The following is a 114,548-nucleotide window of genomic DNA, read 5'->3' as shown; positions in this document are numbered from 1 at the left end:
TGGGCACAAGGTTCTGATGGTTGGCGACGGCCTCAACGATACGCCGGCGCTGAGCGCAGCGCATGTCTCGATCGCACCGGCCACCGCCGCCGATGTTGGCCGCAACGCCGCGGATTTCGTCTTCCTGCGCGAAAGCCTCCTGGCGGTGCCGCTCGCGCTGGACATCTCGCACAAGGCAGGAAATCTGATCCGGCAGAACATCGCAGTCGCAATCGTCTACAATGCGGTGGCAGTACCGATCGCCATACTTGGGCACGTCACGCCCTTGATAGCGGCAATTGCCATGTCCGCTTCATCACTGCTTGTCATCGGAAATGCGTTGAGACTGCGAACCGCCGAGCCCATTTCACGGGCCAAAAATGTTCGACGTGACAGGCTGTCCGACTTCAACGAACTGGCCCGGTCGTCATGACCACCCTCACCTATCTCATACCCGTCGCTCTCTCTCTTGGCGCGCTTGGCTTGGGCGGCTTCCTGTGGGCGTTGAAAAGTGGCCAGTATGAAGATCTCGACGGTGCAGCCGAGCGAATTCTCATCGATCCAGAAGAGAAAAAGCGTCCACTGATCTAAAGATAATCGTTGGCGACAGCTCTCCTTTGGAAGAAGACCGAGACACCAACCTCTTCACCTCAATCGTGGCGCGCGAGATCGTTGTATTCCAGGCTGTTATTTCTCCGACTAACGCCCATCAATTTGCGCCAGCGCAAAGAAACCCTGCGTCAGGTCCTGTAGCTTTCTTCTCATCCGCAACGGTCGAGACACAGGAGATTGACATGATCACGCGACGCGAAGCCCTCTTCGGAGCAGCGCTCGGCGCTGCCGCCGTTGCGGCACTGCCCGCATTGTCGGCAACGGTCACAAAGGCGGAGATCCGCGGGCTGCCCCGTGAAAAGATTACGCTCGTGGCACCGCCTTTTGTGCATCCGCATGACCAGATCGCCAAGAGCGGGCCGAAGATCGTCGAGTTCACCATGACGATCGAGGAAAAACCTGTCGTCATCGATGCCGACGGCGCAAAGCTCAACGCGATGACCTACAACGGCTCGATCCCAGGCCCGCTGATGGTCGTGCACCAGGACGACTACCTCGAGCTGACGCTCATCAATCCCGACACCAACTCGCTCGCCCACAACATCGACTTCCACGCCGCGACCGGCGGCCTGGGTGGCGGCGGCCTGACCTTGATCAATCCGGGCGAACAGGTGACCCTGCGCTTCAAGGCGACGCGGACGGGAACGTTTGTCTATCACTGCGCCCCTGGCGGCGCGATGATCCCCTGGCACGTCGTGTCCGGCATGAACGGTGCCGTCATGGTGCTGCCGCGCGACGGGCTGAGGAACGAAAAGGGCGAACCGGTCAAGTACGACAAGATCTTCTACATCGGCGAGAGTGACTTCTACATTCCGCGCGACGAGAAGGGCAATTTCAAGAGCTACGAATCCGCCGGCGACGGCTACGATGACACCGTCAAGGTGATGCGTGGGCTTATTCCGACCCATGTGGTGTTCAACGGCAAGGTCGGATCCCTGACCGGCGACAACGCCATGAAGTCCAAGGTCGGCGAAACGGTGCTCATCGTCCATTCTCAGGCCAATCGCGATACGCGGCCCCATTTGATCGGCGGCCACGGCGATTATGTCTGGGAGCTGGGCAAATTCGCAAACCCGCCGGCCAAGGATCTGGAGACTTGGTTCATCCGCGGCGGTTCTGCGGGGGCGGCGCTCTATACATTCCTGCAGCCGGGCGTCTACGCCTACGTCAATCACAATCTGATCGAGGCCGTGGAACTCGGAGCAACCGCTCACTTCAAGGTCGAGGGCGATTGGAATGACGACCTGATGACGCAGGTCGAAGCGCCCAAACCCATCGCCATCAACTGAACGGCACTTTCAATTTGCCCGGACAGCAATGCTGTCCGGGCATGGACAAAAGACATGTCGGCTTTCATCTTGAAACTCATGCCGATCGCCATGATGGCCGCAGCCGTGCCGGTTGGGCTATCGATACAGGCAGCCAGTGGCCATAGACAGTCCCATGTCGCTGCCATGACGGTCAGCCTGCGTCCAGGTTCGATCATCTATCCGATGCCGGGCGAGTACCTTAGGGGCGGACGCCCGCAAGCAAATCCCAAAGTCGAGCGGCAACTCAACGGTCCGCTCGAGATCATGACCTCTCAGGTCAGCGCTGCCGACTACGCGGATTGTGTGTCGGCTGGCGTCTGTCGGCCGGCGGAGGAGACCCGCTCAATCCCGCGCGATGCACCTGCAACAGGAGTGAGCTACCTCGACGCCGTTGCCTACGCCCGGTGGTATTCTGACGTGACCGGCAGCCTGTGGCGGCTGCCATCCGACGAAGAGTGGGCCTTTGCCGCGGCGGAGCGGTTCGCTGGGGAATTCGAGGGTGTCGAAAACGATGCCAACAACCCGGCCAGACGTTGGCTCACCAGCTACCAGGCAGAACTTGACCTCAATCGCAAACCGGACCCGTTGCCAAGGAGCCGAGGCTCCTTTGGTGTGAATTCGCGCGGCCTGGCCGACTTCTCCGGCAACGTCTGGGAGTGGACTTCGACTTGTTATGTCCGCACGACGCTGGCCGAAGACGGAAGCGGTGTTGCGAGTTCGGTCGACAATTGCGGCGTCCACGTCCTCGAAGGCCTTCACAGAGCCTATATGTCGAACTTCGTCAGCGACGGAAAAAGCGGAGGCTGCGCTGTTGGCCTGCCCCCCGACAATCTGGGGTTCAGGCTGGTTCGGGATCGCCCTGGCTGGGCGAGCGATCTGCTCTCCCATTTGGGCATGATCTGACGGCAGGCGCCGTCTGAGTATGCCAACAGGCACGGCTTTGACGTGGGCGACAAATTTCCAGACCCGTCCTACCGGCCGGGCGACAGCATCCGCTTCAGCGTGCCGTCGCGAAGTCAGTATTGGTGCAACAGTGCCGCCAAGGCATGAAGCGAGGAGCCCAACAATCGGCGTTGCGAGCAAGACAAGATAGAAAAGGCCGTGCGATCCACGCGCGGCGATCTGCATCCAGACGGGCCCGCGGTCCGCCGGGCGAGGAGCACCGGGCGCGAATCCTCCTGGAATTGTGGCCGGAAGCTTACGCATTTGTAAGCTGACGGGCATGCGTGTCATGAAAGCGCAGCCGCCGCCCTGCCGCCTTGACTGTGGCGGCAGGGGCTGGCGTCACAGTCTCTTCCGTCGCATCGCTACCTGGCCTTCTGCGTCGTCAAGGCCATGCCGTAAGTCAGGAGGAAGCCGGCATACGCCAGAATCCATGCAGCGCCCGCGGCATGAACGATCCCCTCATAGGGTATAAAAACAGCAAGTATGCGCAACAGGGCTGCGATGAGGATCGCGGCGAAGACAACAATCGCTTGCGGTCCGGCCCGTAGTTGCCGACCGGTATGGCCAAGCGTGGCGCGGGCCATCACCGCGATCGTCATCGAGCCGACGGCGCCGGCGCCCAAAGCATGGAGTCCTGCAGCAACCGGCACGATCGCAGGCAAGAAAATCGACGCCGAAATCAGCCAAAGTCCAACCGGCACGAAGGCGTATGCGAGGTGAAGAATGAGAACAAGCGGATCCCGCAAGGTGCGATCGCCAGCCCACCGCGCCAACCGCCATGCCTGGCTGGTGGCGGCGGCCGCCAGGAGCAGCCCGGAGATATCGTTGTCGGGGGCGAACGTCCAGCCGCCCAGAGCGATGGCTGAAATGGTCAGAGATGCAATGTCGAAACGGTCGAATGGCGTCGGCAGCCTGCCAGGATTTTCGCGCACGAGCCAATTGCGCGTGAAGCTTGGAATGATGCGCCCGCCGATCAGCGAAATGAGCAGGATCGCCGCGGACATTCCGAGCCTGCGGCTGATGTCCGACGTTCCCTGGACATGGGCCTCGATGTGGAACGCACCGTTGGCGCAGGCCATCACGACAAGCGGCAGCAGCACCTTGAGGTTGCGCCAGTTGCGCCCGGCGATGATTTCGCGGGCGGCGGCGGCAGCCACCGCAAACAGAAATGAGCCGTCGATCACCGCGGCTGCTTGCCAGCCGATGTCAGCCGAGAAGAAGACAGCGGCGCGCCCGGCAAGCCACAGGACAACCAGCGCCAGCAGCGGCAAGCCTTGTACGGGCAGCCGACCAGTCCAATTGGGGATGGCGGTCAGCAGGAACCCGGTAACGATCGCCGGCAGATAGCCGAACAGCATCTCGTGGATATGCCAATCGATCGGAACAAATACACTGTGGGCCTCGATCTCGCCCGCATAGATCGGCAGCCAGAGCAGAATCGAGAGCGCGGCATACAATGACCCAAGGAAGAAGAAGGGCCTGAACCCGTAGGAAAGAAAGGCGGGGCCGGAATAGCGCCGCAGACGTGCAATTGCCATGACTTGTGTCCCCAAATGACTTGTATCCTCAAATGATAAGGGCCGGATGAACCGCCGCCCTCGGTCCGTCCGGCCCTTGCCCACTCCGACTTGCGGCGAGCAGGCTGTCTGATTGCGGCTAGTTGGCCGCAACCTGGGTGAACAGGTCGGCGAACACCGTCTTTGCCTTGCCTACGTGCTTGACCGCTTTCGCCGCATCCAGGTTTACCGGCTTGCCGACAACGATCAGAGCGACCATCCCCATGCCATAGTGGGGCGCGCATTTGACGCCGTAGACGCCTTCCTTGGTCAGCGTAACGGTGATCTCCTCACTCGGCTTGCCCTTGAACGGCTCGGCGCCATCCGGAATCATGCCCTTGATCGACTCGGCGTCATGGGTCTTGTCGGTCGGCACGAACTTTACGGTATCGCCGGGTGCGGCCTTGACGAAGGCCGGCTGGAAAACCATGGCGCCTTTTTCGCCCTTGTTGAGCATCTGCACGACATGCTCTTCCGCGCTTGCGCCGCCGGCGAGCGCGAGGAGGGAGATTGCAGCAGCGAGGAAGAATTTCATCGATTTATCCTTTGTCTCATGTTCGCGGCATTGCGCCGTTCCACGTCATTTAGCCCGATGCGGCTGCGAACAATTTGCGCTGGCGCAAACTCGCGCTAAGAAAGGTTTGCCGCGCGATTGGCGCAGCGTCTCGGGTCGTGAGGAAATTCGTTTTGGCTGCGCTGGACCGATCGCTGATATCGCAGCTGCCGCTCTTCCAGGGGATGGCTCCCGAAGAGCAAAACGAAATCCTCAGAAGCGCTCGATCGTCACGCTATGCCAAGGAGTCCGCGATCTTCGAACAGGAACGCGAGGCTCATTCGTTTTTCGTGCTGATTTCGGGCCACATACGGGTCGTCCGCACCACGCCGGATGGACAGCAAGTCATCGCCAGATACATCAGCGAAGGCGAGATCTTTGGCGTCGCCGCCGCGCTGGGACGGACAACCTATCCCGCCAGCGCCGTCGCTGCGGTCGACTGCGTGGTGCTGGCCTGGCCCAACGCACTCTGGCCGGAGCTGGTGCGACGATTTCCGGCGTTTGGAGCAACCACCTACAAGACCGTCGGTACCAGGCTGCAGGAGACCCAGACGCGGGTGGTCGAGATGTCGACGGAGCAGGTCGAGCAGCGGGTCGCGCATGCGTTGCTGCGTTTGGCAAACCAGACCGGCCGAAAGACCGACAGCGGCATCGAAATCGACTTCCCCATTTCCAGGCAGGATATTGCCGAGATGACAGGCACGACGCTGCACACGGTAAGCCGTCTGCTAAGCAAATGGGAAGACATCGGAATAATCGTCAGCGGACGCCAGAAAGTCACGGTCAAGGATGCGCATCGCCTCGTGGTTCTCGCCGAGAGCCGGACCAAGGGGTGATCCTCACCGTTCTCCTCGAACGACCGATTCCAGGTCCGAAATGAATCGGGTTTCGTCGACCTGATGCTCGCGGCATGCTTCGGCCACGGTATGGAAAGCGCCGATCGGACAGCCAACGCAAAGCATTCTGTAGCTCAGCACCACCGGCACCGTTGCCGGCCATTTTCTCATGATCTCGTCCACGACCATGTCGGGTCTGATAGAACCGGACTTCTTCACGGTCGCCTCCGCAGTTGAGAGTGTCATCATACATCCCGGCAACCCTGCGGTCGTTGCGCTTTCGCAACCTGCCGCCGACGTTGCCGATTCCTGAAAATGATTCAGATCAAGGACGCCGCGAGCGAGACTTCGATATGCGTGGGGAAATATCCGAGGAGGCAGCCATGCAAGCCGAAGCGATAATGACCACGCCGGTGATCGCGGTTGACCCGTCTGCGTCAGTCGCCGATGCGGCAGCACTGATGCTCGCCAACAAGATCAGCGGTCAGCGCGATCAGACCGGCCGAGTGCCTGGAGCCGCTGGCGGTGATCGCTCGCGGCTTTCGCCATCCGCATTCATTTCATTTTGCTGTCCAGATGAGCTGAAAGGCTATCGGTCGCCAGACACGTGTTGCAACCGAGCGATCAGGTCGCTGTTGCGGCAATAGGCCGGTGGCTCGTCAGCTTGGTGGTGATCGTCGAGCCAGGTCGAGCATTCGTCTTGATGGCCGCAGGCACGGCAGCGGTTTGCCGCCCGGTCGGTGACAGCCGCGTGATCCGGCACGACCTTCAATTGCCTGTCGACGCCCAGTGTCCGCATCATGCGGCCCATCAACGCCGTCCTGGCGTCAACCGAAATCAGATAGTCGAGAAAGGTCATGTGGTTTGCTCCTGCACACGCCAATCATTGCCTGCAGGCTGCGCCATGACATTGATCTCGGTCAACAAACTGCTTCGTCGGCGTCCAGTCCCCCGCTTCTGATTTCCGAGCCAGCAATTGTGATCACGGTCAAAGGCTCTCTTGAAGGATCGGTTCGATCCGGACTGTGACTTCGTGCCCTATAATTGTAAGCAGCCAGGTCATGGCCTCAGTACGACATGAGCCGATTGATGCTGCTCTCCCGAAGCAGTGTGCGGGTGATGCCGCCGAACGCCCATTCCTGCAATCGGCTGTGACCATAGGTGCCAGAGACGATCAGATCAGCGCGGATCGAGCGCGCGAACGCCACGAGCCGTTCTGCTTTGGCCTCGCCCGTGAGTATTTCCGTCCTCGCCATGATGCCGTGGTGCTCGAGATAGACCGCCACGTCCGCCAGGCTGTTGCGGACACTGTCATCGGCATCGTCGTCTATCGTGGCGACGACCACCTCATTGGCCTTCGACAGAAAGGGCAAGGCATCAGCGATCGACCGGCGCGCCTCCCTGGCATCCCTCCAAGCGACAAGGACGGTCTTTGCCAAGACATGCTCGACATTGTCGGCTGCGACAAAGACGGGTCGACCGCTGCCAAGCGCCAGACTACCGACATCGACGGCGCGGAAGACATTACCGCCTTCACCACCGCCGGTCACGATCAGGTCAACCGCTCGGGCGGCAATGCTAAGCAGGCGGGTCGGACTGCAGACCTGCTGCATCCATTCGCTGCTGACGGCGGACGGAACCAGCCGCTCGAATTCGCCGCGCAGTTCGGCGAGGCGTTTTTCGATTTCCGTCCGCTGGATCTGCATGACCTCACCTTCGTAGACCAACCCCTCGCCGGTTCGGACCAGTGGCGGGACATCCGCAGCCGCCAGGCCAATCAGATGAGCGTCAAAGCGCTCGGCAAGGCCCGCAGCGAGCTTCACGATGGGTGCCGGATCCGCGTCTACTGCGAGATTGACGATTATCGACCTGTAGGACATGAAAACTCCTCGCGCTGAAGACGGTGGAATGCCTTGCCAATTGCATGCTTCGGCCTCCGACACCTTGATGCGGGTCAAAGGACTGCGTCTTGATTGTCGCGGCGGTGGGGCGATTCTACTCGTTCCAGAGCGGTATGCCTGCGAAGGGATGAGTGCTACGTCAGCCAGCGTTGCCGGTTCTCAAATCCAAGGGCTGCATGTGAGCAAGAAGGCGCCAGTCCCATCTGGCCGCGAAACCGCGGCGGCAGTGCTTTCCGATGGTAAGCGCGAGGAACAGCGCGGCGCCGCGGGAACATGAGCTTCTTGCCCTGATGTTTGAGCAAGCTCCCGGGTTCATGACCTTGCTGAGCGAGCCCGGCCATGTTTTCCAATTGACCAACGCCGCCTATCAACGCTTGATCGGTCAGCGGCAGGTCATCGGAAAACCGGTGCGGGAGGCCTTGCCTGAGCTTGAGGGTCAGCGCTTTTTTCATCGCGCGAATGTCATGAGCAAGATGGGCGCGGGCAGCCTGTCGCACCTCGTGCGCATGGCGATGATCGCCGACTCCACGCATTAAGCAGGAAGTGAATTTGTCTGCTTGTGTTCTGGCTTCCAGTGCCGCCAGTGGGTCGGCCGAATGCCAACGCGAGCACCGGTGGCGGCGTCCTTCCAGCCTTCCTTACCTTTTTCACAGGGGAATACGAGCGTGTGCAAGCCATCATCATCGATGACGGCCAGTTCGAGGCTACGGCCATATGGCGCGCTTGCGATCGGATTCCACATCGCGCCACTGTGAAAGAAGGACTCCTGCAGCGCTTTGATTTGAATCATTTTCGCGGCGGCCAAATGCTATTTGTAATGGTGGGTTGGGCCCGGCCAACGTGGCAGTGCTCAGACATGCTTTTGCGCTTGGGAGTCCGTTCTTCGAACTGGAGGAAGGAAGTCATTTCGCCGAACCGTCGAGCGCGCTAGCAAAAATTGACCTGGCTCAATGCGAGCCTGTCTTGCCGCTGCAAAGGTGACGCCAAGAGCTTCCATGCTCTCACGGCCACTCGGCTTTTTTCATTCAGGAAGGTTTGACATGAACTACCAGCGGTTCTTCGAAGAAGCGATCGACCAGCTCCATGCCGAGCGGCGTTATCGCATCTTCGCCGACCTCGAGCGCATCGCGGGCAAGTTTCCGCGCGCCATATGGCGGTCCAACGGCCGCGCCGAGGAAATCACCGTCTGGTGCTCCAACGATTATCTCGGCATGGGCCAGCATCCCGACGTCATCGCCGCTTTCCAGGACGCGGCCGGCAAGATGGGCTCGGGCGCCGGCGGCACCCGCAACATTTCCGGCACCTCGAACCCGCTGGTCGAGCTCGAGCACGAGCTTGCCGACCTGCACGGCAAGGAGGCAGGCCTGGTCTTCACCTCCGGCTTCGTCTCCAACGAAGCCTCGATCTCGACCATCGCCCGGCTTTTGCCCAACTGCCTGATCATCTCGGACGAGCTGAACCACGCCTCGATGATCGAGGGCGTGCGGCGTTCGGGCGCCGAAAAGAAGATCTTCCGCCACAATGACGTCGCGCATCTGGAAAGCCTGCTGCAGGCGGCCGGCCGCGAACGCGCCAAGCTGATCGTCTTCGAAAGCGTCTATTCGATGGATGGCGACATCGCGCCGATCAAAGAGATCGTCGAACTGGCCGAGCGCCACAACGCCATGACCTATATCGACGAGGTCCATGCGGTCGGCATGTACGGGCCGCGCGGCGGCGGCATCACCGAGCGCGAGGGCCTGGCCGACCGCATCGACATCATCGAAGGGACGCTGGCCAAGGCGTTCGGCACGCTGGGAGGCTATATCACCGGCACCAGTGCGGTGATCGACGCGGTGCGCTCCTATGCACCGGGCTTCATCTTCACCACGGCGCTGCCGCCGGCGATCGCCGCCGCGGCCACCACTTCGATCCGCCATCTCAAGCGCTCGCAGGCCGAGCGCGACGCCCAGCAGCAGCAGGCGAGCCGGACCAAGCAGATCCTGGCGGCCGCCGGCCTGCCGGTGATGGAATCGCCGACCCATATCGTGCCGCTGCTGGTCGGTGACCCCGAACTGTGCAAGATGGCGAGCGACCGCCTGCTTGGCGTGCACGGCATCTACATCCAGCCGATCAACTACCCGACCGTGCCGCGCGGCACGGAACGGCTGCGCATCACGCCGACGCCTTTCCATTCCGATGAACTGATCGCGGGACTGCAGGATGCGCTGGTCGAGACCTGGGATGCGCTGGGCATTCCCTATGGTTCCGCCGGCCGGCCTTCTGTCGCCAGGAGCGACCGGATCGTGCCGCTGCTGGTACCCAAGTCAGGCGGCTGAAAGCCGCAATTGAAAAACTCTCCAAGAGAAAACATTGATCAGGCGCAAGGCGCCGATCTCGGCGTAGCTCCAGGATGACGACAAACCTCCAAGGAGCAGACCATGAGCCACATGTCCCAGACGTCTTTTGGCGATTTGAACCACGCCGCCCAGCAGGCTCAACAGTGGGTAAAGGAGCTTGCCAGGGATCTCCGCTGGAGCGAACCAAGTGCTTGCCGACTGTTGCGATGCGTTCTGCACACGCTGCGGGACTGGCTGTCCGAAACGGAAATGGCTGATCTTTCAGCACAGTTGCCTGTCTTGGTTCGCGGCATGTACTTCGAAGGCTGGAAGCCATCGGCCGCAGCCCATGGTCGTAAGAAGCGCGACTTTGTTCTCAGTGTCCGCAACAGCTTCGGATATGATGAAGATGTGGATTTCGATGTAGCGGTCAACGCCGTTTTCATGCTGCTCGATCGACATATATCGCACGGCGAGATCGTGCAGGTAAGGGCGTCCATGAAGAAGTCGCTTCGTCAGCTGTGGCCAGCGGACTGACCAGTTCCTGGACCGCCGGGCGGTTAGAGACCGGCCGGCATATCGCTGGCTCTGATGCAAGATCAGGCAAGAACAGGAGATCGCATCGATGCTGATCCGCACACTTTCCGTCCTGGAATGTACCAGATTGTTGGGCGCCAACCGCGTGGCCCGTCTTGCATGCGCGAAGGACGGTCAGCCCTATGTCGTTCCCCTCCATTACGCTTATTCGGATGCTCATCTTTACGCGTTCTCCATGCCGGGCAAGAAAATCGAATGGATGCGAGCCAATCCGCTGGTGTCTGTTCAGATTGACGAACACGGCGAAGGACGAGGCTGGAGGAGCGTTGTCGCCGATGGCCGTTACGAGGAACTGCCCGACCGGATTGGGCACAAGGTGCAGCGCGATCATGCCTGGGCGCTGCTGAGCAAGCACGCCGATTGGTGGGAGCCTGGCGCTCTCAAACCTGAGAAATCAGAGGTTGCGACCGATCTTCCACACGTCTTCTTCCGTATTTTGGTCGCCACGGTTTCGGGGCGGGAAGCAGTGGACAGCTAGCGTGCTCGGGGCGGCGTCCATCGGGCGCAACGGCACACTATCAGGTCGCACGCAACCAACGGCCCAGACATCCCGGCGAACACCTAAGTAGTTTTCCTTAGGGATATAACCGAATTTCGGCGGGCCCGGAATCGCGCGATTGCTGTCTTCGCGGAACAACCGGGAACACAGCCATGTACGCTCAACAAATCGCCAAGATTGAATTGCCATCGCAGCCGAGCCCGTTCGTGCTTCTCGATGGGGCCATGGCACAGCCGGTCAGCTTCTTCCCCGCCGGCACAGAGATCTACGCCCAAGGCGAAAAGGCCGGGCCTCTTTACCAGATCGAATTCGGCGCCGTTCGTGTATACCGGCTGCTGGCTGACGGCCGCCGGCAGATCAGCGCCTTTCATTTGGCCGGAGAAACCTTCGGCTTCGAGGCCGATGCCACACACCATTTCTTCGCCGAGGCAATCGGTGCGACCGGCATTCGCGTTTTCCGGATCGCCTCAACAGCAGATATGTCCAGTCAGTTGCTGCCGCTTGCACTCAAGGGTTTGATCAGGGCCCAGGAGCATCTGCTGGTCCTCGGCCGCCAGAATGCCATCGAACGCGTCGCAGCATTCCTGGTCGACATGGCGGAACGTCAGGGTGGCCTGCGTCAAATCGAGTTGCCGATGTCGCGACTGGATATCGGCGACTATCTCGGCCTCACCATCGAGACGGTGTCGCGGGTCTTCACCCGCCTGAAGGACAAAAGCGCCATTCGCCTGCTCGGCTTGCGGAGCATCGAAATACTGAAGCAGAACATGCTGCTGGAAATGGGTGGATGACGCGCGAAAACTGCTGGGCAGAACGCCAGAACCATCGTGCCACCTCGACTTCGATGGCGAGACCGTCAGCAGCAAACTCACCGGGACCGTTCAGCTATCGAGCGGCAAGTTCGCCGTGCTCGAGCAGGCGCACGAGTTCACCCTTGTGCCGTGGCGGCCGGTCACCGACTGCCAGATCGGACGCGAAGCCAACGGCATCGTGCGGGGCGGATCGATGTCCTGGCGGTTGGGACGGCAGCGAGGACTCGGCATTTAGCCCATGGTGGCGGTTATTCCGGCAGTCCGGCAGCGACCATCAGGCGCAACGTGCTTTGTGATGCGACTGGTTGCGGTAAAGAGTCGACATAGTTGGTGTATCTTGCAGGAAAGCATGTGCGGGGGGTGCAGTCGGCGTGCTCCGCGTCCGTCCAAGAAAGTCTCGCGATCGCCCCTTATCGTATTCTCATCCGAGCCGGCGTGAACTTCGCAATTTTTCGGCCGTTCTCACTGTCTGAGAATGTGCCGGCACGTCGCGGCACTTCCGTGATATTCAGCATTGCCTCCAGCGAGCGACCATATCTCGTCGCAACGACGTTCCCGCAGCGACACCGGTTCCGGGCGTTGCGCTACCCGGCATTAGCGCGCATCTGACGTCGGGATGTGCGCCTCGCGCGCGGCGCCGCTTCGACGATATGTCCATTTGGGGGCAACACAGCGTCTTTGCGCGATCTCGCGTCGGTCACTCGGTGCAACCGCTCGTAGGGCAGCAATTCCTTAATGCGCGCGTCAAGGGTCACGATCTCGGCGCGCAGATCTTCGCATTCCTGCCTCTGGATATCGAGCTGTATCTGGTCTGAAGCCAGTTGCAATGAAAGCTCCGATAGGTTGGTGCTGACCGCCGACAGGTTTTTCTTGTCGCCTTCGCTCTCGGTTTTGAGGGCGACAAGCCTTTCCTCCGCGATCCGGCGCTCGGTCGCGAAATCGTTAACCTGGGTTCTGAGCAGGGTGATCTCGGCGGAGGTTTCGCTGCTGTTGTTGGTTTCCTTCTCCAGCCTCGATCGCAACTCCTCTATCTCGGAACGCAGCCCGCGCATCTCCGCGTGGGCGCGCGCCCGTTCGGCAGCGCTGTCGCTTTCCACGATGCGGGCCGCCTCGGTTGCCTCGGCGAGCTTGGCATGCGTGGTCTCCAGCGACTTCTGCAGCCGGGCTCCTTCCTTCTCGTGCCTGCCAAGTTGCGCCAACAGCTCGGCTATGTGCGCGCTTTCGTTGGCGTGAGTTGCCGCGAACTCGTCCAGTTTATGCCGAGCCTCGGTCTCCCGCTTTTGCGCCTGCTCGAGCTCGACCGAAAGGCCGACCTGCTTTTCGCGCAGCAGCTTGTTCTCGCTTGCGCGTCTGTCGACCTCGACGGTTTTGACGGTCAGGGCATTGACGATCTCGCCGAACTGCGTTTCGCGCCTTGCACTCTCATGGCCCATTTCCACCAGCTCGAGCCGTGCCTTCGCAAGCGCTGTACGCAGCGACTCGCGGTCCTGGACTATGCCGGCCTCGCGCTGTTGCCAGACCTCGGCTGCACGGTCGAGTTCGCGCAGCTTGCGGCCGGTGTCGAGCAATTGTTCCGACAAGGACTTGTGTTCCGTGGTCAAAGCGACATTGGCCAGTTCCAACTCGTTGGCCCTTAGGGTATCGCGATGCAGGACGTTCAGAATCTCGCGCGTCATGCGATGCGCGGTGGCTATCTCGGCCAATCTGGTTTCGATCTCTTCCAGGTGGCCTTGCCCGTCCCGGAAAAGCCCGGCGACGGCCTCCAGGGCAGCAAGCCGGGTCTGTGTGTGCGGTGTCAACCTTACGGACGGCACGTCGCTTTCGCCTTCAGCAGGGCCAGTGTCCTCGTTTGCCGGCACTTCCGCACCTTCCGAACCCTGTCCATCGGTCGAAAGGCAGTCCTCGATTGCTTCGGCCAGGTCCGATTGGAATTCCTGAAATTCCTTGTCTACGTTCTCGGCCCGCTTGATTAGAGACTTGAAACTCACCACGACACACCCCTTATGCTCACCTTAGGCTGGCCTCCGGGCACACTTAACGAATTGCTAATGTATCGCATCACCTTCCATTCCGAAAGAGGCGGCTGCCATGGCCGATCCCGACCAAGCCGGCCGCATGGACGAGAACAGCGTCATGCTTCTTAGGCGCGCGAACCACCCTACGCACCTTGGGTCGACCTTCCGGCTCTAACATTGCTAAAGGCCGTCACCGTGGCTTTGCGGAACGCAGGGAGAGCGACCCCCAACCAACTCTACCGCTAGGACAAACAACTGATCCTGCATTCGGGACTGCAGCGGGTCGCTGAGGCGGCTTGCTGCCATCCCTCGCGATCAGTGCATTATCCGTTGCCACAACCAGGCAAAAAAGCCAGCCCCACCGACCGTCCCGCGCACCCGGGCGCCGGCCCAGCGCGCTTTCATGGTAGCGCCGACGTGGCAATCGCAGACGATGTCGTGGAGTTGCCAGTCGCTCAATTCGAAGAAGCGCTTTGCCTCGCCATATGTGTCGTCCTTTAGACCCGATTCCCGCAGGATCGGATCTTCAAAGGCAACTGTAATCGCGGATCCTTCACAGCGCGCCATGGCCCGTGCTTCCGGGTGCAAATGTTCGGTGCCTGTCAACGCGCCGAGGCATCGCTCGGGGGTCTGTTCGAGAAGTTCAGCCCAACGCGCGATGCGCTGCTGTCGTGTCATTTCGGAATGCGGCGCCGAGATTTCGATCGTGGCGACGGCATGCAGTTGGTCGATTGTCTGATGTTTCATGGTCTGCTCCTATTGTTCCTTCAACAAGCGAACTGACCTTTCAAGCCTTTGTTCCACGTGCAGCTAATATTTACCGCACCCATTGGAACCGATGGCCATTTGCGCAGTTCGGGCACGGTCCCGTAGCCGGCACCCTGCCGCCGCGGGTGGCCCGATGGACATTCGATGGAGAGACAGTCATGAAATACTTTATGGGAATAACGGCCGCCGCGCTGTTTTTGGCGGGCGCCGGCGCTGTTGTCGCGCAGGATGTGGTGATCCAGCCGGAGCAGGAAACCGTTATCAAGGAATATGTGAAGAAGCAGCCGCTTGCATCGGTCAAAGTACCGGGCGTCGAACTCAATGTGGGTTCGACGTTGCCGGACACCGTCGAACTTCACGAAGTCCCCAACGTTCGATACCGCTACGTGGTGGTCGACAACCAGACGGTCCTCGTCGATCCCGACACGCGTAAGATCGTGAAAGTCATTCAATGAACCCTGGCGGTTCCACCGACTGGTGGAAGTGATTTCGGATGCAAAATCACGGTCGCGAAGCTCTGCCTCGCGACCGTGATTTGTTTTTCGCAGGAGTTCGAACTCCGTCAAGATGGCGCAACGATTCCCTCGCTCTGTGGCCTCCTCGCCGCCCGACCTCACACCGTGATCGCCATTGGTCGTTGACATCAGCTCCATTTCGACGAGCGGATTTTGACGTGCTGCCCTTCCGCGTCGCGCGCAGGGAACAACCCCTTCCGTGGATAGTTAGTCCACGGCTACACCGCCGGTGAGCTTTCACGACAACCTAGGGAGACAGAACCATGGCGACTGCAAAAAGAGCGACGACAAAAGGGCTGGAGGCCTTGTTCCTCGATGGGCTGAAGGACATCTACTACGCCGAAAAGAAGATACTCAAAGCCTTGCCCAAGATGGCAAAGGGCGCTGAGTCCGAGGAGGTGGCCGCGGCCTTTGAAAAACATCGCGTCGAAACCGAAGGCCAAGTCGATCGCCTAGAGCAGGTGTTCGAGCTTATGGACAAACCGGCTCGCGGCAAGACCTGCCCGGCGATCGATGGCATTCTCGAGGAAGGATCGGAAATCCTTGACGAGTACAAGGGCGATCCAGCGCTGGATGCAGGACTGGTCGGCGCGGCACAGGCCGTCGAGCACTATGAGATCGCGCGCTATGGCACGTTGGTGGCGTGGGCTGAACAGCTTGGCAAAAGTGACATAGTCAAGCTCCTCAAGGATACGTTGAAAGAAGAGGTTGCGACGGACGAAGCGCTTTCCGGACTGGGTGAAGGCGGCGTCAATGAACGCGCCTTGGAGCAAGCTGCGTGACCGAAAATCGCTCCGGTGCCAAAGCGCCGGGGCGACTTTCGCGCCCCACCGCCACGAAGCCTCACCGTCAAGGGTCAGGACTCCCCAACGCGAGAAAGAAACGAGCCTCAGCAGATCGAGGAGAACCATCATGAAAGACAAGGCAGCCGATATCGACCACACATTGCCGCAGGTCGCCATCGACGATCGGCAGGGACGACAGCTGGCGGCGACGACCGATTTGCCATCCAGGCAGGCCCGCGAACTGGTGCGTCGTCACGGCAACGACCCCAGGAAGCTAGAAGAGTTGGCGAAGTCGATCAACGCGACCGACTGAATCCAGGCAAGATGTCAGTCGGAGATGCATGCCGTTGGCATCAGATTTCGAGCAAGGCATAGGGTCGGCCACTCGGCTTGTCGACATGCATGGCGACGTTGTAGACCTTCGCTCCGCCGGGCGTCTGACCTTCGTAAGAACCGCGATGTGCATGCCCGTGCACGACGGCGTTGACCTTGAACCGATCGATCGTTTCGGCCAGCCGTGAAGAGCCCAGGAATGGGAATATCTCCAGCGGCTCTCCCGCGACGGTGTCAGCTATGGGCGCGTAGTGGAGGATCACCAACGTGCGCTTCGCGCGCACCTGGCGCATCGCATTTTCAAGTTGCATCGCCTCGTTCACGCTTTCCGCGACCATCGCCTTGATCGCCGGCTCGCCGAAGGAGCCGAGCATGCGCGCCCCGAAGCCGCCGACAAAGCCCTTCACGCCGACAAAGCCGACCTGCTCGATTTCGATCGCCTGCCCGTCGAGAAGGCGAACCTCCGCTTGGCGCAATATATTCGTGACATCTTCCACTGCGCCGGACTCATAGTCGTGATTGCCGAGCACTCCCACCACCGGGATGGAGCAGTTGCGCAAATCCTCCGCCAGCAGCTCCGCTTCACGCGGCTTGCCGAGATTGGTGAGGTCTCCCGTGAGAACCAGAACATCGGCTTCCCGGGATATCTCGCTGAAAAGGTCGCGATACGACGCCTGGGCATCTTCGCTGACATGCAGGTCGCCCATCGCGGCAATTCTAAGCGTGCGTACGCCGTCCGCCGTGGAATCCTTGATGTCGTCAACCATCGCGAAATTCTCCCGCGCCGCCGACGCCGGCAAAACCCCACTCCTTGACGTCGATCTCGTAATCGGTTTGCGAAAGCAAGCGCCCACGGCAGATCTTCATCCTTGGAGGTGGCAACTGCCGTTGCTTGGCGAGGCGGTCGAGCAACTCGTCGAGCAGCCAGGCAGGAATATGGTCGCGCTCGGTCGGATAGATCCATCTGAAATTGAGAAGCTGCATCAGCAGCACCTCCCAGTGAACCTCCAGATAGGAAAGCAGCCGGTGCCAATCGACCTGGTCATGCGCCTTGAGGATCGTATGGGTTATGTCGGCGCCATCATGCCGCCCTCTGTCCTGGATGAAGCATTTGGACCAGATGAGCTCGGTCGGGCCGATTACCCTCACCCGGCTGCCCAGCAGCTCGGTTTGGCGGGCGTGTTCCAGCCACTGGTCGCCAACAGGCATCATGCCGTTGGCCGAGCCGAATATGACGTCGAAGAAATGCGTCCCCTTGAACACCTTGCCAAGCCACCGGTCATCTTCGATCTCGACGGCATATCCAAGCTGCTTGAAATGGGCGAGGATCCGGGCATAGTCGCCGGCCTTACAGAAGATATCGAGGTCCTTGGTCTGCCGCATGACGCCCGTATAGGCGCTGACCGCGTAGGTTCCCGCGACCAGAAACGGAATGTCCGTGGCGGTAAGCTCGTGGATTGCTTCCGTGTAGAACACCTCCGCCTCCGCGTTCTTGAGTGTCGGCGCCGCCTTTGGGTCGATCCTGGGAAGCGAAACCAGAACGTTTTCAGGCACTGGATCATTGGTCATGAACGATGACTCCGAATCCGGACAAGCGGCAGTCGCTCGTTGAGTAACAACATGAACACCACCTGGTTCCGCAGTACCGGGAGCGGCGGAATTTTCAGCTCGTTCAATATCGGGAATTCGGCTGGCGCTTGATCGTCGCTTCGGCGTAACGCGGGGTCGGGCCTCGCTACGCTCTGCGATTCGGCTGCAACGGTTCGCCGAGACCGTCACAGAAATAGGATAAAGCCCACCCGCTCGGGGTGGGCTTGCGGCAGTGCCTACCGCTAGCGGTTCTTATGGCTCTGTTGGCCGGCTTTGACATGTTGTTCATGCGTACCGCCGCGGGTGCCGGATCCATCGCCCTGTTGTCGCGGATTGCCGCCAGCTGCCTGCTGCTGCTGGCGACCTTTGTTTTCCATGTTCTTGTGGCTCTGCTGGCCCGCCTTCACATGCTGCTCGTGACTACCACCTTGGTTAGGCATTCTTCTTCTCCTTACTGATCAATGAGGCGACAAGTGCCTCGGGAATCTAAGGAAATTGAAGGCTGAATGTTCCCAGCAGTAACACTTCGTGAAGCCTCGTCCTCGGTAAATGCGGCCACGCCTCCCCGATCAGGGCCGATTGATCGCCCGAGCGCTGTCGCGATCGGTCTCGTCAGGGATATATTCGCCGGCATTGGCATCGAAGCCGGTCCAGCCGCCAGCCTCGTAAGCCCTGCGACGTTCGTCAAGGTCGACCGATCTGGATTGTCCCAGAATCTCCTCGGCGTTAGCAACGAGTTCATCGTCCACCTTGGCCGTAACCAACGTGCCGCCGCGGCGTACGCCCTCTGCGTATACGTGTGCGTCCCTTTCAGGCACCCCGGCCCCCGTCAAACCGCCGACAATGCCTCCGACCGCGCCGCCAGCTACCGCCCCGGCAACGACACCGGTCGCGGTGGCGGCGAGCCACCCCGCCGCGACCACAGGTCCTATGCCCGGAATGGCCATGACCCCCAGCCCTGTCAGCAATCCGCCGGCACCGCCGATCACGGCTCCAATTCCCGCGCCTGCCCCGGCATCCTCGGCAGCCTCCGAACGGTCGGCATCGTACCAGTCGTCCGAATTGTTAGCGACGATGCTGATGTTCGCATGCGGGACGCCCGTGGCTTCCAGTTCGCGGACCGCGTCGGCCGCATCGTCATAGTTGTCGAACAATCCAGTTACCGTTTTCATCTGATTTCTCCTGATCCCGTGCTCACTTGCTGGCGACGACGTTGCCCTGATAGTCCAGGCCGACGGCGAGGCTTTCACCTGCCTTCGTTGCCTGCCCACGCCAGATCCCTTGGTCGTCCTTGGCAAGCTTCGATACGTTGGTGTAGCCCGCATCCTCGATACGGCTCTTGGCCTGGGCTTCGGTGAAGCTGTTTGCGCCGGGGACGAGGGCGGCGGCGTTGGGCGTGTTGTCGGTCTTCACCGCCGGAGTTGTCGCTCCGGTGATGGAATCTTGCCGGGCAGCGATCTTTTCGATCATCTGCCGGTGCATCTTCAACGTATCCACCGTCTGCTGGGCGAACGTTTTCAGAGCCGGGTTGTCACCCTTGCTGGCATAATCCTCGAACAGCTTGACGGCCTCGTCATGCGCTTTGCGCTGCATGTCGACATAGGCTGGATCGATCGGTGCCTGCCCATTCTTGAGCTTGTCCAGATCGGCTTGGTGCTGGGCATCGAGCGCCGCCGGCACTTTTAATTTCTGTTCGCCGGCGACCGCCTGCAGCTTGGTGTTGGCCGCGCCGTGATCGCGGATCATCCTCTGTGCGAAATCCTTGATGCTCTGGTCTTGGACCTTGTTCAGCGCAAGCTGGCTCGAGTCGACTTCGAATTTGCCGCCGACCGCAGCCTTGTCGACGAAGTCCTGGGCGCTGTCGGCAGCGAAGGCGGGCATTGCGAAAACAATGGAAGCGACTGTGAGCGATGCGAGAAGGTGTCGTGTTTTCATTGGCTTTTGTCCCTGTCGGTGCGCGAATTTGCGATGCCTCCTAACAAGCCAAGATGCGCTTTGTTCCGATGCCGAGACGACATGCCGGCGCACCCGCCAACACCACGATCTCGGCCCTCAATCTCTGCCTGAAGCACGTCGCGTCGAAACGGATTCAAGGGAAGCGCATTGGACCTCCATGCATGTCTCCTCACTTTTGGGCGACATGCGTCATCCCGAGACAGGAGGAGAACGCATGCCATCTCGACCCGAGGGATTTACAATCGCTTTGGCCTACAGTGGGGATGCGCGAACACAGGCCGCCGAGGCGCTTTATCAACACAACATTGCGCGGACCGGGATCGATGACCGGGCTGTCATTGGAGCGGAGCTGCGTGACGCCTCAGGAAAAGTCTGGTGCGGGCTTTGGGGCAGAACGGAACTCGGGCTCCTGTTTCTCGACATGTTCTTCCTGCCCGAGCAATTGCGTGGCCGATCCTTCGGATCGCAGCTTCTCGGCGCGATCGAGGAGGAAGCCATCAGACGGGGCTGCAAAAAAGCCGTCGTGGAGACGAGCAGTTTCCAGGCACCGCTCTTCTACATGCGGCACGGGTTTGAGGAATTCGGCAAAGTGGAGTTCGCAATTCCAGGGCATGCACGCATCTTCCTTCGCAAGGACCTGCTGTAAGTATTGGGACAGGGCGCGCATGGGATGGCCATCGGCTAACTGCAAAACGCCAGGTGCTCTGGAACAAATCGACGATTGCGGAGTTAAAGCGGCGCATCGCAACGGGCAGTCTTGCAGCGATAGGGGCTGGCAGCGATGGGCAGATTGCAGCGAATAGAGTGCATTCCCTGGAGAGGCATGTGCGTACGGGACATTTCAGAAAGCCGATTGTCATTCAGCCTGGCCGCATAGACCGGGACAGGGTTGTGGTTTCGGTGTCCGATGCGGCCGAAGTGCTGTTGCGGGACTGGCCAAAGCCAACATCCGAAAGGCGTCTTGCCGCGATCAGGGCATGCCTTGCCGTGATGCGAGGCGAAAAGCCTCCCAGGGTCGCACGACAGGCCTTTATCGTTGCGGCCAAGGACGCCCGGATTCTGCTCGGCGACCAGATTTAGCCGTTGGCGGCCAGCACGCCCAGGCTTCGCCGGCACCTGCAAGTCTGGCAGAGTCCGACCTGAAAGAGAGACTATGGCCAAGGTGTCAAATCCTACCGCTTCCGGCAGAGGCGAGATTCAGGCGGGAGCGACGCGGGACAAAACGCCGGGCTTCGATCCCGCCATTGCCCCGCTGGAGACCGATGCCGAGGCGGCTGACACCCAAAACCCGACTTCCAAGACAAGTCCGCCACGCTCGCGCCCAAAATTCGAAAACGATGCCAGCTTCGCCAATGCGATGCGCCCGGTCGAGAGCGAACCAGAGCTGCGGCCTCACAGTAACTGGCCGCTCTTGGTGATCGCGGCTGTCGTCTTGATAGCAGCCGCGGTTTTTCTGGCGGCAAGCATGTTGCGCTGAAAGTGTTCACGACGATGCAGTGCGACTGTCTATTCCTCGAGATCGGGTGCGCTCTTCATGCCTGAGAGTTCGGTCATGGGACACAGCAGCCGCGGCCGCGTCGGGTCGGAGATGTCGAGCTTGTCCCAGGGAATGCGGTATAGGCCGTCGCGGCGACGCAGCCGAAAAAGATCCAGCATCGCCACGCCTATGGCCGACGCCGAAAGACGCTCGAACGCAGCGTAGACGCCGACATGGAATTCGGTGACAACGAAATCGTCGCCATCCCGCTCGGCGCGAATCTCCTCGATGTAGCCGATGTTCTTGCCCCGCTGCGAGCGTACGCTTCGTCCCGCCAGATGCTCGAGATTGACGGTGGTCATCATCAGGCTCCCGGAATGCGTCCGATGACGTGATCGCGCAACCAGTCCTGCCAGGCGAAAATCGATGTCTCGCGCACGTCGATGTCGAATTCGATATCGACGCCAATATCCCTGACCTTGTGCCAGTCGATCCGATGTGGCTCACCATGCCGCTTGCCACCCAGCTTTGCCGCGAGTTGCGCCATCCACCGCCCAGGCCGTGCTCCAAGGCGACGCGCCAAGGTGATGGAGCCGAGTTCAATCGCAACAATCCTAGGCGGTTTGCCCGGCCGCAATTCCGCCACCAGGCCGTCCACCTTGCCGATCTTGACCTGCTCGCGGTCGACCACCTGCTTGTCCAGGAGATCACGCAACAACTTCATCATGTGCCTCCGAATATCTGCAGCGGGATGGTCACCACGGCCAGCACGAAGCCAAGCGCGATGATGAAGATGACCGCGGCATTCGAGATAATGCCGTTTCGATGCTCGCCGACATAGCGTTCGTCGTTCAGCAGAAACAGGAATGGAACCACCGTCAGCGGCAGGCTGGCCGCCGTCAGTGCCATTGAGAAGATGGTGAGCCTCAGGGGATCGAGGCCAAGCGTGATGGGGATGGCGGCAAGCAACAATGACACCGTGTAGACGGCGCTGAAGCCCGGATCGTCGCGCGGCTTGCGATCCTCGCCCCAATTCCAGCCGAAACCTTGGGCGACCAGGTAAGCCTGCTGCAGTCCGACTTCGAGGGCAGCACCGAAGCAGGCAATGGCGAGAGAGGCCACGAACAGAACGAAACCCCAGAAGCCGAATATCGGGATCAGCATCAATGGCAACTGGTGATAGTCGTCCACCTGGTCGATGCCGTGCGTCGCCAGCACGAGAGCGGCCACGATCAGCACGCCGATCGAAATGGTGCCGCCGAAGCTCATCCCCAGTCCCGCTATGGCCCGATTGGCCCCGAGATAGCTCTTATCCCATTGATCCTCGATAGCCCCGGAGGAATAGAACATGAACAGGTAGGGCGATATGGAGGCACCGAGAATGCTGACCGCCATGAACCAGTAGTTGGCGGCATCGTGGGCCGGCAGCGAAGGCACGGCGGCAGCAGCGACCGCTGTCCAATCAGGTTTCAGCATCACGGCGCCGACGACGAAACACAGCGTCACCAGGCCGAGGATCGATACGCCTTTCTCGATGAAGCCGAACGTGCCTTTCCAGAGCAGCAGCCATGCCAGGAAAGCCACCGGCAGCGCCCACCACTGGAAGCCGATGCCGGTGGCAAGTTCGAGTGCAATGGCAGCGCCGCCGATCTCGGCGGAAAGCACCATGAAATTGACCAGCAAGGCGGCAAGCAGCGGCCACAGAAAGACATTGAAGCCAAACCTTTCGCGGATGCCGTCGGAGATCGTGTGCTGGCTCACGGCCGCGAAACGGCCGGCCATTTCCACCAGAAAGATGATGCAGATGGTGCCGAGAACCACCGCCCAGATCAGCTGGAAACCGAAAGTCGCGCCTGCCTGCGCCGCCGTCGCCATCGATCCAACTTCGAGGAAGCCGCCAACGCTGGTAACGACGCCGAGCGATATTTCCACGAGCTTCTTCATGACTTCGGCGCGAAATATCTGGCATAGGCCGTGCTCAGCGAGCGCGAAGCCAGCCGAAGATCCTGCTGCGCGTTTTGGACCTCAGTCCGGTTACCGGCCTGCAATCCCGCCTGGGCGCGGGCCACGGCGCCCGACAAATCCCTGACCGCTGTCGTCAAGGCAGCTTGCTCGGCGGGTTCAGCCGTGCCGGCTGATCGGATCTGCGCCTCGGCATCGGCCAGCGTCCTGCTGATCGATCGCAGTGTGCCGGCCGTGTATGCGGACGGCGCCGCCCCTGCCATCCAGGCTTCAAGCGACATCGACACGGTCTGCGCAGATGACGCCGCCGTTCGTGATTGCTGTTCGACCTGATCGGAAGACGAGCATCCCGCCGAGGCGCCCAAGAACAGCACAAGGCACGAACAAACCAGCCTGAAATGACGGCCACCGAAGGTTAAAGCCGGCGTTTGGTACGCCACGAGAACAGCCTCCCCTGAGCCGAACGAAGAAATGTTCGAGGTAAGTTGATCTAGAGCGCGTGCCCGTCGACGCAAGGCCCCGATCGGATGGCATGGATGCAAAGCACATGGGACCGCGACAGGTACCAGCCGGCTAAGACAGAAAGCAATGCAAGCGGAACAAAGGATCGCTTGCTGGATTAGGAGGAGGCGAGCCGGCTTCAGCCCTCTGCTCGCCGCATCGGTGCGAACGGACTGCCGGAGGAATCGCAATGCCTCGTCTCATAGCCTGGATAGCGATCGTGGCAGTCGTGGTCATCGCGGCCTGGTTGTGGTTTGGCAGCCGTGAGGCGAGCAACGGTGTGGGGAGCCAGCCTGCGCCTCATGCGATAGACCAGAACGGGTAATTCGGGCCGGCGATTCTACTCGGCCCCGCGGTCGGAAGCTTCGATCTTGTATTCGTGGATCAGGCCGAGAATCTGGCTTTTGACTGTCTCGCGCGCTTCAGGCTGGATGAAAGGCATCAGCCGGTCGACGGTTTCCACCGCCTCCCGCGGCAAATCCGCCACCGCATCGGTGAACTGGCTACCATGTTCATACAGATTGTCCGTCAGTTTCTTGTCGAGGTCGGAAAGGATACCCATGACGCCTTTGGCCTGTTTGGGGTCAACTCAAGAACGAGTTCTTGATCACTGTCCCGGCATTTCGGTGTTTTCCTTGGGATTTTTCTGAACGCCGGCAGCCGGCGAAGTATCGGCAGGGGCGTTGCCGCCTTGATTTTGCTCTGGCGCCCGTTTCAACGGCGAGGTGTGCCAGCCCATATCGAGGAAACGGGCTCCAATAAGGATGCCGGCGATGATGATCGCGGCCACCACAAGCGAGATGATTTGGTTGCGTCGCACCATCGTCCGGCTCCTTGCGTGCCGAACAGCCAATGATGAAAATAGTTCCACAAGCCGCTGGGTTTGCGTGATCGGCTTTCGCTGGTGCCAGCCCCAAGCTACGGCTAGGTCCGGATTGAGTGCGGCCGCGATCGTGCCAGCGACATTGTCTTCGCTGGTTAGGGGAACAATCAACGATCGGCGCGGTTTGGTGTGCATTCGCTGTGCATTCGCGAGGACCACCTGCCATGAAACCCGCCGTTACCGATCATGTCGAAATCAAGAAATACGACCATCCGACGGGCGGCTGGGGATCCCTGTCCTCCCTGATCCGCAAGGCGTATGGCGAGGGCCTGCTGATGTCGGGAATTTGGAGCACCCTGCTCAAGCAGAACAAGGCGGACGGCTACATGTGCGTTTCCTGCTCGTGGGCCAAGCCGGCCGAGCCGCGGCCCTTCGAGTTTTGCGAAAATGGCGCCAAGGCGACCATGTGGGATCAGACGAAGCTGCGTTGCGGCCCCGATTTCTTTGCCCGGCATTCGGTCACCGAACTGCTGGATTGGCCGGATCGCGATCTGGAGAAGCAAGGCAGGCTGACGGATCCGCTGCGCTACAATCCGGTCACCGACCGCTATGAGCCGATTTCGTGGGACGAAGCCTTTACCGAGATCGGCATGGAACTTCGGCGCCTCGATCCGAAGTCAGTCGTCTTTTATACATCCGGCCGGGCCTCGCTGGAGGCTTCGTTCCTATATCAGCTTTTCGCGCGCATCTACGGTTCGTCCAATCTGCCCGATTCATCCAACATGTGTCACGAATCGACTTCGGTCGGCCTTCCCGAATCGATCGGTTCGCCGGTCGGGACCGTGCAACTCGAAGACTTTGCCCAATGCGACATGATGTTCTTCTTCGGCCACAACACCGGCGTGACGGCGCCGCGCCTGTTGCACCCGCTGCAGGAGGCTCGTGAACGCAATGTACCGGTGTTCACTTTCAACCCCTTGCCGGAGCGAGGGCTCAAGCGCTTCAAGAACCCGCAGGATCCCGTTGACATGCTATCGCCGGGACCCGGCACCAAGATGTCCAGCGACTTCTTCCAGGTCCGCAGCGGCGGCGATATCGCAGCCATGACCGGCATCGCCAAGGCCGTGCTCGCTCTCGATGACGCGGCCCGCGAACAGGGAAGTTCACGTGTCCTCGATGTCGAGTTCCTCGCCGAGCATACGCACGGCTTTGCCGAATTCGAGGCCTATCTGCGCGCGGCCAAGTGGGATGACATCGTCACCCGATCGGGTATCGCGCGGCCGGACCTGGAGCGTGTCGGCGAGGTCTACAGTCGGTCCAACGCGGTGATCGGCAACTACGGCATGGGTCTGACGCAGCACAGGAATGGCACCGAGAACGTGCAGATGTTGTGCAACCTCTTGCTGATGCGCGGCAACATGGGGAAACCCGGCGCCGGCATTTCACCCCTGCGGGGCCATTCCAACGTCCAAGGCCAGCGCACCGTCGGCATATCCGAGAAGCCCGAACTCGTCCCACTCGACAAATTCTCGGAATTTTACGCCTTCGAACCCCCGCGCGAGAAGGGGCTGGATACGGTCGAGACCTGCGAAGGCGTCATCGCCGGCTCGGTGAAAGGCTTTGTCGGATTGGGTGGCAATTTCGTCCGCGCCGTGCCGGAAACCGGCCTGGTCGAAAAAGCCTGGCGGGGACTTCGCCTGCATGTCGAGATCGCCACCAAGCTCAACCGCAGTCATCTCTTCCCCGGGGCAGTGACATATCTGTTGCCCTGCCTGTCCCGGCTGGAAAGAGATCGGCAGGCAAGCGGCGACCAGACCGTTTCCATGGAAGATTCGACCGCCTGCATCCATGGTTCGTTTGGATCGCGCCCGCCAGCTTCGGCAAATCTGCTTTCGGAACCGAAGATCGTCGCCGAGCTTGCCAAGGCTACCGTGCCAGGCATGAGCTCGATCCCCTGGGACAAGTGGATTGCCGACTATTCTCTCATTCGCGACGAGATCGAGCGCTGTTTTCCGCAGCATTTCCGCCAGTTCAATCAACGGTTCCTGACACCCGGAGGCTTTCACCGCGATATCAAGGCCTCGAAAAGAATCTGGGAAACGCCGAACAAGAAGGCCAATTTCAAGCTGCCGACGACGCTGGAAACAAACCCCGATATCGATGTCTCGGGCCGCAATGTGCTGACGCTGATCACCGTGCGTTCCAATGACCAGTTCAACACGACCGTCTACGGCTACAATGACAGGCTGCGCGGCATTCACGGCACCCGCATGGTGCTGCTGATGAACGAGGCCGACATCCAGCGGTTCGGATTGACCGCCGGGCAACAAGTCGATCTCGAAACGCATGCCGATGACGGTGTCGAACGACGCGTGCGCGGCTTGCGCGTGACACCCTATTCCGTGCCTCAGGGCAACTGTGCCGGCTATTATCCGGAGCTCAACCCTTTGGTGCCGCTGTGGCATCGCGCCAAGAAAGCCCACGTGCCAGCCGTCAAGTCCGTTCCCGTAAGAATTCTTGGCTGAGACCAAAGTCTCTCAAGCGGCAAAGACGCGCGCGGTTAAAATCTCGTCGGCGTCATGGCAGTTGGACAAGCAGCAGTCGCCAGTTCTAGCCGCCGCTCGGTTTGGGCGACGCCGGCTGGGCTGGCTGCGTGCCCTGCTGGTCTCCGCCGGTGGTGGTCTGTGGTGTGGGATTGGTGTCCGTCGTCGGATTTTTGTCAACCGGCTGGCTATTGACATTGTCCGTCTTGGATTTGACCGGATCGGTGTTGTTGTTGCACCCCGCCAGGAAGAGCAACGCCAAGGATGCTAGCAACGCTGCTCTCATGCCAATTCTCCTTCATTGAGTTCGGGGAGTTCGGACGAAGCAGCTGGGAGTTCGGGCGAAGCAGCTGGCAAATGACCTATTCGGTCGAACCGCACTGAAAGCCCCTGTTTAACAGCAAATTCGGCCAGCAAATGGTCTAGGGCGATGTCCTCGATCGGGCTCTGGACCACTTGGCGAATGGCCTTGCAGGCCAGCTCGGTCGAGACGAAATCATATCGCTTGCTTCTGGCGAGAACGTATTGTTCGACCAGCATCTTAACGCGCCTGAGCGCGATTTCTTCCGCGTATTGCATCTCTGCTTTTTCTCCTCCGCGCCGAACTGCCGGACCGGCAGGATGTTCCCGCCTTTGCAAGATGTTCCTGCTTTTGATTGAGGAACGCATTCCCTCAGAAGCATCAAAGCCCGCGCCTCCCTAAAGGGAACAGCGCGGGCTGATCAGGCCAGCGGCGGGCCCGATCGCGCAGCGTCAGAGATGGGAGGACAACAACGCCGCATGATGTCGAACTTGGATCGGCTTCGCTTGTTCCAGCTTGAAAGAATTAATTGCGGACCGACTTCGACAAGCGCGCGAGACCCTCACCATCCTTGGCGTGTCGACGGGTCGACGAAATCGCCGAGCACGCCCCCCAAACTGAGTGACGATCAGGCGCGGTAAGCCGTCCGAGGCATAAGGATGTCACGGAACATTGGCGGCCGCCGGTGGTTCGGCGAGGACGAAAATCGGAGGATACAATGGCAATCGCAAAATTGGCTGTGGTGACCGGGGCCTCCAGCGGCATCGGCAAGGAACTAGCCAAACTATGCGCAAAGGACGGCTACAGTCTCATCATAGCCGCCGATGAACCCGCGATCCAGCAGGCCGCCGAGGCACTCGCTTCGCACGATGTTACGGTCGAAGCCATCGAGGCCGATCTGGCGACCGTCGAGGGTGCCGACCAGTTGATCTCCCGGATCGGCGATCGCGACACCGACCTTCTGTTCCTCAATGCCGGACGCGGGCTTGGCGAGGGGTTCGTCGATCAGGACTGGAAAAAGGTTCGCCGCATCATCGACACCAACATCACAGGAACCGTCTATCTGGCGCATGAACTTGGCGCCAGGATGGCCCGGCGAGGGCGCGGACGCATCCTGTTTACGGGATCGATCGCCGGTTTCATGCCCGGTACTTTCCAGGCTGTCTACAACGGCACCAAGGCGTTCATAGACTCCTTCGCGATCGCACTGCGCCATGAACTGCAGGGCACCGGCGTCACGGTCACGGTGCTGATGCCCGGCGCCACGCAGACGCGGTTCTTCGAACGAGCCGAAATGATGGACACCAAGGTCGGCACCGACGAGAAAGACAACCCGGCCGACGTGGCCAGGACCGGCTACGAAGCCATGATGGCGGGCGAGGAACAAGTCGTCAGCGGCTGGAAGAACAAGCTGCAGGTTGCCGCCGCGCATGTCACGCCGGCGGGCACGCTGGCCGAACAGCATCGCAAGATGGCCGAGCCGGGTTCGGCCGCCAAGGATTGATCATTCGATTTCACCGAGGGGCGACTGCGTTCCCGAAATGCATTCGACCTTCGCACGGGACGTCCGCCCGTCGATCTTCTTCCAACTCAGGAGCATATGATGAAGGCGCTCACATGGCACGGCAAAGGCGCTATACGATGCGACCAGGTCGCCGATCCCGCCATCGAGGATGATCGTGACGTCATCATCAAGGTCACCTGCTGCGCCATATGCGGCTCGGACTTGCATTTGATGAACGGCTACATGCCGACCATGGAATCCGGCGACGTGCTCGGCCACGAGACCATGGGCGAGGTGGTGGACGTCGGTCGCGGCCATTCCAAGTTCAAGAAGGGCGACCGGATCGTGGTGCCGTTCAATATCTCCTGCGGCGAGTGCTGGTTCTGCACGCGCGGGCTGTTCTCGCTTTGCGACCGGTCCAATCCCAACGCCAAACAGGCGGCGGAAGTGATGGGACAGTCGCCGGCCGGACTGTTTGGCTATTCGCACCTGGTCGGCGGCTATTGGGGCGGACAGGCCGAATATCTGCGCGTGCCCTTCGCCGACGTCGGCCCGATCAAGGTGCCGGACGGGATTGACGACGAGCAAGTGCTGTTCCTATCCGACATTTTTCCGACCGGCTATATGGCGGCCGAGAACGCGGGCATCGAGCCCGGCGACACCGTCGCCATCTGGGGCTGCGGCCCGGTCGGCCAGTTCGCCATCCAGAGTGCGTGGATGCTCGGCGCCGGACGCGTCATCGCGATCGACAAGGTTCTGGAACGACTGGCCATGGCGCGCGAGCATGGCAAGGCCGAGACACTCGATTTCAGCAATTCCGACATTTATGATGCCCTTATGGCGATGACCGATGGCCGCGGCCCGGATCGCTGCATCGACTGCGTCGGCACCGAGTCCGATCCCGGCGCGAGTGCCGACGCCATGCTCGACAAGGTCAAGGCTGCCGTCTACCTCGGCACCGACAGGCCGCATGTGTTGCGCGAAGCAATCTATTGCTGCCGCAAGGGCGGCACCGTTTCGGTTCCCGGCGTCTACATCGGTCTTGTCGACCATATCCCTTTCGGTGCGGCGATGAACAAGGGCCTGACTTTCAGGATGGGTCAAACCCATACGCAACGTTATCTGGAACCACTTTTGGCCAAGGTCCAGAACGGGGAGATCGACCCGTCCTTCGTGATCACGCACAGGGCAGGCCTCGAAGATGGGCCAGATCTCTACAAGACGTTCCGCGACAAGCAGGACGGCTGCATCAAAGTGGTGATGCGGCCACACGGCTGAGGTGTCGGCATCCTTCACCGGATCTGCCTTGCGCAAGTCCGCTGCCACAGGTGGGAATCACCGCTACAGGCGGTTCCGGAACTTTCGGCAGTGGCGGTGGTTGACCTGCAGAACAAATCTACGGCGGCGAGAGCGCCGCACCCTGCCCACTGCAAGGAAAGAGGCTGTCCATGAGCAACGAGAATTCCACATCCAAGCCCGGCGTCCGAACTCCGAACGTCGGTGGCCTGCCGCACCCGCGGCGGGATGCCAACGCTACCGACGCCGGCGCAAAACCGCTGACGCCAAAGACCGCCGGTGCATCCCGACCATCGAGTGCTCCACTGGACAATCCTGTGGCCAATCGAAACACGGGACGGCCACGCCAGGCGAGCACCACGCCTCGGCCTACCGATAAGCCGCTGGATTGAGCGCGGCGAGTCGGCCGCCTGAAATCATGACGGTTTCCCGGCTGCGCGAACCGATGCCAGGTCAGCCACGGCGGTGAGAAGGTCAGCTTCGCTCGCCGGTTTGGGGACAAATTTGCAATTTCGGAAGGGCCCGGGAACGTCACGCGGCCCAAATCCGGTCATGAACGCGAAGGGGGTGCCGCGAGCCAGCAGCTTTTCCGCGACTGGCAGGCTCGTTTCGCCGTTCAATTGAATGTCCAGCAACGCTAAGTCGACCTGGTTCGCATCGACGAGCCCAAGCGCCGCGGCAACCGACGAAACCGGGCCAACCACCTGATAGTTCGCCATCCGCAAGCGAGACGCAGTTTCTTCCGCGATCAGCCATTCGTCCTCGACGACCAGAACGCGTGCGCCCTTGCTCACGATGGCTCCTTGCCGTTGGCCGGAAAAGCCAGGTGGACGCTGAGACCGTCCCTTTCAAAAGCAGTCTCGACGTGGCCGCCGAGCCTGTAACCGATCTCTCCCTGCAGCAGGGTCAGACCAAAGCCGTTGTTCGAGGGCGCTTTGACGGCAGGCCCGTCTTTCTCTCGCCAGCCAAACGTGAAACTGTCGTGCTCGATCGACCACTGCACGTTGACCTTGCCGTTGGCTTTTGACAAAGCGCCGTATTTGGCCGCGTTGGTGGCCAGTTCATGGACGGCCATACTGAGGGAAAGCCCCTGTTGCGGGCCAAGTTTCACATCCTCGCCGTGAAGTTCGATGCGCTCGATGCCGAAAGGTTCGAGTTCCTGCTGGAGAAGTTCCCTAACAGAGGCTTCCTTCCACCTCTCCCGGGTCAGCAGCCCATAGGCCCGCGACATGGCATGCAGGCGGCCGATCAACGCATCGGCGAAGTCATCCTTCGTAGAGGAACTTTCCCGCGTGCGGCTGGCAATGCTGGCAATTACCGCCAGCATGTTCTTGACCCGATGGTTGAGTTCCGAGATGAGCACCTGCTGATGCTCTTCCGCCTGTGCCAGCGTGGTGACGTCGACCAGCGTCACCACCACGCCCTGGATTCGGTTGCCCTTGTCCCGGTAAGGATTGATGCGGACCATGTGAAAAAGGCCCCTGGCATCGCGCGCAAGATGGTGGTTCAGGACCTCGCCCGTCTCGAACACCTTGTCGATATGCTGCTTCAACTCGGGATAGTCGAGCTGGCTCGACAGATCCGTCAGCGGCCGGCCGACATCGGAGGGGCGCAGGCTGAAGAAGGATGACGCCGCCGGCGTGAAGGTGCGGACCACAAGGTTCCGATCGAGGAAAATGGTCGCGATGTCCGTGCTTTCGAACAGATTGCGCAGGTCGCCATTGGCATGATCGAGCTCTTCAATCTTGGCCGTCAATTCGGCGTTGATCGTGTTGAGCTCTTCGTTGAGCGACTGCATCTCCTCCTTCGAGGCTTCAAGTTCCTCATTGGTCGATTGCGCCTCCTCATTGACGGAGACGAGCTCCTCGTTCGAGGACTTCACTTCTTCGAGCGCGGTCTCGTATTCCTCGATGGTCGATTGCAGGCGTTCCCTGGTATCGCGCAGTTCCCGCTCAAGATCGGCGGTACTATCGCTGTCATGGCTGCCGCCTTCTTCGTCAGAGCGGGCCAGCGTCGGGCCGGACGGCTCGAAGAGAACAAGGTAAAGGGGTTCGCCATTGCCACGTTCGGCGAGCGGCTCGATCGTCAGCCTGATCGGCTGAACCCGTTCGTCATCTTCCTCCACGGCGAGGTTTTCCCGCACCACTGTGCGGCGCGTTGTCGTCGCTTCGCGCAAAGCAGCGCGCAGGTCCAGCCGCAGTCCACGCCGTGCCATCGTCAGCAGCTGCCGGCTGGGGATTCCCTGCGGCGCCTCGAGATATCTTCCGGTCCTGCCCGAATAGTAGACGACATCGCCCTCGGCGTTGACCAGGACGTGCGGTGGCGCGAACCGTTCCAGCACCTGCGCTTCTACCGCCTGCCGTAGGGGATAGCCGACAAGGCCCTTCTTCGTGGCAGCGCTTTCGGGTGGAAAGACATTGGAATGGCTTTCCCCGATCAGGCCCGGCAGTCTGATGTGCGGCGAGGCATGCTCCCGCGCCTGGAATATCCGGTGTTTCTTGTCGACAGTTGCGAACAGATTGTCGTGCTGCCCGACGCTTTCGGAGGTGCCGAGGAAAAGATAGCCGCCGGGCTTCAGCGCGTAGTGGAAGACAGGGATGACACGGTTTTGGATGGTCGGGCCGAAGTAAATCAGCAGATTGCGGCAGGAAACCAGGTCCATCCGTGAGAAGGGTGGATCGCGAATGACGCTGTGCGGCGAGAAGATGCACAGTTCACGGATCTCATTGCTGATGATGTAGCTTTCGCCATCGCCGTTGAAAAACCGTTGTTTGCGTTCCGGAGAAAGACCTTGCAGCAAGGCTTCCGGATAGCGTGCCGCCCGCGCCACCGCCAGCGCCGGCTCGTCTATGTCGGTGGCGAATATCTGGACGCGCGGAACGGCCGTCAGCGTCCCCATGTGTTCACGCAGCAGAATGCCAATGGAGAACACCTCCTCGCCGGTGGCGCAGCCGGGAACCCAGACCCTGACGGTATCGCTGGCAGTCTTGCCTTCGAAAAGTTGCGGTATGATCTTTCGCTCGAGCAATTCGAACGCATCGGGATCGCGAAAGAAGTTGGTGACATTGATCAAGAGGTCGCGAAACAGGTTCATTACCTCGCGAGCATCCTTCTTCAGCCAGTCGATATAGGCGCCGATGGAATGGACCTGGGCGATCTGCATGCGCCGCTTCACACGGCGCAGGAATGTCTTGGTCTTGTAGCCCGAGAAATCGTGGCCGGAGTGGCTGCGCAAGATCCCGTATATCTTTTCTCGCACCTTATCGATGTCGGCCGTATGGTCGCCATCTTCGTCCGCCAACCCGTCCAGCGTGTCGAAGCCGCGGGCGAAAGCTTCCAGCTTCGCACCGATCTCCTCGGCGGGCACGGCGACGTCGACGAGCCCGCTGGCAATGGCGCTCTGCGGCATATCGGGATTGCGCGGCCCATAGCCGTCCGCCGCTTGCGCGACGGTAAACCCACCCCGCTCCTTGATCGCTTTGGCGCCCAATGTTCCATCGGAGTCGCCGCCGGACAGTATAACGCCAACGGCATATTCGGCTTGGTCTTCAGCCAGTGCGCTGAAAAATATATCGATCGGCTTTCGCTGCTGCGAAAGTCCATTTGGCCGGCGCAGGCGCAGAACACCCTTTTCAATGGCCAATGTCACGTTTTGCGGCATCACATAGACGTGGTCGGGTTCAACGGCCATCCCGTCCTCGGCCACCATCACTGACATTTCGGTGTAGCGGCTGATGACCTCGTGCAATAGGCTTTCCCGCTTGGGGCTGAGATGCGTGATGATGACGAAAGCCATGCCAGGCTGGCTGGTCACGCCTTTGAACAAACCCTCCATCGCGGGGATGCCACCCGCGGACGCGCCGACGCCGACGATGGGAAACCTTTTCGGCTGGGCTGTCACGGCACGTCCCCCTTTCGCCTGGTCCGACATCCTCAAAGGTCGGATCAGACAGGACATAACCATATAGCGCGCAAATAGGATGGAACAAGTCGCCCCCAATGACGTTGAGCGCCGTATCAATGGCGGGCTCAATGACAAAACGCTCTTCTGATATAAGGCTCCTCGCCCCAACGGTGTCTAGGGCTTCAGAACCACCAGGCTGCTCCGACGCAGGGCCCGTCCCGGATCGCATTCTGGTGCTTGCGAAACGATTGCAGGCCGCCTTGGACGACCGAACTCTGGAAGAAAATTCGGAGCAGCCTAAACTCCGTTTGAGGAAAGGATGACGACGTGCGCGATCTGCGCGGGCTGCGTATCCTGATTGTCGAAGACGAATGGACGATTGCCGGAGATCTTGCACGGTTCTTCAGCAATATGGGCGCTATCGTTCTTGGGCCTGCAGCGACCGTGGAACAGGCTTCCAAACACACCGAGGCGGCTGAAGCCGCGATCCTCGATGTCAACCTCAACGGCAGCAGGGTGTTTCCGATAGCGGACGAACTGATGCGCCGCGGAGTGCCTTTCGTATTCTTCAGTGGTGACAACCACATCGCCATTCCCGATCATCTGCGCTACGCCAGCAATTTGCGGAAGTCCTCAGGAAACCAGGCTGTTTTCAATGCCCTCTTTCCGCAGGCACCCGGGCGGCCCGGCCCCATGCTGGACACCTCCGACGACGTGTTCGCGCTTTTGCCCAAACTGCGACTTGCGGCGCGTCTCTTGCTGGGAGATGTCGATGCGTCCGACCGGCTCGTCGAAAAGACGCTCGAGCAGGCGATCCGGGATGTCGATCGCAGACAGCTTGGACAGTCCACCGAAAACTGGCTCAACGGGATCATGCGAGAGGTGGCTAAAACCCGCGGCGCAAAACTCATGCATTAGTTTGCCCCTCCAACGGAAGTTCAGCCAAGGCCCGCCGCGATCGCCCACCGCGCCGTAAACTGGCCGGTGTAATTCCTACCGCTAAAAGCTCGCCGGTCCTGGTCAATCGTCGCGGCCCTGGTTCAGCGGCCGAAGCAACTGGGCTCTCAATTGTTCCACCGCATCTGAAAAAATTTACCTGAGATTCAGTTCAGGCAAATGAGCCCACTGGACGTGCGGCATCAGCGCTTCTGATTGCGCTCGACGAACTTGTTGAAACGGCTGGCTTGTCCGTCGCCGGTCTTGGCTTGATAGAGAAAAGCCAGATCGTTCTCGTCGAATATCCGAAAGAACTCGTCCCATTCGATGGGCTCGAATGCTTCCTCGGGGTCGCCGAAGTCGATCCGCAGAATGCCGCCCTCGCCTTTGGTGCGCACCACGGCCGGCCGCCCATCCCGCTCCTCGGCCCATTTGCGGATTTCGTCGTGATTGGTGGTCGTTTGCGACTGGGACATTGAAAAACTCCTTTGATCGTCGGCGTTGCCAACCTCGGACAGCGCAGTCCTGTCGGGCGCCCTAACAGCACAAGGGCAGCAATGTTCCGGCACCGCGCCCTGATCCCGATGTGCCGCGTTTCGAACGCAGCCGGGCCAAAGGAACTTTGTTGAAGCGCAGGGAACAAACCTTTTGCCGAAAAGTTCGGGGCGCCAAGGTTACTTGTCTGAGGAGTCATCGTGAAACGCATATTGGTTACGGGAGGCTGTGGCTTCATCGGCAGGCATGTCGCCCAGGAACTGATCGAGCAGGATTATTCGGTTCGCATCCTCGATGCGCTGTTGGAGCAGGTGCATGCAGGAGAGGCGGTCGCGCTTCCCGCCGGGGCCGAGCTAATCAAGGGCGACGTCCGCGACCGGGAGGCAGTCGCCAAGGCGTTGGAAGGCGTCGATGCGGTCATTCATTTGGCGGCGGAAGTCGGCGTCGGACAATCAATGTACGAGATCGCGCGCTATGTCGGCACCAACGATCTCGGCACCGCGACGCTGCTGGAGGCGCTGATCAAACACCCGGTCGAACGCATTGTCGTCGCCTCATCGATGAGCGTCTATGGCGAGGGCCTCTACGCGACACCAGATGGCCGGCGTGTCGACAATGCCCGGCGCAAGGCGAGCGACATCAGGAGCGGGCAATGGAACCCGCTGTCGCCACAGGGAGAACCCCTCTCGCCGCTGCCCACCGACGAAGAAAAGCCGGTCGATCTCGCCTCTATCTATGCGCTGACAAAATACGCCCAGGAACGTGCGGTGCTGATCTTCGGCGAAGCCTATGGCATCGATGCGGTCGCGCTGCGCCTGTTCAACGTCTTCGGTGCCGGTCAGGCGTTGTCGAATCCCTATACCGGCGTGCTGGCCAACTTCGCTTCGCGTCTCGCCAACGGCCAACGGCCAATGATCTTCGAGGATGGCGAACAGAAGCGCGATTTCGTCCATGTGCAGGACGTCGCCCGCGCCTTTCGCCTTGCTCTGCAGCAACGCCAGGCAAAAGGTCACGTCATCAACATCGGCAGCGGCCGAGCCTATGCAATCAGCGACGTAGCGCGAATGCTGGCCGAAGCCATGGGAACGCCGAAGCGTTCGCCAGAGCTGCTCGGCAAGGCCCGCTCTGGCGATATCCGCAACTGCTTCGCCGATATTTCCAAGGCCCGCGAGCTGCTCGGTTTCGAGCCAGTGCGGCAACTGGAGAATTCGCTCGGCGATTTCGTCTCCTGGGTGCGCAACACGTCCGCTGTCGACCGCGGCGCCGACATGAAACGCGAACTTGAAGAACGCGGGCTGGTATCATGAACACACGCAATGGACGCGACGCGCCGGTCGCCATCGTCGGCGGCAGCGGCTTCATAGGATCGAACCTGGCCGACAGCCTGTTGTCGGACGGCGAGCCAGTGCTGGTGATCGACAATCTCAGCCGTCCGGGCGTCGAGCAGAACCTTGAATGGCTGGCGCAGAAACACGGCAGTCGCCTCACGGTGGAGACCATCGACGTGCGGGACGCCAACGCCCTGGCGCCTGTCTTGACGCATTCGAAGGCAATCTTCCATCTGGCCGCGCAGACCGCCGTCACCACAAGCCTGGTCCAGCCGGGCGAGGATTTCGACATCAACCTTCGCGGAACGTTCAATGTGCTGGAGGCGGCACGGCTGAGCGGTGGGGCTGTCCCGGTGGTCTTCGCCAGCACCAACAAGGTGTATGGCAGCCTTCCCGACGTCGCGGTTCGCAAGGATGGAGATCGTTACCTGCCTTGCGACGGCATCATTCAAGCGAATGGCATCGACGAGACGCGCGGCCTGGATTTCTGCACGCCCTATGGCTGCTCCAAAGGCGCTGCCGACCAGTATGTGCTCGACTACGCCAAATCCTACAGCTTGCCGACGACGGTGCTGCGGATGAGCTGTATCTATGGACCGCGCCAGTTCGGAACCGAGGACCAGGGCTGGGTCGCGCACTTCCTGCTGAGTGCGCTCACGGGACGTCCAATCACCATTTACGGCGACGGCAGACAAGTGCGCGACATCCTGCATGTCGCCGATGCGGTAGCCGCCTACAGGGCCGTTCTCGATCGCATCGATACGACCAAGGGCCAGGCATTCAATCTGGGCGGCGGCCCGGAAAATGCGCTCAGCCTGCGCATGTTGTTGAGCGAAATCCGTAACCTGACCGGCCATGAGCTTTCCATCCGCCATGATGGCGAACGCACCGGCGACCAGCCCTTCTTCGTCGCCGACACCCGTAAAATCAAAGCCACGCTTGGCTGGAAAGCCCATGTTTCATGGCGCGAAGGCATTCGCGATCTCGCGGACTGGCTGCAACGCCATCGGCTCGAGCCTCGCCCCGAAGCCGTGAGGTACGTCGCATGAAGATCGCCCTGGTGAACCCGTTCTGGACCTATGACGACAGCATCTATTTCGGCTGCCGCCAACCCCATCTGCCGCTGGAACTCGGCTATTCGAAATCCCTGCTCGAAAAAGCCGGGCATGAGGTGCTGATGCTGGATGGGCAGTTGCAGAAGCTCGACAATTCCAGCCTCTGCGACCGTGTGGCTGATTTCGCGCCGGCAATGACGGTCGTCAGCACCGCGCCCACTTATCTGTTCTGGCGCTGCGCGCCGCCGGAGTTGCGCGTGCCGGCCGATTTCCTCAATCGCCTCGACGGGCGCGGCGGACGCACGGTCGCGGTCGGGCCGCATGGCTCGGCCACGCCGGCGCCAACCTTGCGCAAGCTCGGCGTCGACATCGTCGTGCGCGGCGAATGCGAAGAAGTCGTCGATCAGCTTGCCCGGTACGACGATTGGAGCACGATACCATCGACCGCTTATCTGCGGGATGCCGAGGTGGTTTCGAACGGCGGCGTCCACGCGAGTTCGTTTGTCGACCATCCGCCACTAGAATGGCCATCGGATTGGATCGCAGCCCATTCGCACCATCATCACCGGTTCGATGACAATCAGGTTGGGTTCGGCGCGGAAGTCGAAGCGTCACGCGGCTGTCCCTACAATTGCAGCTTCTGCGCCAAGATCGATTTTCGCGATGCCTATCGCCGCCGAAACCACGAGGCGGTGGTCGCGGAAATCGATCGGCTGATTGCCCAGGGTGTCGGCTACATCTACTTCATCGATGAAATCTTCCTGCCGCAAAAAGCGTTGCTGGAAGCGTTGATCGATCGCGACGTGAAATTCGGCGTGCAGACCCGCATCGACCTGTGGAAGCCCGAACTGCTGGAATTGCTGGGCGCGGCCGGCTGCGTCTCCATCGAAGCCGGCCTCGAAAGCCTGACGGTGGAAGGCCGGGCCATGCTGGCGAAGCGCTGCCGGCTGGGCACCGAGGAACTCGCCGCGCTGCTGGTCAATGCCAGACGCCACGTTCCCTTCGTCCAGGCCAATCTGATCGGCGTGGTCGAGGATGATCCTGCCCTGGTCGACCACTGGCGAACCCACCTGATCGACAATGGCGTGTGGGCCAATGAACCCGTGCCGCTTTATCCATATCCGAGTTCGCCCAGCTATCGCGAGCTTTGGGGCGAACCTGACGACCTCGCCTGGGAGCGCGCCCATGATCACTATCTCGCATCATTCCAGAAGTTCAGCGACATCCAGGAAAGGCGCCCGCGTCCGCTGGCAGAACTGGAGGCGACATGTTGCGGACATTGACGCCGCGCTCGCGGCGCATCCTGATGACGGTCGATGCCGTGGGCGGCGTCTGGCGCTATGCGCTTGACCTGGCCAGCGAACTGGTCAACGGCGGCGATAGCGTGGTGCTTGCCGGCCTCGGTCCACCGCCGTCCAGGCAGCAGGCCGACGAGGCAGAGGCTTTCACCACGCTGATCTGGCTGAATACGCCGCCGGATTGGATGACCCGCAATGGCGGTGATCTCGACGCGCTGCCGCGGGAGCTGCATGCGCCGATGCGCGACCACGCGATCGACCTTGTCCATTTCAACGCGCCGACGCAGGCAGCGGGATTCCACGCGCTGTGCCCGGTCGTGGTGGTCTCCCATTCCTGCGTGACGACATGGTTCCATGCCGTCAGAGGACAGGCGTTGGACAGCGCATGGGCCTGGCAGAAGGAGCGCAACAGGCGCGGCATGGATCGGGCCGACGCAGTCATCGCGCCGAGCCGCAGCCATGCCGACATGCTCGAGACATGCTATGGCCCGATCGCGCGCCTGACAGTGGTCGGAAATGGTGCCCGTCCGGTGCCGAAGACCGAAAAACACCAACCGCTCGTCTTTGCCGCCGCCCGCTGGTGGGATGAGGGCAAGAATGCGGCGGTGGTCGACCAGGCGGCTTCGCTGACGCGATGGCCGGTCTTCGCTGCCGGTTCGATGCACGGCCCGAACGGCGACCATGTCAGCTTCAGCCATGCTGTTCCTCTCGGAGCAGTGCCCTCCGACGAGGTGCGCTCGTTGATGGCGCGCGCCGGCATTTTCGTATCGCCATCAATCTACGAGCCATTCGGCCTGGCCGCGCTGGAAGCGGCCATGTCGGCTACGCCCCTGGTGCTTTCCGATATCGCAACCTATCGCGAATTGTGGGGGGAGGCCGCGATGTTCTTTGATGCACGCGATCCGCACGATCTCGCTGCCTGCCTCAATCGCCTCTCGAGTGATGCTGCGCTCAGGCGAGAGCTCGGCCAGGCGGCCATCCGACGCAGCCGCAGGTTTAGTCTGGCCAAGCAGGCGGCGGCCATGCGCGGCGTCTATGACAAAGCGGCCCTGGCGATGGCGGAGCGCTGAACATGCGCTTTGTGTTCTACACCCACTCGGTCGTCTCCGACTGGAACCACGGCAATGCCCATTTCCTGCGCGGTGTCATGCGAGAACTGGTCGCGCGCGGGCATCAGGCGATCGCGCTGGAGCCGGCGGATGGCTGGAGCCGATCGAATCTGCTGACCGAGCAGGGAACCTTTGCCATCGAACGCTTCCGCAGGGATTTCCCCGAACTGATGCCGGTAACTTACGATGCCGGGTTTGACCACGAGGCCTGGACCGCCGAGGCCGACGTTGTAATCGTCCATGAGTGGACGGATCCGGAGCTTGTTGCACGCATCGGCCGTGCCAGGGCCGCTGGCGGCAAGTTCGTCCTTCTGTTCCATGACACCCATCACCGGGCGGTGTCGGCAACCGAGGCAATCTCGGCGCTCCGGCTGGAGCACTATGATGGTGTTCTCGCCTTTGGCGAAGCCTTGCGCGAGAGCTATCTGCGTGCGGGCTGGGGCAAGCGCGTCTTCACCTGGCATGAAGCCGCCGACGATCGCCTGTTCAAGCCGCACCCGGAAATCCATCCCACCTCCGATTTGATCTGGATCGGAAACTGGGGCGATGACGAACGGACCGCCGAACTCAAGGAATTTCTGGTCGAGCCGGTGCACGCTCTTGGGCTCGATGCCGCTGTTCACGGCGTACGCTACCCCAAGACCGCACTTGCGGATCTGGCAACCGCCGGACTTCGCTATGAGGGATGGATCGCCAATGCCGACGTGCCAAAGGCGTTCGCCGCGCATCGTGTCACAGTCCACATCCCACGGCGCCCCTATCGCGAGGGTCTGCCCGGAATTCCGACGATCCGCATGTTCGAGGCACTCGCCTGCGGCATTCCGCTGGTTTCAGCGCCATGGTCCGACGTCGAGCAGCTGTTCAGGCCCGGTGTCGACTTTCTGTTTGCCGAGAATGGCTCGAAAATGCGGCAACAGCTGCGGACCGTGTTGGCCGATGAGGACTTTGCGGCCTCCCTTGTGACCTCGGGCCTCGAGACTATCCGCTCCCGACATACTTGCCGCCACCGCGTCGAGCAGTTGTTCGCCGTGCTTGCGGAATGCACGAACCAACTCCCGACCGCCGCAAAGGAAGCTGTCGCATGAAGATCGCATTTTATGGATCGAGCCTTTTGTCATCCTACTGGAACGGTGCCGCGACCTACTATCGCGGTTTGCTCAAGGCACTTTCGCAGTTGGGTTACGAGATCACTTTCTACGAACCCGACGTCTACGACCGGCAGAAGAACCGCGACATCGAGCCGCCCGACTGGTGCGCTGTCGTCGTCTATGAAGCGACCCCGCATGCGTTGAAGCAGGTCGCGGCACGCGCCGCCGGCGCCGACATCGTCGTCAAGGCGAGCGGCGTCGGTTTCGAGGACGAGGCGCTGCTGCGCGCCGTGCTCGACCACGCCCGCAGCGACGCGCTCGTCGTATTCTGGGACGTGGACGCTCCAGCAACACTTGCTCAACTGCGCGACGAACCGGACCAGCCGCTCCATCGCGCCCTGCAAGAAATCGACTTGGTGCTGACCTATGGGGGCGGCGACCCGGTCGTTTGGGCTTACCGGGCCATGGGAGCTCAGGAATGCGTGCCTATCTACAATGCGCTCGATCCCGAAACGCACCATCCGGTGGCCGGTCACACGCGTTTTGCTTGCGATCTGGCCTTTCTAGGAAACAGGCTTCCGGACCGCGAGGCTCGTGTCGAAGCGTTTTTCCTCGAACCCGCCAACCGTTTGCCCGGGCAACGTTTTCTGCTCGGCGGATCAGGCTGGGGCGACAAGCCGCTGCCGGCCAATGTCGACTGGCTCGGCCATGTCGGTACCCGCGACCACAATGCCTTCAACGTCACACCCAAGGCGGTGCTGAACATCAGCCGCGACAGCATGGCTGTAAACGGTTTTTCACCGGCGACGCGCGTCTTCGAAGCGGCCGGCGCCGGCGCCTGCCTCATCACGGATGCATGGCTGGGCGTGGAACTGTTCCTGAAACCAGACGAGGAGATCCTGGTGGCCCGCGACGGCGGCGATGTCGCCGAGATCATGCGCTCCCTGAAACCTGGGCGGGCCAAGGCAATCGGCCAGGCCGCACTTCGCCGCGTGCTGGCGGACCATACCTACGCGCAGCGGGCGGCCGTGGCGGATGCCGTCTTCAAACGTCATTTCGAACATAGGACCGTGGAGGCAGCGGAATGACCAAGCAACTGGACATCGTCTTTCTCGGCCTGTCGCTGTCCTCATCCTGGGGAAATGGCCACGCCACGACTTTTCGGGGCCTGCTGAAAGGCCTGCACGAACTCGGTCACCGCGTGACTTTTCTGGAGCGCGACGTGCCGTGGTACGCCAACCACCGCGATCTGCGCGATCCGGATTTCTGCGCCCTGCGCTACTACGAGACCACCGCGGACTTGCAACGCGGCTACGGACAGTGCCTGGAGCAGGCCGACATCATCGTCATCGGATCCTTCGTTCCAGAAGGACGCTCGGTCATCGACATCGTCGCCTCTATTCGCAGGGGGCAGCTCTGCTTCTACGACATCGACACACCTGTGACCCTGGCAAAGCTTTCGGCAGACGATTGCGATTATTTGAGCTGGCGGCAAATTCCGTATTTCGATGTCTATTTCTCCTTCACCGGCGGGCCAACGCTCGACCGTCTGGCGCAAAATTTCGGCGCGCGCCATGCCGAACCGCTCTATTGTTCGGTCGATCCGGTACGCCATCACCGGACTGGCGATCCGATCTGCTGGGATCTCGGCTATCTCGGCACCTACAGCGCCGATCGGCAGGCAACGCTGAACGCTCTGCTGCTCGAGCCCGCACGGCATATGCCGAACCGCCGTTTCGTCGTGGCCGGCTCCCAATATCCATCCGACATTATCTGGCCGGACAATGTCGAGCGCATCGAACACTTGCCACCGGCCGATCATGCCGCGTTCTACAGCCGTCAGCGCTACACGCTGAATGTCACAAGGAGTTCTATGATCGCGGCGGGATGGTCGCCCAGCGTGCGCCTGTTCGAAGCGGCGGCTTGCGGCACGCCCATCATCAGCGATCGCTGGCCGGGGCTCGACAGCTTCTTTCCCGCATCGACGATCCACACCGCCGCGGGGACCGACGATGTCGTCGAGATCCTCTTCGGCGAGTCCGAGCGCGCACGCCTCGCCATGGCTGACCGGGCCCGCGAACTCGTCCTCGCAGCCCACACCGGCGCGGCCAGGGCCCGCGAATTCGTGGCGGCGCTGACCCAGCCGAGAGCGGCAGCCCTCGATCTCGACATCGGAAGTGCAGCATGACCGGCAGACAGGAGAAAACGGCGATGCGACAAACAAGAAACGCGCGAAGGGCAAAGACAGTGCTTGTTGCCGGCGGTGCGGGATTCCTCGGTTCGCATCTTTGCGAAGCATTGCTCCGCAGTGGCTGGCGCGTGATCTGCGTCGACAATTTTCTGACCGGACGCATGGAGAACATCATCTCGATCATGGACCAGCCGGGCTTCAGGCTAATCGAGCAGGATATCTGCCGGCCATTGGATTTCGGCGAGCCCGTGGACCGCATCTTCAACCTGGCTTGCGCTGCCTCACCGCCGCGTTATCAGGCAGACCCGATACACACCACGCGAACCTGCGTGATCGGAACGCTCAACCTGCTCGAACTCGCCGTCCGTAAGGACGCGCGACTGCTGCAGGCCTCGACGAGCGAAGTGTATGGCGATCCCGAACAGCACCCGCAGAGGGAGGATTATGTCGGGCATGTGAACTGCACCGGCCCACGTGCCTGCTACGACGAGGGCAAGCGTACCGCCGAAACGCTTTGCTTCGACTATCTAAGAGCCGGCAAGGCCGACGTCCGCGTCGCGCGCATCTTCAACACCTACGGTCCGAGAATGGATCCGGCGGACGGTCGCATCGTCTCGAATCTGATCATGCAGGCGCTCGAGAAACGTCCGCTGACGATATTCGGCGACGGCCTGCAGACGCGATCTTTCTGCTATGTCTCCGACCTGATCAATGGATTGATGCGCCTGATGGATATCGATCCCAATCCTGGCAAGCCGGTCAATCTGGGTAATCCCGGAGAATTCACCATCGTGCGACTGGCGGCATTGGTAAAGGCGATGACCGGCACCAAATCGGATTTGAGATTTCTGCCGCTGCCGCAAGACGACCCTCGGCGCAGGCAGCCCGATATCTCGCGTGCAAAAGCGCTGCTCGGCTGGACGCCGAAGGTCCCCCTCAATGAAGGGCTTAAGCTGACGATCAATTACTTCGCGGAGCTCGAAGGCAGCCGCATCGGCGATCAAATGACAGGCCTTGCCAAAAGTGCGAGGCCCGCATCAGGCGGGCTGCAGAATCTTCCTGCATGATGGGGCGCTGGACCTCACAAGATCGGGCGGAACATCCGCCCGATCTTTTGGTTTGGCTTGAGAAGCCGATACGGAGGATCGTCCCTATGCGACCCAAGCGACCCGTGAGGGATATCGACAAGATTGCCGAACGAGAGACGGCTGCCTATCTGCGGCGCGCCTCCATCACCTATCTCGAGTGCTGCGTCAGCCTGATGATGACGCATTTGCAACGGGAGGAAGTGGCCACTATTCTCGAGCAGGAAGCAGACATGCTGCGAAACCTGGACTGATCGAAACGGTCACGCCTGGCATTCGTCAAGAAACCGTATCAGCCCCAGCTTGTATCGATCCGCCGTCGCAGCCAGCCTGGTTTTTTCCCCGCCGTTTTCGGATTGGGCAGCCGTGCTCCAGAGGCCTATCTGGAACGCCAGGTAGCAAGGTTCGAAAAAATCGATGTGGCCATTGTCAACGTCGAGCACCATCCCTTCGACCAACCTCGTCACATCACTGTCGGATAGTCCATATTCGACACGCGCGCCGGCAATGTCCCACTCTATCGGCTGGCAGCCAATCAAATCATGTGCCCGGCAATGGTCGACAGCATCTGTCTTGAGCACCGTGCCGTCGGCACAAACGAGAAACTCCCACGGGTGAAGCTTTCCGTCGATTTCAACTCGCTGCAACACCTGCACAGGGGTCCGTTTCGCGAGCCAACCGCGCAACTTCGCCGCGCAGTTCTCGCCCAAGGCTTCCGATGAATTGGAAACAGCCATTTCCGCAAGCGCGAGCAATGATGCACCCGGCTCGCAGGTTCGAAGATTAAGCGCACGCCACGTTAGGTAACGTGTCATTTCCGCGATCATTCTTGCTCTGGGCAGAGGCGCCTGATCCATCGTGGTGCCGTCAATCCACCGCTCGACCAGAAAGCCGTGGCAAAGCGCGACCACTTGCGGTCCCAACCCGGCTTCGTTCAACATTTCCGCGGCGCGTTTCTTGCGCCGGCCGGTTTCGCCGAGGCCGGCGAATTTGACGAGCCAGCGATCATGTCCCGCAGACGCCACGAATTTGCGCCGCTCGGCGCGGCGCGGGCTCGGCGGCCACCGCTTCTCGTCGACGTAGTGGACGCTCCTCCATTCGCCACCAGATAGTTCGGTCAGGCTCAATTCGGGGCTGCCGACCGCCTCGGCCACCCAATCGCGCAGCGTGGGACTTTTCGAGCTTTCGCAGAAGGTGTGCTCAAACGCCGTCGCCACATGTTTCGGACAGCGCAACCATGTCTCCCTTGCCTCCGGCGACGCTTCGATGCCCGGGGCGCCTGAATGGCTGGGAAACAGGTGAATGCGGTCCGTATCGACACCCAGTTCCCGCAGCCACGCGACAACGGCGTGCATCGAACTGCCGGACAGGCCGGGACCCTCGTCTACAACGGCGAAGCGGGCCGATGGATTGTCCTTCCAGGCGGCGATCGACCGTGGATCGGCGTTGACATGCCTGCGGAAGGGATGGCCGATCGGACGAACGCTGAATGGCGCCGGCGCGCCAATCGCGGCGGCCACCATGGCGGCAAGGCCGAGGCCGATGCTGCGGATGCCGATCACGCATGTGTTCGCATCGAGACCTGACTCCTGCGCCGCGCCCAAATAGCTTTCGGGATATAGCGCATAATGCGCATAACCCTCGGCGGAACCGGTCAGAACCTCGGCTTGACAGTCGAGCCCGGCAAGCAGTCGGAGAAGTCCCGGGGCAATGCCACCACCTATGGCGAAGCCGTTTCGCCACGACTTCGCCACCTCTGCCGCAAGTCCGACCAGCAACTTGGCACCTTGCTGTTCACGCGTCGAAAAGATGTCGATGCCGCGCGTCTCGAAATCGGCGTCGGCAAGCGCCTGAACCAGTTCCGACACGCTGATGAATAGCCCGACCAACGCAGCATGGCGCCGGACGCCATGCGGCATGCGATCAAGACTTTCGGCCATGTCGATCACGGCCTGGCGAAGCCGCTGTGCGTTTTCGGTCCGCTTGTGGTCGCCGTAGACGATCATCGATCGGTTTTCCAAGGATTGCAGTGCGGGCAACGCAGCGGGTGCAGCTTCGATCCATGGTGGTTTGCGCAATTTTTCGACGGGCCAAGGAACATTCCGGCACGCTGGCGGTTCGGCGCCAGGAACTTACCTTTGAACAGCATAGGGCGGCAGTTTCGTGGGATCGAAAAAGGTTCGTGTTGGTATCGTTGGAGTCGGCAATTGCGCATCCTCCCTGGTGCAGGGCCTGTCCTATTATCGCCACGCAAAAAGCAACGAACCGATCCCGGGACTGATGCATGCCGACCTCGGCGGCTACCATGTCGATGATATCGAAATTGTCTGTGCATTCGACGTCGCCAAAAGCAAGGTAGGCCGCGACGTCGCGGAAGCGATCTACGCCCCCCCGAACAACACGTTCCGCTTTGCCGATGCGGCGACGACCGGCGCTCGCGTCGAGCGCGGACCGACACTTGACGGGATCGGCAAGTATTTGCGCGACGAAATCGAGGAGGCGCCGGAGCCGGTCGCCAATGTCAGTGAGATCTTGCGCGACAGTGGCGCCGATGTGCTGGTCTCCTACCTGCCGGTGGGTTCGGAGGAAGCGACGCGCTTCTATGCCGAGTGCGCGCTCGAAGCTGGCTGCGCCTTTGTCAATTGCATACCGGTTTTCATCGCCTCACGTCCGGAATGGCGCCGGCGCTTCGAGCAACGCGGGCTGCCGCTGGTCGGCGACGACATCAAGAGCCAGGTCGGAGCGACCATCGTTCACCGGCTGCTCGCCAATCTCTTCCGCGAGCGCGGCGTGCGCATCGATCGCACCTATCAGCTGAATTTCGGCGGCAACACCGACTTCCTCAACATGCTGGAACGCGAGCGGCTGGAATCGAAGAAAATCTCCAAGACGCAATCCGTGGCCAGCCAATTCGATGTTCCTCTGGAACCGGGCAATATCCATGTCGGACCCAGCGACCACGTGCCGTGGCTGACCGATCGCAAGTGGGCCTATATTCGGGTGGAAGGCACGACCTTCGGCGGCGTGCCGCTCAACGCCGAGCTGAAACTGGAAGTCTGGGATTCTCCAAATTCAGCCGGCGTGGTGATCGATGCGATACGCTGCGCAAAGCTGGCGCTCGACCGCGGCATTGCCGGCGCACTGACCGGCCCCTGCAGTTATTTCATGAAGTCGCCTCCAGAACAGTTCACCGACGCCGAAGCGCGACAGCGCACGCTTGCATTCATCGCCGGCAAGGACGAGCCCCTGCTCGATGCCGCGGAATGACGACAACCTTCTTTTTGATCCGCCATGCGGCACACGACAATGTCGGCTCCTATCTTGCAGGACGGATGGACGGCGTTTGCCTTGGCGACACTGGCAAAGCGCAGGCAGCACAGCTTGGCGGCCGCATGGCCCGGGAGCCGATTGGAGCGATCTTTTGCAGCCCGCGTGAGCGAACGCGAGAGACGGCCGTGCCAATCGCGCTTGCCTGCGGCGTCGGCGAAATCGCGATCTGCGCCGAACTCGACGAGATCGACTTCGGCGACTGGTCGGGAAAGACGTTCGACGAGTTGAATGGCGACGCCGGCTGGCGAGCGTGGAACAACCAGCGGCAGGAAGCCCGGACACCGAGCGGCGAGACCATGCTGGATGTCCAGCAGCGCATCGTCGCGCTGATTACCGCCGTCCGCGAGCGGCATCAGAATCGGTGTGTCGCCCTGGTCAGCCACGCCGATGTGATCAAGGCCGCGGTCTGCAATGTCCTTGGCTTGCCAGCCGGCGACTGCTTTCGCTTCGATATCGATCCCGCCTCGATCACGACGATCGTGTCCGGTGACTGGGGGGCGAAGCTGATCCGATTGAATGAAATTGCCTGACGAGGATTTGCCGGATGCAGATGGTCATTTTCGGTCTTACCGTCACGTCTTCATGGGGTAACGGCCATGCCACCTTATGGAGGGGACTGATCCGCGCCCTCGCCCGACTGGGATGGTCCATCACCTTCTTCGAACGCGATACCCCCTATTATGCCGGGACGCGTGATCTCGATCATCTCGATGGCGGCAACGTCGTTATCTACCCGGACTGGGAAGACATCCGCCGCGTTGCTGAGGGCGCGATGAAGCAAGCGAATGTGGTCGTCGTCACCTCCTACTGTCCCGATGCCGTGGAGGCCTCGCGGCTGGCGCAGCAGGCAGGCCGCGGACTGCGTGTCTTCTACGATCTGGACACGCCGGTCACGCTAGCCCGCATCGAACAAGGCGAGCGTCCTCCCTATTTCGGGCCAGAGGGTCTTGCCGATTTCGACCTCGTCTTGAGCTACACCGGCGGCTCGGCGGTCGACGCGCTGAAGTCGGTTTTAGGCGCCCGCCACGTGGTGCCGCTCTACGGGCATGTCGATCCCGACCAACACCGGCCGGCAGAGAAGCGGGCCGAATTCGCCGGCGATCTTTCCTATCTCGGCACCTACGCAGCGGATCGCCAGGCCGGCGTCGAAAAGCTGCTGGTCCGCCCGGCCGCGCGCCTGCCTGACCACCGCTTCATCATTGGCGGCGCGCAATATCCGCAGGAATTCCCATGGAGCGACAACATCTTCTTTGTCAGGCATCTTCCGCCCGCCGATCATCCGGCTTTCTTCTCATCGTCGCGCCTGACACTGAACGTCACCCGCGAAGCGATGGCGCAGAAGGGCTGGTGCCCGTCGGGGCGGCTCTTCGAAGCGGCCGCGTGTGGGGCTGCCATCGTCACCGATGCATGGCCCGGCCTCGCGGAATTCTTTGAACCCGGTCGCGAAATCCTGTTGGCGCACGACACGGATGATGTGGTCGCCGCATTGCGATTGCCGGAGCGCGAACTCGACCTCATTAGAAGGCGTGCCCGCGAGAGGGTCTTGGGCGAACACACTTCCGCCCGGCGCGCGGCGGAACTGGATCGCATCCTGAGCGACGCCTTTCAAAAATCTCCCGGCGAACCGATGAAGGAAGCAGTCTGATGTTGGGCATTGTGCCCGCTGCCGGGCGTGGCAGCCGCATTCAACCACTCGGCTTCTCGAAAGAGCTGCTGCCGGTCGGCAGCCGGGTCGATGGGCAGACCGAGCGTCCCTGCGCGGTGAGCGAATATCTGGTGCGGCGGATGGTGCGCGCCGGCGTCGACAAGATCTGCTTCATCATCGGGTCCGGCAAATCCGACATCCTCGAATACTACGCCGCCGGTTATGGTGACGCCGCGGCCCTTTTTGTCGTGCAGCCCAGCCCAGTTGGGCTTTGCGATGCGATTTTCCGGGCAGCCCCCCTCGTCGCGCCCGACGAGGTCGTCCTGGTCGGCCTTCCCGACACGATCTGGTTTCCCGAGGACGGCTTCTCCCGCCTGCCCGACAACTCCCTGTCATTTCTGCTCTTCCCCGTGGACCGCCCCGAATTCTTCGATGCGGTGGTTCTCGATGAGAAAGATCGGGTGAAGGAAATCCAGGTCAAGCGGCAAGATGCTGCCACAAACTGGATCTGGGGGGCGTTCAAGATGCCGGGCCGGACCTTGCACGAGCTTGAGGCACTCTGGCGCGAACGGAACCGATGCGACGAATATATCGGCACCCTGATCAACGCCTACCTGGCTGCCGGCGGTGGAGCCTACGGTGTCAGGGCTGGTGTCTCCTACGTCGATGTCGGTACGTTCAACGGCTACCGCACGGCTCTTCGGCTGCTCGAGGACGGCGCCACATCCGAACAACATCAGACCACCATTGTTGTGCCTGGGGCACACCCGCAAGTGCCCGTCGTTCCGGGTGAAGGAGCCTGAACCATGCTGCACTCCGACGCTGAAATCCGCCGCCGCATCGATGCGCTCGGGCCATGGTTCCACAACATGGAACTGGCCGGTGTCGAAACCGCCCCCGACCATTTTCTGGGCAATTATCCGTTGATCAAATGGCGCAAATTCGCCGATGCCATTCCCGCCGATCTGGCCGGCAAGACGGTGCTCGATATTGGCTGCAATGCCGGTTTCTACTCCATCGAGATGAAACGGCGAGGTGCTGCCCGTGTCCTCGGCATTGATTTCGACGAGGCCTATCTGGCGCAGGCTCGTTTTGCCGCCGAGATCGCGGATTGCGATATCGAATTCCAGAAACTTTCGGTCTACGACGTCGGCGCCCTACGTGAGACATTCGATGTCGTGCTGTTCATGGGGGTGCTTTACCACTTGCGCCATCCCTTGCTTGCGCTCGACCTGATCCGTGAGCATGTCGCCGGTGACCTGATGATCTTCCAATCCATGCAACGCGGCAGCGCGGATCTGCCCGAGCTGGAAGAGAACTATCATTTCTGGACGCATGACCTGTTCGACCGGCCTGAATTTCCCAAGCTCCATTTCATCGAACACCGCTATGCCGATGATCCGACCAACTGGTGGATTCCCAACCGCGCCTGCACCGAAGCGATGCTGCGCAGCGCCGGTTTCGAGATCGTTCTGCATCCTGAGCACGAGGTCTATTTCTGCCGCGCTGCCGGCGAGCCGGGCGGAGGCGGCGCGATCTATCCGTCGAAAGGAAAGCTCCATGATTGAAGCCGCGATGATCTGGAACGAGCCCAACAACAAGTCACATTGGGACCCCGAGCTCGACCCCGATTGGAGCCGCTTTGCCAGCATGGCGATCCTGTCGGCGGACGCGATCGCGTCCGAGAACCCGGCTCTGACAAAAGTGCTTGGCGGCATCTCGCCAATCGATCCCGGCTTCATCACGCGGATGAAGGAATTGGGCGTGCTGAACCATGTCGACGCCGTCGCCGTACACGGCTTTCCTCTCGACTGGAACCTGTGGCAGATCCAGGAGTGGCCGCAGAAGATCGGCGAGATCGCGACCGTCACCGATCTTCCCATCTGGGTCAGCGAAGTCGGCGTATCGACCTTCGGCGCCGAGGAAATCCAGGTCTGGGGGCTCAAGCGCACCGCCGATTTGCTGCTCGGCAACGCGCCTCGCATCCAGTGGTACAGCCTCTATGATCTTCCGCGCGAGTGGGAAGCAACGACTCGGCATCGCGAAGCGGAGGGCTCCTCCTATTATCGTCATTTCCACATGGGGCTGCTGCGCCAGGACGGGACGCCAAAACCGGCGCTGAAGGAATTCCTGCGCTATACACCCGCGATGGGGCTGGTGCAGTGGTTCCATTTCGAGGACCCGCGGCTGGATGATGCCGTTGCCTGGATGAAGCGGCTGGGCGTCACCAACATGCGCACCGGACTTTCCTGGGCGGACAGCTTCCGGCCGAATGCGCTGGACTGGTTCGACCGGCAGATGGAAGCACTCGCCGATTTCGACGTGACGGTCACCTTCTGCTTCACACCAGACCATCGCGGAATGATGCCCCACCACACGAGCCCGCCGCTGGTACCGGAGGAATTCGCGGAATTCTGCGCAACCATGATCCGCCGCTATGCGCCTGCCATGACATCCGCCTCGCTCCCGACGCGGCCGGCGTCTGCCGCGTGAAAGTGCCGTGCTGCCCATGCACAAGGCGCCTGACACATTGGACGAATTCGCGGGACCGTCGATGGGTGGCGATGCGGCATACGGCACCAGGACGCGAACAGCCACCACACTCACCGTCCTCAATGTCGCCTACCCTCTCGCGCCTGTCGGGCCCGACGCTGTCGGCGGTGCCGAACAGGTTCTGTCGATGCTCGATCGGGCACTGGTTGGCGCGGGTCACCGCTCTATCGTCGTTGGCTGCCGTGGCTCCAGCGCGAGCGGCACTCTTGTGGAAACACCGGCTGAAAACGGCGTCCTCGACGAGGCGGCGAAGCATCGCGCGCAACAGGCTCATCGCAAGGCGATCGCCGCTGCCCGCGCCCGATGGCCGATTGATGTGGTTCATCTGCACGGCATCGATTTCGATGCCTATCTGCCCGACGATGGTCCGACCTTGGTGAGCCTCCACCTGCCATTGGACTGGTATCCGGCCGAGGCGCTGCGCCCGGCGCGCGACGACCTATGGCTCCATGCGGTCTCAGCCGCCCAGCACAAGACCGCGCCACCAGGCGCCAGACTGGCGGCGCCGATTCCGAACGGCGTCGACATCGAAGCGCTGAACCTGCTTCAGCCGAAGCGCGATTTTGCCCTGGTTCTGAGCCGCGTCTGCCCGGAAAAAGGTATTCACCTGGCGCTGGATGCGGCCAAGCAGGCGGGTGTGCCACTGGTCATCGGCGGCAAGGTTTATCCCTATGAGACGCACACGCGCTACTTCAACGACGAGGTCCAATCTCGTCTCGACGGCCGCCGCCGCTTCCTGGGCCCGCTCGGTTTTACCGCCAAGCGGCGCTTTCTCAACGCAGCGCGCTGTCTGGTCGTTCCGAGCCTCGCCGCCGAGACCAGTTCGCTTGTGGCGATGGAGGCCCTCGCCTGCGGCACGCCGGTGGTCGCTTTTCCAAACGGTGCGCTCCCGGATGTGATCGAGCACGGCAGGACGGGTTTTCTCGTCAACACTGTCGACGAGATGGCCCAAGCCATTCTTGCTGCGTCCAGCCTGGACGCCGAGACATGCCGGGCCGAGGCGCGGCGGCGCTTTTCGCTGGAACGGATGATCTCGTCTTATATGGACGCCTATCGGGCGCTGGCAGAACTTGGCACCGATCGCCGGCGCTTCGTTGCGGCACCGTGAGCAAGGCGGTGCTGCGCTGCGAAATCATCGGTGACCCCGCACAATTCGAGGCCTTGACGCCGCACTGGTGGAAACTGTGGGAGCAGAGTTCCTCGGCGACGCCGTTTCAGTCCCCCGCCTGGCTGGTGCCCTGGTGGCACGCATTCGCACCCGGTGAACTGGCGACAGTCGCGGTCTGGCATGGCGGCGATCTGGTCGGGCTGGCGCCGCTCTATCTCGAGCATGGGATGTCCGGTTCGAAGCTGCTTCCGGTCGGCATTTCGCTCAGCGACTATCTGGATGTCCTGGCTGTCCAGGATGTCCAGGCGGCAGTCGTCGCCGCAATCGCCGAAGCGATCCTCTCGGTCGAGTGGTCGCAGTGGATCTTGTCTGATCTGCCGCAAAACAGTGTCGGTCTTGCGATCGCGCATCCCGATCTGAAGATCGACGCGCCAGTAAATCATGCCGCCTGTCCCGTGCTTGCCATCGCCGGCGACGAAACATTGGCCGGCTGCGTCCCCGCCCGGCGCAGGCGCCAGTTGCGCCGGGCGCGCCGGGCCGCATCCAAACGCGGCCGGATTGCGTTTTCGTCACCTCGGAGCGATCACCAAAACTTCCTGAACCAGCTGATCCGCCTGCACGATGCGCGCTGGGCTGGACATGGCGGTGGTGTGTTGGCCAATGCTGCCGTTGAGCAATTCCATCGGCTCTCGCTTCCGTTGCTCGATGCTCACGGCCTGGTGCGATGCTGGCTGTTCGCGATCGATGGCACGACTGTCGGCGCCTACTATGGATTTCACCACCGCGGCCGTGCCTATGCCTATCTCGGCGGCTTCGATCCTGCCTACGCCGAGGAGAGCCCAGGCGCGATCCTGATCGGCCACGCGATCGCGGAGTCGATCCGCGAAGGTGCGCGCGAGTTCGATTTCCTGCGAGGCCAGGAGGCTTACAAATATGGCTGGGGAGCCGGTGACAGGTGGACGATGCGCAAGCTCTGGACACGGAGTTGATGCCATGGGTTTAAACGTGCCGAGATCCGCGCAGCGCCGGAGATCGGTTAGGCTCGCGGTCGAAGACTGCATGGGCGATGGGGTCAGCGCCGAAGCTGTTCTCGCCCGGTTGGCGCTCTACCTGCCGCCTACGATTGGAGCCGCGGAATTGGTGGAGCTCATGCGGAAAATCCGTCCGGCGGATACCGACGACGCGGAAAAACTGCGAAAAATCGCCGGACTGCTGCACCGCAAGCCGGGCATCTTTACCATGTTGCGGGCGACGGGCGGCGCCGTTCGGCATGAACGCGCCAAGGGTGAGACGGATGCCGCCGTCGTCACGCGGCTGGCCTCGAGCTTTGATGCCGCAGCAGCGATTTCGGGAGCCGCAAGTGTGCAACTGGCGTCTCTTGGCGATGAGGAAAGATTGTCAGCGACGACCGATGAAATCGTTGCATGGCTGGAGGCGCTAGAATTCACCGGAAGCGACCGAAATATTCTGGACATCGGTTGCGGCATTGGGCGTTTTGAGCGCGCGTTGTCCAAATCCTTCGGGCGGATGGTCGGCATCGATATATCCTCGCGAATGATCTCCATCGCCTCCCAGCAATGCGCCGAACTCAGCAATGTCGAGCTGCGGCAGACCTCCGGTCTCGACCTGACAGAATTCGGCGACGCCAGTTTCGATTGCGTGCTGGCGGTCGACAGCTTTCCCTATCTGGTGCTGGCCGGCATGGCTGAGCGGCATTTCGAGGAAATTGCGCGCGTTCTGAAACGGCCGGGCTGGCTTGCGTTGCTGAACTATTCCTATCGGGGATCGCTTTTTTTAGACCGCGCCGACATCGGTCGCCTGGCGCAAGCTCACCGGTTGCGGGTCCTCATCGACGGTGAGAAGCCGTTTCGGTCATGGGACGGCGACGCCTTCCTGCTTGCCGGGTGAGACGGAACATTACAGCGCGATGCCAGTTCGGACGTCGAATAAAGGCACGTTAAGAGCGTCCCCAATTCGAAGGAGATTTTCATGGCATCCGACGGCAAAAAGCATTTCGGACGCGGCAGCCAGGGTAAGGGTACCGGCGCCGGCGCAATGACCAATCTGCCCAAGGACAAGATCGAAGAGAACGCGGTTTTGTCCAATCGCGACAAGAAGCAGCACAGCGAAGAACGTGGGCTGGACGGCAATCGAATCAAGTCCGATCAGTATCAGGATCACGCCGCGAACCATTTGCCCAAGGAGTAAACGGCCTTACGCCCTCTGCGTGGTCCGCAACGATGCAGGTCATACAAATAACCTGTGCAAGGACCGCCCGTGACATTCTCAGCGGTGGACATCAGCTTGTAATGCCAGGCGCTTATCACCACACTACGATCAAGGGACCGCTGTCTATCAAGAGAATGTGATGTCTCGTTCGAACGACGATACCACGGATCCGCATGTCGAGATGGCAGTGGATCAGGAGATTGCTTCCCTCCTGGCCGCCATTGAGCGGGAAAAGATTCCAGACCGGCTGACCAAGCTGGCGATCGAATTGCAGAACGCGCTTGTCGAGAAACGTCGGCGCGATGTGAGGAACTGACTATCTGCGACTGTCGATCTCGATATCAAGCTGGCCATCTGACAGCTGATTTCGCCTTTCCATCAATGTCTGTAGTGAGCTCTCCCCAAGGAGCTCCAGAATGTTGGCGCGGGCACGGTTCAGCCGGCTTTTGACCGTCCCTACGGCGCAGCCGCATATTTCGGCGGTTTCCTCATAGCTCACTCCCAAAACGCCAATCAGCATCAGGACCTCCCGTTGGTGTTCAGGCAGCTTTTGAATTGCGCCGTGAACTTCCTTGCTCTGAACGGTCCATTCCTGGGTGGCTTCCGAAATCGGCCTCGAAGACGCGCAATCGAGCAGGCCCGGCGCTTCCCGGGCAGCGATCTTGACACGGGTGTAATAAGTGTTGCGCATGATGGTGAAGAGCCAAGACTTCATGCGTGTACCGGGTTCGAACTTGTCGATGTTGGCGAGCCCTTTGGTCAACGTCTCCTGCACGAGGTCGTCGGCGTCGTCTGGAACGCGACAGAAGGTGCGCGCGAAGGCGCGCAGGGCAGGTATCAGGTCAACGATGGAAACTTCATTGGTTTCCTGGTCGGCCAAAAGGTAGCCTCCGGATGACAATGGTCCAGCTCCCAGAAGAAAGAGTGAATGAACGAAGTCAGAGCTAAATGCATGGAGGTTTGCTTCGTTCCGGCTGCTGGAAACAACTCTTCGGAAATTCGACAAGCACGGGGATGCCAGCCGACGGTCGTGTCCGGCGCGGCCATTCCTTCATGGGAACAAAGCCTCGCATCGGCGGTTTGGTGAACCAAGTGCATCAACCTTCCGTCATCGACCGAGGACATGTCATGGCCAAATCCGCCCATCGCTCCGCTCGTCAATCGGCAAGTGGACTGGACCAAAATAGCGCGCGCGGAAATGGCGGGGAGCTGCACCAGATCGTTGGAAGCGAGACGCCCACTCTCACCACTGCGCTCGGAACGCCTGTCTCCGACGATCAGAACACGTTGCGGATCGGCGAACGCGGACCGTCCCTGATCGAGGACTTCCACTTTCGCGAGAAGATTTTCCACTTCGATCATGAACGCATCCCGGAAAGGGTCGTTCATGCCCGCGGCTATGGCGCGCATGGTTATTTCGAGACCTACGAGTCACTGGCCAAATACACACGTGCGGACATTTTCCAGCGAGCCGGTGAAAAGACGCCGGCCTTCGTGCGGTTCTCGACGGTTGCCGGCAACAAGGGTTCGTTCGACCTCGCCCGCGACGTGCGCGGCTTTGCGGTCAAGCTCTACACCAAGGAAGGCAATTGGGATCTGGTCGGCAACAACATCCCGGTCTTCTTCATCCAGGACGCCATCAAGTTTCCCGACCTGATCCACGCCGCCAAGCAGGAGCCGGACCGCGACTTCCCGCAGGCCCAGACCGCACATGACAATTTCTGGGACTTCATCAGCCTGATGCCGGAATCGATGCACATGGTGATGTGGATCATGTCGGATCGCGCGATCCCGCGCTCCTTCCGCTTCATGCAAGGCTTTGGTGTGCACACATTCCGCCTCGTCAACGCCAAGGACGAATCCACCTTCGTCAAGTTCATCTGGAAGCCGAAGCTCGGCATGCAGTCTGTGGTCTGGAACGAGGCCGTCAAGATCAATGGCGCCGATCCCGACTTTCATCGCCGCGATCTATGGGACGCTATCCAGTCCGGCAATTTCCCGGAATGGGAGTTGACGGTGCAACTGTTCGATCAAGCGTTTGCCGACAGCTTCGACTTCGACATTCTGGACGCAACGAAGATCATTCCTGAAGAGGTCATCGAGCCGATCCCGGTCGGGCGGCTGGTGCTTGATCGGATGCCGGACAATTTCTTCGCCGAGACCGAGCAGGTTGCCTTCATGACGCAGAATGTGCCGCCCGGAATCGACTTCTCCAACGATCCGCTCCTCCAGGGCCGCAACTTCTCCTATCTCGATACCCAATTGAAAAGGTTGGGGAGCCCGAACTTTACCCATATCCCGATCAACGCGCCGAAGTGCCCGTTCGCCCATTTTCAGCAGGACGGACACATGGCCATGCGCAATCCGGTCGGTCGCGCCAATTACGAACCGAATTCATGGAGACTGGGACCGCGCGAGGATCCGCAACGCGGCTTCCGTTCCTTCGCCGATGCCGAGCAAGGGCAGAAAGTACGCCTGCGGGCCGAGAGCTTTGCCGATCACTACAGCCAGGCCCGGCAATTCTTCAACAGCCAGACACCGCCGGAGCAGCGTCACATCGCCATGGCGTTGACGTTCGAATTGAGCAAGGTCCAGGCACCGGCGATCCGCGAACGCATGGTTTCGCATTTGCTGAACATCGACGAAAACCTGGCGACCACCGTCGCCGACAAGCTCGGCATTCGCAACATGCCCGAACCCGCCGAGGCGGCCGTTCCGACACGTGACGACTTGCCGCCGTCGCCGGCCCTCAGCATCATCGAAAACGGACCCGACAGTTTCAAAGGCCGCAAAGTCGGTGTTTTGCTCAGCGATGGAACCGACACCACCCTGTTCGAGGCACTCCGTTCCGCCATCGAAGCGGAAGGCGCCGTTATGGAGGTGGTTGCACCCAAGGTGGGCGGCGTCGAAGCCGCCGACGGTACCCACATCGAGGCCAGGCACATGATCGACGGCGGTCCATCGGTCCTGTTCGACGCGGTGGTGCTGCTCCTCTCCGAGGAGGGCGCCGGGCTGCTGCTCAACGAGGCGACCGCGAAGGACTTCGTGTCCGACGCCTTCGCTCACTGCAAGTTCATCGGCTTCACGCCGGGAGCCGAGCCGCTTATGGCCAAGGCGGGCGTCGCACCAGATGCCGATGAGGGGCTGACGCGGCTGGATTCGGCAGCCTCGGCAAAGACGTTCGTGCAGGCCTGCCGGAAACTGCGGCTCTGGGCGCGGGAGGCAGCTGTCAAGCTTTGATCGGCTGGACCGCCGGCGGTGTCCGCAGGACCCGGGCTGCCCCAGGCCTCGGCTTGCCACGGCCACCTATGATCGACTGTCCTTTCCAGCGGCCTGTTGCCGCTGCTTCTTCAGAACCTCGTCGGTTCCGACCAGCTTCTTTGCTCCGCCTGAAATGGTCGTGGATACCACTGCGGGCGGATCGCTCGCCGGAAAAGAATCCTCCAAGCCCGACTGCAGTTGATCCTCGAGCGTCTGGGGCTCTTCGGACCGACCGGGCGTTCTGCGCGTGTCTATCTTCTCCAGCGACTGTTTCCCTTTTGGCGAATCCTTCGCATCGCGGACCAAGGCATAAAGCTGCTCGATCGCGAATTCCTTGATTGGTTCGAAATCGGCCCGGTCGTCCTTCGTCGCCTCGATCCGGTCGACCATGGCTTTTTCGAACCGATCAAGGGCTTCAGCTCCACAGGCGTGGGAAAGGCGCAGCAATGCCTCGTGCAGCATCAGCGGAGTAAAATAAGCCGAGGCTTCAAGCTTGAGTTGCCGTAGACGATCCGGAGTGGCGGCCTGGAATTTTGACATGGACAACGTCCTTTCTCCCACAAGCATCTCAACGACATTTGACCGCCGATGTTCCACCACGCCTGAACCTTCACGCGCGGCGAACTATAGGAACCAGCTTGCCACCAGTCCGGCCGATGCCGCAAAAATCGCGAGCGTCGTCACACCGCCCAAGATGTTCGTGCTTGTGCTATTGACCTTGTCTCCCATGATCTTGCGGTTGTTGGTCATGATGAGAATGAGAAGCAGGAGGGGCGGTGTGGAAAACCCTTGCACGATGCCCGACCAGACCAAAGCTTTCATGGGATTGAAGCCGAAGAAGTTGAGCCCGACGGCCACAAGCGTGATCATCCCGATCGCCATATAGAATTTAGGAGCCTGACGCGGTTTGGCATTCAAACCATTCTTCCATCCCATCGCCTGAGCGAAATCGAAAGCGGCGCCGGCCGTCATGATCGGAACAGCCAGAAAGCCGACACCAATTACGCCGGCCGCAAAAAGAATTGCCGCCGCATCGCCGGCAAGCGGCCGCAGCGCTTCGGCCGCCTGCGCCGCGGTCTCGATCTGCGTCTGGCCGGCCTTGTAGAGCGTGGACCCCGTCGAAAGGATGATGAAATACATGATCAGATTGGAAAAAGTCATGCCGATCAGAATATCGCGGCGAGATCGGCGCAGTTCGCTCTCAGTGGCGCCCCTGCGCTCTTCGAGGCTCTTTCGGCCCTTGGCGATCTCCTCCTCCACCTCCTGGTTGGACTGCCACGTGTAGAGATATGCGGAGAGCGTCGTCCCGACGATGGCGACGAGAATGGACAGGTATTCGCGGCTGAACTCTATCCTTGGCAACAGCGTGCCGCGCAGGACCGAGGCCGCATCCGGTTTGGCAAGCACTGCGGAGACCACATAGGCGAGCAGAGCCAATGCCAGCCACCGGAACACATTGCGGATCAATTTATACGATCCGAACACCTGCAGGGTAAAAATGACGATCGCAATGGCAATGACGACCAGCGGAGCAGGCAGAGGAACGAACAAGATAATGGCCGCGGACATCGCACCAAGGTCGGCGGCTGCCTCGATCGTATTGCCAATCAGTACCCCCACCAGCACAGACCACAGCAGCCAACGTGGGTAAAAATCGGATATGGCCTTGAAAAGCCCACGGCCGGAAACCTGACCAAGTTTGGAGGAAAGATAGACGACGAGATACATCATCGGCAGCGTGACAGGTGCCGTCCACAGCAGGTCGGGCCCAAACCGAGCCCCGGCACTTGCGTAGGTGCCAATGGCCGAACAGTCGTCGTCGGCTGCCCCGGTGATCAGTCCCAGCCCGAGAGCCCGGACCACACCGCCTTCTTTTCGTTCGCCTGCCCTTTGGCCCGCATCAGGTGGCCCGCTCATTGGAAGCGCGTTTTTGTCAAAGGCACGCAAAAAGTCATGACAAACATTCCAGCCGGATGCTCACAAAGCGGGTTCTAAGCTGCGTTAAGACGAGGCTCGAACCTTTGGTCAGGCTTTTTGTTCCTGGAGAGCGCTGTTGCGACGAGCGCGATCTCGTCTGACGCGGCTCTTTCGTTAGCGCCGAAAATCACGGCAAACGCACGCCTCTATTCTGGAGAACGCTGGCGTCGATGCCACTAGTCAGGGGCGAAAAAGCGGTTCATTCGTTTCGTCATCGGCTCGTGCTGCCACCGATCACCATCCGCACGCCAAGGCCAATGATGAAAAAGCCGGCGAGGCGCTGCTGCCAAAGTCTTGCACGAGGGTGCCGCATGATCCACGCGCCAATCGCGCCCGATGCAAGCGCATAGGTCCCCAACACCAGCACCCCGGTTATCTTCTGCGTCGCGCCGAGCAGTACCAGTTGCAACGTGACGAAGCCCCTATGCGGATCGACAAATTGCGGCAGGAACGCAACCATGAACATCAAAGGCCAAGGGTTGCTCAGATTGGCGATCATGCCTTCGCGGGCGGCGGCAAGCGGCCGCAGCGGCCTGACGCCATCCGCGGGTATCGCTGCCGAGGATGAAAGCAGCAGCCGGAGCCCAAGCCAAACGATATAGGCCGCGCCAGCCCATCGAAGCAGGTTGAACGCCAGCGGCGAGGCGCGGACCAGCGAGGACAGGCCAAAGGCAACCAGCGGAAGTTGCACCAGTCCGGCGCCCAGTGTCATGCCGAGCACCGTGAACAGGGCCACGCCGCGCCCTTGCCCGATGCCGCGAGCCATCACCAGCATGCTGTCGGGGCCTGGCGGCGCCTGCATGAGAATGACGGTTCCGACGAAAGCTATCCATAAAGAGGTATCGATGGGCATCTCCATACGCGCTGCCGAATATCAAAGCCGTCAGCCGTCACCAGGTTCCGACGGTAATCGAAAATCCCGTTGCGAAGAATTTCGAGGCTTTGGCACGAACCGATGGATGGAACGCAGGGCCGACCCTCGAAGTTGAAACGCAGGGGTTCCGCCAGAACCGGTTTTGGAGGCCCGATCGGGACATAAAGCGATGACCGCCTTTCCACTCCCGCTGGATACCTCTCCGATGGAAGCCAAGCTTGCCGACGCGGTCCCCGAGGATGAGGGCCGCTGGCAATACGAGCCCAAATGGGACGGATTTCGTTGTCTGGCTTTCAAGAGTGAGGATGCGGTTGAGCTGCGCGCGAAATCCGGCAAGCCGCTCGGCCGCTATTTTCCAGAGATCACGACGGTGTTGCGCGACCTCAAGCGCGGGCATTTCGTCATCGACGGCGAGATCGTCATCGAGATTGACGGTGAGCTTTCCTTCGAGGCACTGCAGATGCGACTTCACCCAGCACAAAGCAGAATCCGCAAATTGAGCTCGCAGACGCCTGCAACCCTGATCCTCTTCGACATGCTTGCCAGGCCGGGCGGCGAGATCATCACGGGCCAACCCCTTGTTGAAAGGCGAAGAGCCATCGAGGATTTCGTAACCTCCTCGAACAATCCAGATCTTCGTCTGTCGAAGTGCACTTATGATGCAGCGACGGCGGCACGATGGCTAAAGGGAGCCGGCCATGCATCGACCGACGGCATCGTCGCCAAGATGCTCGATGACCATTATCTGTGCGGCGAACGTGCGATGGTGAAGGTGAAGCCGAGGCGCACCGCCGACTGCGTTGTCGGTGGCTTTCGTTACCTCGCGGAGAGCCGTGAGGTTGGCTCGCTGCTCCTCGGTCTCTACAATGACGACGGCAAGCTCGATCATGTCGGATTCACGTCGACCATCGCCAGAGGCGACAGAGGAGCGCTCACGCGCCAGCTCGAAGGACTGCGATCAGCGCCCGGGTTCACCGGCAAGGCGCCTGGCGGCCCGAGCCGCTGGAGCACGGAGCGTAGCGGACAATGGGAACCTCTGAAACCTGAACTTGTGGTGGAGGTTCGCTTCGACCACGTCACCGGCAACCGGTTCCGCCACGGGACCAAGCTGCTTCGCTGGCGGCCCGACAAGGCGCCACGGCAATGCACGTTCGAGCAGATCGAATAGACATTCCCGGGAACTCGCTTTCAGAAACATGTCACGATTTCTTGTGACGAAGGAACCAACTCGGGATTCACCGGTTCGGACATCATCCACTGGAGCCATCCTGACATGCCAAACGCAGCAGAAATTCTCGTCGATACACTGGTCGCCTGGAACGTAGAGGTTGTGTTCGGCTTGCCGGGAGACGGCATAAACGGCGTCATGGAGGCGCTGCGCACCCGGCGCGACAAAATAGCCTTCGTTCAGGTCCGGCACGAGGAATCGGCTGCATTCATGGCATGCGCCTATGCCAAGTGGACAGGCAAGCTGGGCGTCTGCCTGGCGACTTCCGGGCCCGGCGGAACGCATCTTCTGACCGGCCTCTACGATGCCAAGCTCGACCAGGCTCCGGTGCTGGCGATCACGGGCATGCAGTTCCACGATCTGATCGAGACCTTCACGCAACAGGATGTCGATCTGACGCGCGTCTTCAACGATGTTGCCGTCTACAACGCTCATGTTGCCGATGCTGCGCATATGGAGAACGTCGCCAGTCTCGCTTGCCGAACCGCTCTGGCGCGCAAGGGCGTCGCCCATCTGTCGATCGCCAGCGACGTCCAGGAGCAGCAGGACGCTGCGTCGAAGCGCTCCAAGCGCAATCGCCCGGCACACACGCCGCAGGACATGTTCGCCGGCCACAACATGCCGCTGGACGTCGAGCTGGACAAAGCCGCCGCCATTCTCAACGGCGCTTCGCGGGTGGCGATCCTGGCCGGACGCGGCGCCATCGGCGCGGCCGCCGAGCTCGAAGACACGGCGCGCCTGCTGCAGGCGCCCGTCGCAAAAGCCTTGCTGGGCAAGGCGGTGCTGCCGGACGATCATCCTTACACGACCGGCGGGATCGGCATCCTGGGAACGCTGGCGTCGCAAGAGGCGATGGAGACCTGCGACGCGGTGCTGATCGTCGGCTCCACTTTCCCCTACATTGAATACTATCCGAAGCCCGGGCAGGCCCGTGGTGTCCAGATCGACTGCGATGCGCAGCGGATCGGGCTGCGCTTTCCGGTCGAGGCTGGTCTTGTCGGCGATGCGGCCGAGACATTGCGTGCGCTCAACCAGCGCCTGACACAGAAGCCCTCCGATGAATTCCTGCAACGGTGCCAGACGACCATGACGAGATGGCGCGAGATGATGAGGCAGTCGGAAGACGCGGAGGCGCAGCCGTTGAAACCGCAAGCCGTTGCCCGCGCGTTCGGACAAAGACTGGCCGACGACACGGTGCTGGCCACCGATTCCGGTCAGAACACGGAGCTTGCCGCCCGCCATGTCGATCTTCGCGACGGTCAAGCGTTTGGTGTTTCCGGATCCCTTGCATCCATGGCTTGCGGCCTCGCCTACGCCATCGCTGCCGGCATAGCTTTTCCCGGCCGGCCGGTCGCCGCGATCGTCGGCGACGGCGGCTTTGCCATGCAACTCGGCGAATTCTCGACGGCGGTGCGCTACAAGATCCCGCTGAAGCTTCTGGTCATCAAGAACAACATGCTCAATCAGATCGCCTGGGAGCAGATGATGTTCTTGGGAAACCCGCAATTCGGTTGCGAATTGCAGCCGATCGACTTTGCCAAGGCGGCGGAAGCAATGGGCGCGAGAGGCTTTCGCATCGAGCGCGCGGATCAGATCGAGACGATTCTCGACGACGCTTTCGCGGCCGAGGGTCCGGTCGTGATCGAAGCGGTGGTGGATGCCTATGAGCCGCTGATGCCGCCCAAAATGCCGCCCGACTACGCCAAGAATTTCCGCCAGGCGTTACCACACACCCCGGGCCGCGAACGCATCGAGGAAAATATCGCCCGGGAGCCGGCGAAGTCGATGATGGATGCCTAAGGCAGAGAGGGCACGGAAGGAGGACATGACCGAAGTCGTCGAGAAGGTGCAAACGGCCGAAGCGGCCCGATTTGGCTCGTACGGGAGGTCGGCAAACACGCGACGAGGATCGCTGCTCAGTTGTCGAACGAGTGAGTTGGATATTGGCTACGAGGTCTCAGGACCAACGGATGGAAGACCACTTGTGCTCGTGCATGGCTGGCCCGATGACATCAGCTGCTGGGACAAAGTGATCGAGACTCTGGACAATCGGAATTTTCGTATCTACGCGCCCTATCTTCGCGGCTCTGGTCCGACGCGATTTTTGCAGAGTTCCGTCATGCGTAGCGGCGCCATCGCAGCCCTTACGCTTGATCTGTCGCAATTCCTGGAAGTGCTGAACCTGAACGACGTTCTGCTCGCCGGCTATGACTGGGGGGCGCGTGCGGGCTATGGCGTCGCGGCCCTGTTCCCCAAGCGGGTGACGAGCCTTGTTGCCGCTTCGGCAGGCTATGCCACCGCCATGTCGCCGACCGAGATGCCTTATGACCTGGCAAAATCATATTGGTACGAGTGGTTTGTTTCCACCACGCAAGGAGAAAAGGCATACCGCGAAGACCGCAGACGGCTCTGCAAATATCTCTGGGAAAGCTGGTCGCCGCGATGGCCGGAACGGGACGCCGAGTTCGATGCCATGGCAACGTCGCTCGACAACCCCGACTGGGCCGAGATCAGCCTCCACGCCTATCGTCAGCGCTGGCATGACGCCAACGGCGCACCGGAACACGAGGATGTGGAACGGCGCCTAGCCAAATCTCCCAACATTGCCGTTCCGACACTCATGCTCCAGGGCGCCGATGACGGCGACAATCTGCCGATCACATCCGAAGGCAAGGAAAAATACTTTACCGCAGGCTATGAACGCCGCCTTCTCCCTGATGTGGGACACTTCGTTCCGCGAGAAGCTCCACAGGCTTTCGCGCGGGCGATCCTCGATCTTTCCAGATGAGCCGGGAGTCCAGCTCCTGTGCCTTTCCTTGTGACGGGCCTTGTGACGGGTGCGAACCATGAGCTTCGACGCGCTCTTCTCGACCTCCATTTGCTATGGCAACGGCGCGCCCCAGGCTGGCTGGACACTGGCGCTCCCCATCACATTACCGCTCCTGGCGGTCATGTTCCTATATATCGCGGGTGCCAGCCGGCTGTGGCGTCGAAGCAGCAAGCGCGGACGCCCGTTGCGATCGAGGCAGGCCTTGCTGTTTTCTGCTGGCTGGGCCGCGTTGGCGTTGGCACTTGTAAGCCCGATCCATGCGTTGGGCGAACATGTGTTTGCGGCCCATATGATCGAGCATGAATTGCTGATGGCGCTCGCAGCGCCTCCGCTGGTCGCTTCCCGCCCGATGGCGGCGATGATGTGGGCACTGCCGGCGCAACTGCGCCAGGTGTTCGGCGCGGCCGGGCATGCAAACGTGCTTCGGGCAATCTGGGCGTTCATCAGCCGCCCTGTGGTCGCGACCGTCCTGCATGGAGCCGCGATATGGGTTTGGCATGTCCCGGCACTGTTCGAGGCTGCGCTCCAGCAGGGCTTCCTGCACTATGCCCAGCACGCGAGTTTCCTTGGCACTGGGCTCTTGTTCTGGTGGGTGCTGCTGCCTCGCCCTGGCCGCGAGCAAGACGGTGGCGCTGCGGTCGCGCATCTTTTCTTCACCTCGCTTCACACCGGCCTGCTCGGGGCGTTGCTCGTCGTGTCGCCCAGGCTGTGGTACCCGGAAAATGCCGTGGGCTCGCAATTGTGGGGTCTCAGCCCGCTTGAGGATCAGCAACTTGCGGGCCTGATGATGTGGATCCCCGCCGGTCTGATCTATGGCGGAGCCGCACTCTTCTTGGCCGCTTTCTGGATTCGCGCAAGCGGGCGGCGACAAACGTCGTCGATGCGCATCATCTGAAGCCGCGCTCAGGCGGACGGTGTTGCCAAGCATCCTTTTGCAATCAGTCGCGTTATGGCTTTGGCAACGATGGTGGAGCCTTTATGGCAAGGTGCATGAGTCCGTTGGCCCGCTTTCGCAAGCGGACACGCCCATTGTTGTCGCCTGCCTTCGCCTGCCCAACGCAAATCCCGTCCGGCGGCGGCTCGGCTCGCCGCGTTCAAGCAAAGGCCGCCCATCCAAAACAGGTCTCGAGCTGGATCGGCATTGCGCCAACGCTGGTTCTGGCAGGATGCAGCGACTGGCAATCCGCGCTCCATCCGCATGGTGCAAATGCCCGAAAGATATTTGATCTGATCTGGTCCTTCAGCGCGGTTGCGGCGGGCACATGGTTGCTTGTCATGCTCGCCTTGGGAGCAGCGCTTTTGCGGCGCCGCCTGGCGGATAGGGGGCGCTCAGCTCATGAGATCGATCCCCGCCAGGAACGCCGGTTTACCCACGCTGTCGGCGGCGCCACGGCGTTGACCGTTCTGGTGCTCATCATTTTGACGACAGCGAGTTTCTTCGCGGGCAAATCCATTGCTTCGCTGAGCGGAACGGAAACGCTTGTCGTGCGGATCACCGGGCATCAATGGTGGTGGGAGGTACGCTATCCCAAAGACGACCCGTCGCAGTCGATCGTCACGGCAAATGAAATCCATGTCCCGGTTGGCGAACCGGTCAAGGTCGAACTCGATTCACTCGATGTCATTCACAGCTTCTGGGTGCCAGGCCTTGCCGGCAAACGGGATCTCATCCCGGGCCGGCCAAGTGAGCTCACGCTCATTGCCGACAAGCCTGGCATCTATCGTGGCCAGTGTGCCGAATTCTGCGGCTATCAGCACGCCCATATGGCCATCACGGTCATCGCGGAAAGCCGCGAAGCGTTCGACGCGTGGCAATCCAGGCAAAACACCGCCGCATCCGCGCCTGCCGGCGAGGAAGAACGCCGTGGCCAGCAAGCCTTTCTTTCCACCGGCTGTGCGCTCTGCCACACGATAAGAGGCACGCCTGCCAGCGGAACGGTTGGACCCGATCTTAGCCATCTCGCAAGCCGGCGCGCGCTGGCGGCGGATACGCTGGCGATGACCCCTGGGGCACTTGCCGCCTGGATCGCCGATCCGCAGTCGATGAAGCCCGGGGCCAAGATGCCGCGCATTGCGCTTAGCGCCGACGATCTCAATGCGGTCGTCACCTATCTCGGAAGCCTCGAATGAGTGGCACTGCGGGAAAATCGGCCGAATATGAACAACAGGCTCTGAAAGGTGTGCGCGACACCGGCCTCGAGGATGTGAGGCTGCGGGCCTTTCTGGCGCATGCCTGGCGAACGCCGAAAGGCTTTTACGGTTGGTTGGTCACGGTCGATCACAAGCTGATCGGCCGGCGCTATATCGTGACAGCTTTCCTGTTCCTCATCCTTGCGGGTCTGTCGGCGCTCGCCATGCGCTTCCAGCTTGCCCAGCCCGAGGCCGGCCACATCGGCCCCGATCTCTACAATCAGCTGTTCACCATGCATGGCACGACGATGATGTTTCTGTTCGCGGTGCCGGTGATGGAAGCATTCGCCATTTACCTGGTGCCGTTGATGATCGGCACCCGCAACGTCGCCTTTCCGCGGCTCAATGCCTTCAGCTACTGGGTCTATCTGTGCGGCGGGCTGATGATCTGGATCGCCTTCGCCTTCGAAACGGGCGCGGATGCCGGTTGGTTTTCCTATGTGCCGCTCGCCGGACCCGAATATGGCATCGGCAAGCGCCCCGACTTCTGGGCCCAGATGGTGACCTATACCGAAGTGTCCGCACTCGCGGTCGCGGTGGAGATCATCGCGACGGTGTTCAAACAGCGCGCGCCGGGCATGTCGCTCGACCGCATCCCGCTCTACGTCTGGTCGGTCCTCGTCACGGCTTTCGTCATCCTGTTCGCCATGCCCGCGGTGATGGTGTCGAGCACGATGCTGATCCTCGACCGGCTGGTCGGCACGAAGTTCTTCGACCCCAATGCAGGGGGCGATGAGTTGCTGTGGCAGCATCTGTTCTGGTTCTTCGGCCATCCCGAAGTCTATATCATCTTCATCCCGGCGACCGGCTTCGTCTCAGCGATCCTGCCGACTTTCGTCCGCCGCCCGGTGTTCGGCTATCTCGGGATCGTGCTGTCGCTGGTCGCGATCGGCTTTCTTTCTTTCGGACTGTGGGTGCACCACATGTTCGCCACCGGCCTGCCGCAACTTGGCGAGAGCTTCTTCACCGCTTCCTCGATGATGATCGCCATTCCGAGCGGCATTCAGATCTTCTGCTGGATCGCGACGATCTGGGGCGGCCGGCCGATCTTGGCCACGCCCATGCTTTTCGTGCTCGGCTTCATATTCACCTTTGTGATCGGCGGCCTGACCGGGGTCATGGTCGCCTCGGTGCCGCTCGACCTGCAGGTGCACGACACCTACTTCGTGGTTGCGCATTTCCACTATGTGCTGGTCGGCGGTGCCGTCTTTCCCCTGCTCGGCGCAGTCTATTACTGGTTTCCCAAGATCACCGGGCGCATGTTGTCGGAGGGGCTGGGCCGCTGGAATTTCTGGCTGCTCTTCGTCGGGTTCAACCTCACTTTCTTCCCCATGCACATTCTGGGCCTGCAAGGCATGCCCCGCCGGGTCTATACCTACCCGCCGGCGAGCGGCTGGGGCGAGATGAACCTCTTCATCAGCCTCTCGTCGCTGGTGGTGGTCGCTGGCTTTACGTTTTTCTTCCTCAACATCCTGCTCAGCCTTCGCAACGGCCGCATTGCCGGAGACAATCCCTGGGGGGCGAGCACGCTCGAATGGGCGACGGCCTCGCCGCCGCCCTCCTATGATTTTTCGCGACTGCCGGTGGTAAATCATCGCGAACCGCTCTGGGCCGAGCCCGATATACTCCCCGTCGTCGAAGGTCTGCGTGTCGATGCACGAGAGGTGCTCGCCGGCACGGTCGCCGACGCGGTGCCGCAAGTAAGGGTGCCATCGGCTGACAATTCAATCTGGCCGCTGCTGTCAGCCATCGCGGTTGGCGGCGCATTTCTCGGCTCGATCTACACGCCATGGGCGGTGGTCTGGGGCGCGATACCGGTTTCGATCGGCTTCATCTGTTGGTTCTGGCCCAAAGGCGAACCGGAGGACGAGGAATGAAGCACCGCCCCGTAGCCGACGTCAGCCATCTGCCCACATATGATTTCGGAGCGGCGAGCCCGATGTGGTGGGGAACCCTTGCCTTCATTGCTCTCGAGGCAACAGGTTTTGCCTTGGCGATCGGCACCTATTTCTATCTGGCCGTGCTGGCCCCGCATTGGCCGATCGGAGCGCCGGCGCCAGATCTGCTGCCGGGTACGGCGATATTGGTCATTCTGGTTGCGAGCATCGTGCCCAACCACCTCGTCGAACTTTGGGCGCGCCGTCAGGATCTCGCGAAGGTTCGCCTCGGCGTGGTCGTCATGTCGATCGTCGGAATTCTTCCGCTGATCGTTCGCATCTGGGAATTTCCGGCGCTGCGGATCTCATGGGATCAGAACGCTTACGGATCGATCGTCTGGTTCCTGCTCGGGCTGCATACGACGCATCTTCTTACCGATGTCGGCGACACGATCGTCCTAGCGGTTCTCATGTTCACGCAACAAGGCAAGGCGGGCCGGCGCTTCAGCGACGTCTCGGACAATGCCTTCTACTGGGACTTCGTGGTCGTCTCATGGGTCGTGCTCTATCTTGTTATCTATTGGGCTCCAAGGATGTGAGATGCAGGCGATCCGTATCGGCGTTTCCTGGGCAGGCCTGGTCAGTGGACCAGTTGCATGGGCAATAACGCTGCAGCTCGATTATTCGATTGCATTCTGGCAATGCCACGCCGGCTTTCGTCCCACTGCCTTGTTCTCATTGATAGGCGCCGCTGCCGCAATGGCGGGCGCGCTGCTGTCGTGGCGCGCCATTCACGACCGAAGGCATGGTAGAAGCCCACCCTCGAAGGCGCGGACGCGCGCGTTTCTGGCCAGGGCTTCGGTGGGCATCGGGGCGCTGTTTACGCTTATCTTGCTGGCGCAATTGGTGGCAGGGCTGATCTTCAGCGGGTGCGAATTGTGACGATGCCGAAGGGGACCCCGGGCGTAACCTCTCAGGCGGTAGCGGTCTTCTTGGCATCGTTGACGCTTTGCACGCAATTGTGGGCGAACGAAATCCAGAAAGGCGAATATCTCGCCAGGGCCGCCGATTGCGTAGGCTGCCATACATCGAATCCGAGCCGCCCGTTCGCCGGTGGCTATCGCGTGCCGACACCGTTTGGCGATGTGTATTCCACCAACATCACACCGGATCCGGACACAGGCATCGGACGCTATTCCGCGGACGAGTTCGTGCGAGCCGTCCAGAAAGGTATCAGGCGCGACGGAGCCGATCTCTATCCCGCCATGCCCTATGACAGCTTCGCCGCAATGAGCCGCGAAGACGTGCTCGCAGTCCGGGCCTATCTGTTGGCGCAGCCAGCGATCTCGCAGCCGCGGCCACAAAACATCCTGCCTTTTCCATTCAACCAGCGCTGGATCCTTGTGTTATGGAAGCTCGCGAACTTGCGCACCAGCAATTTTACGCCGGATCCAAGCCGAACCGCCGGATGGAACAGAGGCGCCTATCTTGTCGAGGTGCTCGGCCACTGCGGTGCCTGCCACACGCCGCGAAATACGACATTCGGCATGGATGAAAATCGCAAGCTTGCCGGCGGCACCGCCGGCATCTGGCAAGCCTTCAACATCACCGGTGACAAGATCGCGGGCGTGGGCGGCTGGAGCGATGAGGAGCTGTTTCGATTTCTCAAAACCGGCGCCGTGCCTGGGAAGGCCTATGCGGGCGGTCCGATGGCGGAGACAGTCATGAACAGCCTGCAACACCTTTCCGATGAAGACATCCACGCCATGGTCGCCTACCTCAGGGATGTGCCCGCTCAACCGGGAGACGAGCGACAGCCGCGTTTCTCGTGGGGCAATGCGCCCGTGACCGCCGGCGGTGCTGGAGCCAAGACGCAGGGCAGCGGGAGCACAGACGGCGATACTCTCTGTCGGTCGCTCTGTTCGGGATGCCATGGGATGAATGGAAGCGGATCACCTGACGGGTCCTATCCCTCATTGATCCACAACACCGCCCTCGGCGCAGCCACGCCTGAGAATGTCGTCATGACGATCCTTGAAGGCATCAAGGCTGGTGACGTCGCGGGGCGCAAATCAATGGCGGCCTTCGGCGGTTGGCTGGACGATGGCCAGGTGACAGCCCTCGCAAATTACGTCACCGCTCGGTTCGGAAATCCCGACCTCAGCGTCACCGCGTCCGATGTACGACAGATGCGGGCAGGCTCGACAACAAGCCAGACAATCATGGTCCTGGTGGCTCAATCACTCGTGGTGGGCGGCGCCGTGTTGATGCTTGGGCTGCTGCTTCTGCTGGCAAGACGCCTGCACCGTGGGATGATTTCGGCGCGCCTTATGTTCGCGCATAGAGATAGGCGGTAATGTCACGCGCCTCTTGAGGCGACAGATTTGTATTGGGCATGGCCGTCTTCGGGTCTACGTCCCGCGCCCTGCTGATCCATTGCATCATCGCATCCGGGGTGGCTCGCGACGCCCCGATATATCCTCTTTCGACGACGCCTTGCAGGGATGGACCGACGGTACCACGGGCACCGGGCACCCCCGGGATTTCGTGACATCCGCCACAGCCGTTGCGGATCATTGCCGGGACGGCCCGTTCAGGGTCGCCGCCGATGGCCTGCACAATGGTGGTTTCACGCAAATTGTTGTCGCGGACCGATCCGATGGCGCAGACCGCCAAAGCAATGACGACCGCCGCTGATGTGCCTGCCACCCACAAGAGTAGGGATGGCGCTTGCCCGACGGCCTCTCGGCTCATCTGCGTCTGCCGCTATGGCATCCGCAAAAACGCTGCCGGATCTTCGCCAAGTCGCAAGAGGGGGCGTCCGGCAGCGCTCTAAGGCACCGGCTCATTTGTTGCAGTTCTGCATGTTCGATGTCGTGGTGCCGGAGGCGGTGTTGTTGTCGGTGTCGTTGCCGGCGGCATCCTTACAGCGGTCGGTCATGCCGTTCGAATTGGTTGTCGAATTCGTCGCGTTCGGGTCAACGGGCGTGGTCGATGCCCCGGAGCCAGAACCAGAGCCGGTGGTGGCACCATTCACGGTTCCGGGCGTCGAGCCCGACCCGTTGTTTGAGCCAGAAGCGTTCGATTGGGCCATTGCAGATGTTGCCAGTGCGAGTGCAAGCGCAGTGGCGGAGAGAAGTTTGATGGTCATGGTGGGTCTCCTTGGGTTGTGCGTATTGCCTCCACCAAACCGGCCGCTTCCCGATATGTTCCGGCTGAAATCGCATCGAGCGAAATTCTCGGAAGGATCGCGTCTCTTCCCACGCTCCTAATGTCGCGAGCGCCACGATCCTGTCGGATCGGCAGGAAGACAGCCAAGTCACCAAATCACGCCCAAGGGCCGAACACGAACAGAGCGAGCAGAACTATAAAGATCACGGCCACAGCCGCGACCGCCCACATCATTAACCTCCTGGTACCTTGTTGCTCCTTCTCTCGCGAAAGATTTTCTGCCACTGCACGATTCCTTGCTACGAATTCCGCCTAAGATGCGCCTCGGGCTTGTGCCCGACGCGGTGTCAATCAACGTCCAGCAGCCCGTGTCGCCGTCTTTCGACCCGTGCTTTCTTTGCCGTGGCCAGCGGATTGTGGCCTGTCGGGGTGTTCGAGGCCGCATCCTTTGAGTGGGCCGCAACAGCTGGGCCAGCTCCCGTCTGTGTGAGCATGTCACCGGAGGCTTGAGGCGACCGCGTCCTTCCGAGGAATTCAACAACACGTCTAAACAGGTCCATGTCAGTTCTGCCTGGCAACGGTGAATGCCGGAGCCTGTGGCGCGCGGGCATTGGCTTGTTCGTCCGCCATGCCGAATGTCGCGACCTGCACCAGCACGGCTTTGGCGGCATTTATGATTTCATCGCCTGTCCGGTTCCTGTCGCCGGCGGCAAGCGTCACTCTGACGGACTCGCCGCCTTCTCCATGGAATTCGACCCAGTCGGCTCCTGCTTGGTGGAGCACCCGAGTATCAATGAGTTCCATCACTCGCCTCCTTTGATAGGAGAATTTCGATGTCGGTATATTGTTCCACCTGGAGCGCTACAAAGGCGCGGCGACCGCCGGCGCACAAGGTCTGACGCCTACCAACCTTGCCGGCTGTACCAATCATCGACATCGCGCCGCACACGATCCTTCTCGATGCCGTAACGCTCCTGGATCTTGCCTTCGAGCTGATCGCGCTTGCCGGCGATGCGGTCAAGGTCATCGTCGGTGAGTTTACCCCACTGCTCCTTGACCTTGCCTTTCACCTGTTTCCAGTTTCCTTCCACGCGGTTCCAGTCCATGACACCGTTCTCCCTGTTTCCGAAAGGTCCGGAATAGGAAACGCAATCCAGGCAAGTATGTTCCTGGAAACAGGGAGGTCCGTCAGAGCCAATCTCTGCGTACCAATTGTCGCTTATTGTTCTTGATAGGATTTATATTCGTGTCAGATAGTTACGTCGCAGATCGGCGTGTTTCGGCGGCGTTTGAGTGGGTGTGAATCATTCCCACTCGATTGTTTGAATAACCTATAAAGCATTGAAATTACTGCCAAATATTGTTCGTTTCCACGCAAGCGCACCACGCCTGGTTCAGCGGCTTTGTGACCAAGCTCTTCGCTGAGCGATGTTCCCGCAGCGACACCGGTTCCGGGCGTTGCGCTACCCGGCATTAGCGCGCATCTGACGTCGAGATGTGCGCCTCGCGCGCGGCGCCGCTTCGACGATATGTCCATTTGTGGGCAACACAGCGTCTTTGCGCGATCTCGCGTCGGTCACTCGGTGCAACCGCTCGTAGGGCAGCAATTCCTTAATGCGCGCGTCAAGAGTCACGATCTCGGCGCGCAGATCTTCGCATTCCTGCCTCTGGATATCGAGCTGTATCTGGTCTGAAGCCAGTTGCAATGAAAGCTCCGATAGGTTGGTGCTGACCGCCGACAGGTTTTTCTTGTCGCCTTCGCTCTCGGTTTTGAGGGCGACAAGCCTTTCCTCCGCGATCCGGCGCTCGGTCGCGAAATCGTTAACCTGGGTTCTGAGCAGGGTGATCTCGGCGGAGGTTTCGCTGCTGTTGTTGGTTTCCTTCTCCAGCCTCGATCGCAACTCCTCTATCTCGGAACGCAGCCCGCGCATCTCCGCGTGGGCGCGCGCCCGTTCGCCAGCGCTGTCGCTTTCCACGATGCGGGCCGCCTCGGTTGCCTCGGCGAGCTTGGCATGCGTGGTCTCCAGTGACTTCTGCAGCCGGGCTCCTTCCTTCTCGTGCCTGCCAAGTTGCGCCAACAGCTCGGCTATGTGCGCGCTTTCGTTGGCGTGAGTTGCCGCGAACTCGTCCAGTTTATGCCGAGCCTCGGTCTCCCGCTTTTGCACCTGCTCGAGCTCGACCGAAAGGCCGACCTGCTTTTCGCGCAGCAGCTTGTTCTCGCTTGCGCGTCTGTCGACCTCGACGGTTTTGACGGTCAGGGCATTGACGATCTCGCCGAACTGCGTTTCGCGCCTTGCACTCTCATGGCCCATTTCCACCAGCTCGAGCCGTGCCTTCGCAAGCGCTGTACGCAGCGACTCGCGGTCCTGGACTATGCCGGCCTCGCGCTGTTGCCAGACCTCGGCTGCACGGTCGAGTTCGCGCAGCTTGCGGCCGGTGTCGAGCAATTGTTCCGACAAGGACTTGTGTTCCGTGGTCAAAGCGACATTGGCCAGTTCCAACTCGTTGGCCCTCAGGGTATCGCGATGCAGGACGTTCAGAATCTCGCGCGTCATGCGATGCGCGGTGGCTATCTCGGCCAATCTGGTTTCGATCTCTTCCAGGTGGCCTTGCCCGTCCCGGAAAAGCCCGGCGACGGCCTCCAGGGCAGCAAGCCGGGTCTGTGTGTGCGGTGTCAACCTCACGGACGGCGCGTCGCTTTCGCCTTCAGCAGGGCCAGTGTCCTCGTTTGCCGGCACTTCCGCACCTTCCGAACCCTGCCCATCGGTCGAAAGGCAGTCCTCGATTGCTTCGGCCAGGTCCGATTGGAATTCCTGAAATTCCTTGTCTACGTTCTCGGCCCGCTTGATTAGAGATTTGAAACTCACCACGACACACCCCTTACGCTCACCATAGGCTGGCCTCCGGGCACACTTAACGAATTGCTAATGTATCGCATCACCTTCCATTCCGAAAGAGGCGGCTGCCATGGCCGATCCCGACCAAGCCGGCCGCATGGACGAGACCAGCGTGGCGAGGCGCAGCACCAGTCTGAGGAGCTCGAGGGTTGTCGTGCTTTGGCTATTTGTTCAGGCCCTGGGCGACATTCAGGCTGCCTACACCGCCGCCGCAAATGCCCTTAGCAGCCGCCGGATGAAATCGAAGAGGACGTGTATCTGCCCACCCAGTTCATAGCGTACTCAATCGTATCCAAACTCTTGTGCTGCCCGTTCAGCAACCCGAAGCCTGTGTCGGGAACCATCTGCCCTTCGTGGAGTTGGCTTCCTCGCCGGTCCGAGCAGGACTGCATCCAGTTGGTCGAATTTCTCCGCCCTCGACCGTTTCGATTCGGGCCTCGTCGAGCCAAAATCCAGGAAGCAAACTTTGCTTTGCCTCCTTGATAAATCCCCTCATCGCGGAGCCTGGTATTGGGCGTGAATTCATCAGCTCCCGATAAAGCGGTCACATCGGATGAGCGTTCGCGAGAAAGGGGTACCCCTTCTGTCCTTCAAATAGATCTTGCGGACCTGTCATCTTTTCGTTCCCTGACGGGCCAGACGCGAGAGTGAGCACACCATGGTTCATCGCCCAAACTGCAGCCTGCGTACGGTTGCGAACCCGAATCTTTCGAAGGATCGCCTTGACGTGTACCTTCACCGTAGCTTCGGCGATTCTAATCTCGCGCGCGATGGTTTTGTTGGACTCCCCTTCGACCAAACAACGTAGAATACATTTTTCCCTGTTTGACAAAATCGATAGGCCCCTCTCCACATTCTCGATCTTAGCAGCCGCGCTTGTCAAATCATCGGCTACCGCATCATATTTAAGATCAGGCCTTATATCTTGAATAAACGCCGAAGGTTCCACAGGCAATACCATCTGTCCAAGCATAACCAATTCGAGAGCTTTGATGAACGTGTCGGAAGGAGCGGCTTTTGTCAAATACGCGTCAGCCCCCGCACGAAAAGCCGAAACTATATCGCTCGATCGACAGTGATCGGCTAGCACAACAACATGACTGTTCGCACAAATTGCCTTAAAGTGAGCAATCTGTGCGAATTCAGCATCTGCATCAGTACCGCCGACATCCATTATGAGTAAGATGGGCCGGTGTCGGGGTAGCGGCTTCTGCAGAAGATCGTGAACACAAGCCGCAGAAAAAAGGATACGAAACTTTGCTGTATCCAAGATTCGACTAAGGCCCTCTCGGAGTAACTCGCTCGGCCCGACGAGGACCGTTACAAAGGATTGTTTTGTCATCGTAGCTCCCCAGCCCGCCCGGTAAGGCGCTCAGCGCGCCAACCGCATTAACGTTAACGTTACGCTAGGAAAACCCTAAGCCAAAATACCGCCCTTAGGCGTAGGGCAGCATCGAGACTCGGGTTTCACAAGCCCGTGGCCTTGGGGAGGCATGATGCGGGCGCCACGGCGCCGCCATCGTGGCGTTGGACGCGCGGCAGTGAGGGTTGCCGGGGCTTGGTTTCCCGCGTTTCCCGCGATGCCGCTCCCGCGTGCCAGCTGCGTCGTTAGGCCGGCTCTTCGTTGCGTTGGATCGCCTTGCCATCAAAGAGGTTCTTCTGCAGGCAGCACATTGGACGAGCTCGTCCAAGTCAGTGCTTCATCCATAGGGAGTGCCCACAAAGGGATAGTTGTGCCGCCGGCGGTGAAGAGCCACGATGAGGAGAGTCTTGCTCCGTCAACCCATGCTCGACCAGTTTGGGAGGCATGGTCACCAGAAGGTGAAAGCTACACGCCATGGCTACAGAATACAATTCCTTGCCCGTCACTCCCTCGTCACAGGCCGGCGGCCGCAGGGGGACAAAGGCCGTCCTGCTGGTCTTTGGACTCTCCGGAGTCGCCGCCCTGGGAGGGGGCGCGGTCAGAAACTGGGAGCCCATCAACTGGAAGGTCATCGGGGCTGTTTCCAGAGCCGCGGCGCAGAAGGTCGAGGATGTTTCCGGGGCCGTGGTGCAGAAGGTCGAGGATGTTTCCGGGGCCGTGGTGCAGAAGGTCGACGATGTCTCCGAAGCCGTGGTGCTAAAGGTGTCTGCTGCTATCGACAGCTGGCAAGATCAACCGGTTCGAGCCACGGCCGAACCCAGCGCGATCGTGTTGGGACCGGGTGCGTCGGCCGTAACGTTGGGAAGCGCCGCCCCTGCCGTCCCCACCAGTACCGAGCGCCCAAAAACCCTCAGCACGGAACCGGATGCGTCGGCCGTGGCGTTGGTCGAACGCAACGCCGTCCCTGCCGTTCCCAACAGTGCCCAGCGCCTCCTCAGTACGGCGCCAGACCTGCCAACCGGAAGCCAGTTCGGCGTCGGTGACCGCCTCAAGATCGTGTTCTACGAGCGCGTCGACCTCGAAGAAGACAAATGGGGGGGCGCGTCCTCAGCCTCGGCCCTACGCGGTATCGTGCAGCGTCCGGAGCTGAGCGGCGAGTATACTGTCCAAGAGGACGGCACGATTTCCATGCCCTTGCTTGGCTCCATTCCGGTCGCCAACCGGTCGGCGCAACAGGTACAGGCCGAAATGGCGGCTACCTTCGAACAACTGCTGGGCCGCAAAGGACTGGTCAACATCCTGTCGCTGGAGCGCCCGCCCATTTACGTACTGGGGCCAGTCAAGAATTCGGGTTCGTTCAAGTACGCGCCCGGCATGACGATTCTGCACGCCATCGCGCTGGCCGGCGGCCTCGACCGGAGCCAGGGCGAGCCGTGGCAGAAGATTGAAGCCGTGCGTGAAACCCAGAGGCGGGGCGGGGCGATCGATGCAATTTCGAAGTTGCTCGCCCGCGTGGCGGTGCTGAAAGCCGAGCGCGACGGCACGGCGCCCAAGATCCCGCGCCAGTTGCTGGAGATCGCCGGCGCGACTGAAGCCTCCAACCTCGTCAGCGAGCAGAGCGACCGGCGCAAGGCCGTCGCCACGACCCGCAAGGATCGCGAGCGCACGATCTTGCGTGCACTGGAAGCGGCCAGGCAAGATGTTGCCGCGTATGGGCACATGGACTCGCTCGACGAGCTCGTCAAGCTGCGCGAGGATCGCGTCAACAGCATGCGCACGCTCGTGAATCGCAACGTTCTCAGCATGACGGTGATGGATCAGGTCCGGAGCGAGTTGTCCGACGCACAACAGCGTCGGCAGGATGCCCTCAACCAGTACGCGATGGCCAAGCAGCGCCTTGCTTCGCTGGAGGCTGAGGCGTTGCAGACCCAGGCCGACCTCAGGAACGATCTGGAGGTTGAGATCGAGTCCACTGAGACCCAGATCGCAGCCAACACGCGCGACTTGAACGCCAGCGAAGGCGTCCTGGACACGTTGCCGATGAACCGCGCCCAGGGTGTGAGCGCGAACAGCGTAACCTACCAAATCGTGCGGCAATCGGCAGCCGGGCCGGTCAGCATCGAGTCCCCCGGGATGACCCTGTTGCAGCCGGGCGACCTCGTCAACATAATCGTGGCCGAAGGCGAGCCAGACGCGCTGGGCGGTTCGCCGGTCTCGACCTCGTCCCTGACCGGCGAGAGCTCGCCGGCCGGGTCCACTCCGAACGATGCAGGACCTAGCAGCGAGGTGGCGGAGCAGCCAATCGGTCCGAATTGATGGCCGCAAGGAAACTGTTCTGCACGGCATGGTCTGCGTGAATGAACTCGTCGGGCCGACGTGGGAGCCGCAACGATCACTCGCCCACAGCTTCGGCCGTTTCACGAACGGGCATATCCGTCTCCGCCGAGTTCGAAGTGTGGCTTGGACTGCCCGCCGTGGGTAGTCAGGAATAGGGTCTTCACTTCCCGCGCCGGCGATACGAAACTTCTACAAACAGGGCAAACCCCCGGGCGCTCCATGGCTGACCAGCAGCGCGCAACAAGGACAGGAGTTCGCGATGTCTCAGTCATCGGTGCACAACCCTAACGTGCGGCTTCTGTAGGACACGCCATGCCCCAGGATGCTGTTATCGATGTGACCGTGGAGGCCTTGCCGGACATCGCGAGACTTGAAGCCATTTGGAAGGAGCTCGAGGCCCGAGCAACTCACTCATTCTACCTGTCCTGGCTCTGGATCGGAACTTGGCTGCGGCATCTGCCGGGGGGCGCTCAACCGCATATTCTGGTCGCCCGGACGTCAAGCAGAATCGTTGGGTTGGCGATTATTTGCCGGCGGAGCACCTGGAGCTTCGGGCCACATGCGCGGGCGCGTTGGCTACTCAATGAAACCGGCGATGTTCGTTTCGATCGATTGTTTATCGAGTACAACAACATTCTTGCGGAGCGATCCCTGGCCGATGCCACCAGGGTGGCATGCCTCGAGGCCTTAGCGCAGCACTTGCGCTACTCTGACCAGCTGGTGCTCTCCGGAATCGATCCGGACTTTGAGCTGGCCGCTTGCCGCACTGCGGGCCGGGCCGGGCTCCTTACCGATGTGAGAGCGGACGATACGGCGCGGTGGATCGATTTCGCAGAAGTCCGCCGGAAAGGCGGAAATTTCCGCGCCACATTGGGCCGCAATACTCGGCAGGCGGTAAGCCGCGCCATGCGGTTATACACTGAACGCGGCCCCATTGCGTTCCAGACCATGGAAGGCACTTTGGAGGCGCTCGCCGCGTTTGATTTGCTGGCCGAGCTTCATCAGGCGCGGTGGGGACGCAAGGGCGCCTTTGCCAATCCGAGCTTCCGCCGATTTCACGAAGACCTCATTGCACTCGGAGTTCCCACTGGGACCGTGCGCATCTCGCGGACGTTGGCTGGGGACCAGACGATTGGGATCCTGTACAATTTCGTGCATGACGGCCGTGTTTACAACTACCAAAGCGGCTTTCTCTTTGAGCGCGACGGCCGGCTTAAGCCTGGGCTTATCAGCCATGTTCTGGCTATCGAGGACAGCATCGGACGCGGGGAGTGCAGCTACGATTTTCTGGCAGGCTTCTCGGGGCACAAGTCGCACCTGGCCAATGCGGAGCATCCCATGAAGTGGATCGCAATAGGCAGAGACGGTCCAGAGCGCCGCATCGAGGCAAAGTTGCGCGGTGCCAAGCGAGTGCTAGGGTCCATTGCTGCGAACATGAAAGAGGCCATGGCTTGAAGCGCCAACCAAAGAAGGAGGGTCCATCTTCACTCTATATCGCCCACCGGACGAGCGCTGTTTGAAGCACAGCGCGGCGGGCTCTCTAGTCTATGTTTCAGCGTGGCGGAATTGGTAGACGCACCGCACTGTTGATGCGGCGCCGACAGGCTTGTAGGTTCGACTCCTACCGCTGGAGCCATCATTTTAGGTCGTTGAAGAAGGGCATTTCGGCCCCTTCTGCCCGACGAGCGAGTACTTTTGGTCCATCGATACGCCTCCCAGTAAAGAGATCCCTGGAGCGCCAGTTCACTGTCAGTCCGGCAAGAGACATTTGGCAGTTTCGTCTCCGGGCATACCCCTTGCGAGCAGCGGTATGTCTGGGTGTTTTGACGTAGCCCATCCATACACCAAAATATCCACCAGGCGCTCCTTGCTTTCGCCCCTGCGTGATTGTTTCATCGGGGAAAGCCGCATGAATGGCGCTGCCGTTCATTTGAAAGAATTGCACTTGTGCGCATGAGCGCTCCCAGCGATCGGCATCCACGTATGACTCCTGACTGCTACCCTGAGCTCGACTTTATCGAATTTTCTGACGCGGGCGGGAACGATCGTCATGGCGTGGGCGCGAGCTGGAATTCTCATGCTGTCTCGGTTCGGCCGGAACATCGATTAATCGGCGTCAGTCAGCTTCTTGTGGAGCCGGCACCGCCCCCTCCAAACGTCTTGGGTAAAATCGAGCTGAGACCCGAGACCATAATGCCGGTTCTCGAGAATGATGGTTTAGAGATCCTGGCATTCATGCTCGATGTGGAGCCGAACGTCGTCCGCGAGATAGGTGTTTGCCTCAACGAAGAGGAACGGCGGCGCGCCGAGGGGTTGAGACTGGAGCGGGACCGCCGGCGCTTTGTCGCTACACGTGGGCGACTGCGTCAGGTCCTCGCTTCCAAACTGGGAATCTCGCCATCCGAGGTCGAACTAGAATATGGGCACCGAGGCAAACCACACCTCTCGCACCGCATGGGTGCTCGCGATCTGTGCTTCAGCGTCTCACGATCCGGAGATGTCGCGGTCGTCGCCCTCTCGACCAGGCAGGAGGTCGGGGTGGACATCGAGGCAGTTCGCCCTGTGCCCGAAGCGGACGAGATCGCAGCGCTCTGCTTTTCCGCCTCCGAGTATGGGTCCTATACCGCCCTTGGTCCCGAAGACCGGCTGGAGGGCTTCCTCCGGCGCTGGACCCGGCTGGAGGCTATCTCCAAGGCCCTGGGGTGCGGCTTAGGACAGCCCTCTTCCTGGGATGAAGGGGATTGGGCTGTCCGTAGGTTCGTACCGAAACCTGGGTACATCGGGACGGTGGTAGTCCGGAATTGGTAGTCCGGAATTGAAGTGCCCGCGATGCCATCATTCGCTTACGATGCACTGTGGATAAACGAGGGCACGCAAGTTCATTAACGGGGCAGCGCTCCACAACGGGCAGCGCTCCACTCACATGTCCGGGCGTACGGATGACGAGTTTCATGGTGAAACCGTCGTGCTGAGGGAGTTGGGATGCGGGTCGTGAATCATGAAGGAAGTGGTTCGGGAGGCCCTGTGTCGGCAAACGTGATGCACATCCCGGAGCTTCTCGCAAACCTCGCGGTCAAAGACATAAAGGTCTGGGTAGAGGGCGATCGGCTGCGGTGCAACGCCCCAGCTGGCACACTGACGGCGGAGTCTTCCGACCAGTTGCGGAACCGGAAGGGCGAAATCATCGCCTTTCTGAACATGGCCACGGCGGCGGCTCGGCAACAGCCTGCAATCATTCCCCTGCAGTCTCGTGGAACACGCACGCCCATTTATGCCGTACCCGGGCATATCGGCGCCCCCTTCTCATTCTCGGACCTGTCGAAGCACCTGGGCGGCGATCAACCGTTTTACGCACTCCAGCCGCCTGGCTTCGATGGGCAGAGCGAGCCGATGGACCGCGTCGAAGATATCGCCAAGTACTTCGCCCGCCAGATCGTCGAATATCAGCCCACTGGTCCATACATCATCGCCGGTTACTGCTCCGGTGCTGCAACCGCTTTCGAGCTGGCCAAAATCCTGTGTGGACGCGGAGCGGAGATCCCATGCGTAGCGCTGTTTGGCCCTCTTCACCCCACCACCTTTAGCAAATTGCCGCGTCTGCTGTATTTCAATGCTAGCCGTAGCGCCGAGTCACTCCTGCGAGAGATGGCGAAAATGCCGACATTCGGTGCCCGTCTCCGACATTTCGGCAGTCGCCTGCGGAATCTCGGCGAGCGCGCCATCGTGACCCCCATTCGCAGAAGCAAAGAGCCTGTCACGTCAGATCCGGTGCTGGCGAGCAGAGCTCGGCTCAAATCCGCGGCGATCACGGCTTTGCGGCGGTACATTCCCACTCCGTATTCGGGTCGAGTATGCATATTCCTTCCGAACAAGGCCTGGATGCGATCGGGTGCAGCACCGCACCGCTGGCTTCGAGTGGTCCCCCATGCCGAATTCTATTTCGGGCCCGAGGAGTGCAACGATACCCTTATGCTGGAGGAACCGGACGCACCTGCCATCGCAGAGCTTTATCGCCAAGCAACCCAAAAAGCTGAACGATCTGCTATCGGGAGCGCATCTCATGAATGAAGTCCTACCTATCGCGGTGGAAGGCGGAGCGCTTCCTCTGCTGAAAGATGCGGATCATCAGGCGCTGGTCGTCGAGTACAACGCCACGGCAGCGCCCTACCCGTCGGACAGGACGATCACCGATCTCTTCCTCGACCAGGCGATGCGTAATCCTGATGCCGAAGCGATCCGCTTCGGCGACGCAACGCTGACGTACCAGCAGCTCAACGAACGCTCCAACCAAATGGCTACGCATCTAAGCTCGACCGGCGTGGGGCGGGGCCGGATTGCCGTTGTGTTCATGGAGCACTCCATTGAAGTCGTCGTCGCGATCTTAGGCGTCCTGAAGTCGGGCGCGGCCTATGTGCCGGTGGATGCGGCAACACCGAAGGGGCGTCTCTCAACAATCCTGAAGGACATTGCCAACGGGACCGACGGGCGGGCGCCGGTGGCGATCACTCAGACGCGCTTGCGGTCCGTCATTTCCCCGGACCTTGCCGACATTTTCGTGCTCGACGCCGATTTCGGGTCGATCTCGGCTCAGCCGGTCTCGGCCCGACCGTCGGCTGCCACTCCGCACGGCGCCGCCTACATCATCTTCACCTCCGGCTCGACCGGCACGCCCAAGGGCGTTGTGATCGAGCACCGGAACCTGGTGAATTACATCTGGTGGGCCGCTCGGGTGTACAGTTCCGGCGAACGTCTCGCATGGCCCCTTTTCTCATCCCTCGCCTTCGACCTGACCGTGACGACGCTCTTCACGCCACTCATCACCGGTGGCCGCATCGTGGTCTATCTTGGTGATCCCGGAATCCAGAGCATGGTCGTTCTCAAGGTCATCGACGACAATGCCGTAGATATTATGAAGCTGACGCCGGCGCATCTCGCGATGATCCGCGACCGCAATCTTGGGACCACAAGGCTGCGCAAGTTCATCGTGGGTGGCGAGGACTTCAAGACCGAATTGGCTCGCGATATCACGAAAGCCATCCCCCATCCTGTCGAGATCTACAACGAGTACGGACCAACCGAGGCCACGGTGGGCTGCATGATACACCGTTTTGACATCGACCGGGACCAAAGCTCATCGGTGCCGATCGGCGTTCCGGCCGCCAATGCGGGCATCTACGTCCTCAGCAAGGCACATCAGCCCACCTCCCCCGGCATTGTCGGTGAGATGTTCATTGCCGGCGACGGCTTGGCGAGGGGCTATTTCAATCGCCCTGACCTCACTGACGAACGTTTCCTTACGGCCGCCGATCCCCGAGATCGGTTTTCGCAGCTGCGGCTGTACAAGACCGGCGATCTCGCCCGCTGGAATGCGGAAGGGCGCCTGGACTTTCTCGGCCGCGCCGATCATCAGGTGAAGGTTGGTGGCGCGCGTGTCGAACTGGGCGAGATCGAAGCGCGGCTTCTGAAGCACTCGAACGTTCAGGAATGCGCTGTCGCTGCCATCGCCACCTCGGTGGTGAAATCGGCGACACAACTCGGCCATGTCGAACCGCCGGCGGTCGAAGACGGCATCGCACGACTTGTGGCCTACTATGTCTCGTCGAAACCTGTGACCGTTGCGGACCTGCGCGCCCACCTTGCCGAAGAACTCATGGAGTCCATGATTCCGACACACTATGTTCGCCTCGAACGGATGCCGCTCACGTCCAACGGGAAGATCGACCGCACCTCGCTTCCCGAACCGACGGCGGAAAACATCCAGCCTGCACAAGACTTCGCCGCTCCCTCGACGGAGACCGAGAAGATGGTGGCCGCGCTGTGGTGCGATCTCCTCCAGGTCGAGTCGATCGGCCGGGACGACAACTTCTTTGGCCTGGGCGGGCAGTCGCTGTTGGTGATGCGGGCGGTGTCAAAAATGCGAAAGACCTTCGGCGTCGACGTGCAGCTTCGCAATCTCTTCGAGCGCCCGACAGTGGCCGGACTGGCGGAAGTGATAGACGCAATGCGCTGGGTGGCCGATTCCAGAGCCCCTTCACTCGAGGGACCGAGAGAGGAAATCGAACTCTAGCTTTCGAACGGCCCTCCGAATGGCCTTGGGGCGGATGAAGATGATGGACAACGCTTGGGTACCGTCGCGAGGATCGGGGCTGCCGTGGACAACGGGGGAGTATGAACTCCTGCGGGACCAGGTCCGCCGGTTCGTCGAGGAGGAGATCAAGCCCTGTGCGGATCGCTGGGAAGAGGACGGGTTCGTTCCCCGTCCGGTCCTGCGCCGCATGGGCGAACTCGGCTTCTTCGGCATCCGCTACCCGGCCGAGTATGGTGGTGCCGAGATGGATGCGGTTGCATCGACGGTCTTCGCCGAGGAGCTCGGGCGCTCGACCTATGGCGGCGCCGCCGATGCGATGCTGGTCCATAGCGACATGGCTTCCATGTATGTCTTTCACGACGGGACCAAAGCCCAGCGGGCCCGCTGGATGCCGGGCATTGTCAGCGGCGAGGTGATCACCGCGGTCGCCATCACGGAGCCGGATGCCGGATCGGACGTGAAGGCCATCCATATGCGCGCGACCCGAGAGGGCGACTCTTACGTGCTCAACGGCACAAAGCTCTACATCACGAATGGCGTCCACGCAGATCTCTACTGCGTCGCCGCCAAGACCGATCCCTCGGCAGGAAGCAACGGAATCACGATGTTCCTGGTCGAGAAGGGCACGCCGGGCTTCAGCGTCGCCCGCGAGTTGGACAAGCACGGCTGGCGCTCCTCCGATACCGCGGAGCTCGTCTTCGACGGTTGCCGTATCCCCGCCGAGAGCGTGCTCGGCGCGGAGGGACAGGGCTTTTACTCCATCATGCGCAACTTCCAGAACGAGCGCCTTGTCCTCGCGGCCATGGCGATAGGGACGGCCGAGGCGGCGATCGATATGACCCTCGCCTGGGTGAAAGCTCGCCGCGCATTCGGGGGCGCCCTTTGGGACTTGCAAGCGATCCGTCAACGTCTCGCGATGCTTTCAGCGAAGGTGGAGGCAAGCCGCCAGTTTCTCTATGCCACCGCTTGGCGCATGGCGGCGGACCAAGATTGCATGCGCGAGATCTCGATGTTGAAGGCCATTTGCGGCGAACTGGTCAATGAGGTTGTCTATGCGTGCGTGCAGTACCATGGCGCCATGGGCGTCATGCGCGAGAGTCCGATCGAGCGGATAACGCGTGACGCCCGCATCCTGTCCATCGCCGGCGGCGCAACGGAGGTGATGCTGGAGGTGGTCGCGTCGATGTCGTGAGCCCAATGCCGCCGCCACATACGGGGGCTGTCGGTTGCGACTGGGTTGGACATACGCTTGAGCGGCTCCTGCAGCACTGCGGCAATGTGCTCATTGGCCGAGTTCCAAGGCTTATCCGGAAGGAGTGCCCATGAAGGGTAGTTGTGCCGCTGGCGGTGAAGGATCACGATAAAGGCAGAGCCTTGCTAGTCGACGGTGCTCCCCCAGTTCGGGATGGGATGCCCAGCATTGAAAGTGAAAGTCACATGCCATGGCCATGGGTATAGAAAACGATTCCGAGCCCGGGGCAGATCGAATGAGGGTCGTGAAGCTGAAGCCTGACTATGTCGCGATCCAGCGGCGCTGCAAGGACACACGGCCGCCCGACCACCTGATCGCGCACTACGAACTCGAACGCGGACTCGCGGATCGGCTACGGGGCGCCTCCCGCGACGAGCGTTCCCGAGTCTATTCCGAGGTCTATTCGGAACTGTTCAACAGCCTGCCGGACCATCCGCAAAAAGCCGCCGTCGGCTCGCGCCCAGACCGGATCGCGAAACAGGTCAGGGCCCTCTCGCCTCTGATGGGGCGCGGCGACGTGTACCTCGAGATCGGCTGCGGTGACGCCTCGCTGCCCTTCGCGCTGTCCGGGATCACTCGTGAGGTGCTGGGCCTCGATGTCACGGAGGCCCTGGTGGATTTCGCCGCCGCTCCGGCCAATTTCCGCTTCCTGAAGACGGAAGGGGTCGAGATCCCGCTCGCGGACAACTCCGTCGATCTAGCGCATTCGGACCAGCTCATGGAGCATCTGCACGTGGAGGACGCCGAGGCCCAGCTCCGGGAAATTCACCGGGTGCTTAGGCCCGGCGCGCACTATGTGTGCACGACCCCGAGCGCGATCACGGGGCCGCACGATATCTCGATTTATTTCGACGAGGTGGCGACGGGCATGCACATGCGGGAATACGACTATTGCTCACTGCGCTCCCTGATGCTCCAAGCGGGCTTTCGCCTGATCGAGTTCCCGCTGGTGTTCGGCGGATATTGGCTCGCTACGCCGCCCTACTGGCTCCTGCGCGGTATCGAAGTGGCTCTGCAACAGCTTCCGGCTCGGTTGCGGCGCAATCAATTGGCCGGCGTCCTGATGGGCATCACGGCAGTCGCCACCAAATAACAGCGCCGGACTTCAGACGCGCGGGGGCCCACCTGGCCTCGAGAGCGTCGGCGACCACGGGACGCGGAATCGGACAGCGCGCAATCAGCACGCCGATGCCCAGGATCTCGAACTTGCCGGAGATCGACAGATCGACAGATCGAAGACGAAGGGGTCAATCGGCGTCACTAGAATAAGTAGAACAAGTGTTGGACAACAGGAATCGGGTCGCTTCGGGAACATCGCCACCACGGCTAGAGCATTTCACCGTTTCACGGAAACGGCGAACCGCTCTATCTCTTTGTTTTTACGCAATTCCGAACGGAAAACCATGTCACACTTTTCCTGGAATTGCTCTAGGGACCAGAACACCCCCAGCGCCCCTGCCCGATGGGAAAGCGCTTCTGGCACACGGCCCGCCGAAGTGATCGACCCAGTCCGATCACGATGGCCCGAAGGCCGTCCAATTGCGGTCGATAACCCTGTGCCACGATCGATGTCTCTTCACGTCTGGAGCCGCGACGCGGTCGGTTGTTCCCGCACAGGGCCGGCTGCAGAATCGAGGTTCGTCGCGAAGGCCAACATCAGGGCCGCACACGCACCCTCGATGCTGACGGCGAGCGTCCAGCCCAGGACCAGGCCTTGAAGTCCACCAAGTTTCGCTCCCGCGATCACCAGGCACAGCTCCAGCAATCCGCCAAGCGCGAACCAGCGAGATGCCTTGCGCATCCTGTCGCCCAACCGCGCCAGCGTGCAGGCATGAAATTTAAGCGTTGATCCCAACAGGCTGAAGCCGAGGAAGCGCAGGCTCGAACCGGCGATCTCAGGATAGGCTGGATTGAAGACTGCAAGGACCGTCTGCGAATAGGTGAAGATGAATACGGCGCAGACCAGCGAGAAGAGCAACGACGCCATCACCGATAAAAGGATGTCGTGTCTGGATTGTTTCGGGCTCGCTCTCACAACGGGGAACAGGGCCGTGGCCAAGGCCGCGGGAATCAACGAGGCCATGGAGACCAACATCCACAACGATACGAAGGCGGCATTGATGGCCGGCGACAGGAGAACCAGCACCAGGTAGGGCATGATGACGGCCGGGGCCTGCACGGCCACGTCGAGCGCATAGTGGTCGAAGACCTTCTTGCGGAGCGTTTGGAGCAGCTGTAGGTCGGGAGGCCCAACGAGATGACGCGCACCGCCCCGCGTCAACAGGTCCACGCCGACGAGAGACGCCAGCAGGCCGGCCGCCCAGCTCAGAAGAATCGCGGCATTGGAGGTGTAGCCGCCAATCGCGGCGGCAGCGATCAGCATCAGCTTCAACGTGCCGAACAGCACTAGCCGGATCATCCTGCCGGAGCTGCGAAGGTTGCCCAGGAATGCCTGGTCGGCCACGACGGCAAGAACGGTCAAACCGCAGCCGAGGACGAACGCAATACCCTCGAACCAGCCGCCGATCAGCGCGGTCGAGCTGTAGAAGTACGCATGCCCGAGGACGAACAGCAAGGCCAGGCCGACCGCCAGCGCCACCCCGACGCACGCTGCCGCGGCCACGAGACCGCGCTCCTTGCCAGGATTGCGGACGATCTCGCCCACCAGCATGGTCCCGATCCCCGCCTCCCCCAGCATGCCGATAAGCCCCATCACGGACAGGAGGGCAGCGATGTTGCCGATCACCTCCGGCGGAAACAGCCGCGCCGCGAGCCACCAATAAACAAACCCGAGAGCGGCCGCCGCAGCCGTTCCGATTGCCAGCGCGCCGGAATTCATCACCAGCGCGGCGTTCTTTCGAAGATTTCGGCGCACGCGAATAATGGCCGTCCCGGCGCGGTCTACCGACATGATTGCTGTCCCGAACCTTGCACCGGCAACGCGGACCTGCCGGCGGCTGGGCGCAGGACCTCCCGGTAAACCTGCTCGATCCGGGCCACGACCGCCCCGGCCTTGAGGCGCTCGACCCTAGCCAGGCTCGTCGCCTCCAGGCGGGCTCGCAAGGCGCGGTCGTCAAGAAGTGTCTGCATTGCGTTGGCGAGGGCGGGCGCGTTGCCGCTCGGCACGAGAAGGCCTGTTTCGCCATGATCGACGAGATCGGGCATGCCGCCGATGTCGGTTGCAACGACTGTCTTGCCGGACGCCATCGCTTCCATGATCACTGTCGCGCAGGCTTCTGGCCCCACCGATGGCAGCACGCCGAACAGTGAGCGCCGCCATGCATGCATGATAGCGGAATGCGGCCACATGCTGAAGACTCTAACGTTCGGCGGAAATTCGGTTGGCGTATCGGCGACCCGGCGCCCGACCAGGACCAGCGGGGGCGCCCGCTCCAGGCGGGCATAGGCTTGCAGGAGAACGTCAATGCCCTTGAGGCGCATCATGTCGCCGACGAACAGGATGAAGCCATCCCCGGGCAGCTCCCGCAGGCAGGCATCTTCCGGACCAAGCACCCCGACATCGTCGGGCACGAAGTTTGGGATGACGTCGTAAGGGGCGCGGCCTTGGGTGAGTCCGGTGTGACGGGCCACCGCGTGGCTGACCGCGATGAAGCGGTCCACCACGCGGCGAGCGGCGAAGCTCGACGCCCAGTTGCCCAAGGTGGTCACGGCTGCCTTCACCGCCCCGTAATGCCCCGTGGCGCAAGGCAGGCACTTGGCCGGCGCCGGGCCACTGCAGAGATGGACGCCCAAGTGCATGAAGTTCTTCTTGGCGCAGACAAGGCCGTAGTCGTGGAGCGTAACCACGAGGCGTGCCCCGCCCACGCCTTTGATTGGCAGGAGGGACGCGTAAATCCAGTTGTGGGCGTGAACGATATCCGGCTCCTCCCGGGCAACCAGCCGCTTCAGGGCAAGGACAAGTTCGGGATCCGGGAAGGGTGGTGCATGGCGGCGCTCGGGATCGGTATGCAGGCCCGACAGACGCTGGAGCGTGCCGCGCAGTCGATGCACGCGGACCGCGCCGTCCAGCTCGGTTTCGGGGGAGCCGGGATGCATCAAGGTCCCGACGCTGACATGATGGCCTCGCTGCGCCAGCGCTGCGCCGAGATTGCGGACGTGCCGCTCCTCACCCCCGATTACCGGAGGATAGAACTGCGATAGCAGCAGGATGCGCATGATCGAGCCTCTTTTCAGATGCGCGGCACCAGCGTCGAAACACTGCGATAGAGCCGGTTATCCGCCGGTCGATAGAGCCGCGCCTCGGCCATCTGTCGAGTTGCCAAGGCGGGTACCGGGATTTCTCGCGTCCAGGTGTCGCCCGGCGCGACGGCGACCGATCGGAAAACGGCGAACGGTTGCCCATCAAGGGTGATTTCCACGTCGAATTGCTGAGGTTCGGCCTCGGCGCTCCTGATCCCGACGGTGATCCGGCGGGACTCGCCACCGGCCGATGGCAACAGCCAAAACTCGGTGTATTTGAATTCCCGGTGGACCGCTTCGTCCCGGACGGCCAGCGCATAGGCTCCGTTCGCAATAAGCACCGCCAGCATGAGCACGGCTCCCTGCCAAAGCCGGACCCGCGCTGGAGCCGGCCAGGCTGGCAGATCGGGAGTGTCGCGGCGGATGGCGGCCACCAGTGCCGCGGCGGCCGTCACGGCCCAGAACCACAGCGCCCAGCCGAGCGGCGTAAGGACGCCTGCCGCGTTCAGGGCAAAGCCCCCGGCGATGCATGCGGCGAGGCTTGCTCCGACCGCGTAGACGAAGTGTTGCGCAAAGGAGGTGGTCTTGACGCCGATGGCCCGCAGCACCGTGTGGCCAGGGACGAGGAACACCATGGGCGCGCCCAGGGCAGTACGGAGGAGCACGCTGTCGCTGACCGCAACGGCCGCCACAGCGGCCCCCGCCCACAGGCAGCCGGCCAGAAGGTCCCGCTTGCTACGAATTTTCATGCAATCCCCTCACGTCGTAGATGACGATCCAGCCATTGTCGTAGATGCGGGTGACGCCCTTGACGTCATTGAACTTGAGCAGCGCCGCGCCCGAGAGCGGTCCCTTCTGCCGCTGCCACGGCTGAAAGTAAAAGCCGAGCACCGGCGGAGTCGTGGTCAGGCGCAGGTCCATCAGCAGGAAATCAATGTCGCTTCCTGCCAAAGCCCAAAACTCATCAGGCTCCAACGTCTCGGCCTCGAATATGCGCGCGGTATCGACGCCTTCTCTGATCTCGACCCTGACGTCCTGCCGACCGTAGCTCGCAAGCAGAAGGCGGTTGATGCGGTCGGTGGTGAAGCGGTTGCCGGCACCGAGCCATTCCTTGGTCCAGCGTGCCGTTTCGATCCCCATCGGTTCGATCGACTCCTGATCTGCGGCCACCCTGTAGCGCCCGTGGATCGGATTGAGCGAAGAGCTCATGAGGCCGCCCAGGACGATGACCGACAGAGCAACGGCCGGAGCGACGCGGCGCAACCCGCGTGGCGCGCGCCCTTCCCAGAAGTGGACGACGCTCACAGCGACGACCAGCCCGACGCCGATGAAAACGAACGTTCCCATGCGGTTTCCGATTTCCCATCCGGCGCTGGTCAACCGGAAGGCCACCGAGACCGGAAACCCGAAGGCCAACAAGGTGAGGAGTATGATGCGGCTTTCGTGCCAGCGACGTTTGAAAATGTCCTGGATCGGACGCCAACCGGACCGCGCACCACCAGGCGCTGCCATGGCCAGCGACCGAAAGAATCCCGTTGCCAGTCCGAGTGCCACCAGCAGGAGCGCGAGCAAGGTGGTCAGCCGCATGTAGAGGGCCTTGTCCGGCACTCCGAGGTGCTCCAACCGTGGGGCGGGCCCCATCACCTTCCTGAGCAATGAGTCGAAGCCGGACTCAATCACCGGGCCGAGATAGGCTGCGAGAGGGATGCCACGGGCCTGCACCCACAGCGACGGCAGGGTTATGGCGAGGATCGCCGCGAGGCCCACCGCAGTGCTGGTCTTGATGCGCAAGGGGTCGTGCCGGCGCCAAGCCTCCAGCGCCGCCAGCGATCCGAAATAGATGGCGGCGAAAGCGGCCGAGAGGTGATGTGTGACCGCGAGGCTTGCCAACAGCAACGCAATCAGCCCGAGCGACTTCAACCTCGCTCGCCCGACAAGATCCTTGGACGCTGCTTCGACAGCGAAGGTCAGCACGCACAGCACTATGCCGAGGCTCTCGTAGGCGAACATCGAGTCGAACAGGAAAAAGGTTGAGCAGCCCATATAGGCCAGACAGGCGATGGCCGAGATACGCGGCGATCCGGCGATGCTTTCAAGGAACAGAAACAGGGCACCGATGAACGTGCCCTTGAGGATGACCAGCAAGAGCGTCGCCGCCGCAAACAAAGGCAGTCCCGTAAGATTGACGATCGCCGTCGCCACTATTTCCAGAGCCGGGTACGTTGGCCCGATCGGTAAGAGCGGGTTGGATAGGAACAACCGGCGGGCGGCGATGAGATCCTGGGCCGCGATCCAGTGCAAGACTTCGTCGTAGCCGCCGAAGCTCGTCGGGGAATAGACGATCTTGCAATACAAGAAAGCTTCGGCAAGCAGGAACAGGAGGAAAAGGCGCTCAGCCCGGGCTGTTGTCGGCCAGGCGATACGAAGGCTGGTTGGGACGACCAAGAGGACGACACCGGACCAAAAGAACAGCGGCGCCACGTCATACCCACGGCGCCCGGCCGCGTGCCCAGCCACGACCAGGAGTAGAGCCGCGGCGGTCGCCAGGCACAGAACCGCGATCCATCCGGAGTTGGCCCGTTGCAGCGGGGGATCGGCGCTGCCGCCGCCAAGGTCAGGACCGATAACGGCCGACACGAACCGTATCCCGGCCCTGATCGGGTTTATCCTGGCGCCCGCAGTGAAATGAGCCGATATCATCCGCCTCATGCCCCCGTCTCGCGAGGCCACGACATCACCCCACCGGGGTGCAATCGGACCGCGGATCGGTTGCTCAGGACATCGCGATAAACGTCGTTCAGCGCTTGCGCGCAGGCATCCCAGTCGGGCAGCGCCAGATCCGGAACCTCCCGATGGGCCTCCAGTTCCCCGGCCAGGGCGTCGGCCAGCTCCCCCGGACCGGCGCTGCACGAAATCGCCCGGCACAGGCCATTGGCGGCCAGCTCCCGCAGGCCCGACGTGTCGCTGACGAGGACCGGACGGCGCAGCGACAGGGCTTCCATCACGGCGACCGGATGGGCTTCGTACTCGCTGAACAGCACGAACAGCGCGGCACTCGCCAGCAGGTCTGCCATTTGCTGCCGCTCGGATCCGGGGATGGCTGCGATAGTGACCCGCTTCTCGAGGCCGAGCGCTGCGACGAGGCGCCGCAATTCTCTCTCGTACGGCCCTGTACCGACGATGTGCAGCCGCACGTCCGGTACCCGGCGGATCAGTTTGGGCAAGGCCGCGATCGCCCGATGATGGCCCTTGTAGCGCTCCAGCCTGCCGCTCGAGACGATCAGGTGTGGATCGACCTTGACGCCGGGGCTAGGAGCCGGCATCGCGGCGCCGTTCGGAATGACGACAAACCGCTCCCGCGGCACGCCCATCCTCGAGCTGAAGAAGTCAGCTTCGAATTCGGAGACGCCGATCAGCCGCGCGGCCCGGGCTACCAGCGGCCGGAGCAGCGTATGCTGGGTGCTGCGTACGGCGTTGCGCAGCCGGGAGGAATGCCCGCCGCTGTGGAAGGTCAGGACGAACGGCAGGTGCCCGCGGACGGCCGCAAGCAGCCCGATCGGCGCCACGAAACTGCTGTAACCCTGGAAGTGGACCAGATCCCAAGCGCCGCGCCGGATCGCGGTATAAATGCCAGGTGCCACATAGAGGTCCAGTTCCCTTGGCCAGGCCGGCACGCGCCGCACACGCATGCCGCGCACCTCCTCCTCAACCGGCAGTTCCCCCGAGGGATCGGTAGTGAGCACGTCGACTGCGTGGCCACGCGCGACCAAGCGGGGACCGACCTCCTGGATGTGGGTTTCAGTGCCGCCCATGAAGGGGTAGCAGCGAGCGGCAACCATCAGGATTCGCATCAGGATTACCCGCCGTCATCACAGGCTGTCGCGCCTCGCCTGTGCTGTTGGTGCACCCTTTCACGCAGGATGGTCTTGAGGACGCGCCAGCCGTCCGGGATGGCGCGCAGATGGCTCACTCCACTGATGCGCGGAGCCTCGAAACTCGCCACCTCGACGATGTTGAGGTGGTTCTTCAATGCCCGTACGTTGATGAGGGTCTCAATCTCGAAGCCATCGCAGTCGCAATTCAGCGTGCCGACGTGCTTGGTCCAGAAGGCGATGTATCCGTAGCACAAATCGGAGAACCAACCGCCATAGAGCAGCCGCACGAACAGGGTCAACCCCCTGTTGCCGAACATCCGGAACAGCGACATGTCGTCGGTACCGGCGCCCTGGATAAAGCGTGACCCCTTGACGAGATCCGCGCCGGCCATCAGCGCACTGACAAAGACAATCGCCTGCTCCGGGACCATGGAGCCGTCAGCGTCCAGCATGACGATGATGTCGCCCGTGGCGGCCCGGAATCCCGCTTGCAGTGCAGCGCCCTTGCCCAGCCGGGGTTCCATGACAACCTTCACTTCCGCGCGCAGGCGGCGCGCGACCGCGACCGTGTCATCAGTCGAACGACCATCCACGACAATAATCTCATGCGCCCAGTCGGGGATGCGCGGCAGAAGCCAAGGGAGGTTCTCGGCTTCATTGAGCGTCGGGACGATAAAGCTCACTCGGGGCAGAGTCAGTGCTCGCTGCAGCGCAAAATCAATCGGGTCGGGCGGCAATACGGCACCGACATGGGCGAGATTGCTGGGGAGACGCTCATTCATGGCAGCGCTGTGACGTCGAGTAGTGGAACCCAACGGACGGGCTGAAAGTGCGCCAGGACTGCCGGTGTCGTGCCAGGTAATAGGCCCCGTACACGAATCGACATGCTAGGCCGAAGCTGTTCGCGGCAGTGCGAATGCAATGCAGGCCGGGACTGGAACGGATCTGAGCAGCATACCGGTGATCATGTTGTCCTTCCATGACCGATGAGCTTCCCGAAAGTCCGGTGCTCCGCATGGCGCGCACGCAAATGCACTGCCGGCCACAAGTCGTAGGGACCAGTTCCAATAACCGCCACATCCACGGGTGTACTCCAACCATTTGCGGACTCCGGGCCAAAATGAAATGAAGATGAGATGCACGAAGATTGGTACGCTTGTCGCCGGCCCTTAAAGCGCTTGTGGCTGGCCCCTAAAGTTTTTGTTGTTGTGCGAGCTTTACCGGTGAAGAAATGAAATGAAAGGGAGATGGGTGGTTAGCAAAAGACAATAGAAGACTAACTCTTTTGGGGTATCCTTTCGGGTTGTTTTCAGCTCACACCGCCAGCGCAGAGGTACGGGCAGCGGCGGCGATCACCTTCAGCAGCTGTGTTGACAGGCTCAAGCGCGTCCGGCTCTTTGCAGGCGGGGTACCTGTGCGGATAGCTAACCCGGTGAGACCGGCCAGGAGAGGGGCTGCCCAAACGACTCCGAGACCCCGCTCAGTCCCGAGACCGTCGCCTCAGGCTCCAGCAACCGATACGAGGTCGTGACCTCTCGCAAACCCCGCATATGCCCGAACAGGTCGATCACCTCCAGGCCGGACCGGCGGTTGTAGGTGTGACATCCCAACGCTCCGGACCAGATGCGACCGATCGGGGTCTGGGCAAACTCCAACTCGCTCAGCGAATCGATCTGGCAGAAGGTCACCGCGCCGCCATAGCCGCGCGCGCAGTCTTGGACCGGGCGTAGCGCGCGTCCGCTGTGTCGGATGACGGCGCCTGCGGGTCGACTGAGCCTGGCATCGAGCAGGACCGGGTTGGCTGCATGAGGCGTCCAAGACCCGGTCAGGCTCTCGGCGTGGTAGAGGCTCAAGGCATCCCAGGACGTGGACTTCCACAGCCTTGGGCTGACGAAAAACCAAAAGCCGCCCTCATGCCAGAGCGGCGTGGTATCGTAGCCCTCAATGCCTTCCATGAGGCAGGCTTCCCGTGTCCACCGGTAAGGGAACTCGACTGCCCTGTAGAGGCAGACATTCCTGGCCGCTCCCGATTCAGGGATCATCCAGATCTGACCATTCTGCTCGAACACGAACGGGTACGAGAGGTGATGCGGTTCCTCCACAACGATCCGGGATGCACCTGCTGTCCCGTCCCGGTTCACGGCCACGACCGCAATGCACCCCCGGTTCTTTGAGTAGAGATACTGCTCGACAAAGATGAAATCCTGCCCCTGATGCCGGAATGGGAACGGGTCGGCAAGGTAGCTGTCGGCATTCCCGGTGAGCATCCTGAAGGGTGCTTCGCCTTTGTCGAGCAGACTCGCCGATTCGTCGATGCGCCAGCCAACCCCCCACGTCCTGCCGCCCCTCGCCAGAACATCCAGACGCCCGATCGCCTTCGATGCAACCGTGCCGGTCACCCTTGCAAGGGCCGAAAGCGCGCCGCACGAAGGTAGCGCCGTCCGTGGACCGGGATTAGCGGACGCAGATGAACCGGTTTCCTCGCACAGGGCCTTGAGAATCAGAGGCACAGCGCAGGAAAGGGCGCTGTCGAGCCTCAATGCCAACACTTGTCGGTCTGCACTGGTCGGGCGCGCCGTCCACGGTCGCAACGGGCGCGCCGTGTCATGCAGGTCGACGAGAAGATCCTGATGATGCACCCAGGCCGCCACGACACCGATCTCGCCGGGTGCGCCATTGAAGATCGGGGTGAGCACGCGCCGCGCCGCCGGGAGCGATTCCGACCCGCTCAAATCGATCACCACATCCGCTTGGCCGGCCGGAGGCGGCGGCAGGCACCGCAGCGCGGCCTCTACGGGGTCGACGGCGCCCTTCCCGCTAAAACCATAGACCAGTCGTTCGAGTTCGAGCAGCAGACGGAAGATTGACGGCAGCGGGCGGCAGTCAGCCGCGAAAACGCAGGAGACCTCGTTGCCGGGCACTTCAGCGAGCGCCTCTGCCAGCCATAGATGCCAGCGCAGCAGCCGCGACGGATCGAGACTCAAGCAAATGCGCATTGTTGTTCTCACGTCGGATTTCAAGAAGACGGGAGCTTTGACGAGAACCACCCAGCCAAGCATCACTATGCCCGATCGACGCCGGTCTGTGCGAGGCCAGAGGAGGTAATCCTTAGGGGCGATTGCACTCGGCGTCCGGCCAGAGCCACATGCAGGGATGATGATCGACTGGCATTGGGCGAAATACGGGGCGAAATACGGACTGCGCAATGCGTGGCTGTGTGCATTTGCTTTGGCGTTCATGTCTGTTGTGGCAATCGCGAGCACCGTGGACAAGCCATCGGCGATGTCTTTCATCAAGACTTCCGGTACAAATTTCACGTTGGACGGCAAGCCGTTCTTCGTGACCGGCGTAAACAACCATTATCTGACCTATGGTTCGCAGGTTGAGGTCACCCGCGTTCTCGATGACGCGGTGGCGATGGGCGCCAATGTGGTCCGCACCTTCCTTCAGCCGGTGATCGGGTCGATCGACGGAAGCGTCCCTACGATCTGGGATTGGCAGCTTGAAGGCGAAGCCAGCAATCTCGCGGTCAAGGGCACCTACCTGCTCTACTGGGATCCAAGTCAAAACAGGATGGCGATCAATGACGGCGCCAACGGCATGCAAAAGGTCGATTTCCTTATCGCCGAGGCCGGCAAACGACATCTCAGGCTCATTATCGCCTTCCTGGATTTCTGGGACTACACGGGTGGCGCCCAGCAGATGCGGGCTTGGTACGGCAGCCAGGACAAGTCCCGGTTTTTCTTCACCGACCCGCGCACGAAGCAGGACTACAGGACCTGGGTCCGCCACGTCGTGCAGCACGTCAACCTGCTCACCGGGCTCGCCTACCGGGATGACCCGACCATCATGGCCTGGGAGCTGATGAACGAAGGCAATGCGCAGCCGGAGGCATTGCTGTTGGCCTGGACTGGCGAAATGTCGGCTTACGTCAAGTCCCTCGATCCCAATCACCTTGTCGGCTCAGGGAATGCCAACATTCCGGTGAAGCTAGCCGATTTGACAATCCCGACTCTCGATTTCGGGACCTGGCACGGCTACCCGCTCTATTACAAGCTGACGGTCCAGCAATTCAACGACATGATCACCGAGTTCTGCCAGTTGGCGGCCGGCGCCAAAAAGCCGGTTCTTCTGGAGGAATTCGGCTATGCCCGCTCCAATCGGCACTCCGCCGAGGCTTACGCCATGTGGCTTGATACGCTTGCCCGTAGTCCCAGCTGCGCTGGTTGGATGGTGTGGCGGCTGGTGTCGCTGCAGGACAGCGGACGCTATCCCGTCGATGAACACGACCAGTTCGATATCCGCAATGATGGAAGCGTGATCTGGAACATCCTCAAAGCCGCGACGGCCCGGGCGGCGCAGACCCGCTTGGCCTCAGGAACCGCCCGGGAAGCCCAATGACCGAAGCCTCCGTTGTGATCTGCGCGCACACTCTCGACCGCTGGGACGAGTTGAAGCGTGCGGTCGGGTCCGTCCGCACCCAAACACGTGCCCCGCGTGAAATCGTCGTGGTCGTGGACAACAACGAGGCCCTGCTAGAGCGCGCCGCGCGCGAGATTGCGGGCGTTACCGTCCTCGCCAATGCCAGGCAACCGGGCTTGTCGGGCGGGCGCATGACAGGAGCGGAATACATCACGGCCCCGGTGATTGCTTTCCTCGATGACGACGCCGTCGCCGACCCGCAGTGGCTGGAGGAGCTATTGGAGGCTTATCGGGATCCGGCGGTGTTGGGGGCCGGCGGTCCGGTTGAGCCGCTGTGGCAGGTGCCGCCGCCCTCGTGGTTTCCCGGCGAGTTCCACTGGGTCGTGGGCTGCACCTACGCCGGCATGCACGTGCGGGACGGGTGCATCCGCAACCCGATCGGGGCCAACATGTCGGTGCGCGCCGACGTGCTGGAGCGCGCCGGCGGCTTTGCGCCGGACCTCGGGCGCCGCAAGCTCGGATTCTCCGTCAGCGGCCGAGCAAGGATCGGCGGCAAAGCTGAGAGCTGCGAGGAGACGGAATTCTGCATCCGGGCCGCCGGCCTATACCTCGGGGGCTATTGGGCGTATCGGCCAGCGGCGCGAGTGCTCCACGCGGTGCCGGTCCAGCGCACCACGTGGAAATACTTCGTCCACCGCTGCCTCGTCGAGGGCACCGCCAAGGCAGTGTTGACGGGTCTCGCAGGGTCCAAAGACGGCCTTGGGGCCGAATGGCACTACGTCCGGGAGGTGCTGCCGCGCGCCGTTGCGAGCGACCTGAGGGCGGCTATGCGCGGCAACGTCGGCGCCGCCCAGCGGGCCGGGGCGATCATGGCGGGCTTTGCCCTTACTGCGTTCGCCTACGCCACGACGCGCCTCGGCGGGGTCGCCGGCGCTTTGTCACAACATTTGCTGTCGCGGGTCCACGCGGCCCATCTGAGATAGCTCACAGGAGTCAAAATTTCCGCGTTCCGCAGCGAGGCTGACTGCTAGAATGTTGTCGCCGATGAGGACAAGCGATGCCGCATTATCGGGTTTACGTTCTGGATGAAGATGGCCAATTCATGGGCGGGGTCAACCTTGCCTGCACGGACGACGATACGGCGAATGAGCACGCCAGGCGGTTAGCAGACGGCCACGAGGTAGAGCTTTGGCGACTGGTTGCGCGGTTCAAATTTGACAATCCGCAGGGTCGTCCCGCGGCGACGAAGCGCCGCCCTCACGCCCTTGGGCCACGTTTCAGCCATTTCAACAAGCCGCTTAAGCGATCGTATTTCCCCTGGATGGGACGTTGCGATTGAAAGCGGATGATGCGGATATCGCCGCCCGTACCGCCGGCCACGTCGCTGAGCGATACGTGCAGAGGCTGGAGCGCGTCAACGCCGCAAGGCGACCTCGGCCAAGTGCATCGACGCGTAAATGGCACGGTCAAACGTCCGCGCCGGCAGCCCGATAGCCTCGACGGCTCGTCCGCCACGCAGCATCCGAAGACATCCGGGCCGTGCTTCTCGAGAACTTCATATACCAACGACCCGCTCGAACCAACCTGCGCCCAACCAGCGCAACATTTCAAACGAGGCACACAGTTTTGGTAGGACGTCCGGAAGGCTGTCTCGGGACGGCTGTTCGATCACTTTCCATATTAGAATGTGTTAATAATTTATATTAGGAATGTGTTGATAAGCGTTAACCAAGCCTCATTCTCGCCGTAAACCGTGGTAGGGTCCGGCTGGGTTTCGTACATCGTCCTCGAATGATCAATTCAGTAGGCGCAATACGGTGTGGGCGATTAAGTAACGAGCGGAAATGCCTGTGTTTTACTTAGGGGCGCGGGTGAAATGAAAAACAAAAAAGACGCAATAAACTAAGGAACTATCGTGCCTATACTAGACAGCAAGCTCGGCAGATCGTTCGCCGGGAGAGATGCGCTCAACCTAAATTCGGCCGCGGCTCGAACCGTCGAACATCTTGCGCGTTGCCAGCCATACCCCTTGTGGGTTCAAGGGCGAAGGCCCGAAGAGCCCGTCGACCACACTCGCCACCGATGGCGAGTTCAACGTTAGGTTCGCTCGACAACAACGCCTAGGGCGAAGACTTCCAACTCCACGACTTTGAAATCCGTTCGCTGTGCTAGCTGCGAGCATGTGACATGTCGCGCGCCTTGGCGATGCGCGGCAGTGGAATCCCCTGTTTTCAACGCCAAAGAAGGATCACGGAATGGCTCTTTCCGCACCCGCAGGCTTTGCTTCTAGCGACCTCGTCTTCGAGGAAAACTTCTCCGGCACGGCGCTCGATAGCGATTGGCATACGTACATCACCAGCAATGCCGCCAACGGCTGGGCCTGGAACAGCTATGGATCAGGTGGAAGCGGCCCGGGCGGGCCGTATGATGCAGACTACGATATGCCGAGCCAAGTGTCCGTGAGCAACGGGCTGCTGGATCTCACGGCGATCAAACAGCCCGTCAGTGGTATGAACCAGGGAACTGCACAGACATTCCCGATCACGTCCGGCGCGGTCAGCAGCTATGGCAACTTCGAATTCAATGGCGGCTACCTTCAGATCAGCATGAAGGCGCCCAGTGGCGACGGCGCGTGGCCTGGCCTCTGGCTGATGCCCGGCAAAGGCGCCGGCACCAGCGGCGACAATTTCGAGATCGATATGCAGGAGGGTGGATACACCGGTTCGGGACCGGCAAACCAGGCGTTCTCCTACCACCTCCACACGCCGTCAGGGGAGTTCGGCGGCGTGGTCGACACCGGCATCGACCTCACGGCCGGCTTCCATACTTACGGCATCAACTGGGTGCCCGGTGAATCGATCACTTGGTATCTGGACGGGAAACAGATGGCGCAAGTGACCAGCGCGCAGGTGCCGATCCCGAATGAACCGATGGAATTGATCATGAGCAATCAGGTCGCGAATTCCAACGCGGCCGGATGGCATACGGCTCTCGATAGCTCGACCCCATCGTCGATGCAGATGCTGGTCGATGGGGTTCAGCTCTATCAGAGGGCGGGCAGCGGCGACACCGTCACGGGCGCCAACGTCACTCCCTCGACATCCTCATCGACCCAGACCCCGCCTGCGCCAACGATCCAGCCAGCGGTGACGCAGGTCACCGCTTCACCGGGAACGGGAATCGAGCATGCCGGCGATGCCATCACGATGACGGTCGCCTTCAACAAAGCCGTAACCGTCACGGGCACGCCAGCACTGTCGCTCAATGATGGCGGAACGGCCAGCTATGTCAGTGGGTCGGGCACCAACGCGCTCACCTTCCGCACCACGGTCGCTTCGACCGACAAGGATACCTCGGCACTCGCTGTCACCGGGGTCAATCTTCCGAGCGGCGCCAGCATCAAGGATGCATCCGGTGTTGCGGCGAACCTCTCGGGCGCGATGAAGACGTTCTCCGGCCTCCAGATCGATCCGGTCTTGCCGGCGGTAACGCAGGCCACAGCCTCGCCAGGAACCGGCACCGAGCACGTCGGAGACACGGTCACGCTGACACTCGGCTTCAACGAGGCCGTGGCGGTGTCGGGCACGCCGACACTATCGCTCAACAATGGCGCGACCGCCACCTATGTGGGCGGCTCCGGAACGAGCGCGCTCAACTTCCGCACAACGGTCGCGTCGACGGACACCGATATCTCGGCGCTCGGCATCGCCGGCGTCAATCTGCCGAACGGTGCGAGCATCCAGGACGCAAGCGGTGTCGCTGCGAATCTTGCGGGCGCGGTGAAGACCTTCTCCGGTCTCCAGGTCGCGACGTCATCGACAGCCCCAACCATCCCAACTGCCCCAACTGGCCCAACTGCCCCAACTAACCCGATTACCCCTACTGCCCCGTCATCGATCGCGCCGGTACTCACCATCGCGGATCCCACGCTCAAGGTGAACGGGGGAGGCGGTACGGTCGACCTGGGGGTCGAGGTGACAACGACCGACCCCAACGATGTCGTGACCGTGAACATAACGGGCTTGCCGAGGTACGAGACGATCACCGACAAACTCGATGGCAAGACGTTCAGGGGCGGCAACATCACCTTGACAGCCGCGCAGGTCGACAGCGGATTGACGCTGGAATCGAACTACAGGGGCTGGGACCAGCCGGTGGCGACACTCAAGTTGACGGCAACAGCGAAGGACCCGGCCACCGGCGCCGTCGCGACAGCCTCGCCGCAGACCATGGCCATAACGGATCCTCGGCCTGCGGCCACCACGGCGGATCATCGGCATGCGACCGGCACGGCCACAGCGTCCGTGGCAAGCCACAGTTTTGCGCTGCTGAACCAGTACCTGGCCGGTCACTCCGGGCGGGCTGATCACGGTCAGATCGTGGCGTCCTTGTCGAATGGAGCCAACTGGAATCAGGACTTGTACCTGACCAGACCGCACCATTGATCGCCTCCAGGGCTTCAGCGCCTGGTGCGACACCGTCGCATTCGCGAAAGCTGAGAAGGAACATGGAACGCGGACGTGTATCCGCGAAGGGTTAAGCCAGAATGGCGATGCAAAACGAGAATGCCAACGCCGCAGACCTTGAAGTTCGAGCCCTGGCTCTGTTCCTGCGCCTTCATGGCGTAGACGCTAAGCCCGATCAGATCCGCGATCGCTGCGGTGGCGGCGATGCGATCGGCGTCCGTGCGATGATTCGCTGCGCCCGTGGGCTCGGGCTGAAGGTCGGCTCGCGCAAGACAAACTGGAAGCGACTTGGGAATGTCCGGCTCCCCGGCATCGCGTCGCTGCGGAATGGCGGGTTTCTGCTCCTTGGAAAGGTCAACGACAAGGCAGCGATTGTGCTTGATCCAACCTGGTCCCGTCCGAAGCAGATCGCGCGCGCTGAATTCGAAGCAATCTGGGATGGCCGTTTGATCTTGGTTGGACCGACTGTTGCAAATCGGATCGTTCATGCATTCGTCAAAATCGGTGCCCGCGGGCGTGACCTGGCGCAAGGTGCAGGCAATGCCTTGATGCGCGCTCGCGATACATTGATGCGTGCGCGGGTCGCCGATCGACGCGATCCGGCGCCTCAGGCGGCAAGCAACGATTCTGAGAGCGACGACTCAGGCCTACTTGCCCTGGCGATATTGCTGCATTGCCATGGTATCGCGGCCGATCCGGGCCAAATTCGCCACCGGATGGGCGCGGCGCGCGCAGGTGTCACCGAAATCCTGCGCTGTGCAAAGGATTTCGGGCTCAAGGCTAAGGTGCAGAGGACGAACTGGGATCGGCTCGCGGTTACTCCGCTGCCGGGGATCGCCGTGCTACGGGACGGTGGATTCCTGATCCTTGGCAAAATCCTCGACGACAAACTCATCGTTCAGCGCCCATCGTCACCGCAACCCTATGCATTGACGCAGGAGGAACTCGAGGCCATCTGGGACGGCGACATCATCCTGATGACACGGCGCGCGGCCCTGACGGATCTCTCTCGCCGATTTGATATCAGCTGGTTTCTCGGCGCGGTCCACAAGTATCGTTATCTTCTCGGCGAGGTGCTGATCGCATCGTTCTTCCTTCAGATATTTGCCGTCATCACACCGCTGTTCTTCCAGGTGGTCATCGACAAGGTGCTTGTGCATCGAAGCATGAGCACGCTCGACGTTCTGGTCACTGGTCTCGTCGCGCTGACCGTTTTCGAAGCTATTCTCGGCACGCTGCGTGTCTATCTGTTCGCGCATACGACGAACCGCATCGACGTCGAGCTCGGCGCCCGGCTGTTTCGTCACTTGATGGCGTTGCCGATCGCATATTTCCAGACACGCCGCGTCGGGGATTCAGTCGCACGCGTCCGCGAGCTCGAGAATATCCGCCAGTTCCTGACGAGCTCGGCGCTCACGCTTGTCATCGATCTCGTCTTCACCTTCGTTTTCCTTGCGGTGATGTTCTATTACTCGACGTTCTTGACTCTGATCGTTCTGGCGTCGTTCCCATTCTACATCTGCATTTCCGCGGGAGCTGCACCGCTGTTTCGCCGGCGCCTTGATGAGAAGTTCGATCGCGGCTCGGAGAACCAAGCTTTCCTGGTCGAGACCGTCACGGGCGTCGAGACGCTGAAGGCCATGGCGGTCGAGCCGCAGATGCAGCGCCGCTGGGAGGAGCAGCTCGCAGCCTATGTCACAGCAAGCTTCCGCGTGCTCAGCCTGAACAATACGGCGAGCCAAGCGGTGCAGATGATCAACAAGCTGGTCGTCGCCGCAACCCTCTATTTCGGTGCCAGGCTCGTGATCGGCGGCGAGCTGAGCGTCGGCGGGCTCGTCGCATTCAACATGCTGGCTGCGCGCGTCAGCACGCCAGTGCTTCGGCTTGCGCAGATCTGGCAGGATTTCCATCAAGCCCGCCTGTCGATCGACCGTCTCGGCGACATACTCAACACCATTCCCGAGCCAAGCTTCAATCCTGGCCGAGCCGCACTGCCGACGATCCGCGGGCGGGTGACGTTCGAGCATGCGACTTTCCGCTACCGCATCGATGGCCCCGAGGTACTGCACGACGTGTCGTTCAGCGTCGAGCCCGGTCAGGTCATCGGCATCGTGGGCTCCTCGGGCTCAGGCAAGAGCACCGTCGCCAAGCTGATACAGCGGCTCTATGTGCCGGAGAGTGGGCGGGTGCTGGTCGATGGCGTCGACCTGGCAATGGTCGATCTAACCTGGCTTCGACGCCAGATTGGCGTTGTCTTGCAGGATAACGTGCTCTTCAATCGCTCCATTCGCGAGAACATCGCCCTCGCCGATCCGGCTATGCCCATGGAGCGCGTCATTGCGGCGGCATCGCTCGCCGGCGCTCACGATTTCATCCTGGAGCTGCCTGAGGGCTATGACACCATCGTGGGCGAACGCGGCAGCAGTCTTTCCGGTGGGCAGCGCCAACGCGTCGCAATCGCTCGCGCACTCATTACCGATCCGCGCATCCTCATCCTCGATGAAGCGACCAGCGCTCTGGACTATGAAAGCGAGCGCGCCATTCAGCAGAACATGAAACGAATTTCTGCCGGCCGAACCGTCTTCGTCATCGCTCATCGGCTCTCGACCGTGCGCCACGCGAACCGCATCATAACGATCGAGCATGGCCGTATCGTCGAGGACGGTACCCATGATGACCTAATCCGCTCGAATGGGCGTTACGCAAACCTCCACTATCTACAAGCCGGCATCCATGAAGTCCGCTAATCGAAATGTCGTCGAGTTTCCCAGAGCCCAGCTTCGGCGCCGCGAGCACGAAATTGCGTTCCTGCCGGCGGCGCTCGAAATCACCGAAACGCCGCCGTCGCCGATCGGGCGCGCGATCGCGGCGAGTATCGTCGCGGTTTTCTGCTTCGCGCTGGTGTGGGCGTCGCTGGGCACCGTCGATGTCGTGGCAACCGCGACGGGCAAGATCGTGCCAGACGGGCGCACCAAGGTGCTCCAGCCGTTCGAAGCGGGCGTTGTGCGCGCTATCAACGTACGCGATGGGCAGAGCGTGAAGGCTGGCGAGGTTCTGATCGAGCTTGATCCGACCATGACCGAAGCCGACCAGGAGCGCCAGAAAAGCGAACTCCTTTCGGCCGAACTCGACGTCGCGCGGCTGCGCGCGGCGCTCGCGGAGAATCCGCTTGCTGCCTTCCAGCCACCGCACAGGGCGAGCGCCGCGGAGATCGAGATGCATCGTCAGTTTCTGATCAGTCAGCTTGCCGAACAGGACGCCAAGCTCGCCGAGATCGATCGCCAGCGAAATCAGAAGGAAGCGGAACGATCGACCACCTTGGCAAGCGGAGCGAAGCTCCAGGCGACGATACCGGTTCTTGAGGAGCGGGTCGACATTCGCAAGAAGCTCCTCGACGAGGCACTTTCTTCGAAGGTCGTCTATCTCTCCGAGTATCAGGAACTCGTCGGCCTTCAGCAGGATCTCAAACTTGAGCAGGGCCGCCTGCGCGAAGCCGATGCGGCCATCGCACTGCTAAAGGAAACGAGGGAAAGGACCGCTGCGGAGTATCGGCGCGCGACCTATGACGCACTCGCCAGATCCCAGCAGAGGGCTGCGAGCGCTGAGCAGGAGGTGATCAAGGCGGAGCGGCTCACAAAGCTCCAACAATTGACCGCGCCGGTCGATGGCGTCGTGCAACAACTCGCCGTTCATACGGTGGGGGGCGTGGTGACGCCTGCTCAGGCACTGGCCGTGGTGGTTCCGAGTGGGAGTCATCTCGAGATCGAGGCTATGCTCTCCAACCGAGATATCGGTTTTGTCCATCCGGGACAGAAGACTGAAATCAAGGTCGATACATTCAATTTCACCCGCTACGGGCTACTTCATGGAGAAGTGCTCAGCGTGTCATCGGACGCCATAACCCGCAACAGGCAACAGAGCGCATCGAATGACCCCGCGTCGGGCGTATCGCAGAGCGAAAGTGAGCCGAGAGGTCAGGAACTGGAATATGCCGCACGCGTTTCACTTGACCGTACGGACATGCAGGTTGATGACAAACTCGTCAAGCTCGGTCCCGGCATGGCGGTGACGGTCGAGATCAAGACTGGTACGCGCAGTATCATCGGCTATTTTCTTTCGCCGCTGGCGAAATATAAGCAGGAAGCGCTACGAGAGCGGTAAAAGCCGGCTTCCAGCCGACGAACCTTCGTCCTCCCGTTGTCAACTCGAGAGCGCAGGGCGTGTTCCTATTCGATGAGTGGTCCGAACCAGGACGTTAGGGCTACCCCCAATTCGCCAAGGGGCCCACCTCCGGGGCGTGCTACGACTGTTCCGCGCAATTGCAGAGCGGAAACCGCGACCGTGAACATAGTCGGCCAAGCCACTCCAAACACATTTCATCTTCGAAATCAGTGCTCTCATCGAAGCCACTGGCTAGCGGGAATACGACGCGCGCTGGTGGTTCGGGCATCCAGGCTCGGACAAAGAACCCGAACTCAACCTGATGGGCGTGCAGGCGATCGGCGTCGGCTCGGCACCTTGATCCGCCGAATTGGTGTCGGCCCGGACATCGTCACCGGACACGACTTCCGCAGTTATTCCAAGGCCATTGCGACGGCACTGGTCTCCGGCCTGATAACGGCCAGCGCGCGCGTCAAGGACATCGGTTTGGCCCTTCCTCCCACAGCCTACTTCGCCCGGTTCGCACTCAACTTTCCGTCGGCGGCCATGGTGACGGCCTCCCACAACGAGAACGGCTGGACCGCAGTGAAGATGGGGGCGCAAAGGCCCCTGACATTCGGTCGGAGGAGATGACAGCTTTGAAGGCGCTTGTGCTGGACGGCGATCTCGATCTCATCGGCGGGAGGAACTATGAATTCGGGCCCGGATTTCGCGAGAGATATATCGAAGACCTGACTGCCGGAAAGACCGTCGGCCGAAAGCTGAGGGTGGTGGCTGCCTGCGGCAACGGCACCGCAGGTGCTGCCCAATCTCGTCACAGTGAATGGAGTGCGTGTGGTTGCCCAGGACGGCACGTGGGGCCTGGCCGGGGTGGAAAACCCCATCTCGTCGGACCGAGGTCGCGAGATGTTCGAGGCTCTCGATGCTGTGCCGCGCCGCAATCCGGAAGTCGGGGTCTACAATCAGACATTCTGAGAGGAACTGGACCATGCCTGGCCGGATCGTAAGTTTTATCATGAGCGGGGGCGTCGGCTCTCGGCTATGGCCGCTCTCACGCGAAGACAATCCCAAGCAATTCCACGACCTTTCGGGCGACGGCTCCATGCTCGCCAAGACCGTCCGACGCCTCAAGGCGCGGCCATATGCTGAAACGCCGATCTACCTGATCGCTGCCGAACGACACGCCGATCGCGTTATCTCTGACATCGGTCCGCTCGGCCTCCAGGGCGGCAAGCCGATTTTCGAGCCCGTAGCTCGCAATACCGCCGCCGCGGTCGCCATAGCCACCTTGCAGACGATCTGCGAGCATGGCGGCGACGCGCTTGTGCTGATGGTCCCGTCCGATCATCAGATATCAACCGAAGCGCAATTCTGGGAAACCGTCGAGGCGGGCACGCCTGCCGCCGAGTCAGGAAGCATTGTAGTGTTCGGCATCAAGCCGACACATCCCGAAACCGGGTACGGTTACATCGAGGTTTCGGTGAACCGTGGGGGGGTTGCCGCCGTTTCGCGTTTCGTCGAAAAACCCGATGCTGAGACAGCCGGCCAATATGTGTCTTCGGGAAGATTCTACTGGAATGCCGGCATCTTTCTGTTTCAGGCCAACACGATGCGGCAAGCATTCCTCGACCTGCGACCCGACATCTGGGAAAGCGTGGAACGGGCCTACAAGACCGCACGGACTGACGTCTCAGGCATCTACCTGCCCCAGGGCTTCTACTCGGCTGTCCCTTCGACATCGATCGACTACGCAATCATGGAGCGCGCCCGCGGCATCGCGATGGTTACGGCCTCCTTCCGCTGGAACGACCTCGGATCGTGGCAATCGCTGCTCGAAGCCAGCCCGACGGACCGCGACGGCAACGTCGTCATGGGCGACGTCGTCGCCATGGATTGCGGCAGCTCCTACCTCAGAAGCCTGGGCAGGCTGCTGACCGTCATCGGGATGAAGGATGTGGCGGTGGTGGCGACGCCGGACGCGGTATTCGTCGCTCCAGTCAGCCACAGCCAGAACGTGAAGAAAGTCGTCGAACAGTTGGAGAAGAGCGGACGCCTCGAGACCAAGTTCACGGCGTCGGAAGACCAGGTCATTGTTTCCGGCTCATGGCGCAAGCGCGTCGAGCACTGGCTCTTCGAGGAGACGCTGCCGCTGTGGTCCACCGCAGGTGTCGACGATGTGCACGGTGGCTTCCACGAGGCTCTTGGTTTCGATGCAAGGCCACTGGGCAAACCCAAGCGCATGCGCACGATGGCTCGCCAGATCTACGCTTTCGCGGTGGCCAAGGAACGCGGCTGGCACGGACCTGCCGACAAGCTGATCGACCATGGTATCGACTTCATCGCGAAATACGGCCGGACCGACCGCGGGGGTTGGGTGCGCACGCTGAATGCGGACGGCAGCGTGGCTGACCGGGTCGAGGACGTGTACGACCATTCCTGCGTGCTCCTGGCGCTTGCCCATGCTCATCGATGCGGCCATCAGGAAGCCCTGCGGCTTGCCCAGGAGACATTCCAATTCATCGACGCCCATCTTGAAGACGACAGCCTGAACGGTTTCTTCGAGACCCCGGGCTGGAAGGGGGTGCGGTTCTCGAACCCGCACATGCATATGCTAGAATCCTTCCTTGCCTGGCACGACGTCACCGGCGACCGTGCATATCTGCGTCGAGCGGCACGCGTCATCGATCTCTTCCGGTGCCATTTCTTCGACCAGGAAAGCTGGACGCTTGGGGAACATTTCGACGTCGATTGGCTGCCATTGCCGGGTGACAAGGGACAGTGGACCGAACCGGGGCACCATTTCGAATGGGCCTCCCTCCTCGTCGATTTCGCCCGCGCGAGCGGGCAGAAAGACTTGGCGGCCTACGCAAGGAAACTCTACTCGTCGGCGGTCGCCAGCGGATTGAATCGGGCCACGGGTCTGGCCTATGCAGCGGTATCGCGGCAGGGATTGCCCCTCGACCGGCTCTCCCGCAGTTGGCCGCAATGCGAGGCCATCAAGGCGGCCGTCGCCCTGGACGGCATTGGCGGACCGGATCTGAAACCCGAGATCGAAGCTCGTGTCGCCCGCCTCTTCCGATGGCATATTGATCCGGCACCGCTTGGCTTGTGGGTCGACCGCATTGACGAGCGCGGAAGGTCACTGGCGACGGAGGTCCCTGCGAGCATCTTCTACCACCTGGTGACGGCGTTGATGCAGTATCTGGACAAGACTGGAGGACAGGTCAAACCTTTCCCGCTGCCTGCTTTGGATAGGGGCGAAACGGTTCCGAAGCAGATTTACGGCTGACCGGAAACTGGGCTGCTTTAGTCGACGGCGGAATCCCACGCCGGTTGAGAAGCCATTTGGCAGAGGTCGACGGCTTCAAACCTGTCCAAAACCGAATCTAGCATCCCACTTTGTGCATAGGCGACCGCAATCCGGGCTGAGGCGCCGAGCGATCTCACCAATCCCAGCAATCGTAGACTGGTCGGCGTCGTAGCCGACCTGTCGGATACGCAACTGGCGAAACGCTGTGCGGACGTGCTGGGCAGTCAAGGGACCTACGATCGCGACTTGCGCCAACTTTGCCTGCTGATCGCCCGCCGCTAAATAGAACAGCCGGGACGGAAGTGCGAAGCAGCCGCAAGCCGGTGTGACACTCTCCTGCCTTCGGCCAGTCAGAAAGCTCGTTTCCGCGAGGTGACGGGCTTTTTGGCGGCCATGAGTAGAACTCGACGCTGGTCTTTTCTCATGCTTGGGCAGAGACCCTGCGCCACTACATCCGCCGTTTTCTGAAGCTAGACACCGATATCTCCGAGGACCAGCGGCCAAAGCTGACGAGTTGGACCGAGAGCGCAACGTAAAGCCCCATGGAATCCAGATACGAACTAAAGACGGGCCGGCAACCACCCTAACCCGGGGTTCACCCAAGGCCGACCTTAACTGACCTGGCGATGTGCCTTACCGCCAACGATCTAGTCTAGCCCCCTGGATCGACGTTTCTTCAAAGCTTTGGAACCCTTAGCTTCGGCAGCAAGACGTTGTTCACGAAGTCGCGCAGTTTTTGTATCTCGTGCCTCCTTCTCGGCGGCGTTAGCAAGTTTTGCCTCGCGGTCGGCGCGCTCCAATCGGTCTTTGTCGACGCTTCGCTGGGACAGTTTGGCCTCCTACCAGAAGACCCTTCAATTTGAATTTTGCCGAAATGTTCCCCATAAAATTCATCAGACCGTGGCCCGCCACGTGGAAGCAGTGACGGGCCGACTACGGCTGTGCGTCATGGCCATCACCGCCTCCACGGAATGGCTAGCCGACGCCTCCGCCAGCTTCAGGTTGCGCGATAGCGTCGAGGGTGTGGTGTCGAAGGCGCCCATGGGAAGGATTGTTTGATGTTTCAGACAGACAAGGGCGCTGCGCTGACGATCTCAGATTTCTCGATCCTAACACTGCAGTAAAGGCCGCTATCGAACTGTATGGCCCGGAGCCAGACCGCGGTGGCCACTGTGCTTTGGAAGCTCATTATGACGGTCGGTCGGCTGATTTCCGTTTCTGGTCCGCAGTTTTCCGAGACCTAATTGGCGCCGTTCATTGAGAAGACGGCGGTGATGGACAACCGAAGTGACAGCTTTATCCGCCTTTGCTTGCTCCCTATTGCTGTTCTCATACTTCATTCGGATAGCTTTGAGGTATATTAGCATTGGCGCATAAATCATCGAGCCGACGGCGCCGTGCTCACAAACAGCCCGACGGTTAGGCCCGGTTCCTGTTCACATCCCAAAACCCACAGGCGCCGGGCCGCCTCGGATCGTTCAAGGGGCTGCGACTACAGCGAGACTGGCGTTATGGGCCAAGAAAGCCCTCGGCCCCATTCAGACGGATAGATCGAAGCGCTGCGTTGCCAACCACCAGCGCTGTTCGAGCGCGCGATCTGCTTCAAGCGGAGCTCGACCATCACATCAACTCATGGGCAATTGACGTTCGCTGTTGGACCGAATAGCGCCGAACGGCATGGCTTGCGACGCAAAAGCACGGCACCTCTCGACAGTTCGAACAGGCGCCGGGGTCCGCGCCCCGCGAAGGACGCTGGGCCTATCGGGATCCCCCGATACCTCGCCGGGCGCCTATTCTGGCGCCCCGCCGCCCAAGTGTGCAATGGCTTCGACGAATACCCGGTAAAGGCTTTCAACATCTTCGTCGATTTCTATCCTCTTGATGCCGACTGCTTTCGCGTCGGCGAAGAGCTTGTGTGTGAGTTCAGCGATAAACACTGCATCGGGAGGCGCTGTCTCGGGGACCTCATTAGCGATCCATTTGTGCAGAAAACTGATGCCGCGTGTGCTCATCCAAAGATCCACCAGGCGCCTAGGCTACAGACCGCGAGCACAAGGACTGCAGCCGAGATCATTATCCCCCTCCGGTTCTGCCACTTCGGTGGAGGGCTAGGCACCAGTTTCTCTGAATGGTTGTCCATCAGTGACAAGCTATGATGAGAAATTAGGTTCCGCTAATCATGAACGCCTAGAGAGAATGTCAGACGCCGCCATATGCGGTCTGCACGTTGGGAAGCTTGAGGCCAGCCCACACAATAGCTGATTGAGAATCTGTCTCTCTGGAAGGGTGGGATGGACATCCAATCATCTGGCCAGGTCTGCGCAGCGCACCACCTGCATTGGTGCGCGAGGCGCCCAGGACTGTATATACGGCGTCTCGGTGAAGGCGCGATGTTACGCAAACAGGGCCCTTATCGGGGTGAGACCGAGTGTCAGCCTATCGACGTGATCGTTGATGTGGCCGGCAAGTGGGGGCTGTTCGTTGCCATCGACATCCATGAACGTTGATGCCTCTCCGCTGGTTCACGGACCTCGCCATACCATTGGGCATGGCTTTCCATGAGCTGGCGTCGAGCGAGCGAGATTGCGATGGTCACTCCCAAGCAGCGGAGCTCGTTCCATGCCCGCTGATCCCACGTTATTCGGCGCGTCGAACCATGTGTCATTAACCTATGATGTACAGGGACAGCGGTTTTGTGCACGGAAGATCCCAGTTTGCACGGCCGATGCCGACCGGTCTCGCGCGCAGTGCCGCCCTGCCAGAGGGAACCGTTCCGTCATGTAACGGAATTCTTGGCGGCCGACCGCATTATCCAGTCTGATAGGCTTCTCGTCGTTGACCCAGTCCAGTCTGCCCTCAGACCGAATGGCAAGACCCCGCCTCTCAGAAAGTCTGATTGTAGGCGCCGACTTCGGAGCTGCGGCGCAGCACGGCGTCGACGGCCTCGAACATCTGTCGGCGGCGCTGCGACGACACCGGGCTTTCGACGACCACGACGAGCTCAGGCTTGTTCGAAGACGCCCGCACCAGCCCCCAGGTGCCGTCCTCGGCGACGACACGCACGCCGTTGACGGTGATCAGGTCCGATATCTTCTGGCCGGCGAAAGCGGCGCCGTCTCGCATCATCG

At 61.2% G+C, this 114,548-nt stretch carries 109 protein-coding genes, 1 tRNA gene and 3 pseudogenes (1 of these 113 running past the window's edge); 68 read left to right on the top strand and 45 right to left on the bottom strand.

Translation table 11 applies throughout. The features are described from left to right. The 4 genes from LB577_RS05670 to LB577_RS05655 all read left to right on the top strand — a co-directional run. Window positions 1-412, top strand: the 3' portion of a protein-coding gene (locus LB577_RS05670; protein ID WP_224685918.1) for a cation-translocating P-type ATPase. The gene continues 1,895 nt to the left of window position 1, outside the view; 412 of the gene's 2,307 nt are visible here — the last part of the coding sequence; its start codon lies beyond the left edge, outside the window; it ends in the stop codon at window positions 410-412. Further along, complete coding sequence (ccoS, locus tag LB577_RS05665; protein ID WP_224685917.1) at window positions 409-570, top strand: cbb3-type cytochrome oxidase assembly protein CcoS; 162 nt, start codon at window positions 409-411, stop codon at window positions 568-570. The genes LB577_RS05670 and ccoS overlap by 4 nt, the downstream gene beginning before the upstream one ends. Before the next feature lie 203 nt (window positions 571-773). Next, window positions 774-1,880, top strand: a complete 1,107-nt coding sequence (nirK, locus tag LB577_RS05660) for a copper-containing nitrite reductase (RefSeq protein ID WP_224685916.1) — start codon at window positions 774-776, stop codon at window positions 1,878-1,880. Window positions 1,881-1,934: 54 nt separating this feature from the next. Beyond that, window positions 1,935-2,804 (top strand): SUMF1/EgtB/PvdO family nonheme iron enzyme, encoded by an 870-nt coding sequence (locus LB577_RS05655; protein ID WP_224685915.1) that lies wholly within the window; start codon window positions 1,935-1,937, stop codon window positions 2,802-2,804. A 404-nt stretch (window positions 2,805-3,208) separates the two neighbouring features. Here the strand turns inward: LB577_RS05655 and LB577_RS05650 are convergent, their stop codons facing one another. Together LB577_RS05650 and LB577_RS05645 are read right to left on the bottom strand one after the other, a co-directional pair. After that, window positions 3,209-4,384 (bottom strand): NnrS family protein, encoded by a 1,176-nt coding sequence (locus tag LB577_RS05650; RefSeq protein ID WP_224686021.1) that lies wholly within the window; start codon window positions 4,382-4,384, stop codon window positions 3,209-3,211. Window positions 4,385-4,502: 118 nt separating this feature from the next. Then, window positions 4,503-4,937: a pseudoazurin gene (locus LB577_RS05645; RefSeq protein WP_224685914.1), complete on the bottom strand. Its 435-nt coding sequence runs from the start codon at window positions 4,935-4,937 to the stop codon at window positions 4,503-4,505. 152 nt (window positions 4,938-5,089) lie between these two features. On the opposite strand from LB577_RS05645, the gene LB577_RS05640 reads away from it, so the two are divergent. Further along, window positions 5,090-5,791, top strand: coding sequence for a Crp/Fnr family transcriptional regulator (locus LB577_RS05640; protein ID WP_224686020.1), 702 nt, complete (start codon window positions 5,090-5,092; stop codon window positions 5,789-5,791). Between the two features lie 3 nt (window positions 5,792-5,794). Here the strand turns inward: LB577_RS05640 and LB577_RS05635 are convergent, their stop codons facing one another. Continuing rightward, entirely contained in the window at window positions 5,795-6,010 is a 216-nt protein-coding gene (locus LB577_RS05635; RefSeq protein ID WP_023764641.1) for a DUF1858 domain-containing protein, read from the bottom strand. A 134-nt stretch (window positions 6,011-6,144) separates the two neighbouring features. Here LB577_RS05635 and LB577_RS33435 point away from each other — a divergent pair, with 134 nt between their 5' ends. Next, entirely contained in the window at window positions 6,145-6,438 is a 294-nt protein-coding gene (locus LB577_RS33435) for a CBS domain-containing protein (RefSeq protein ID WP_411969205.1), read from the top strand. Here the strand turns inward: LB577_RS33435 and LB577_RS05625 are convergent. Together LB577_RS05625 and LB577_RS05620 are read right to left on the bottom strand one after the other, a co-directional pair. Continuing rightward, on the bottom strand, window positions 6,381-6,650 hold the full coding sequence (locus LB577_RS05625; protein WP_224685913.1) for a DUF6455 family protein: 270 nt from the start codon (window positions 6,648-6,650) through the stop codon (window positions 6,381-6,383). The genes LB577_RS33435 and LB577_RS05625 overlap by 58 nt on opposite strands. Window positions 6,651-6,858: 208 nt before the next feature. Then, a complete protein-coding gene (locus LB577_RS05620; protein WP_224685912.1) occupies window positions 6,859-7,671 on the bottom strand; it encodes a universal stress protein in 813 nt (270 codons plus the stop codon). Between the two features lie 311 nt (window positions 7,672-7,982). Between LB577_RS05620 and LB577_RS33430 the strand changes: the two genes are divergently transcribed. Next, window positions 7,983-8,228 carry a hypothetical protein gene (locus LB577_RS33430; RefSeq protein ID WP_411969206.1) on the top strand — a complete coding sequence of 82 codons (246 nt, stop codon included), beginning with the start codon at window positions 7,983-7,985 and terminating at the stop codon, window positions 8,226-8,228. On the opposite strand, the gene LB577_RS05610 is transcribed toward LB577_RS33430, so the two are convergent. Further along, complete coding sequence (locus LB577_RS05610; protein WP_318013424.1) at window positions 8,225-8,497, bottom strand: hypothetical protein; 273 nt, start codon at window positions 8,495-8,497, stop codon at window positions 8,225-8,227. The genes LB577_RS33430 and LB577_RS05610 overlap by 4 nt on opposite strands. A 235-nt stretch (window positions 8,498-8,732) precedes the next feature. On the opposite strand from LB577_RS05610, the gene hemA reads away from it, so the two are divergent. The 5 genes and pseudogenes from hemA to LB577_RS05585 all read left to right on the top strand — a co-directional run. Continuing rightward, window positions 8,733-10,010, top strand: a complete 1,278-nt coding sequence (gene hemA / locus LB577_RS05605; RefSeq protein ID WP_224685911.1) for a 5-aminolevulinate synthase — start codon at window positions 8,733-8,735, stop codon at window positions 10,008-10,010. Window positions 10,011-10,112: 102 nt separating this feature from the next. Then, window positions 10,113-10,547, top strand: a complete 435-nt coding sequence (locus LB577_RS05600; protein ID WP_224685910.1) for a DUF2267 domain-containing protein — start codon at window positions 10,113-10,115, stop codon at window positions 10,545-10,547. Window positions 10,548-10,635: 88 nt separating this feature from the next. Then, window positions 10,636-11,085: a pyridoxamine 5'-phosphate oxidase family protein gene (locus tag LB577_RS05595; protein WP_224685909.1), complete on the top strand. Its 450-nt coding sequence runs from the start codon at window positions 10,636-10,638 to the stop codon at window positions 11,083-11,085. A gap of 173 nt (window positions 11,086-11,258) precedes the next feature. Next, window positions 11,259-11,897, top strand: coding sequence for a helix-turn-helix domain-containing protein (locus tag LB577_RS05590; RefSeq protein WP_224685908.1), 639 nt, complete (start codon window positions 11,259-11,261; stop codon window positions 11,895-11,897). A gap of 52 nt (window positions 11,898-11,949) precedes the next feature. Next, window positions 11,950-12,153, top strand: a pseudogene (locus tag LB577_RS05585) (DUF3363 domain-containing protein); the annotation flags it as partial. A gap of 349 nt (window positions 12,154-12,502) precedes the next feature. Here the strand turns inward: LB577_RS05585 and LB577_RS05580 are convergent. Together LB577_RS05580 and LB577_RS05575 are read right to left on the bottom strand one after the other, a co-directional pair. After that, window positions 12,503-13,906: a hypothetical protein gene (locus tag LB577_RS05580; protein WP_411969204.1), complete on the bottom strand. Its 1,404-nt coding sequence runs from the start codon at window positions 13,904-13,906 to the stop codon at window positions 12,503-12,505. A 342-nt stretch (window positions 13,907-14,248) separates the two neighbouring features. Next, a complete protein-coding gene (locus LB577_RS05575; protein ID WP_224685906.1) occupies window positions 14,249-14,680 on the bottom strand; it encodes a hypothetical protein in 432 nt (143 codons plus the stop codon). Between the two features lie 179 nt (window positions 14,681-14,859). Here LB577_RS05575 and LB577_RS05570 point away from each other — a divergent pair, with 179 nt between their 5' ends. The 3 genes from LB577_RS05570 to LB577_RS05560 all read left to right on the top strand — a co-directional run bounded on the left by LB577_RS05570 (window position 14,860) and on the right by LB577_RS05560 (window position 16,314). Beyond that, on the top strand, window positions 14,860-15,156 hold the full coding sequence (locus LB577_RS05570) for a DUF1236 domain-containing protein (RefSeq protein WP_411969199.1): 297 nt from the start codon (window positions 14,860-14,862) through the stop codon (window positions 15,154-15,156). A 323-nt stretch (window positions 15,157-15,479) separates the two neighbouring features. Continuing rightward, a complete protein-coding gene (locus LB577_RS05565) occupies window positions 15,480-15,998 on the top strand; it encodes a ferritin-like domain-containing protein (protein WP_023780148.1) in 519 nt (172 codons plus the stop codon). Window positions 15,999-16,128: 130 nt separating this feature from the next. Beyond that, window positions 16,129-16,314, top strand: coding sequence for a hypothetical protein (locus tag LB577_RS05560; RefSeq protein WP_224685905.1), 186 nt, complete (start codon window positions 16,129-16,131; stop codon window positions 16,312-16,314). A gap of 40 nt (window positions 16,315-16,354) precedes the next feature. On the opposite strand, the gene LB577_RS05555 is transcribed toward LB577_RS05560, so the two are convergent. The 5 genes from LB577_RS05555 to LB577_RS05535 form a co-directional block, all read right to left on the bottom strand. Beyond that, entirely contained in the window at window positions 16,355-17,101 is a 747-nt protein-coding gene (locus LB577_RS05555) for a metallophosphoesterase (RefSeq protein ID WP_224686018.1), read from the bottom strand. Then, a complete protein-coding gene (locus LB577_RS05550) occupies window positions 17,094-17,903 on the bottom strand; it encodes a nucleotidyltransferase family protein (protein ID WP_224685904.1) in 810 nt (269 codons plus the stop codon). Before LB577_RS05550 ends, LB577_RS05555 begins: the two co-directional genes overlap by 8 nt. Window positions 17,904-18,166: 263 nt before the next feature. Further along, window positions 18,167-18,364: a hypothetical protein gene (locus tag LB577_RS05545; RefSeq protein ID WP_224685903.1), complete on the bottom strand. Its 198-nt coding sequence runs from the start codon at window positions 18,362-18,364 to the stop codon at window positions 18,167-18,169. A 129-nt stretch (window positions 18,365-18,493) separates the two neighbouring features. Next, entirely contained in the window at window positions 18,494-19,096 is a 603-nt protein-coding gene (locus LB577_RS05540) for a general stress protein (RefSeq protein ID WP_224685902.1), read from the bottom strand. Between the two features lie 22 nt (window positions 19,097-19,118). Then, a complete protein-coding gene (locus LB577_RS05535; protein ID WP_224685900.1) occupies window positions 19,119-19,859 on the bottom strand; it encodes a DUF4142 domain-containing protein in 741 nt (246 codons plus the stop codon). Window positions 19,860-20,094: 235 nt separating this feature from the next. Here LB577_RS05535 and LB577_RS05530 point away from each other — a divergent pair, with 235 nt between their 5' ends. The 3 genes from LB577_RS05530 to LB577_RS05520 all read left to right on the top strand — a co-directional run bounded on the left by LB577_RS05530 (window position 20,095) and on the right by LB577_RS05520 (window position 21,357). Then, window positions 20,095-20,526 (top strand): GNAT family N-acetyltransferase, encoded by a 432-nt coding sequence (locus LB577_RS05530; RefSeq protein ID WP_224685899.1) that lies wholly within the window; start codon window positions 20,095-20,097, stop codon window positions 20,524-20,526. A gap of 53 nt (window positions 20,527-20,579) precedes the next feature. Further along, the gene (locus LB577_RS05525; protein ID WP_318013423.1) at window positions 20,580-20,960 is read left to right on the top strand and encodes a DUF982 domain-containing protein; all 381 of its coding nucleotides are present in this window, start codon (window positions 20,580-20,582) and stop codon (window positions 20,958-20,960) included. Between the two features lie 73 nt (window positions 20,961-21,033). After that, entirely contained in the window at window positions 21,034-21,357 is a 324-nt protein-coding gene (locus tag LB577_RS05520; protein WP_224685897.1) for a hypothetical protein, read from the top strand. A gap of 29 nt (window positions 21,358-21,386) precedes the next feature. Here the strand turns inward: LB577_RS05520 and LB577_RS05515 are convergent, their stop codons facing one another. From LB577_RS05515 to LB577_RS05490, 6 genes are all read right to left on the bottom strand, one after another. Then, entirely contained in the window at window positions 21,387-21,719 is a 333-nt protein-coding gene (locus LB577_RS05515) for a hypothetical protein (RefSeq protein WP_023768153.1), read from the bottom strand. Between the two features lie 2 nt (window positions 21,720-21,721). Then, entirely contained in the window at window positions 21,722-22,081 is a 360-nt protein-coding gene (locus LB577_RS05510) for a hypothetical protein (protein ID WP_224685896.1), read from the bottom strand. Next, entirely contained in the window at window positions 22,081-23,301 is a 1,221-nt protein-coding gene (locus LB577_RS05505) for an Nramp family divalent metal transporter (protein ID WP_224685894.1), read from the bottom strand. Before LB577_RS05505 ends, LB577_RS05510 begins: the two co-directional genes overlap by 1 nt. Continuing rightward, the gene (locus LB577_RS05500) at window positions 23,298-23,600 is read right to left on the bottom strand and encodes a hypothetical protein (RefSeq protein WP_224685893.1); all 303 of its coding nucleotides are present in this window, start codon (window positions 23,598-23,600) and stop codon (window positions 23,298-23,300) included. The genes LB577_RS05505 and LB577_RS05500 overlap by 4 nt, the downstream gene beginning before the upstream one ends. 560 nt (window positions 23,601-24,160) lie before the next feature. Beyond that, window positions 24,161-24,382 (bottom strand): hypothetical protein, encoded by a 222-nt coding sequence (locus tag LB577_RS05495; protein ID WP_023780160.1) that lies wholly within the window; start codon window positions 24,380-24,382, stop codon window positions 24,161-24,163. 45 nt (window positions 24,383-24,427) lie between these two features. Next, on the bottom strand, window positions 24,428-24,838 hold the full coding sequence (locus tag LB577_RS05490; RefSeq protein WP_224685892.1) for a hypothetical protein: 411 nt from the start codon (window positions 24,836-24,838) through the stop codon (window positions 24,428-24,430). Between the two features lie 29 nt (window positions 24,839-24,867). On the opposite strand from LB577_RS05490, the gene LB577_RS05485 reads away from it, so the two are divergent. Then, the gene (locus tag LB577_RS05485) at window positions 24,868-27,168 is read left to right on the top strand and encodes an FdhF/YdeP family oxidoreductase (protein WP_224685890.1); all 2,301 of its coding nucleotides are present in this window, start codon (window positions 24,868-24,870) and stop codon (window positions 27,166-27,168) included. An 85-nt stretch (window positions 27,169-27,253) separates the two neighbouring features. Here the strand turns inward: LB577_RS05485 and LB577_RS05480 are convergent, their stop codons facing one another. Continuing rightward, a complete protein-coding gene (locus LB577_RS05480) occupies window positions 27,254-27,472 on the bottom strand; it encodes a hypothetical protein (RefSeq protein ID WP_031258393.1) in 219 nt (72 codons plus the stop codon). Further along, a complete protein-coding gene (locus LB577_RS05475; RefSeq protein ID WP_023768144.1) occupies window positions 27,469-27,765 on the bottom strand; it encodes a hypothetical protein in 297 nt (98 codons plus the stop codon). The genes LB577_RS05480 and LB577_RS05475 overlap by 4 nt, the downstream gene beginning before the upstream one ends. A 440-nt stretch (window positions 27,766-28,205) precedes the next feature. Here LB577_RS05475 and LB577_RS05470 point away from each other — a divergent pair, with 440 nt between their 5' ends. Both LB577_RS05470 and LB577_RS05465 read left to right on the top strand, forming a co-directional pair. Continuing rightward, window positions 28,206-28,991, top strand: coding sequence for an SDR family NAD(P)-dependent oxidoreductase (locus LB577_RS05470; protein WP_224685888.1), 786 nt, complete (start codon window positions 28,206-28,208; stop codon window positions 28,989-28,991). Between the two features lie 99 nt (window positions 28,992-29,090). After that, window positions 29,091-30,269, top strand: a complete 1,179-nt coding sequence (locus tag LB577_RS05465) for a zinc-dependent alcohol dehydrogenase (protein WP_224685886.1) — start codon at window positions 29,091-29,093, stop codon at window positions 30,267-30,269. A 434-nt stretch (window positions 30,270-30,703) separates the two neighbouring features. Here the strand turns inward: LB577_RS05465 and LB577_RS05460 are convergent, their stop codons facing one another. Then, complete coding sequence (locus tag LB577_RS05460) at window positions 30,704-31,081, bottom strand: response regulator (RefSeq protein WP_224685885.1); 378 nt, start codon at window positions 31,079-31,081, stop codon at window positions 30,704-30,706. Then, window positions 31,078-34,218 carry a CheR family methyltransferase gene (locus tag LB577_RS05455; RefSeq protein ID WP_224685884.1) on the bottom strand — a complete coding sequence of 1,047 codons (3,141 nt, stop codon included), beginning with the start codon at window positions 34,216-34,218 and terminating at the stop codon, window positions 31,078-31,080. Before LB577_RS05455 ends, LB577_RS05460 begins: the two co-directional genes overlap by 4 nt. Before the next feature lie 300 nt (window positions 34,219-34,518). Between LB577_RS05455 and LB577_RS05450 the strand changes: the two genes are divergently transcribed. After that, window positions 34,519-35,109: a response regulator gene (locus tag LB577_RS05450; protein ID WP_023780170.1), complete on the top strand. Its 591-nt coding sequence runs from the start codon at window positions 34,519-34,521 to the stop codon at window positions 35,107-35,109. Window positions 35,110-35,330: 221 nt separating this feature from the next. On the opposite strand, the gene LB577_RS05445 is transcribed toward LB577_RS05450, so the two are convergent. Continuing rightward, window positions 35,331-35,603, bottom strand: coding sequence for a hypothetical protein (locus tag LB577_RS05445; RefSeq protein ID WP_023780171.1), 273 nt, complete (start codon window positions 35,601-35,603; stop codon window positions 35,331-35,333). Between the two features lie 219 nt (window positions 35,604-35,822). On the opposite strand from LB577_RS05445, the gene LB577_RS05440 reads away from it, so the two are divergent. The 9 genes from LB577_RS05440 (at window position 35,823) to LB577_RS05400 (ending at window position 45,030) form a co-directional block, all read left to right on the top strand. Beyond that, window positions 35,823-36,929: an NAD-dependent epimerase/dehydratase family protein gene (locus tag LB577_RS05440; RefSeq protein ID WP_224685882.1), complete on the top strand. Its 1,107-nt coding sequence runs from the start codon at window positions 35,823-35,825 to the stop codon at window positions 36,927-36,929. Beyond that, entirely contained in the window at window positions 36,926-37,999 is a 1,074-nt protein-coding gene (locus LB577_RS05435; RefSeq protein WP_224685880.1) for an NAD-dependent epimerase/dehydratase family protein, read from the top strand. The genes LB577_RS05440 and LB577_RS05435 overlap by 4 nt, the downstream gene beginning before the upstream one ends. Further along, on the top strand, window positions 37,996-39,288 hold the full coding sequence (locus tag LB577_RS05430; protein WP_224685878.1) for a TIGR04295 family B12-binding domain-containing radical SAM protein: 1,293 nt from the start codon (window positions 37,996-37,998) through the stop codon (window positions 39,286-39,288). Before LB577_RS05435 ends, LB577_RS05430 begins: the two co-directional genes overlap by 4 nt. Next, window positions 39,273-40,373, top strand: coding sequence for a glycosyltransferase family 4 protein (locus LB577_RS05425; RefSeq protein WP_224685877.1), 1,101 nt, complete (start codon window positions 39,273-39,275; stop codon window positions 40,371-40,373). Before LB577_RS05430 ends, LB577_RS05425 begins: the two co-directional genes overlap by 16 nt. Window positions 40,374-40,375: 2 nt before the next feature. Then, a complete protein-coding gene (locus LB577_RS05420) occupies window positions 40,376-41,497 on the top strand; it encodes a glycosyltransferase (RefSeq protein WP_224685876.1) in 1,122 nt (373 codons plus the stop codon). After that, window positions 41,494-42,588 (top strand): glycosyltransferase, encoded by a 1,095-nt coding sequence (locus LB577_RS05415; protein WP_224685875.1) that lies wholly within the window; start codon window positions 41,494-41,496, stop codon window positions 42,586-42,588. The genes LB577_RS05420 and LB577_RS05415 overlap by 4 nt, the downstream gene beginning before the upstream one ends. Continuing rightward, window positions 42,585-43,688, top strand: coding sequence for a glycosyltransferase (locus tag LB577_RS05410; RefSeq protein ID WP_224685873.1), 1,104 nt, complete (start codon window positions 42,585-42,587; stop codon window positions 43,686-43,688). The genes LB577_RS05415 and LB577_RS05410 overlap by 4 nt, the downstream gene beginning before the upstream one ends. A gap of 23 nt (window positions 43,689-43,711) precedes the next feature. After that, a complete protein-coding gene (locus LB577_RS05405) occupies window positions 43,712-44,758 on the top strand; it encodes a UDP-glucuronic acid decarboxylase family protein (RefSeq protein WP_224685871.1) in 1,047 nt (348 codons plus the stop codon). An 86-nt stretch (window positions 44,759-44,844) separates the two neighbouring features. Next, on the top strand, window positions 44,845-45,030 hold the full coding sequence (locus LB577_RS05400; RefSeq protein WP_031250531.1) for a hypothetical protein: 186 nt from the start codon (window positions 44,845-44,847) through the stop codon (window positions 45,028-45,030). Window positions 45,031-45,039: 9 nt separating this feature from the next. On the opposite strand, the gene LB577_RS05395 is transcribed toward LB577_RS05400, so the two are convergent. After that, a complete protein-coding gene (locus LB577_RS05395) occupies window positions 45,040-46,782 on the bottom strand; it encodes a hypothetical protein (protein WP_224685870.1) in 1,743 nt (580 codons plus the stop codon). Between the two features lie 157 nt (window positions 46,783-46,939). Here LB577_RS05395 and LB577_RS05390 point away from each other — a divergent pair, with 157 nt between their 5' ends. The 11 genes from LB577_RS05390 to LB577_RS05340 all read left to right on the top strand — a co-directional run bounded on the left by LB577_RS05390 (window position 46,940) and on the right by LB577_RS05340 (window position 55,957). Continuing rightward, window positions 46,940-48,043 carry an inositol-3-phosphate synthase gene (locus LB577_RS05390; RefSeq protein ID WP_224685869.1) on the top strand — a complete coding sequence of 368 codons (1,104 nt, stop codon included), beginning with the start codon at window positions 46,940-46,942 and terminating at the stop codon, window positions 48,041-48,043. Then, the gene (locus LB577_RS05385) at window positions 48,040-48,636 is read left to right on the top strand and encodes a histidine phosphatase family protein (protein ID WP_023780183.1); all 597 of its coding nucleotides are present in this window, start codon (window positions 48,040-48,042) and stop codon (window positions 48,634-48,636) included. The genes LB577_RS05390 and LB577_RS05385 overlap by 4 nt, the downstream gene beginning before the upstream one ends. Window positions 48,637-48,650: 14 nt before the next feature. Next, window positions 48,651-49,751, top strand: a complete 1,101-nt coding sequence (locus tag LB577_RS05380; protein WP_224685868.1) for a glycosyltransferase — start codon at window positions 48,651-48,653, stop codon at window positions 49,749-49,751. Beyond that, a complete protein-coding gene (locus tag LB577_RS05375) occupies window positions 49,751-50,554 on the top strand; it encodes a sugar phosphate nucleotidyltransferase (protein ID WP_224685866.1) in 804 nt (267 codons plus the stop codon). Before LB577_RS05380 ends, LB577_RS05375 begins: the two co-directional genes overlap by 1 nt. 3 nt (window positions 50,555-50,557) lie before the next feature. Continuing rightward, window positions 50,558-51,319, top strand: a complete 762-nt coding sequence (locus LB577_RS05370; protein WP_224685865.1) for a TIGR04290 family methyltransferase — start codon at window positions 50,558-50,560, stop codon at window positions 51,317-51,319. Beyond that, window positions 51,312-52,244, top strand: a complete 933-nt coding sequence (locus LB577_RS05365; RefSeq protein WP_224685863.1) for a beta-xylosidase — start codon at window positions 51,312-51,314, stop codon at window positions 52,242-52,244. The genes LB577_RS05370 and LB577_RS05365 overlap by 8 nt, the downstream gene beginning before the upstream one ends. A 61-nt stretch (window positions 52,245-52,305) precedes the next feature. Continuing rightward, window positions 52,306-53,412, top strand: a complete 1,107-nt coding sequence (locus LB577_RS05360) for a glycosyltransferase (RefSeq protein ID WP_224685862.1) — start codon at window positions 52,306-52,308, stop codon at window positions 53,410-53,412. After that, window positions 53,409-54,401 (top strand): GNAT family N-acetyltransferase, encoded by a 993-nt coding sequence (locus LB577_RS05355; protein WP_224685861.1) that lies wholly within the window; start codon window positions 53,409-53,411, stop codon window positions 54,399-54,401. Before LB577_RS05360 ends, LB577_RS05355 begins: the two co-directional genes overlap by 4 nt. Window positions 54,402-54,471: 70 nt before the next feature. After that, window positions 54,472-55,320, top strand: coding sequence for a class I SAM-dependent methyltransferase (locus LB577_RS05350; RefSeq protein WP_224685860.1), 849 nt, complete (start codon window positions 54,472-54,474; stop codon window positions 55,318-55,320). Between the two features lie 81 nt (window positions 55,321-55,401). After that, entirely contained in the window at window positions 55,402-55,620 is a 219-nt protein-coding gene (locus LB577_RS05345; RefSeq protein WP_023780191.1) for a hypothetical protein, read from the top strand. A 160-nt stretch (window positions 55,621-55,780) separates the two neighbouring features. After that, window positions 55,781-55,957: a hypothetical protein gene (locus LB577_RS05340; RefSeq protein ID WP_023780192.1), complete on the top strand. Its 177-nt coding sequence runs from the start codon at window positions 55,781-55,783 to the stop codon at window positions 55,955-55,957. On the opposite strand, the gene LB577_RS05335 is transcribed toward LB577_RS05340, so the two are convergent. After that, window positions 55,958-56,521 carry a sigma-70 family RNA polymerase sigma factor gene (locus LB577_RS05335; RefSeq protein ID WP_023768116.1) on the bottom strand — a complete coding sequence of 188 codons (564 nt, stop codon included), beginning with the start codon at window positions 56,519-56,521 and terminating at the stop codon, window positions 55,958-55,960. It abuts the gene before it with no gap. Between the two features lie 248 nt (window positions 56,522-56,769). On the opposite strand from LB577_RS05335, the gene LB577_RS05330 reads away from it, so the two are divergent. Then, window positions 56,770-58,881, top strand: a complete 2,112-nt coding sequence (locus tag LB577_RS05330; protein WP_224685859.1) for a catalase — start codon at window positions 56,770-56,772, stop codon at window positions 58,879-58,881. Window positions 58,882-58,947: 66 nt separating this feature from the next. On the opposite strand, the gene LB577_RS05325 is transcribed toward LB577_RS05330, so the two are convergent. The 3 genes from LB577_RS05325 to LB577_RS05315 form a co-directional block, all read right to left on the bottom strand. Continuing rightward, window positions 58,948-59,442 (bottom strand): hypothetical protein, encoded by a 495-nt coding sequence (locus LB577_RS05325; RefSeq protein ID WP_224685858.1) that lies wholly within the window; start codon window positions 59,440-59,442, stop codon window positions 58,948-58,950. Between the two features lie 84 nt (window positions 59,443-59,526). Then, the gene (locus LB577_RS05320) at window positions 59,527-60,819 is read right to left on the bottom strand and encodes an Nramp family divalent metal transporter (RefSeq protein WP_224685857.1); all 1,293 of its coding nucleotides are present in this window, start codon (window positions 60,817-60,819) and stop codon (window positions 59,527-59,529) included. 271 nt (window positions 60,820-61,090) lie between these two features. After that, window positions 61,091-61,738 (bottom strand): LysE family translocator, encoded by a 648-nt coding sequence (locus LB577_RS05315; RefSeq protein ID WP_224685856.1) that lies wholly within the window; start codon window positions 61,736-61,738, stop codon window positions 61,091-61,093. A gap of 184 nt (window positions 61,739-61,922) precedes the next feature. Here LB577_RS05315 and LB577_RS05310 point away from each other — a divergent pair, with 184 nt between their 5' ends. From LB577_RS05310 to LB577_RS05270, 9 genes are all read left to right on the top strand, one after another. Further along, window positions 61,923-62,921, top strand: a complete 999-nt coding sequence (locus LB577_RS05310; RefSeq protein ID WP_224685855.1) for an ATP-dependent DNA ligase — start codon at window positions 61,923-61,925, stop codon at window positions 62,919-62,921. Between the two features lie 105 nt (window positions 62,922-63,026). Further along, window positions 63,027-64,781, top strand: a complete 1,755-nt coding sequence (locus tag LB577_RS05305) for a thiamine pyrophosphate-dependent enzyme (protein WP_224685853.1) — start codon at window positions 63,027-63,029, stop codon at window positions 64,779-64,781. A 25-nt stretch (window positions 64,782-64,806) separates the two neighbouring features. Further along, window positions 64,807-65,769 (top strand): alpha/beta fold hydrolase, encoded by a 963-nt coding sequence (locus LB577_RS05300; protein WP_224685852.1) that lies wholly within the window; start codon window positions 64,807-64,809, stop codon window positions 65,767-65,769. A 58-nt stretch (window positions 65,770-65,827) separates the two neighbouring features. Then, complete coding sequence (locus LB577_RS05295; RefSeq protein WP_224685850.1) at window positions 65,828-66,706, top strand: cytochrome c oxidase assembly protein; 879 nt, start codon at window positions 65,828-65,830, stop codon at window positions 66,704-66,706. Window positions 66,707-66,840: 134 nt separating this feature from the next. Continuing rightward, a complete protein-coding gene (coxB, locus tag LB577_RS05290) occupies window positions 66,841-67,941 on the top strand; it encodes a cytochrome c oxidase subunit II (protein ID WP_411969196.1) in 1,101 nt (366 codons plus the stop codon). Beyond that, window positions 67,938-69,878: a cytochrome c oxidase subunit I gene (ctaD, locus tag LB577_RS05285; RefSeq protein WP_224685848.1), complete on the top strand. Its 1,941-nt coding sequence runs from the start codon at window positions 67,938-67,940 to the stop codon at window positions 69,876-69,878. Before coxB ends, ctaD begins: the two co-directional genes overlap by 4 nt. Continuing rightward, on the top strand, window positions 69,875-70,477 hold the full coding sequence (locus LB577_RS05280; protein WP_023780203.1) for a heme-copper oxidase subunit III: 603 nt from the start codon (window positions 69,875-69,877) through the stop codon (window positions 70,475-70,477). Before ctaD ends, LB577_RS05280 begins: the two co-directional genes overlap by 4 nt. Before the next feature lies 1 nt (window position 70,478). After that, on the top strand, window positions 70,479-70,820 hold the full coding sequence (locus LB577_RS05275) for a hypothetical protein (protein ID WP_224685846.1): 342 nt from the start codon (window positions 70,479-70,481) through the stop codon (window positions 70,818-70,820). 50 nt (window positions 70,821-70,870) lie between these two features. Then, complete coding sequence (locus LB577_RS05270) at window positions 70,871-72,235, top strand: c-type cytochrome (protein WP_224685845.1); 1,365 nt, start codon at window positions 70,871-70,873, stop codon at window positions 72,233-72,235. Here LB577_RS05270 and LB577_RS05265 read toward each other — a convergent pair. From LB577_RS05265 to LB577_RS05240, 6 genes are all read right to left on the bottom strand, one after another. Further along, on the bottom strand, window positions 72,207-72,632 hold the full coding sequence (locus LB577_RS05265) for a c-type cytochrome (RefSeq protein ID WP_224685844.1): 426 nt from the start codon (window positions 72,630-72,632) through the stop codon (window positions 72,207-72,209). The genes LB577_RS05270 and LB577_RS05265 overlap by 29 nt on opposite strands. 91 nt (window positions 72,633-72,723) lie before the next feature. Beyond that, on the bottom strand, window positions 72,724-73,029 hold the full coding sequence (locus tag LB577_RS05260; RefSeq protein ID WP_224685843.1) for a hypothetical protein: 306 nt from the start codon (window positions 73,027-73,029) through the stop codon (window positions 72,724-72,726). A gap of 581 nt (window positions 73,030-73,610) precedes the next feature. Next, complete coding sequence (locus LB577_RS05255; protein ID WP_224685842.1) at window positions 73,611-73,853, bottom strand: hypothetical protein; 243 nt, start codon at window positions 73,851-73,853, stop codon at window positions 73,611-73,613. A 98-nt stretch (window positions 73,854-73,951) separates the two neighbouring features. Beyond that, on the bottom strand, window positions 73,952-74,155 hold the full coding sequence (locus tag LB577_RS05250) for a CsbD family protein (protein ID WP_023768098.1): 204 nt from the start codon (window positions 74,153-74,155) through the stop codon (window positions 73,952-73,954). A 357-nt stretch (window positions 74,156-74,512) separates the two neighbouring features. Then, complete coding sequence (locus LB577_RS05245) at window positions 74,513-75,916, bottom strand: hypothetical protein (protein ID WP_411969203.1); 1,404 nt, start codon at window positions 75,914-75,916, stop codon at window positions 74,513-74,515. Window positions 75,917-76,490: 574 nt separating this feature from the next. Further along, window positions 76,491-77,288, bottom strand: coding sequence for a LuxR C-terminal-related transcriptional regulator (locus LB577_RS05240; protein WP_224685840.1), 798 nt, complete (start codon window positions 77,286-77,288; stop codon window positions 76,491-76,493). 495 nt (window positions 77,289-77,783) lie between these two features. Here LB577_RS05240 and LB577_RS05235 point away from each other — a divergent pair, with 495 nt between their 5' ends. The 3 genes from LB577_RS05235 to LB577_RS05225 all read left to right on the top strand — a co-directional run bounded on the left by LB577_RS05235 (window position 77,784) and on the right by LB577_RS05225 (window position 81,282). After that, entirely contained in the window at window positions 77,784-79,625 is a 1,842-nt protein-coding gene (locus LB577_RS05235) for a polysaccharide biosynthesis/export family protein (RefSeq protein ID WP_224685839.1), read from the top strand. Between the two features lie 333 nt (window positions 79,626-79,958). Then, a complete protein-coding gene (locus tag LB577_RS05230; RefSeq protein ID WP_224685838.1) occupies window positions 79,959-81,101 on the top strand; it encodes a GNAT family N-acetyltransferase in 1,143 nt (380 codons plus the stop codon). Between the two features lie 96 nt (window positions 81,102-81,197). Further along, window positions 81,198-81,282 (top strand) — tRNA-Asn (locus tag LB577_RS05225). On the opposite strand, the gene LB577_RS05220 is transcribed toward LB577_RS05225, so the two are convergent. Beyond that, window positions 81,283-81,627 carry a hypothetical protein gene (locus tag LB577_RS05220; protein ID WP_224685837.1) on the bottom strand — a complete coding sequence of 115 codons (345 nt, stop codon included), beginning with the start codon at window positions 81,625-81,627 and terminating at the stop codon, window positions 81,283-81,285. It lies immediately after the preceding tRNA gene. Here LB577_RS05220 and LB577_RS33260 point away from each other — a divergent pair. The 5 genes from LB577_RS33260 to LB577_RS05195 all read left to right on the top strand — a co-directional run bounded on the left by LB577_RS33260 (window position 81,600) and on the right by LB577_RS05195 (window position 88,079). Then, window positions 81,600-82,454 (top strand): 4'-phosphopantetheinyl transferase family protein, encoded by an 855-nt coding sequence (locus tag LB577_RS33260; protein ID WP_318013421.1) that lies wholly within the window; start codon window positions 81,600-81,602, stop codon window positions 82,452-82,454. The genes LB577_RS05220 and LB577_RS33260 overlap by 28 nt on opposite strands. A gap of 216 nt (window positions 82,455-82,670) precedes the next feature. Then, the gene (locus LB577_RS05210; protein ID WP_224685836.1) at window positions 82,671-83,714 is read left to right on the top strand and encodes a thioesterase domain-containing protein; all 1,044 of its coding nucleotides are present in this window, start codon (window positions 82,671-82,673) and stop codon (window positions 83,712-83,714) included. Further along, window positions 83,707-85,713: a non-ribosomal peptide synthetase gene (locus LB577_RS05205; protein WP_224685835.1), complete on the top strand. Its 2,007-nt coding sequence runs from the start codon at window positions 83,707-83,709 to the stop codon at window positions 85,711-85,713. Before LB577_RS05210 ends, LB577_RS05205 begins: the two co-directional genes overlap by 8 nt. A 40-nt stretch (window positions 85,714-85,753) precedes the next feature. Continuing rightward, entirely contained in the window at window positions 85,754-86,926 is a 1,173-nt protein-coding gene (locus tag LB577_RS05200; RefSeq protein WP_224685834.1) for an acyl-CoA dehydrogenase family protein, read from the top strand. A 295-nt stretch (window positions 86,927-87,221) separates the two neighbouring features. Beyond that, entirely contained in the window at window positions 87,222-88,079 is an 858-nt protein-coding gene (locus LB577_RS05195) for a class I SAM-dependent methyltransferase (protein ID WP_023776742.1), read from the top strand. Window positions 88,080-88,562: 483 nt separating this feature from the next. Here LB577_RS05195 and LB577_RS05190 read toward each other — a convergent pair whose 3' ends face one another. The 7 genes from LB577_RS05190 to LB577_RS05160 all read right to left on the bottom strand — a co-directional run bounded on the left by LB577_RS05190 (window position 88,563) and on the right by LB577_RS05160 (window position 98,120). Further along, entirely contained in the window at window positions 88,563-89,897 is a 1,335-nt protein-coding gene (locus LB577_RS05190) for a hypothetical protein (protein ID WP_224685833.1), read from the bottom strand. Beyond that, complete coding sequence (locus tag LB577_RS05185; RefSeq protein ID WP_224685832.1) at window positions 89,888-91,162, bottom strand: glycosyltransferase family 4 protein; 1,275 nt, start codon at window positions 91,160-91,162, stop codon at window positions 89,888-89,890. Before LB577_RS05185 ends, LB577_RS05190 begins: the two co-directional genes overlap by 10 nt. Before the next feature lie 14 nt (window positions 91,163-91,176). Then, window positions 91,177-91,935: a DUF1616 domain-containing protein gene (locus LB577_RS05180; protein WP_224685831.1), complete on the bottom strand. Its 759-nt coding sequence runs from the start codon at window positions 91,933-91,935 to the stop codon at window positions 91,177-91,179. After that, window positions 91,922-93,667 carry a hypothetical protein gene (locus tag LB577_RS05175; protein WP_224685830.1) on the bottom strand — a complete coding sequence of 582 codons (1,746 nt, stop codon included), beginning with the start codon at window positions 93,665-93,667 and terminating at the stop codon, window positions 91,922-91,924. Before LB577_RS05175 ends, LB577_RS05180 begins: the two co-directional genes overlap by 14 nt. Window positions 93,668-93,891: 224 nt before the next feature. Further along, the gene (locus tag LB577_RS05170; protein ID WP_224685829.1) at window positions 93,892-95,037 is read right to left on the bottom strand and encodes a glycosyltransferase family 4 protein; all 1,146 of its coding nucleotides are present in this window, start codon (window positions 95,035-95,037) and stop codon (window positions 93,892-93,894) included. A gap of 5 nt (window positions 95,038-95,042) precedes the next feature. Beyond that, the gene (locus LB577_RS05165) at window positions 95,043-95,843 is read right to left on the bottom strand and encodes a glycosyltransferase family 2 protein (RefSeq protein WP_224685828.1); all 801 of its coding nucleotides are present in this window, start codon (window positions 95,841-95,843) and stop codon (window positions 95,043-95,045) included. Between the two features lie 642 nt (window positions 95,844-96,485). Further along, a complete protein-coding gene (locus LB577_RS05160) occupies window positions 96,486-98,120 on the bottom strand; it encodes a hypothetical protein (RefSeq protein WP_224685826.1) in 1,635 nt (544 codons plus the stop codon). Between the two features lie 97 nt (window positions 98,121-98,217). Between LB577_RS05160 and LB577_RS05155 the strand changes: the two genes are divergently transcribed. From LB577_RS05155 to LB577_RS05120, 8 genes and pseudogenes are all read left to right on the top strand, one after another. Further along, window positions 98,218-99,462 carry a glycoside hydrolase 5 family protein gene (locus LB577_RS05155; protein ID WP_224685825.1) on the top strand — a complete coding sequence of 415 codons (1,245 nt, stop codon included), beginning with the start codon at window positions 98,218-98,220 and terminating at the stop codon, window positions 99,460-99,462. After that, on the top strand, window positions 99,459-100,466 hold the full coding sequence (locus tag LB577_RS05150; protein ID WP_224685824.1) for a glycosyltransferase family 2 protein: 1,008 nt from the start codon (window positions 99,459-99,461) through the stop codon (window positions 100,464-100,466). The genes LB577_RS05155 and LB577_RS05150 overlap by 4 nt, the downstream gene beginning before the upstream one ends. A 1,272-nt stretch (window positions 100,467-101,738) precedes the next feature. After that, window positions 101,739-103,928, top strand: coding sequence for a glycoside hydrolase family 16 protein (locus LB577_RS05145; protein WP_224685823.1), 2,190 nt, complete (start codon window positions 101,739-101,741; stop codon window positions 103,926-103,928). A 101-nt stretch (window positions 103,929-104,029) separates the two neighbouring features. Continuing rightward, on the top strand, window positions 104,030-106,696 hold the full coding sequence (locus tag LB577_RS05140; RefSeq protein WP_283257900.1) for a type I secretion system permease/ATPase: 2,667 nt from the start codon (window positions 104,030-104,032) through the stop codon (window positions 106,694-106,696). Beyond that, window positions 106,683-108,110, top strand: a complete 1,428-nt coding sequence (locus LB577_RS05135; RefSeq protein WP_224685822.1) for an HlyD family type I secretion periplasmic adaptor subunit — start codon at window positions 106,683-106,685, stop codon at window positions 108,108-108,110. Before LB577_RS05140 ends, LB577_RS05135 begins: the two co-directional genes overlap by 14 nt. 180 nt (window positions 108,111-108,290) lie before the next feature. Continuing rightward, window positions 108,291-108,913, top strand: a pseudogene (locus LB577_RS05130) (phosphomannomutase/phosphoglucomutase); the annotation flags it as partial. After that, window positions 108,909-109,085, top strand: a complete 177-nt coding sequence (locus LB577_RS05125; protein ID WP_224686025.1) for a hypothetical protein — start codon at window positions 108,909-108,911, stop codon at window positions 109,083-109,085. The pseudogene LB577_RS05130 and the gene LB577_RS05125, both read left to right, overlap by 5 nt. A gap of 13 nt (window positions 109,086-109,098) precedes the next feature. Next, on the top strand, window positions 109,099-111,399 hold the full coding sequence (locus LB577_RS05120) for an AGE family epimerase/isomerase (RefSeq protein ID WP_224686015.1): 2,301 nt from the start codon (window positions 109,099-109,101) through the stop codon (window positions 111,397-111,399). Between the two features lie 1,811 nt (window positions 111,400-113,210). Here LB577_RS05120 and LB577_RS05115 read toward each other — a convergent pair. Both LB577_RS05115 and LB577_RS05110 read right to left on the bottom strand, forming a co-directional pair. Continuing rightward, entirely contained in the window at window positions 113,211-113,432 is a 222-nt protein-coding gene (locus tag LB577_RS05115) for a hypothetical protein (RefSeq protein ID WP_224685821.1), read from the bottom strand. An 871-nt stretch (window positions 113,433-114,303) separates the two neighbouring features. Continuing rightward, window positions 114,304-114,548 (bottom strand): annotated as a pseudogene (locus LB577_RS05110) (phosphomannomutase/phosphoglucomutase); the annotation flags it as partial.

The sequence above is a fragment of the Mesorhizobium sp. B283B1A genome (genome assembly GCF_020165735.1).
In the GTDB taxonomy this organism is placed as follows: Bacteria; Pseudomonadota; Alphaproteobacteria; order Rhizobiales; family Rhizobiaceae; genus Mesorhizobium; species Mesorhizobium opportunistum.
Note: the sequence above shows the minus strand (reverse complement) of the source record. Positions and strands in the feature narration are given on the sequence as shown.

Bases quoted from the DNA above. Each gene is read 5' to 3' on its own strand.
- ccoS (WP_224685917.1), top strand. From the start codon at position 409: ATGACCACCCTCACCTATCTCATACCCGTCGCTCTCTCTCTTGGCGCG.
- nirK (WP_224685916.1), top strand. From the start codon at position 774: ATGATCACGCGACGCGAAGCCCTCTTCGGAGCAGCGCTCGGCGCTGCC.
- LB577_RS05655 (WP_224685915.1), top strand. From the start codon at position 1,935: ATGTCGGCTTTCATCTTGAAACTCATGCCGATCGCCATGATGGCCGCA.
- LB577_RS05650 (WP_224686021.1), bottom strand. From the start codon at position 4,384: ATGGCAATTGCACGTCTGCGGCGCTATTCCGGCCCCGCCTTTCTTTCC.
- LB577_RS05645 (WP_224685914.1), bottom strand. From the start codon at position 4,937: ATGAAATTCTTCCTCGCTGCTGCAATCTCCCTCCTCGCGCTCGCCGGC.
- LB577_RS33435 (WP_411969205.1), top strand. From the start codon at position 6,145: ATGCGTGGGGAAATATCCGAGGAGGCAGCCATGCAAGCCGAAGCGATA.
- LB577_RS05625 (WP_224685913.1), bottom strand. From the start codon at position 6,650: ATGACCTTTCTCGACTATCTGATTTCGGTTGACGCCAGGACGGCGTTG.
- LB577_RS05620 (WP_224685912.1), bottom strand. From the start codon at position 7,671: ATGTCCTACAGGTCGATAATCGTCAATCTCGCAGTAGACGCGGATCCG.
- LB577_RS33430 (WP_411969206.1), top strand. From the start codon at position 7,983: ATGTTTGAGCAAGCTCCCGGGTTCATGACCTTGCTGAGCGAGCCCGGC.
- hemA (WP_224685911.1), top strand. From the start codon at position 8,733: ATGAACTACCAGCGGTTCTTCGAAGAAGCGATCGACCAGCTCCATGCC.
- LB577_RS05600 (WP_224685910.1), top strand. From the start codon at position 10,113: ATGAGCCACATGTCCCAGACGTCTTTTGGCGATTTGAACCACGCCGCC.
- LB577_RS05595 (WP_224685909.1), top strand. From the start codon at position 10,636: ATGCTGATCCGCACACTTTCCGTCCTGGAATGTACCAGATTGTTGGGC.
- LB577_RS05590 (WP_224685908.1), top strand. From the start codon at position 11,259: ATGTACGCTCAACAAATCGCCAAGATTGAATTGCCATCGCAGCCGAGC.
- LB577_RS05575 (WP_224685906.1), bottom strand. From the start codon at position 14,680: ATGAAACATCAGACAATCGACCAACTGCATGCCGTCGCCACGATCGAA.
- LB577_RS05570 (WP_411969199.1), top strand. From the start codon at position 14,860: ATGAAATACTTTATGGGAATAACGGCCGCCGCGCTGTTTTTGGCGGGC.
- LB577_RS05565 (WP_023780148.1), top strand. From the start codon at position 15,480: ATGGCGACTGCAAAAAGAGCGACGACAAAAGGGCTGGAGGCCTTGTTC.
- LB577_RS05560 (WP_224685905.1), top strand. From the start codon at position 16,129: ATGAAAGACAAGGCAGCCGATATCGACCACACATTGCCGCAGGTCGCC.
- LB577_RS05555 (WP_224686018.1), bottom strand. From the start codon at position 17,101: ATGGTTGACGACATCAAGGATTCCACGGCGGACGGCGTACGCACGCTT.
- LB577_RS05550 (WP_224685904.1), bottom strand. From the start codon at position 17,903: ATGACCAATGATCCAGTGCCTGAAAACGTTCTGGTTTCGCTTCCCAGG.
- LB577_RS05545 (WP_224685903.1), bottom strand. From the start codon at position 18,364: ATGCCTAACCAAGGTGGTAGTCACGAGCAGCATGTGAAGGCGGGCCAG.
- LB577_RS05540 (WP_224685902.1), bottom strand. From the start codon at position 19,096: ATGAAAACGGTAACTGGATTGTTCGACAACTATGACGATGCGGCCGAC.
- LB577_RS05535 (WP_224685900.1), bottom strand. From the start codon at position 19,859: ATGAAAACACGACACCTTCTCGCATCGCTCACAGTCGCTTCCATTGTT.
- LB577_RS05530 (WP_224685899.1), top strand. From the start codon at position 20,095: ATGCCATCTCGACCCGAGGGATTTACAATCGCTTTGGCCTACAGTGGG.
- LB577_RS05520 (WP_224685897.1), top strand. From the start codon at position 21,034: ATGGCCAAGGTGTCAAATCCTACCGCTTCCGGCAGAGGCGAGATTCAG.
- LB577_RS05515 (WP_023768153.1), bottom strand. From the start codon at position 21,719: ATGACCACCGTCAATCTCGAGCATCTGGCGGGACGAAGCGTACGCTCG.
- LB577_RS05510 (WP_224685896.1), bottom strand. From the start codon at position 22,081: ATGAAGTTGTTGCGTGATCTCCTGGACAAGCAGGTGGTCGACCGCGAG.
- LB577_RS05505 (WP_224685894.1), bottom strand. From the start codon at position 23,301: ATGAAGAAGCTCGTGGAAATATCGCTCGGCGTCGTTACCAGCGTTGGC.
- LB577_RS05500 (WP_224685893.1), bottom strand. From the start codon at position 23,600: ATGTCGCTTGAAGCCTGGATGGCAGGGGCGGCGCCGTCCGCATACACG.
- LB577_RS05495 (WP_023780160.1), bottom strand. From the start codon at position 24,382: ATGGGTATCCTTTCCGACCTCGACAAGAAACTGACGGACAATCTGTAT.
- LB577_RS05490 (WP_224685892.1), bottom strand. From the start codon at position 24,838: ATGCACACCAAACCGCGCCGATCGTTGATTGTTCCCCTAACCAGCGAA.
- LB577_RS05485 (WP_224685890.1), top strand. From the start codon at position 24,868: ATGAAACCCGCCGTTACCGATCATGTCGAAATCAAGAAATACGACCAT.
- LB577_RS05480 (WP_031258393.1), bottom strand. From the start codon at position 27,472: ATGAGAGCAGCGTTGCTAGCATCCTTGGCGTTGCTCTTCCTGGCGGGG.
- LB577_RS05475 (WP_023768144.1), bottom strand. From the start codon at position 27,765: ATGCAATACGCGGAAGAAATCGCGCTCAGGCGCGTTAAGATGCTGGTC.
- LB577_RS05470 (WP_224685888.1), top strand. From the start codon at position 28,206: ATGGCAATCGCAAAATTGGCTGTGGTGACCGGGGCCTCCAGCGGCATC.
- LB577_RS05465 (WP_224685886.1), top strand. From the start codon at position 29,091: ATGAAGGCGCTCACATGGCACGGCAAAGGCGCTATACGATGCGACCAG.
- LB577_RS05455 (WP_224685884.1), bottom strand. From the start codon at position 34,218: ATGTCGGACCAGGCGAAAGGGGGACGTGCCGTGACAGCCCAGCCGAAA.
- LB577_RS05445 (WP_023780171.1), bottom strand. From the start codon at position 35,603: ATGTCCCAGTCGCAAACGACCACCAATCACGACGAAATCCGCAAATGG.
- LB577_RS05435 (WP_224685880.1), top strand. From the start codon at position 36,926: ATGAACACACGCAATGGACGCGACGCGCCGGTCGCCATCGTCGGCGGC.
- LB577_RS05430 (WP_224685878.1), top strand. From the start codon at position 37,996: ATGAAGATCGCCCTGGTGAACCCGTTCTGGACCTATGACGACAGCATC.
- LB577_RS05425 (WP_224685877.1), top strand. From the start codon at position 39,273: ATGTTGCGGACATTGACGCCGCGCTCGCGGCGCATCCTGATGACGGTC.
- LB577_RS05420 (WP_224685876.1), top strand. From the start codon at position 40,376: ATGCGCTTTGTGTTCTACACCCACTCGGTCGTCTCCGACTGGAACCAC.
- LB577_RS05415 (WP_224685875.1), top strand. From the start codon at position 41,494: ATGAAGATCGCATTTTATGGATCGAGCCTTTTGTCATCCTACTGGAAC.
- LB577_RS05410 (WP_224685873.1), top strand. From the start codon at position 42,585: ATGACCAAGCAACTGGACATCGTCTTTCTCGGCCTGTCGCTGTCCTCA.
- LB577_RS05405 (WP_224685871.1), top strand. From the start codon at position 43,712: ATGCGACAAACAAGAAACGCGCGAAGGGCAAAGACAGTGCTTGTTGCC.
- LB577_RS05400 (WP_031250531.1), top strand. From the start codon at position 44,845: ATGCGACCCAAGCGACCCGTGAGGGATATCGACAAGATTGCCGAACGA.
- LB577_RS05395 (WP_224685870.1), bottom strand. From the start codon at position 46,782: ATGATCGTCTACGGCGACCACAAGCGGACCGAAAACGCACAGCGGCTT.
- LB577_RS05385 (WP_023780183.1), top strand. From the start codon at position 48,040: ATGACGACAACCTTCTTTTTGATCCGCCATGCGGCACACGACAATGTC.
- LB577_RS05380 (WP_224685868.1), top strand. From the start codon at position 48,651: ATGCAGATGGTCATTTTCGGTCTTACCGTCACGTCTTCATGGGGTAAC.
- LB577_RS05375 (WP_224685866.1), top strand. From the start codon at position 49,751: ATGTTGGGCATTGTGCCCGCTGCCGGGCGTGGCAGCCGCATTCAACCA.
- LB577_RS05370 (WP_224685865.1), top strand. From the start codon at position 50,558: ATGCTGCACTCCGACGCTGAAATCCGCCGCCGCATCGATGCGCTCGGG.
- LB577_RS05365 (WP_224685863.1), top strand. From the start codon at position 51,312: ATGATTGAAGCCGCGATGATCTGGAACGAGCCCAACAACAAGTCACAT.
- LB577_RS05360 (WP_224685862.1), top strand. From the start codon at position 52,306: ATGGGTGGCGATGCGGCATACGGCACCAGGACGCGAACAGCCACCACA.
- LB577_RS05350 (WP_224685860.1), top strand. From the start codon at position 54,472: ATGGGCGATGGGGTCAGCGCCGAAGCTGTTCTCGCCCGGTTGGCGCTC.
- LB577_RS05345 (WP_023780191.1), top strand. From the start codon at position 55,402: ATGGCATCCGACGGCAAAAAGCATTTCGGACGCGGCAGCCAGGGTAAG.
- LB577_RS05340 (WP_023780192.1), top strand. From the start codon at position 55,781: ATGTCTCGTTCGAACGACGATACCACGGATCCGCATGTCGAGATGGCA.
- LB577_RS05330 (WP_224685859.1), top strand. From the start codon at position 56,770: ATGGCCAAATCCGCCCATCGCTCCGCTCGTCAATCGGCAAGTGGACTG.
- LB577_RS05325 (WP_224685858.1), bottom strand. From the start codon at position 59,442: ATGTCAAAATTCCAGGCCGCCACTCCGGATCGTCTACGGCAACTCAAG.
- LB577_RS05320 (WP_224685857.1), bottom strand. From the start codon at position 60,819: ATGAGCGGGCCACCTGATGCGGGCCAAAGGGCAGGCGAACGAAAAGAA.
- LB577_RS05315 (WP_224685856.1), bottom strand. From the start codon at position 61,738: ATGGAGATGCCCATCGATACCTCTTTATGGATAGCTTTCGTCGGAACC.
- LB577_RS05310 (WP_224685855.1), top strand. From the start codon at position 61,923: ATGACCGCCTTTCCACTCCCGCTGGATACCTCTCCGATGGAAGCCAAG.
- LB577_RS05305 (WP_224685853.1), top strand. From the start codon at position 63,027: ATGCCAAACGCAGCAGAAATTCTCGTCGATACACTGGTCGCCTGGAAC.
- LB577_RS05300 (WP_224685852.1), top strand. From the start codon at position 64,807: ATGACCGAAGTCGTCGAGAAGGTGCAAACGGCCGAAGCGGCCCGATTT.
- LB577_RS05295 (WP_224685850.1), top strand. From the start codon at position 65,828: ATGAGCTTCGACGCGCTCTTCTCGACCTCCATTTGCTATGGCAACGGC.
- ctaD (WP_224685848.1), top strand. From the start codon at position 67,938: ATGAGTGGCACTGCGGGAAAATCGGCCGAATATGAACAACAGGCTCTG.
- LB577_RS05280 (WP_023780203.1), top strand. From the start codon at position 69,875: ATGAAGCACCGCCCCGTAGCCGACGTCAGCCATCTGCCCACATATGAT.
- LB577_RS05275 (WP_224685846.1), top strand. From the start codon at position 70,479: ATGCAGGCGATCCGTATCGGCGTTTCCTGGGCAGGCCTGGTCAGTGGA.
- LB577_RS05265 (WP_224685844.1), bottom strand. From the start codon at position 72,632: ATGAGCCGAGAGGCCGTCGGGCAAGCGCCATCCCTACTCTTGTGGGTG.
- LB577_RS05260 (WP_224685843.1), bottom strand. From the start codon at position 73,029: ATGACCATCAAACTTCTCTCCGCCACTGCGCTTGCACTCGCACTGGCA.
- LB577_RS05255 (WP_224685842.1), bottom strand. From the start codon at position 73,853: ATGGAACTCATTGATACTCGGGTGCTCCACCAAGCAGGAGCCGACTGG.
- LB577_RS05250 (WP_023768098.1), bottom strand. From the start codon at position 74,155: ATGGACTGGAACCGCGTGGAAGGAAACTGGAAACAGGTGAAAGGCAAG.
- LB577_RS05240 (WP_224685840.1), bottom strand. From the start codon at position 77,288: ATGACAAAACAATCCTTTGTAACGGTCCTCGTCGGGCCGAGCGAGTTA.
- LB577_RS05235 (WP_224685839.1), top strand. From the start codon at position 77,784: ATGGCTACAGAATACAATTCCTTGCCCGTCACTCCCTCGTCACAGGCC.
- LB577_RS05230 (WP_224685838.1), top strand. From the start codon at position 79,959: ATGCCCCAGGATGCTGTTATCGATGTGACCGTGGAGGCCTTGCCGGAC.
- LB577_RS33260 (WP_318013421.1), top strand. From the start codon at position 81,600: ATGAGCGCTCCCAGCGATCGGCATCCACGTATGACTCCTGACTGCTAC.
- LB577_RS05205 (WP_224685835.1), top strand. From the start codon at position 83,707: ATGAATGAAGTCCTACCTATCGCGGTGGAAGGCGGAGCGCTTCCTCTG.
- LB577_RS05200 (WP_224685834.1), top strand. From the start codon at position 85,754: ATGATGGACAACGCTTGGGTACCGTCGCGAGGATCGGGGCTGCCGTGG.
- LB577_RS05195 (WP_023776742.1), top strand. From the start codon at position 87,222: ATGAGGGTCGTGAAGCTGAAGCCTGACTATGTCGCGATCCAGCGGCGC.
- LB577_RS05190 (WP_224685833.1), bottom strand. From the start codon at position 89,897: ATGTCGGTAGACCGCGCCGGGACGGCCATTATTCGCGTGCGCCGAAAT.
- LB577_RS05185 (WP_224685832.1), bottom strand. From the start codon at position 91,162: ATGCGCATCCTGCTGCTATCGCAGTTCTATCCTCCGGTAATCGGGGGT.
- LB577_RS05180 (WP_224685831.1), bottom strand. From the start codon at position 91,935: ATGAAAATTCGTAGCAAGCGGGACCTTCTGGCCGGCTGCCTGTGGGCG.
- LB577_RS05170 (WP_224685829.1), bottom strand. From the start codon at position 95,037: ATGCGAATCCTGATGGTTGCCGCTCGCTGCTACCCCTTCATGGGCGGC.
- LB577_RS05165 (WP_224685828.1), bottom strand. From the start codon at position 95,843: ATGAATGAGCGTCTCCCCAGCAATCTCGCCCATGTCGGTGCCGTATTG.
- LB577_RS05160 (WP_224685826.1), bottom strand. From the start codon at position 98,120: ATGCTTGGCTGGGTGGTTCTCGTCAAAGCTCCCGTCTTCTTGAAATCC.
- LB577_RS05155 (WP_224685825.1), top strand. From the start codon at position 98,218: ATGATCGACTGGCATTGGGCGAAATACGGGGCGAAATACGGACTGCGC.
- LB577_RS05150 (WP_224685824.1), top strand. From the start codon at position 99,459: ATGACCGAAGCCTCCGTTGTGATCTGCGCGCACACTCTCGACCGCTGG.
- LB577_RS05145 (WP_224685823.1), top strand. From the start codon at position 101,739: ATGGCTCTTTCCGCACCCGCAGGCTTTGCTTCTAGCGACCTCGTCTTC.
- LB577_RS05140 (WP_283257900.1), top strand. From the start codon at position 104,030: ATGGCGATGCAAAACGAGAATGCCAACGCCGCAGACCTTGAAGTTCGA.
- LB577_RS05135 (WP_224685822.1), top strand. From the start codon at position 106,683: ATGAAGTCCGCTAATCGAAATGTCGTCGAGTTTCCCAGAGCCCAGCTT.
- LB577_RS05120 (WP_224686015.1), top strand. From the start codon at position 109,099: ATGCCTGGCCGGATCGTAAGTTTTATCATGAGCGGGGGCGTCGGCTCT.
- LB577_RS05115 (WP_224685821.1), bottom strand. From the start codon at position 113,432: ATGAGCACACGCGGCATCAGTTTTCTGCACAAATGGATCGCTAATGAG.